The following is a 115343-nucleotide window of genomic DNA, read 5'->3' on the forward strand; positions in this document are numbered from 1 at the left end:
AAACCTTTACAGGCAACTTCGGTTTAATAGAAAAAGTGAGTGGTTTTAGTACAGTAGACGGAGCAGATGTGGCAATGGACGTTAGTAGTGGTAGTCTTAGCGTAGGGACTGGAATTATAGAAGGTACCGTGTTTACAGGGACTACATCTAATCCTTCAGGTTATATTAACGGTTATACAACAGGGTCTTATTTAGATTTTAACTTTAACAATGATTGGTCCGTAAGTGCTCCCGGTATTCCAAGGGAAAGCGATGATGTAACTTCTGGTAACTTGTATTATGCTTCGTCTAGTATTAAATATGTTACTAATAATAATGCTTTTAAGCTACCTGTGAATACAGAAGCAATACGACTTTTTAGAACAGCAGAAGGTACTGGAGGTAATAGTGAAAACCGTATTATATATAAAGGGGAAACAAGACGTCCTTTAAACATCTTTGCTACTGCGTCACTTACTGCAACAGCAGGTACGCGATTAGCGTTCTCTATATATAAAAATGGAGTTGAAGTGATAGGAACCGAAGCTATAGTTGATGTGATTCAAACCGATTCTAGACAATCTGTAACGGTTATTGGAACAGTTAATGTAGTTAAAGATGATTATATTGAAATATATGTACAAAAAAAATCTGTAGATAATGAACAACTTTTAATTACCTCTTACAATTTAATAGTAAACTAAATTCATATCTAAATTATTATTTCAAGCCTTCGATAATTCACACCGAAGGCTTTTTGGTTTTTAAATTGTCCAACATAGAAACGTTTTTCTTTAGCAGATTACCACGACATATAATTAAGGACCACTAATTAATTATATGTTTTTTTTACAAGATTGGTAAAAGCTTTACGCACTATGTTCAGAAATTTTCTTAGTCCGTATTTTACCGCAAGTATATGACAATGTTAAATTAGTGCTAAATCTTTAGTTTTAGGTGGTTTATGTCTCAATTGGGGATCCAAAATTATATTTTACGTCGTATCTTTATAAACACCAAATTATATGTGCTATGAGACTACTACAGCTATTAAAAAAACAATTTTTTTCAACGAAATATAAGCCAACAAATCTGAAGAGATCATCTCAGGATGCTCAACCCAAAACGATGATTGAAAGAACGTTCACAAAAGACGACGATACCTTTATGTTTATATAAGTATAGAAACAACTGATAATTTTAGTATTTCTTAACGATGAGATTTTTTGTTATTATGGATACTAGGTTCTTTTGAAGCCTTTTCTACATGTATTGGATTTTAGAACTTTAAACCTTTGTAACTTGGATAATCTTTATTGTTCTCAAAAGCTATCTGCTTCTTTTTCTTCATTTACAGCACGCATAGAACGTTTGGCAGTTAAGCCATGTAAGAGAATAGAAATAAGAATCACTAAAGCAACAATAGAAAACAATTGATCTGTATTGGAAAATTCCCCGTGTTTTATAGCATAGGTTAAATAAAATACGGATCCAATGCCTTTAATCCCAAAAAAGGAAATTACCATTTTATGACGTTTATTCAATTTAGAACCATAGAGCGAAATGTATCCTAAAATGGGTCTTACGATTAAGACTAGACAAAGACTAAATAGTACAATCTCTATAGTGACAAAATTCATAATTCCTGCTATTATAGAACCGCCAAAAAACAACATCCAAAACACAATAAGAAACTTCTCAATGTTAGAGATAAAGCTTAAACTCGGATGACCAGCATGCTCAATATTTTTTTTCTGTTGATGATAGTGTGCAAATAATCCAGCAAAAAACACACTTAGAAAGCCATAAGCATTTAAAACTTCAGCCAACCCATATGAGATAAGTGTAAGCGACAGCGCTACAAATGCTAAATGGATTTTATGGGTGTTTCCTTCGGAAAGTCGTGTTGTAAAATAACTATAAAGGAAACCAATAACCATTCCTATTATAACTCCTACCACAATCTTGAAAAGCACATAGTATGAGAGCCACTCTAACCAGACTTCAGAATTCAGTCCATCACTTTTAGACCATAATATAGCGAGATATATAAATGGAAATGCTAAGCCATCATTTAAGCCGGCTTCTGCAGTAAGGTTGTATTGCGCCCCTAAATTCTTTGATGATACCGACTGCTTTTTGTTCAATTGAATTTCGGAAGCTAAAGCAGGATCTGTAGGAGCTAATACGGCTGCTAAAAGCAGAGCAAGTTCGCCCGAAAACCCCAATATATAATACGAAACGATAAAGACCACAGCCATAAATAGAGGCATCGTTATACCTAACAAGCGCAATGGGTTAAGCCATTCTCTCCAAGAATAATTTAATCCAATTTTAAGTCCTGCCACCATTAAACTAATAATAACCACCATTTCTGAAAAATGTAAGGTTAAATCGATTTCCCAAGTAGGATCTGGCCAAGGTAACGGCACGTTTATATAATAAAATAGCCCTCCCAAGATTAGAACTGGAAGTGTAAAACTAATTTTAAAGCGTTTTAAAACTATGGGGAGAAAACTGGCTAATAAGGTCGTAATCCCAACAATGAGTAAAACGCTAAAATAACTATCCATCATCGATTGTTTTTATTTAAGCAGGAACCTGAGCGGCAATTTCCATTCTATCCCAATTACGATGTTTTGAAATAGCATCAATAAATGCTTTAGGTTTCTTATTAATAAACACAGTCTTATCATCTTTATAATCTGCCACAAATGTTTTGTCTAGTAAATGTTCACCTTCATTATCTACGGCGATAGCTTTACAATGTTTAAAAGCCTCGTTTACAAACTTCTTAAATTTAGCTTCTTCTAATAATTTGTCAATAGCGGTTTTGCCGCCTGGAATATAAATAGCATCAAACAACACACTTTCTGTAGTCATAATAGCCGCATCAACTTGATGTTCCATATGCTCATCACACACTACTGTTCCGCCGTGAGGAGCTATTAGTTTTACCATAGCATTCTCTTTTTCTAAGGCCTTTTTCATGGTGCTAAAATCTTTCATTGAAAACCCATCGCTAACTAATACTGCAATCTGTCTTGTAGCTATACTATTAAACTTTGTATGAGCCTGACTTAAAGCTTTGTCTTTATCTAAATAGTTTTTCTTTTTTGGAGGTTGATGTTTTTTTACATCGGCATCCGCTCCAATGGCTTGGTTAATGGGCTGCTCAATGGTATCGGGAATGTTAAGTCCTAATCCTTCTGCTACTTTTTGAGATAAATCCTTATCTATTTGAGCAATAAGCCATAGCATCCGTTCTTTAACAGATTTCTGAGTACATTTTCCAAGTTCAAAGGTGTAGGCTTCTGCAACGTGTTGTTTTTCCCAATCGGCTAAACTTCTATAAAATAGTGCGGGTTGTGAAAAATGATCATTAAAACTTTCGCTACGTGTTCGGATTTTTTTGGCATCTACACGTTCCTCATAGGAGGTAAATGCACCTTCACTCATTTTAGCCAAATGTGGACAGCCACCGCCTAAAGAATTGGGGAAATAGGCCGTTTGACCTTTTGGTATATCCATTTGCATATGTCCATCTCGCTGATTGTTATGCACCTCTCCAATAGGTCTATTAATTGGAATCTGATGAAAATTAGGACTTCCTAAGCGCGATAACTGGGTATCCCGATACGAGAATAAACGGCCCTGAAGTAGAGGGTCATTTGTAAAGTCTATTCCAGGAACGATATGCCCAGGTAAAAACGCGACTTGTTCCGTCTCGGCAAAGAAATTTTCAGGATTTCTATTTAAGGTCATTTTACCAATAATTTCAACTGGAACTAATTCTTCAGGAATTAACTTCGTAGGATCTAATAAGTCAAATTCAAATTTATGCTCATCTTCTTCAGCTACGACTTGAATTCCCAATTCCCATTCTGGGTATTGTCCCGCCTCAATAGCATCCCATAAATCCCGTCTGTGAAAATCAGCATCTGCACCATTAATTTTTACAGCTTCATCCCAAGTTACAGAATGAACACCTAATAGTGGTTTCCAATGAAATTTTACAAAGTGTGATTCGCCTTTTTCATTTATCAATCGGAACGTATGAATACCAAAGCCTTCCATCATACGTAAACTTCGAGGTATAGCACGATCGCTCATTACCCAAATTTGGTTGTGTAGTGTTTCGGTAGAACGCGAAATAAAATCGTAGAAAGTGTCGTGGGCAGAGGCTGCTTGTGGAATTTCTTTATTAGGCTCGGGTTTTACCGAATGGATTAAATCTGGAAACTTCATCGCATCTTGAATAAAAAAGATAGGCATATTGTTACCTACCAAATCCCATGTACCTTCTTGAGTGTAAAACTTTACTGCAAACCCTCGTACATCCCGAGCTAAGTCCGCAGAGCCTTTAGATCCAGCTACTGTAGAGAACCTTGCGAATACTGGTGTTATTCTCTTGGTGTCCGTAAAAATGCCAGCTTTACTATACTTTTCAATACTATTATAGAGTTCAAAGTAGCCATGAGCCGCACTTCCTCTAGCATGAACAATACGCTCTGGTATACGCTCATGGTCAAAGTGCGTAATTTTTTCTCGCAATAAAAAATCTTCTAAAAGGGTAGAGCCACGTTCACCAGCCTTTAAGGAATTATTGGTGTCGTTAACTTTTAAACCTTGGTTAGTCGTCATAACCTGGTTTTCCGCATCTTTTTCAAATTGCTTAAGGTCTTTTGATTTTTCGGTTGTAGTGGTTTTTTGCTTAGCCATCGTATGAATTTTTAGATATTCTACTCGCATTTAAAATTACGTAATCCACTACCATTCGTTAACTCATCCGCATAAATCTATACCCCTTTTGGCATTATATATTTTATTGTTTTGAATAGTTTAAGTCGTCATAGACGGAACATGTTTAATTGTTAACGGTACTTCAACTTAATTGTACGCAGGGGATTGTGCTTACTTTTCTAATGTCAACATAGGAAATGTGGGTTATAATTTTCTGTCTTCTTTGACAATGTAAAACCATAAGACGACTAATTATGTTTAAAGCGTACGCTCTTCATCATAAGTGTGCGTAATCGTTTGGATTTCTACAGGCTCGTCGCTCTGTAATGCTGAGTCTAATAATGAGGTGACCATAATTTGGCTCGTGGCATTACACGCTTGCAATCCATAGGAATAAGGTCGCAATCCATAAATATGATTAAAGGCTAAATCATATATGCTTTGCGACGGCTGGCCATTTTCATCAAGACAACGATAAACATTGTCTATGGCAATACCTCCTAAATTAAGAAACAATGTGTCGTTAACTGGTAGTAGCGCGTCTTCAGGAACTGACGACCGCACATCTTTAATGCGTGATAGGGTTTTAAATTTGGCTTTTGCCATTGAAATATCACCGTTTATTTTCAGGCTTTTAAAAGGGAAATTATCAAATGCAATGGTGTCATTACCAGAAGAGTTTATAAAAAGCTTGTAAGTTTTGGTGGTCTCGTTATTGTCTTCATCAACAATTTTTAGGTGTGTGCCATGAGTTGTCTTATTTTGAATTTCAACCTTGCCATTAATCAACGCTATGCAGTCCGCCTCATAAAGTGCTAATAGAATTTCGGCAGATTGTAACGGTAGTGCAGCAATCACGTTCATAAGGAATGGCTTAATTTCAGTATTGAAAAAAAGATGGTCTTCCGCTGAAAACAAATCGGTATGAAAATTTAGACTATACATTAAATCATCTAAGGTTTCCATCCAATGGATGGGTTTATTTCGTTTCAGTAATTTATCAGCTAATTCTAATTCCTCACGCATACCAACAAAAGAATCAAGGTATTCGTGCTTTTTTGCCATAGTTTCTATAAACTGTTTAAAATCGAAACTGTTATTATTCAACAGTTGTATGACATCTCTTAAATCGTCTTTTTCTAAAGCATTTAATAATGCTGGTCTACAAATTTCATCAAAGTAAGTCTCTATAAAAAGAGCATCCTTTTCATTTTTAAGATTTACTAAGGTTTCGCGTGTGGTATACCTATAGATTTCTCTATACGGCTGTTCTTGCTCGTATTGCAAATGAGGTAGCCAACCGTTAGCATCATGCAGTGTAATTTTAAAACCAGAGGCTTTAGCATGTAATTTAAATGTAAGCCGATTGTTTTTACGTAAAAATGTTCCATGACGATGCGCTAAGGACGTTACCACATCAAAAGCACTAAGGGAAGCGCCTAAAATCCCGATATCAAAATTATAATAGTCCTTAGAGGGATTAAGCAATTTAAAGATTGGCCAAGGGGAATCGTAATAACCAGATTCGGATTGGTCTTTGTTTTCCCAGTGATGCCCCGTTGCTATAATTATTTTATTAAATTTAAAACGATGCGTTTCGGTTATAATTTCAGCTGTAGTATTACTAATAGTTTTAATATCAATAACGTTGTGATTGCGATAGGTGGCAATGGTAAAACCTTTGCTTTTTAGGTTTTGAAGTAAAAGTTTTAACTGAGCACTAAAATAGGCGCCAAGAGCAATCCGGCTGTACACCTCTGTATCTTTTATAGGGAATTCAACAACATTTAAATCTTTTAAATAGTTGCGGTCTTGTGCTCTTAACCAATTAGCTAAGGTTTGGGGTAATTTCGGAATCTCTTCAGAGGAAATATTCGCCAGATTATAAATATCTGTAAACTCAGGGTTAAATGGCATGCCATAGCCTAGTTTAGAACTTTTCTCAAATATTGAAATCAGATGAAATTGCTTACCTAAAACTTCAGAGTTATCCAAAATATGCTGCAAGGCATATATTGAAGTAGGTCCCGAACCGATGAGAGCTAATGTGGACGTTTTCATAATGTAAGAATCTTATGTTTGGTTAAATGCTTCAGTGTGTACATCGCAATTGGCCTTTTAGGTGCAGTAGGTAAAGGGCTAACTTAGCTACCTATAATTTCACCTCCATTAACATGAATAAATTGCCCTGTAATATAGCTAGCATCCTTAGAAGCTAAAAACACATAAGCTGGTGCCACTTCGCTAGGCTGACCTGCGCGACCTAATGGAGTGTCTTTTCCGAAATCGCTAACATCATCAAATGTTGCAGGGATCAATGGAGTCCATATAGGACCAGGTGCCACACCATTAACTCTGATTTTAGCTTCTGCCAACTGCTTAGATAAGGATCTTGTAAAACTCACGATGGCTCCTTTGGTACTCGCGTAATCTACCAAATGATTGCTACCTCTATAGGCTGTAACAGAACTTGTATTAATTATACAATCGTGTTCTTTTAGATGTTCTAAAGCTATTTTAGACAGATAAAAATAAGGGTATATATTGGTCTTAAAGGTGGTGTTAAAATCCTCCATTGAAATAGTTTTAATAGTATCCTTGGGGAATTGAACGGCTGCATTATTAACCAATATATTAAGTTGCCAAATGTAGAAATACACTGTGCTAATGCTTTGTCACATTGGTCGGTATGTTGTACATCTGCTTTAATAAGCAGACAGGTTTGGTTTTCCTTTTCAACTTGTGCTTTGGTGTGTTCTGCATCTGCTGTTTCCGAAAGGTAAATAATAGCCACATCGGCACCTTCTCGTGCAAAGTGTACGGCAATACTTCTCCCAATACCGCTATCTCCACCCGTTATAAGCGCCACTTTATTTTTTAATTTATCGCTACCCTTATAATCCTCACGGATAACTTCTGGTTCTGGAGTCATTTTACTTTGTTTTCCAGGTAATTCTTGATCTTGCTTTGGAAATGATTTCGGTTTATTCATAATTATAGAATTTATGCAGTGTTATTCATAGGTGCTCAACTTACATGGTATAAAAAAAGGGTTGATGTACAGCGCTAACAGTGTACATCAAACCCTTTATACTTAACGCTAACGTCATAAAGCGAATTACTGAATACCCTCTAAATAATCGGCTTTATTATAACTCGCTTGTATCTCAGCTTTTTGCTTTAATAGCAGCGCTCTCACGGTTGGGTTTAACTCGTAATTGTTGAGGATATCGTTATAATCGTCAATGGCTTGTTTTTCACCAGTCCTAACTTCTTCTAGCATGGATTCATCATTATCCATAGAAAAGAATGCTTTGGTATCTATCCAAGCTCTATGTAAGGACCCTGACCAACTGCCATCTCTTTCTGTGATGTCCATTCCGCTATTTCTTAGCGTATCTGTCAACTCGTTGACGTAACCACTGCGTGTGCGCGACTTATTAAGAAAAAATGTTTTTAATCTAGGATTGTCCACATTTTCTGCCACTTTTTTAAATCCTTTTTCTGCATCGTAAGCTTTCTCGATGAGGTCATTAAGTTTTTCTTCTGTTTTTTTATCAAATAGTGCCATAATTATAATGTTTTAGTACAGTGCTATATAATCCTATTATAGTTTCACTGCATGTGTTATTTATTAGTCTAAAATTAATTACAACGGATCATTACTATTAATCGGATTAGATAAGTTTTTTGCTCAATTCATCTTATTTAAATAAATTTAAGAAGCTAATGATATATTTTATTAATTAACCTTGACGAAAGATATTATAGTGTCTAACCGTTTGAAATCTAGCATAAACCATAGCTTTCATGATTATTCAACTTTTAAAGCTTCGCGTCTCTAAATAATAAATTGAAAACAGTAGGTTATCAAATACTGGCTTAGTCAATATTCAAAATACTATCATCTTGACTCTTATTCTTTTCAGGAATCGCTTCAATAAATTCATGTATATCTAAATCTGCTGAAGGGCCATACGCATTAAGAATGGTTCCTTTTTTATCGTTTTCCGTTGTAATCACATAAAGAATAGATTGGTCAGACGGATCACTCATGCCTTCATAGCGATGTTCTGCAACAATAAACACGTCTTCAGGTTTATATTTGGTGTCTTCACCCGAAGCAATTAACGAATCGTCTTGTACTCTAAAATTATGGGTATAGCCTTTTTTCTGATACTCCTTCAAAAAGTCCAATTCATGCTTTGCGTTTGGATCACTATATTCTGGGTTTTTCATAATGTTTTGGTTTTTAATTTAATACATTCCGAAAATAGGTCTAATAAGAGATATAGCGTTTCTCATTTGAAATAAATACTAACGCAAATGGAATTGAAAAGGTTTCACTTATTTAACGTGCTCATTATCATATCGCCGAGCCATTCGGCTTTCCAAAGTCGTTATGTCATCGGCTTGTTTAATAGGGTTTGTAAATTTTATCTAAGGTGTCTTCAAGATAGACGCTTAGTGCGCCTTTCAACTGCAAGCAGAAAAAGGTGGTGTAGTCATATTTTGTTATTATTTTTGAGGCATGAAACCCAACCTTAGTTCATTTCTCTTTTTATTTAGCCTAAGCAGTGTACTGCTATTTACAGGCATTCAATACACATTTGCACAGCAAAGCATAGATAATGAGCATTATTATAAGGCATTGGCTCTAAAGCCTCAAAGTGCGAAAGATTTAATGGTATCCGAAATCTATTTCAATCGTAATTATGATAAAGCAATAAAGGAGGGGGATACCATATTGGCCATTAGGAATTTATATTATATTGCGAGTATAGCCTATAAAAAGGGGGAGTATAATGAGAGTGAACAAACCGCTGTAAAAGCCTTACGATTTTTGGATGCTAGCACGCCCTCACCTCACATTACAGCAACACGTAAAAGTTTCTATAATCTTTTAGGCTTAATGTATTCTGAGCAAAAGAATAAACCCAAAGCCATAGAGTTGTATACCAATGCTTTTAAAATGTCTGAATCAGCCTCCGACAGTGCTAAGATTTATAACAATCTATCTATTGTGTACCGTAAGTTTGATGACATTACTAATGCCGAAAAAGAAATACTTAAAGCCTATCAGTTATTACCAAGAATAAGCGATACCATTACTCACGCGCTTATACTCGATAATTATGGGGTTATTGCATCGCAATTACATAAAGCGAATGGTATAACTTTAATGATGAAGGCTTTAGAGTTGAGGGTGTCCCAAAAAGACAGCTCTACCATTTACACTAGTTATTCGCATTTAGCGGATTATTATGACCGAATAGATGATGAAGAAACTTCTAAAGCCTATGCTTTAAAGTCGCTTCAACTTGCAGAAAAACTAAATTCCGCTTCTTATAAAAATAGAGCGTTGGGTTTATTAGTAAAGCTAAGCGATGACCCTATTGCTAGAGCTTATAAAAAATTGAATGATAGTATATATGCGGCAGAGAAAGCGAAATTAAACCAATATGCCTTACTTAAATATGACCATTCAGAATATAAAAGAGCAGCTTTAGAGAGTCAACTCGAAAAAGAAAAACAAGAATCTAGAACCATTTATGCGCTGTTAATAGTGGCGTTTGTAGTTTTGGCATCGGTCTTCTTATATTTTGTAATTCGATCACGACATAAAAAAGAAAAGTTACAACAAGTGTTTCATACCGAATCGCGTATTTCAAAAGAAATTCATGATGAGATCGCAAGTGATGTCTTTCAGGTGATGACTAGACTAGAACATAAAGAAATAAAGCATAAAGTTCTTAAAAATGAGCTCCATAATTTATATCTTAAAACAAGAGATATCTCTAAAAAGCACAGTGTTTTAAATGACGACTATCCATTTATAGAATATTTAGAAGAATTATTAGAAAGTTATAATGATGCCCAAACCAATGTTATTATCAAAGGACTTTCTGGCATCGCTTGGGATACCATACCGCAGTTAAAGCAGCTTACGCTATATCGGGTTTTACAAGAGTTGTTAATCAATATGAAAAAACATAGTGAGGCCTCTATTGTGGTCATCATGTTTACTAAAGATCAGAACGGTTTTCAGGTTAATTATAGCGATAATGGAGTAGGAACGACGTTAAAAAAGCGAAATGGACTCCAGAATACGGAAAACCGTATTCAATCTATTAATGGAACTATTACTTTTGTAACACATCCAGATAAAGGATTCAAAGCTAATATAACCATATAGTAATGTTTAAGAACGTTTTAATTAATGAAGATCACGATGCGGTTCTTGCGAGTATCACAAAGATATTACGGGAATTGCATGTGGAATCAATTGAAAAATCGCAATACTGTGATGAGGCGTATCTAAAATTAAAAAAAGGCGCTTTAGAAGCTCGTAATTTCGATTTATTAATTACGGATCTCTCGTTTAAACAAGATCATAGAGATACAACCATAGCATCTGGCGAAATGCTTATAGAAAAGCTACGCGAAGAATTTCCAGATTTACCCATCATCGTATATTCTATGAAAGATCAGCTTCAAAAGATTAGAGGCTTACTCAATACTTATCATATCAATGGCTACGTGTGTAAAGATAGAAATGGCAGTGCCGAATTAGCAGAAGCTATAAAAGCGGTATCTAAAAAAGCGATTTATGTTTCTCCACAAGTTAAAAAGGCACTGAGCCCTAAGTCGCAATTAGAAATAGACGATTATGATATTAGGTTACTAAAAATGATATCTGAAGGCCAGTCTCAAGACGAAATTAGTAGTAACCTTAAGTTAAATGGAGTTACGCCAAACAGCTTAAGTACCATTGAAAAACGATTAAATAAACTTAGAGAGCAATTTAAAGCCAACAATGCCATACATTTGGTGGCGATTACCAAAGATTTAGGAGTGATATAATACAACAACATATAAGTAAAAGCCCAGCACTTATCGGGATTTAATATTTTAGGGAATACTATAATCGTAAGTGTTGTGGTTAGAAAAGGCAATTAGAAATAATTGCCTTTTTGTGTGTTTAATGGTTTCTAAGTATTCTAAACTAATTTTTATACGCTCTGCAGCCTCTCAATTGGCGACTTCTGCCAGCTTTATATATACCACTATTTACGATTTGTAGGAAAAAAGTATAGCGAACCCGCTTATGACCCGCTTATGACCCGCTTATGATGCGCTTATGATGCGCCTGTGGTTGGTTGTTGGTTGGTGATTGGTGGTTGTTGGTGGTGGTTTGAAGTGAAAAGTTTAAAGTGAAAAGTGAAAAGTGTGAAGTGTAAAGTGAAAAGTGTGAAGTTTAAAGTGACAAATGTCGCTTGGGGCGTTTGGGGATTGAAGCTTTGTTTGCTTGTAAGTTGTTGTTGGTTAGTGTTTTGTGGTTTTATTTCTGGACTGGGTGTGCATTTTTATGAAATTCTCAGAGGTTATTCGGGTGGGGGTAATAATTTTTCAAAAAACGTTTAAAAACATGTTGCTGAAATAGAAAATTTTCTGAAAATCTTAGGTTTTGTTGAAAATACTTGAAAATGAGATGTTTACGATTTAAAATATTTTATATATGTTTGATAAACAGTTGGTTAGTTAATTGTGAATTTGCTTACTAATAATTACCGGTATTGTTTGCAACTGTAATCCCTCATCTATCGTATGTTCAAATGGTTTGAACGACGCTAACCAGATTGGTTGGGCTTAAATGCCATAAAGCTCTACCTATCATAAATCTTAATATTATGGCTAAGAATAATTCTTTTATCAGATTAGAAGGTACCCTGGATGGGTTAACCTTTTACAGAAAGAACGGTGAGTCTTTTGTAAAGACTAAAAACCGTGTTAGCAGGAATCGTATAATGAACGATCCTGAGTACATTAGAACCCGTGAGAATATGCAAGAATTTGGTGGCGCTGCGAAGTGTGGTAAAGCTTTTAGATCTGCATTTGCTTCTATTTCGCGATTGGTTGCTGACTCTTATATCAGTTCTCGTGTTACGGGAAAGTTTAGAGGTATTGTGGGCAATGGAGTAGGTTTGCGTGGTCAACGCTTGTATAATGTTGTTGACAACGTAACGCAATTTATTGGTTTGGATTTTAATATTTCTAAACCATTTGATGCCAATTTTAATGCTCCATCCGATGGGCCTGTGATTAACGCGAGTAGAGATAGTGTTACTTGGGATATTCCTGATTTTAACACTGATACTTACGTCAATATTCCATCAGGTGCTACGCATTTTAAACTTGCTTTAGCGTCTGGTTATATGAGTAATTATGAGTGGGATGTGGCTACCAAAGGCTATGTGCCTGTTGAGGAAACACCTAATGGTGTTGGTGTTGTAACCTACAGCAATGCTATTGCCATTGGTGGTATGGTTGGGGCTGCTACGAGTTTAACGACGGATTTAACGGCGTTTGCTCCCGTACCGGTCACGACCGTTCTTCTTGGTGCTACAGCTATTGTCTTTTTTCAGATGGTGAATGGTGAGCTTTATGAGCTTGCGCAAGGCCATAGTATGAAGATTGCTGTTGGGCTTTAGTTTTTGGCTGTTGGCTGTTAGCCTTTGGCTTTTAGCTGTTAGCCTTTAGCTGTTAGCCTTTAGCTTTTAGTTTTTAGGTTTTGATTGAATCCCGCATTGGTTTCCTTTGCGGGATTTTTTGTGGTTGGGGGGTGGTGGTTGGTTGTTGGTTGTTGGTTGTTAGTTGTTGGTGGTTGGTTGGTTGGTTGGTTGGTTGGTTGGTTGGTTGGTTGTTGGTTGTTGGTGATTGGTTGTTGGTTGCTGGTGGTTGGTGATTGGTGATTTGTGATTTGTGATTTGTGATTGGTTGTTGGTTGGTGATTGGTGGTTGGTGATCGGTGATTGGAGGTTGTTGGTTGGGGATTAGGTTTGGAAAATGCATTATAAAGATGAATTTGGTGTTTTATCTTGTTTGCTGTTAGTTGTTTAGCTATTATTTGTAATTTTAATACATCCCTTAAGTACGGCTTCCTTAACCGTATGAATTACTATAATTCGATGTTGACACATGTTAATAAGATTACCCATTATTGGGTATGGTTTGCTATACTGATAGCTATTAATTTTATCCCTATTGAACATAATACCACGGAATTATGCCACTAAAAATTTCAACTTGGAACGTAAAACACAGTCAGCAACTTATTGAAGACCATCCCTCTGCAGATATTTTAGAACGGATTGGGCGTGTTAAAGACACCATTACTCTAATTAACGCCGACATCCTATTAGTCGTTGAAGGTCCAAAAGGGGAAGCTAAGATTATTGACTTTTGCGATAAGGTATTAGATAATGCCTGGGTACCTGTGCTTTTACAAGGTCCAACTGATGGAGTGGGAGATCGGGATCGGGATTATGGTTATGATATGCGTGGCACGCAATGGGTTTGGTATTTGGTAAAGCCATCGGTATTACCGCAATGTCGTATACAAGCTGCTACCGTATGGCACTCTTTTATTGGTCGTGATAATTGGCAGGTGAATTATTGGGGGCAATTTGAACGCGACAACCACGAGCATTACCGTCAGCCGCAAGTCTTGATTTATAGATTAGATGACGGTAAAGAAATTGAATGCATTGGAGTGCATCTTAAATCTAAGATTAATAAAGACCCCATTACTTATGATGCTGAGCAGAACCTCACTGGTGATTATGTGAACACTGCTTTAAAAGCCCGCGTAAAACTCGCTACAGAAGCCCGTAATATTCGGCATTATGTAGATGCGAAGTTTAGACAGTTAGAAGCGCCAGCTTTAGTGATTTTAGGAGATTGTAATGATGGCCCAGGGCAAGATTATTTTGAATCTAATTATCTGTTTTTCGATTTGATACAGAATCTGCAAGGTGAAGTTTTAATGGCCGAAAAGTATTTTAACCACGTGTTGTTTGATGTGGCTAAAGACCTTAGATGGACGGCACGCTTTAGAGATCCCATACTCAAAATTCCAGCCAGTAAAAACCCTTTGCTTATCGATCATATTTTGGTGAGCCAACCTTTGTGCAATGGCAGCTTTCCGTTAAAGGTGCATGCGAAAGCAGGGCAGGTAGAGCATGAGATTTTTGAGCGGGTGAATGCCGATTCTAACCCTAAAACCATTTCTAGTGATCATCGGCCTGTGTCTGTGGTGTTGGAGGATACTGTTATTGTTTAGTGTGCTTTTATTGAGGGTGCTTTACTCAATGCTTTTAATTTGAATTATTAATTAAAACCAACCATATTATGAAAAATTTAAAAAGAGGCCTTTTGTTTACATTAGTTTTATGTACCTCATTCATTTTTTCTCAAGAGCAAGACACAATCAAAACTATTGAAGCGAAAATTGAAGATCAAAATAAAACTTTAGAAACTAAACAAAACGCATTAAAACAAGCCCAAAGTTTCCTTGTGGAATTGAATGAAAGTGATCCAAGTAATTCATTAATAAAAGTTTATAAAAGTAAAGTAGAAGTGTTGCATTTGGAAATAGTGAATATAAAGGCATTGCTTTTTGAGTTTAACGAACAGTTAAAAGCTAAGTCTGTTGAAGCCAACACTAATTTTGACGTCAGTACGTTGCTTAATCCTATGATGAAGTCGAAAGAAGCTGAAAAAAAGGATAACGATTTTTGGTTTGAGAATGATATTAGAAACCCAATAGCATTTACAGAATTTATTGTTAGGAATCCAAGACTAAATGGGAATGATGTGATCTCAAAACCTTCAAATTTATCCTCATATCATTATATAAGACCCGGATCTATTATTAATATTTTATTTAAAGAAGAAATATATAGTAAACTTGAAAAGTCAACACAATTATCAGCAAGTGCTTATCTAAAAAGAATAGATGGAAGTGTTGTTCCGATTGCTGTAAGTGGCTATTTTGATGTGAATGTTGAAACTAATCAGGTTAATTTTGAGAAAAATATTACGTCAAGGAACAGTGATAATAAAACGAGTTTAATTTATAATTTTGAAATAGAGACAACTAAGAGAGAACCAATTCAGGCAGAGGTAAATACAAGTATGGTTAACCCGCAACCAAAGGATAAACTTGTTGTAACCATTATAAATACCTCTGATGGGAATGTCTCATTTACTACTACTTTTGAATATGAAGATTATGGATGGGAAACCACTCCTAGTGGTGGATTTTCATGGGTAAACACTATTAATCAGAATAATGCAAATTTTCAACCCGCAGGTAGCTCTGGTATCAGTTTTCATTATAAACTTAATAAAGGAGCAAGTTTCTTTAAAAATTTTATTAATCCAAGTTTTGGGCCAGAACTATTAGTTCTTCAAGATGGTAATGAGAACACCAATGTTGGCTTAGGATTATCTGTGTCTACTTTGCTGCGCTCAGTTAAAGTTGGTTATGGTTGGTATTTAGTAGGTGAAAACGGAAGACCTTATGTGTCTATTGGAGTTAATTTTGTAGAGGGGTACAAATCCATATCTTCTATTCTAGCTAGGTCAAAAGATTAGCTTGTTTTGGTGATTCGTGATTCGTGATTTGTGGTTGGTGGTTGGTTGTTGGTGATTCGTGATGCGTGATTCTGAGTTTGGGGTGTTAGTAGAGCGTAGCGCGTTTTTCATTACGGAATACCGTAAGGTCTGTCGTATAGTTTTATTTATGTTTGTTTACTAAGAACACTCACGATAACCTAAAATAAATTCAAAATGAAAAAACTATTACTTTTTACCATCATTTGCTTCATGGTGTTACCAAATAAAATAAAAGCACAAAACGATGGCGCTATCGCAGGTGCTGTTGCAGGTGGATTGCTTGCAATTGGTGCTGGTTTGCTGCTGTAAAATAAATGCAAGAACAAGCGGAGCTTAAGGCCACACAGTATATCTTGGCGAACCATCCAGAGTTATCAAGCTTTTCTTTAAAGACCTTAGATTTTGATGGTAAGAAGCTTAAAGATATGTCTGCTGTATCTGTTATTTCTTATAAGATACAAGAATTTACGCCTGAGGATAAGCCTGAGCTAAATGGTAAAAAACAAGTGTTGTTTGCCTTTACGAGTCAGGGGTGGATTAATGAAAGCGGCATTAATTTTAATAAAATAACCTGGTACTTAATTGATGATGTAGAATGGATGAACATGATGGTTGCTTATGTTAAAGTTTCCTCAAGCGAAAAAGATGAGTCTACTTTAGAAAGTACTTTAAAAGAAGGACGAGTAGTGGACAAAGGTGTTAAGGTAAAAAGTAAGCTGGTTATACCCTTTTTTAAGTTGGAAGGGGACATGTATGTCGTCACGGATTATTCAGAAGACATGAAATTGGTTTATAACGAACGGTCTCTTGGTATTTTTCTAAAAGCCTCGAAAGATTTGGTGCAAATGGGACGCGGGGATTTGATCAAAATTCATGAGTTTTTATTTGCAGAGGAAGGATAATTAGGCTTTTCAGCGTCTTTAAGTGCTTCACGATGGAGCACTTTTTTGTTTAGTAATCATCTTATGAAAATACTACAACTTTCATTTTGCAAACATGTTACTTTTCCTATCTTTAGACTCCCTACATTTAAATTATAATTGACTGATCGTTTTGCGTTTTTCTAAACGCAGAATTACTAATGCTTATTTATGACAAACCTAGCTTTAAAATCAAATTTTAGTTTTCTAAGGGATAACTATATTGAGTTATTACAATTAGCACTGTTTGCAGAGCGAAACGCTTATATAGACCCAAGTACTACCTTATCTAAATTACGCATTCTTGCAGAAAAATTATCGAGTTATTTAATCGATTTTGAGCAACTTGAAGAACCTTATGATAATAGACAGGTTTCCCGATTAAGTGTATTAGGAAACAGTGCTAATATTCCTCCAGAAATGATTTCTATTCTACATACGATTAGAAAATCAGGAAACAAAGCATCGCATTCTGGAGAAGGCACGCAAGCCGAAGCAAGATATATGCTTAGACAAGCATTTTATTTAACCAAATGGTTTGTTGAAGTTTATGAAAATGAAGAGGTATTTGTAGATTATGAAACACCACAAGAATCTTGGTTTGTAAAAGAGGATTCTAAGACTGCAGAACTAGAGCAAGAACTGGAACTCTTAAAAAAAGAGGTTGCCAACTATAAAGAAAAAGTAAAAGAGCATACTCAAATAACAGCGGAAGCCAAGCAGCAACGAAAAGAACGTGCTTATGCAAAGGCTAGGAAAACCGAAGAATCTGAAATAGAAACAAGAGACCGTATTGATAAGCAGTTAAGAGATGCGGGTTGGGAGTGTGATACACCAACTTTAAATTATAAATCGAAGAAAACGCTTCCGCAAAAAGGAAGACAGATAGCTATTGCCGAATGGAGATGTGGAACGAAATGGGCAGATTATGCCTTGTTTAATGGTTTAGAACTTATTGGAATTGTTGAAGCCAAGAAGCACATTAAAAATGTAATGAGCGATTTAGGGCAAGCTAAAACGTATAGCGAACTAGTAACTGATGACCACAATATTACGTTTCCTACGCATCCCAATAGTACTACTTATAAAGTGCCATTTATGTTTTCTACTAATGGAAGACCCTATTTAGATCAATTTAAAACCGCTTCTGGTATTTGGTTTTGGGATGGAAGAGACCAGAAGAATTTAGCCAGACCTTTACCTGATTGGCTTTCGCCAAGAGATTTGGTCGAAAAGTTAAACTACGACGAAAACGAAGGGGTAGAAAAACTTAAAAAAACAGATTACGATTTATTATCAGATCCAAGTGGTTTAGGTTTAAGAGCGTATCAAGTTGACGCGATTAAAGCAGTAGAACAAAAAATTCTTAATAATGTAGAAGACAGACGTGCTTTACTAGCCATGGCTACAGGTACTGGTAAAACCAGAACCATGATTGGGATGTGTTACCGATTAATTAAGTCTGGTCGCTTTAGACGTATTTTATTCTTGGTGGATAGACGTATGTTAGGGAAACAAGCGTCAGATGCTTTTAAGGAAGTGCATATTGAAGGTTTACAAACCTTTGCGCAAATATATGATCTACAAGATTTAGAAGATAAAGCCTCAGAATTAGACACAAAAATACACTTTGCAACCGTACAAGGTATGGTGCAGCGTATAGCGTATTCCGATGATTCGCCTAGTGTGGGAGATTATGATTGTATAGTCGTAGACGAAGCGCATAGAGGTTATACGTTAGATAAAGAAATGGACGAAGAAGAGTTTATTCTTCGAGACCAACTCGACTTTCAGAGTAAATACCGCATGGTATTAGATTATTTTGATGCTTACCGCATTGGTTTAACCGCAACACCAGCATTACATACAAAAGATATTTTTGGAGATCCTGTATTTATGTATTCGTATCGCCAAGCCGTTATAGAAGGTTATCTAATAGATTTTGAACCTCCTTATGTCTTTCAAACCACATTATCTAAAGGAGGTATTGTTTGGGAGAAAGGTGATGAAGTCAAAGTGTATGATCCAGAGGGGAATGAAATTAAAGACTTAGGCGTTACAGACGATGAAATTAAAGTAGAAATCACAGGCTTTAATCGCAAAGTGATCACCGAAAATTTCAACCGTGTTATTTTAAACGAATTGATTTCTACCTACGGTATTTTACCAGAGCATAAAGGAAAGACTCTAATCTTTGCAGCAACCAATGCCCATGCAGATACTATAGTAAGATTACTTTATGAGGAATTTGCAGAGCTTGGAGAAGATGCAGATGCTGGAGCCATAGTTAAAATAACAGGAGAGGTATACGATCGCGAAGATTTACTTCGCAAATTCAAAAACGATCAATATCCAAGTATTGTGGTTACTGTAGATTTATTAACTACAGGTATCGATGTGCCAAGTATTTCTAATTTGGTGTTTTTACGTCGGGTGAACTCACGTATATTATACGATCAAATGATTGGTCGCGCCACAAGACGTTGTGATGAGATTGGTAAGGACGTTTTTAAGATATACGATTGCGTAGGTGTTACTGAAATTATGTCTAAAGAACAGGTGATGAAACCTGTAGCACCTTTAGTCACCAAAAGCTTCGCTAACTTAGTAGAAGAATTGGCTATTATTGAAGATGACTATGCAAAGGAAGTGAAGCTAGACCGTATCATTGCAAAAATTCAGCGCAAAGTTTCTAGTTTTAGTGAGCAACAGAAAGCGCAATTCGAAATACTATCTGGAGAACCAACGGTTAGAGATTTTGCTAAAAAGTTAAAAGCTACAGATATTGAACATGTCAACCAATCTATTGACGATTATGGCCATTTATGGGAGTTTCTAGATCGTGAAAAAGGAAAAGCTTTAGGGTATGGCACATTATATAGCGACCATGAAGATAAAGTAGAAGAGGTATCACGTGCTTACGAGAAAAACCTAAAGCCTAAAGATTATCTAGAATCTTTCGCCGAATTTATAAATAATAACAGAAACGAAATTGCGGCTTTAAACATTGTATGCACAAAACCGAGTAGTTTAACACGTACCGAATTAAAAGAATTACGATTAATACTAGATACTCAGGGTTTTAATAAAAACAATCTTAATACAGCGTATAAAGAAGTGACTAATACTGATATTGTTGCAGACATTATTGCACATATCCGTACGTCTGCTTTAGGAGAGAATTTAGTAAGTCATCAAGAGCGTATAGCTAATGCTGTTACTAAGCTCAAAGCTTCACATCAATGGAACCAGATTCAACTGAAATGGTTAGATAAAATAGAAGCTCAACTACAAAAAGAATCCATAATTACTTTAGAAGATTTAAATAACCCACCGTTTAGTGTTGATGGAGGATTAAAGCGTTTAGATAAAGTGTTTAAAAATGAAACGGGGCGAATTATTAAGGAGTTAAATAGCTATTTGTACGCATAATGGGGAAGGTATTAAATAAAGATGTTAAGCAAGGCAATACATTAGTTGGAACAGTAAGTATTGATTCTTTTTTTAAAAGAAAAAGTAATATTACAATACCAGATTATCAAAGGCCCTATGTGTGGGATAAAGAAAAAATAGATCAATTATTTAGTGATTTAAGAAGTCATTTTTTTACAGATTATATTTTTCAAGGTAATACAGATAGTTATTATTTAGGTACTGTTTTATTGTACAAAAAAAATGATGAATATCAAATAATAGATGGTCAACAAAGAATAACTACTTTAGTTTTAATGCTAAAAGCATTTGGGGATAATGGTTATTCACACGATATCTTCAATTTAAATTATAAGTCTAATATTTCTCATAAAAATATTAAGAAAAACTACGACTACTTAGTTTCTTATGAAGGTATCATAAAAAACTTTTTTGATGATATTTTAAAGAAATTAGTTTTCACCGTTATTATAACTCCTTCTGAAGATGAGGCTTTTACTTTTTTTGATAGCCAAAATAATCGTGGTGTATCTTTAAGTGCAATTGATTTTTTAAAATCTTATCATTTAAGAGAATTGAAATATAGTGAAGATCTTCAAGCTGTTTTTGCTAGAAAATGGGACTCAAATAATAAAGGGAAGTTTCTAGAGTATTTGTTTGATCATTATTTATGGAGAAATAGAAACTGGAAAGGAAAATGGCTTGAATATGAGTCTAAAACAGCTATTCTAAACACCTTTCAAAAAAACAGTAAAAAAAGTAAAGTAAAAAAAGTTAAACTTTATCCAAATGCCTTTAATACACTTGCTTCAAACTTAGTGTTTGATGAGCAAAAAGGTGTGAATTTACAAACTAATTCTTTATGGTTAAATACAAAAGAGAAGGATTATCCATTTACATTAAGACAACCGATACAAAAAGGAGTAGGCTTTTTTTTATATGCAGAAAAATATACAGCATTATATAATCATTTGTTTTTAGAAAAAGCGGATAGTGAATTTATTAAGTTTTACGATACAGTTTACATCAATATAAACAATTACTTAAAAGGGTTTTTTAAACTTTGTTCTATTTCTTTTTATGATCAATTCAAAGGAGAAAAGCTGTATGATTTCGCCTTGTATTTAGATTATTTTTTAGGAAGTATTCGCTTGGGCCAAAAAGCAATTGTAGCTCAAACGATTATAAAAATATTAAGAGATCAATCACAAAATTTATTAGATGTAATTGATATGAGTTATGAGCCACAAGAAGTATTTGATTTTTTAATTAGTATTACCGATCATAATTTATATAAGAATAATACTAATGAAAATTTCAAAGGTGTGAGAGGGAATTATTACAACTCAGTAAGATGGTATTACAAAAAAGAAACAGAAACCATGTTAAATAAAAAAGACTGGATTAATGATAGACTTATTAGAAAATAACAAGCAATTAATTGATATTAAGTCTGAAGAAATTACTTTAAGCAAAGTAGTTTCTGATAATTTGAGATTTAATATTCCTTTGTATCAAAGGCTTTATGTTTGGGGAGAGGAACAAATTAATACTTTGTTAGGAGATATTAAAAATGCATTTCTAACAGACGCCACTAAACCTTTTTTCTTAGGCGGTATTGTTGTTATAAAAAATAACAAAAAGCAATTTGATTTAATAGACGGTCAACAAAGGTTTACAACACTGTGGTTAATTAGTAAATTTTTAAACAGAGGAGGTTTAGAGCAGTTTACTTATATAAATGGAAATAGAATTGAAAACGATAAATCCAATAATTTTGATTGTCGTTTGCATTTTTCTGTAAGAGATTTTGCGAATAAATATTTCTCTAAACACAATTTTATATTAACGAATTCTGAAAACGAGGAATTAAAAGCTATTTCTTCTGCTGAAAAAACAATCGAGACCTATTTTAACAACGAAAGTAAAGGAATAGATGATATAGATTTAAATAAAATGTCAGAATATATTTTTAAAAATATTCGCTTAATTGCTACAGAAATGCCAATAAATACAGATGAAAATAAGGTGTTTGAGGCTATGAATAATAGAGGAGTACAATTACAACAACACGAAATTTTAAAGTCTAGATTACTTCATCGGTTACAGAACGATCCTGATAGAGAAAAATATGCAATGATTTGGGATGCATGTTCTGTTATGGATGAATATGTAGAAAAAAGTTTAAAAGACACGGCTAATTTTACATGGGGAGAGTTGTTTCCAGATAAAGTTGCGGAGAATGAAGACAAGTATGAAGAAGTGCCAATTGATATTTTACCTAAATTAAAAGCAATTGAAAAAAAGGTTGATTCTATAAACCTTTTAAATATCATTAATGATGATCAATTTTTAACCACAAAGGATGATTCTAATGAAGATAAAACGCAGTATAGCTCAGAAGAAGTAAGAAGTATAATTACGTTCCCTATGCTTTTACTGCACACTTTACGTATTTTTCAATTTAAAAAAATCAATGATTTAAAGCCTTTAGAGAGTGCAGAAGTAAAAGAAAAAAACTTAATTAAAATATTTGAAGATGCTTTCAAAAATGAAAATCTAAATGATGAAAATATAGTTGCTGATTTCTTTAAACTTTTATGGCAGGTTAGAGTGCGTTTTGATAAGTATGTTATTAAATGGGTTACCAATCCAGATAGCAATCATGAAGAAACTCATTTGATTAAAAAGTTATATAAATCAAAATATAAAGAAACAATTTCTATAAGACGAGTAAGCCCAGATGCTAACGAAAAACTTGCTTTATTACAAAGCATGCTTTACCACTCTCAAGAATTAATTACGCAGTATTGGCTTACACCATTTTTAAATAAAGTGTTAGAAGATAATGTAGATGAAACAATACTTTTTAAGTATTTAAAGGAACTTGACAATGAAATGTTTTGTAATGAAAGAACGGTAAAGCTAAAAGAATTAAGCTTTAGTATGTTAACTAAAAATGATACAGAAATGTGTGGTAATGTAGATTTTGTTACATCTATATTAAATTCGAAAAATGGGACAAAGTTTGCTAGTTATTGGTTTTATAAACTCGATTTTATTTTATGGATGAACAGAAAAGAGCTTATTTTATATAAAACAGAAGAGGTAAAGAAACTCTGGGAAAACTATAGAATGACTGCCAAAAATTCGGTAGAGCATATTTGTCCTCAAACACAAAACCCACATGATTCCGACCTGATTTATAACGTTTCCGATTCGGAAGAAGTGAAAAAACAAAAGCTTGATGATTTTGGGAATTTAGTACTGTTAACCTCTAGTATGAACTCGGAGTATAGTAACAAGATGTATGCAGTAAAAAGAACAGAATTTATAAAGAAAAAAAGATTAGATTCGCTTAAATCAGATATAATCTTTGAAAAAAATAATTGGAATTATCAAAATATGGTAGCTCATAGAGTAATGATGATAGAACAATTTTCCAACTACCTAAACAATTAGAAACCACACAAATGGCATTAACAACCCAAGAAATAGTAAACAAACTCTGGAACCTCTGTAACGTATTACGCGACGATGGTATCACATACCACCAATACCTTAATGAGTTAACCTTTATTCTGTTCCTTAAAATGGCAGAAGAAACCGACTATAACGATAAGTTACCAGAAGGCTACCGTTGGGAAGACCTGAAACATAAAGAAGGGATAGAACTATCTACATTTTACAGAGAGTTGTTATTGCATTTAGGCACCAAAACAACAGGTAAAATCCAAAAAATATACAACAACGCACAAACCAGTATACAAGAGCCAGCCAACCTACGTAAAATTATAAAACACATCGACGAGCTCGATTGGTTTGAAGCCAAAGACGAAGGTTTAGGCGAAATGTACGAAGGCTTGTTAGAAAAAAATGCGAGCGAGAAAAAATCAGGAGCAGGACAATACTTTACACCAAGACCATTAATTAATGTGATGGTACGTTTAATGGATCCAAAAGTGGGCGAACGTTTAAACGATCCTGCATGTGGAACCTATGGGTTTATGATTGCGGCACATCACTATATTTTAAAACACAACGATATTTACAATCTTAGTGAAGCCCAAAACAATCACTTACAAACCGAACAATATTCGGGTTGCGAGTTGGTAGGCGATACACACCGTTTAGCGATGATGAATTCCTTTTTACACGGCATGGGAGGAAACATTGCACTTGGCGATTCTTTAAGTAGTTATGGTGAAAGCATAAAAAATAAAGACTTAGTCCTAGCAAACCCACCATTTGGAACCAAAAAAGGAGGTGATAGACCAACAAGAACAGATTTAGTATATCCAACTAGTAACAAGCAACTTAACTTTTTACAAGGTATTTACCGAAGTTTACATACTAGAGGAGGAGCAAGAGCAGCCGTAGTGTTACCAGATAATGTATTGTTTGAAGATGGTGACGGACAAAACGTACGTAAAGACCTGATGGAAAAATGTAATTTACATACTATTTTGCGTTTACCAACAGGTATTTTTTACGCAGCAGGTGTAAAAACTAACGTTTTGTTTTTTGAACGCGGAACTACAGATAAAGCCAATACTAAAGAGGTTTGGTTTTACGACATGCGTACCAATATGCCCAACTTTGGAAAACGCACACCATTTACCGAAAGCTATTTTGCAGACTTCGAGAAAGCCTACACAGCCAAAGACCGAAACAAAATTAAAGACGAACGCTTTAGTTGTATAACTAGAGCAACCATAGCTAAAAAGAACGACTCGCTAGATTTAGGTTTAATAGCAGATGATAGCATTACCAAAGCCGAAGACATTGGCGAACCTATAGACATAGCTAAAGAAGCGTTAACCGAATTAATTAGCATTACCAAAGCGTTGAATGCCATAATTAAAGCATTACACTAGATGGATAAGAAATTACCAAAGAATTGGGTTGAAGTTACATTTGGAGAGGTTGCTAAATATCAAAATGGAAAAGCTTTTAAGTCTTCCGAATGGGAGGAAGAAGGTTTACCAATAATTCGTATTCAAAATTTAAGTAAAAAAAGTGCAAGATTCAATAGAACTACTGTTAAGCATGAAGATAAATATTTTATAGAAGATGGTGATTTGCTTTTTGCTTGGTCAGCAACTCTTTTAGCGCATTTTTGGAACAGAGGCGATGCTTGGTTAAATCAACATATATTTAGAGTAGATAATTATGATTCAGTTATTAATAAAAAATACCTTTATTTTTTATTACAGGATAAGATAGATGAACTAATGAAGCAAACTCATGGAATGGGAATGGTTCATATAACAAAAAGAAAGTTTGAAATAAATAAGCTTCCACTTCCACCACTAGCAGAACAAAAACGCATTGTTGCTAAGTTAGATGAGTTATTTGGGCATCTAGACAGCCTTAAAACTCGTTTGCACCACATACCACAAATCCTTAAAAACTTTAGACAAGCGGTATTAACCCAAGCGGTAACAGGGAAGCTGACTGAGGAATGGCGTGTTGGGAAGGAGTTGGAGAAATTTGATTATGTTGCCATTCATAATAAAAGAAATGAACAATACGAACTTCTTAAAAAAGAAAATAAAAAGAAGGGAATTAAATCACCTAACAAGCCAGAATATTTAAATCATAAAATTAATTCCGTACAGAATTTTAGTATAGCGTCTTGGTTATCTGCACCAGTTGGTTTTTTATGTGATTGTATTGTTCCTGGAAGAGATAAGCCTAAGTCTTTTACGGGTGATATGCCTTGGATTACAACACCAGATTTAAAATCAGATTTTATTTATTCAAATAACGCAAGATTATATTTAAGCAAAGCTGAAGTTTTGGAGGTTAGAGCAAAAGTTATACCTGAGGATTCTGTTGTTATAAGTATCGTTGGGCGTTTTGGTGTTGCATGTGTCATTAAGGATGCTTGCGTAATCAATCAGCAGTTACATGCTTTTTTACCTTCTGAATATGTCTTACCAGAATACTTAATGTATTATTTTAAAACACAAGAAGATGTGATGAATTCGATATCAACATCAACAACAATAGCATATATTAATAAGACAAAAGCTAATAGTATTATGGTTAATGTTCCGCCAAAAGAAGAACAAACCGAAATCGTAAAACGAGTAGAACATTTATTTGCCAAAGCAGATACTATAGAAGCCCAATACCAAAGCCTAAAAACAAAAATAGACAGCTTACCACAAGCTATTTTAGCCAAAGCCTTTAAAGGCGAGTTGGTGGAGCAGTTGGATACGGATGGTAGTGCTGAGGATTTGTTGGAGGAGATACAGAAAATTAAAGCGTCATTGTCTCGTAAACCGTCATTGCGAGGAACGAAGCAATCTGCAAAAGGGAAGAAGATAAAATAGTATTAAAAGTAAGATGACTAATAAATTCAAATTAGATGAACAAGCAATAATCAAAATAGGTAATCTTTTGCCTCGTTTGAAGCATTCTGTAAGTCCAGTTCATCTTATTGAATGGCTTGAGAATTTCGATATAGATGAGTTTGATTCTGCTATAGATTTATTAAGTGTCTTTGAATACATTCCATTTAAAGAGTTCATGTTAAGGTTAAATGACTTATTAAATGAAATTTTTAAAACTATACCAAATAATAAAGATAAAATAATTATTATCCCTTACGGGAAATTAGGTAAAAGTGGAACACTAGTCACATACCCTTTAAAAAATACAAGAGCATTTAAAAGAAGAGAATCAGTAATAACACTTACTAATGACTATACAAAGGTTGTAAACCCAAAATCTTTTAGACATATAATTTTTCTTGATGATTTTATTGGCAGTGGTAAAACATTTGTTAAGGAGTTTTCGAAAGAAAAATCGGTAAGAAAATGGATACATGATAATAGAATAGAAAATATTTATATTCTTTCAACTATTATTATGATTGAAGGTCGGGATTATGTTTTAAGCAAATTTCCTCATCACAATATCAAAATACATGCTGAAGAGAGAAATAAAATTTTTCATAAAACTCTATCACCATTAAGTTTAATTGGGGATATAAATAAGACTAAGGATATAACTCAAAAACATGGAGATAAAATACCTGTTTTTAATTTTCCACCATATTCAGCCTCTTTAGGTTTTGATGCTAGTGAATCTTTGGTGTCTTATTTTCATTGTACACCAAATAATACATTGCCAATCATTTGGGGTAAAACTAAAGATTGGAAACCTTTATTTCCACGTGAAGCTCATTTACGTATGGATGAGGCGCGTCAATTTAAAAATGATATTGCTTTCTATATAGGAATATGTAATAAGCTAGGAATCGATCTATATACAGGTCGTTCTATTATCAGTAAAAAACAAGACAAATATGTTAGAGAAAGGAAACATAATAATAAACTAGATCATTCTGTTGTAGCACTATTATTTTTAAAAAAAGAAGGTTATGATAATTTAATTATTTGCCATTTGCTCGGTATTACTAGAACAGAATTGATAGTAATTTATAATGAAGCCAAAAAATTGAATTTTATCAATAAGAGATCTGAATTAACAATTAGTGGTATTAACTTTCTAGTTGAATTAAAAAAGAGAACAAAACCAGAGAATTTTAGAAAACAAACAAAACATAGTTTAAGAGTAAAAAATGAATTATATATGCCAATACAATTTAATGGAACAATATGACATAGCTTGTTGTTAGCAATTAACCTTAATACGGTTTTCTCAGTGTAGTTCATTGAGAATTAATAAAGCTACTTGATAATACAATTATTATGTTATCAATAATACTATTAAGAAATGAAATAATGCTAGATCTTTTAATGGATCGATCCTTATTGAATTCCTTAATCACATTTTCAAGAATATACAATTAAACATTCAAGAAAGAGTAACAATAACTATGTCTTTTCCATTTAAACAATTTGAAGAACAAGCTAGGAAGCAAGAAAAATCACAAGAGTATATTGATTTTTGCTTGGCTTATGCTAGAAAACTATCTGAGAATGGTTATCCAGTAACGTTTTCTTTAGAGCATTTGGCTATGCAAATAGGCGTACAATCCGATTATCTTAGAAACTTAATTGGAGATGATAAAAATAATATTGAGTATAATTATGAACTCAAATACAAGCGTTATAATTATTTCAAATTAAAAAAACGAGATGGTGGATTTAGAGAAATAATGGCACCAGCTAAAGATTTAAAATTTATCCAAAAGTGGATATTAGTCAATATTTTATCCAAATTTAAACTAGCTGATAGTTGTAAGGGATTTAGACAAGGTGTCTCAATTTATGATAACGCTAAAGTACATGAAAACTCAGAAATAATTTTAAAAGTAGACTTATTAAAGTTCTATGATACAATTACTGAGAAACGAGCTTATCGTGCTTTTAGGTTAATAGGTTATGTTAAAAACTTATCTTATTCATTGGCAAAAATCACCACTGCAAAACATAGAGATAGTTATTGGAGAAACTTTGATGACATTTCTAAGGAAACACTAAAAGAATTAATAATAGTAAAGCCACCTATTTTACCACAAGGCGCGCCAACTAGTCCAATGATATCAAATATCCTAGCGACTAAAATGGATTATAGGTTTGATGCTTTAGCTAAAAAACAAAATTGTAGATACTCTAGATATGCAGATGATTTAACTTTTTCTATAACCAAAGAAGGTAAGCTTCCATCTTTAAAATTAATTACTAAGATTATAACTGATGAAGGTTTTTTTATTAATGATAAAAAAACTAGATTCATGAAAAAAGGCTGTAAACAATACGTAACAGGCTTAACTACTACAAATGGAATTAATGTGTCAAAAAAATATCGAAAAGAAATTTATGAGCATATTTATTATTGTAGAAAGTATGGTGTAAGCAGTCATTTAAGTAAACGCGAAGAAGAATTTTCAGGTTTTAATAGTATTAAATTTCATAATTGGTTATATGGTCATTTATGTTTTATAAAGTCAGTTAATAAAGCAGCAAGCAACAAAATGCTAGAGGACTTTAATAAAATAGATTGGTTTGTCTAGCTCATATAGCCTTCTAAAAAAATAATATTAAGTTATGGAAAAACAATTTTCACATACTCTTCGAGTATAAAAATAAAGTAAAAGGTAATAAATCTGATTACCAGAGAAGCGATTGATGAAGAATTAAAAAGCAGAAGCAGAGCTTAGAACCCAACTTTAGTAGAGCGATGTTTAAAGAAAATGAGGTATTTGCTTTAGCTGGAACACTATTTCCAAAAGAGCAAATTGAGGAGTATAATTTAATCTAAAAAAAAAGAACGATGATCGCACGCGTAAAAGTTGATGGTAATTATTTAGAAACCCTAGATGACAAAGGACGTAAAATAAAACGTGCCTATTGTAAAGCCAATTTTTTAGGCAATTCTAGCGAGATTGTGGTAGTGCAAGATGGTAATTATATCGAGGTTTTAAATGCGGACTTAAAAAGAATATCGCGTAACTACATCAAAGCAGATCGCTTTTTGGCAACTTCTGGAGACACTTTTTCCATTCAAAATGGAAACTATGCAGAAACGTATGATGCAAAAGGAAAACGAATCAGTAGAAATTATTCAAAATAAAAAATGAGCACATCCAGTATTATAGACGTACCTAAAAAGGCAGGCGACAAAGATCAATTAGGTATTGATGCCTACAAAAATGGTTTAACTGGCTTTATAAACACCGCGCAAACACCATTAACTATTGCCATACAAGGAGAATGGGGAAGTGGGAAGACCTCGTTAATGAATGCAATAAGACACGATCTTTGTGAAAATGAAAACGGCTTTTATGGCATTTGGATAAACACATGGGAATATTCGTTGCTTACTGACGAGTATAACACGATGACGAATATTATTCAAGGTATTATTTCTTCGGTTATACAAGTTTTGGAAAAAGATAAGAACCAGAACCTAGAAGATTTAAAGAAAAAGGCCGTTGGCTTTTTTAAAGCCGCAGCACGTAGCGCCGCAAAAATGGGAGCTAATGCAGCAACAGCAGGTATTGCAGGAGATGCCACCGATGCCTTTTTTGAAGCTTCAGATAAACAATCGTCTTTGCGCGAGTTGCACATGGAGTTACAGAAGCAAATTAATCAAAGTATTGAGAGCAATGAGAAGGCTAAAGGGTTCTTGTTTTTTATTGATGATTTAGATCGTATAAATCCGCCTGTAGCCGTGCAGATTTTAGAATTGCTTAAAAATATCTTCGATTTAGAGAATTGTATTTTTATGCTAGCCATTGATTACGATGTGGTTGTAAAAGGTCTGGAGCCAAAATTTGGTAAAAAAACACCAGAGAATGAACGTGAGTTTCGTTCCTTTTTTGAGAAGATTATTCAGTTGCCATTTACTATGCCCATTGGTCAGTATCGTGTAGAAGATTTAATTATTGATAACTTAAAGCAGCTTCACTATTTTAATGAAGGGGAATTAACTGACGATATTTCTAATACCATTGTAGATATAAGCAATCTCACTGTAGGTTCTAATCCAAGAGCGATTAAACGTTTATTAAATAGTTTGTCTTTAGTGCGCAGTATTATGCTTGCTGTAGAGAAAGACAGTAAACCTACAGCTTTTGAGCAACTTATAAATATTGGAGTCTTTAGTATTCAAATAGCATATCCATTACTTTCTAGAGTATTAGAACGCTATCCAGATTTTACGGCTTGGAATGATGAGGTTGTGGAAACTTTTAAGCTACAAGCGATAGATGCGGACTTAAAAGAAAAACTGTCTAAAAATGAGTATTTTGATGAGGAATGGGAACAAATACTGTATCAATTATGCCAACGTGAGAATTTTTTAAGTAATCGCGCCATGCAAATTTCTAGACTTTTTAATACGTTAAAATCGATCATAGAACATAATGCTTCTAATGGCACAAATGATTCTAATGATGTGTCCTTATTAGACGTAATGACGAATGCGATACAAGTAGCATCAGTAACAAGTTATGATGCCGCAAACGAAGAACCAAAAGCAAAAGAGATACATAAATCTGGTTTTTTAAAAGGGTTAAGAACGCGAATTAAAGATACATTGATACAGCAAGCCGCCTCTAAAAATATTACAATACTCTATGAGCAAAAAGCCGTAAAATCCAATCTTACCTTCTTAGTGCAAAAAGGGGAACATCGGTATCGTTTAGATTTCTCGGTTCATACTAGTGCCAAAGAATATCGCATACAAGTCCGTTATGGAAGTTGGTATTTTGTAAAAGCCATACATAGTGACTTTCAAAAAAACTTAGAAGAGCCAGAAGCCAAGGGAATTAATGCGAAAGCGCGTTTTGAGGGCATGTTATTTAAGATGGAAGAACTTAATAAAGAACTTCCTGAAAATTACGAGCTTAACCATTATGTATTAACAAACGATAAGCACAATACCGTTGTGGCGACCATGAATGTTAAAACACCAAACGCATGGGGTTTTATAAAAGAGGAACAAGAACTGGAAGTTTATTTGGATAAATTAATCAAGTTTTTAGGAGCTGTTGAGGATATTAAGATTGGAGGGTCTTAAATTAAGTAGATGTTATTGTAAAATATTTAAGAATTTAGAAGTCAATTTTATATCTGACTTTTAAAATAGTGTTATAAATAAAAAATTAAAATTAAATAAAAGTATTAACCAATTATGAGTACATTTTTAACTGGAAAAGCATTAGAAAAAGAAATAGATAAAATAATATGGGATGCTGAAGAGATATTATTAATAGTATCACCTTACATTAAATTAGACACCCATTTTAAAGAACTTTTTGAAAAACATAGCCATAATCACAATTTAAAAATAGTATTAGTATTTGGTAAAAACGAAAAAAAAGTGAGCAAAAGTCTAAGTAAACAAGACTTTGAGTTTTTTAAACAATTTCCAGATATTAGTATTATACATGCGCCTCAGTTACATGGTAAATATTATGGTAATGAAAAAAAGGGAGTTATCACTTCTATAAATTTATATGATTATTCTTTTACTAATGAAAATATAGAATTTGGTGTCTTTACAGAGCAATCAAATATAGGCTCATTTAAGCTTAGGTCAAATAATGTAGATAATGATGCATTCAATAAATGTATGGATGTGGCTGATGAGGGGCAAGTGGTTTTTATAAATCGTCCACTATACAGAACAGATAAAGGTCTTTTTACTTCGAGTAGTACCTATATAAAATCAGAAACATTATTAGATGAAACGGAACACTATTATGGTTTCTTTAAAAAAGCACGAACAACTAAAAAACTATCCGATTTTCCTGATGAATTAGATATTGATTCTAATGATTACAAACGACCAGAGCGTAAAAGTAAAAAAGAGATAGCTAAGGTAGAGTCACTTCCTAAATTTATAAAAAAGGATACTAAAAAAGGCTTTTGCATTAGAACAGGAGAGGAGATTGCTTTTAACCCAGAACGTCCATTTTGTTATAAAGCGTATAAATCTTGGGCTGCCTTTGAAAACTATGAGTTTCCAGAAAAGTATTGTCATAAAACAGGTGAAGCTTCTAATGGTAAAACGAGTATGGCTAATCCGATATTACAAGCTTAAAATAGAAAAAGATTACCTCAATGTTTGTGACTAATAAAACTGAAAAGTAAGATGATTAATTATAGAGACTACGAAAAGCAGGTGTATGATTGGTTGATGCAAAAGCATGACACCGATTCAACTTTTACATTTTCAGTTAGACAAAATGCGTCAAAAGGGCTGGAGCTTGATTACTTTATTGGGACAGAGAAATCCAATTATTTTGCCACAACATTTTGGACGCTGCCTGTGTCTTACCCTGGCTCATCTTCAGATTCAATCAATTTAAAATTTGGTTCTAAAGGGGATTCTTATACTTATAAATTTGAATTTACTCAAACGAATAAACCTCAGGATAATCAAAACCAGTCAGTTTTAAATATTGTTCAAGCTTCTGAAAAGCCAATTCAAGAAATTCTTGGATTAAAAAGGGAGGGTTCTACTAATAAAAAAATGTTTTCTTATGTTACTAATCAGCCTTCTGAAAGTTATAAAGATTTAACTACTATGCTTTTGGATATTGAAAAGGATTTGGAACTTATTATTCCAATTGTGAATAAAGCTATAGTAGAAGAGAAAAAGAATAACCTAGAAGTTACTGCACATTTAATTACGTTAGAAGAATTCAATGCTATGCAGGATAAGTTGAGTAGACGATTTGAAAAACATAAAAGTCATTCCTTGAATAGTGCTGAGGAAAGTCCGAAGTATTGGCTTTATGCACCTGGCAGGAATGCAGAGCATTGGGATGCGTTTTACGAGGAAGGGATTGTCGCTATTGGTTGGGATAAATTAGGAGATTTGTCACAATACGAGAGTAAGGAAGATGTGTTTGACGCTTTAAAGGAAAATTATGGTGGTGAAGGAGATAAAAGAAATGATGTTGCGGCTAATTATGAGATATGCAACGACATGCAGATTGGAGATATTGTTATAGTAAAAAGAGGACGCGGTGAGTTACTCGGTTATGGTGTGATAACTTCAGAGTACTTTTTTGATACTTCTAGAGCGGGTTATAAGAGTTGTAGAACCGTAGATTGGAAACTAAAAGGTAATTGGCAGACAACTTTTAGTCTCGTTTTAAAAACGCTAACAGATGTTACTCAGTATGATTCTAAAAGTGCTGAGTACGAATTTTATTATGAAAATTTAATGGGTATTATGATGAATATAGATAATAAAGATCTTTTTGAATTATATAATGATTACTTGATTAAAACAAGAGGAAACGAAATTAAGGAGTCTACAATAGAAGGATATGTCGAAACAGCATCTGTTAAAATAACCGAAAGATGGAATGAATTATATAATGATAAGTTTGATCCGCGCCTGTTAAACTATTCAAATTTAATAAAAATAGATCCTTTAATGGAGAAGGGCTTTTCTGGATATTCTTCGTTTGCTTCATTTATATATGATTTCATTGATGAATTAGAAGTTTACGTTGAGCCTACAAATCAAATATTATTTGGCCCACCAGGAACTGGTAAAACTTTTTATTTAAAAGATGAGCTATTTGATAAATATACTATAGAAGAGACCTCAATTTCTCATGATAAGTTTTTTGAGGAATCCGTATCTGATTTAACATGGTGGCATGTTATTGCTTTAGCCTTATTAGAAATTGGTACCGCTAGAGTGAACGCTATTTTAGAAAACAGGTGGGTGGCAAAGAAAGCGAGTCTTTCAGAATCTAAAAATGTAAGGGCAACACTATGGGGAACCTTGCAAATGCACACCATTGTAGAGTCTAAAAACGTAGCTTATACCCAACGGCAAGCCCCTTTTATTTTTGATAAAAATGAAGATAAGTCTTGGTCGTTGTTGGAGTCGGAATTAAAAGAGCAAGTGCCTGAATTGTATGATTTGCTTGATAAGGTTAATAATTTTGAGGCTAGTCCTGATAAAGTGATTAAAAATTACAGCTTTGTAACCTTTCATCAGTCTTTTGCATACGAAGATTTTATAGAAGGCATCAAACCTGTATTACCAGAGAATGAAGCAGAAGACGCTAAAGATTTAGGCTATACTATTGAGGATGGTGTCTTTAAATTGTTATGTACTAAAGCTAAGAATGATCCTGATAACAGATATGCTATTTTTATTGATGAAATTAACCGAGGAAATGTGTCCGCCATCTTTGGGGAGCTGATTACGCTTATTGAAGTTGATAAACGAACAGGAGCTAAAAATGAATTGCGTATTAAACTGCCATATTCTAAAAAGGAATTCAGCGTGCCTTCTAATTTAGATATTTATGGTACTATGAATACAGCAGACCGTTCCGTAGAAGCTTTAGATACTGCTTTACGACGTCGTTTTGAGTTTAAGGAAATGATGCCCGATTATGATGTTATTGCAAACGAGGAGGTAGAAGGCGTATTCCTTTCTGGTGTTTTAAAAAGGATTAATGAACGTATAGAACTATTAATTGACAGAGATCATGAAATTGGGCATTCATATTTTGTGGGGGTGGAAACAGTAGAACAACTAGCCAAGGCGTTTAACAATAAGATTGTACCATTATTACAAGAATACTTTTATGGTGATTATGGTAAAATAGGTTTGGTACTTGGTAAAGGTTTTGTGGAAGAAAAGGACAATAAAACGATTCGTTTTTCGGATTTTAAATATGAGAATTCAGAGGATTTTAAAACACCAACCTATATTTTAAAACGTGTAAATAGTCTCTCTATTGTAGATGCCGTAAATGTGTTATTAAATGAAAAAGAAACTAGAGAAGCCTAATCATTGACTAAACATAAAACCATATCCGTTTTTGAGCATCAACGCTTGTATGTTGGACAGCATAATTTTAAACAAACGCATTTAGACGCACTGCTAAAGCTAAATGAATATCACGATGGTAATTATTTTGAGCCTATAGCTAAAGGTGTAAAATTTAATCAATATGTTGGAGTAATACAGGTCGATGGCTTAACGATTGAGATACACCCAAAAGCAGATAAGGATGATGACGATAATAGATGGAAAGGAGTCTTGCTTCAAATGCTTAAGGCTTGTGGTAAACTAAAGGCAGAATCTTCTGGTGCGGCACATGTAAAACGTCAACACCTTAATTTATTAGAGGTTTATTTTGAATTGTATTTGCACGAGATAGAGGCTCTCATTAGAAAAGGAGTTATTAAGCAGTACAGACAGCAAACCCATAATACCAAAGCTTTAAAAGGAAAGTTAGAATTTGCGGGGCATATAAGACGTAATGCTGTTCATAAAGAGCGCTTTTATACCACGCATCAGGTCTATGATACTAATCACTTGCTACATCAAGTGTTATACAAAGCCTTAACCATCGTAGATCAATTTACTAAAGGCACACGGCTTTGTGATTTAAGCAGTAGAGTGCTGTTGAATTTTCCTGTCGTAGAGAAGACTACCATTTCTGCACAACAACTTAAGATTATTAAATTAAATCGGAAGTCGAACAGCTATACTGCGGCTTTAGAATTGGCGCGACTGATTATTTTAAATTATTCTCCAGATATTTCAAGTGGTAAAGAGAAAATGCTGTCTCTTTTATTTGATATGAATGATTTGTGGGAGACCTATATCTTAAAGCAAGTTCAGAAAGCTTGTGAAGGCACTGATATTGAAGTTTCAGGACAAGAATCAAAATCGTTTTGGGGTAGCAATAGTTTGCGACCAGATATTGTATTAAGACAAGGAGAAAAGACTTTTATAATTGACACGAAATGGAAACGACCTAATAAAAGTTCTGCTTCGGTAAGTGATCTAAGACAGATGTATGCTTATTGTCGTTTTTGGGATGCGGAAAGAGCTATGTTACTATATCCTGGTGATGCTTCTGAAAATAAGTTTAAATCTTATTTAACTGATGACTATTTAAAGGTTCATGAAGATGAGCATAGTCGGATTGATCATCAATGTAAGATGGGGTTTGTTTCTGTTTTGGATGAGAAAAATGAGCTTGAGGCTAATATTGCAAAAAGGATTTTAAATCTTTTAGAACTTTACATTTAATTACATAGACTATCGCATGACCATAAACCAACTCCCAGGCACCTATAACATTATAGGCAATAACCAAGATGAAGACGGTATCGCTTACAAAGGCACATTAGAGTTAACCTTAAATGCGAACAATAGAATAGAAGCGAAGTGGCTTATTAATTCTAGTCAAGAACAATTAGGAACCGGTTTTTTTAAAGATAACATCTTGGTTATTAATTTCAATTATAAGGGAGATGATGAACTTATTTATAAAGGCGTGGTGGTTTATAAATGTATCACTAAAGATGTGCTAGATGGCTTTTGGTCTGAAAAGTATGGTGATCCGTTATATCTAGGGGAGGAACGTTGTTATAGAATAGGGACGCAAAACCGTGAGTTGGTGAATTGATTTGGTTGTATTTGTATTTTTTTTGTGCATCATTTAGCTTCGCTGAATCTTTTGGGGCTGAGGTTTACACTAGTAAAAGTCCACAATGCTAGGGCATTGCTTTGGCCTTTTTTTATGGTTTTGCGCTTTTGTTTTACGCGTTTAGCTTCGCTGAATCTTCGCGAGTGAGCTATACAATAGTAAAAGTCCGCAATGCTAGGGCATTGCTTTAGACTTTTTTTATGCTTTTGTTTTACGCGTTTAGCTTCGCTGAATCTTCGCGGGTGAGCTTTACAATAGTAAAAGTCCACAATGCTAGGGCATTGCTTTGGGCTTTTTTTATGCTTTTGCGCTTTTGTTTTACGCGTTTAGCTTCGCTGAATCTTCGCGAGTGAGCTATACAATAGTAAAAGTCCGCAATGCTAGGGCATTATTTTTGACTTTTTTTATGCTTTTGCGCTTTTGTTTTACTCGTTTAGCTTCGCTGAATCTTCGCGAGTGAGCTATACAATATTAAAAGTCCACAATGCTAGGGCATTGCTTTGGACTTTTTTTTATGCTTTTGTCTTACTCGTTTAGCTTCGCTGAATCTTCGCGAGTGAGCTATACAATAGTAAAAGTCCGCAATGTTAAGGCATTGCTTTGGACATTTTTTATGCTTTTGCGCTTTGAAGCGCGCTTCAGCGCAACGCATAAAAAAAGTCCAGCACTTCCGTGCTAGACTTTTACTGTTGTAGCGAGAACGAGATTTGAACTCGTGACCTCTGGGTTATGAATCCAACGCTCTAACCAACTGAGCTACCTCGCCATAATTTGCAATTCACACATAAAGGATCAAATAAGCAATCTGAACATGTGCGTTATTGCGGCTGCAAATATAAAAACATTTTCTACGACAGCAAACAATAAAAACTAAAAAAAATAAATTTAATTTAAAGTTTAAAACTCAAGGATATTTGTATATATTGAGCACATAATACAATGCAATATGGACGATAAAGAAAAATACGAAATGGAGTTTGTGATTCAAGCATCACCAGCCCTAATATATACTTACATATCAACACCTTCGGGCTTATCAGAATGGTTTGCCGATAACGTTAATTCGCGAGGAGAATTGTTTACTTTTATATGGGATGGCTCAGAAGAACAAGCTAAACTGTTAAGTAAGAAAAGTGGCGAGCGTGTAAAGTTTCGCTGGTTACATGACGATGAAGAAGGATCTGCTTCCTTTTTTGAAATACGCATACAGGTCGATGAAATCACAAAAGATGTTTCTTTAATGATTACAGACTTTGCTGAAGACGATGAAATTGAAGAAGGTAAGATGCTTTGGACCAATCAAATCTCTAGCCTTAAACAAGTTTTAGGTTCTGCATAAGCCATAAGAAAATAATCTATCATATCTTTGTCTCGATTTAATTTTAAAACTAAATCGAGACTTTTTTTTATGATAAATTTTAACGGTACACTGCGCACGCAAACAGATTCTAAACTCAACACTGAAAATAGAGGTTACAAATATGGGGATGCCCTTTTTGAAACTCTAAAAGTGGTTAATGGTAAAATCTTCTTTTGGGAAGATCATTATTTTAGACTGATGGCGTCTATGCGTATTCTTAGAATGGATATTCCTATGAATTTTACTATGGAATTCTTAGAGGCCGAAATTCTAAAAACTTTAGAGGCTAATGATTTGTTACATGCTTCAGCGCGCGTTAGAATAAATGTAGATAGAGGAGAAGGTGGTAAATATTTACCTTCTAGTGCAGCTCAGGTTCATTTTAATATCGGTGCAGAACCACACCATAATCCGTTTTATACTATTGATACCGATGCTAATTGCGTTGTCGATTTATATAAAGATTACTTTGTGGCCCCTGGGTTATTATCTGGATTAAAGTCTAATAATAAAGCCATTCAGGTTATTGGTAGTATCTATGCCCAGGAAAATGATTTAGATAATTGTTTAATCTTAAATACCGACAAAAGCGTTATTGAAGCTTTAAATGGGAATCTATTCTTAGTTAAAGATGGCAAAATTAAAACACCGCCTTTGGAAGAAGGCTGTCTTAAAGGTATTATGAGAAAGCAAATACTAGAGCTATTAGCAAAGGATGTTAATGTCGTTGTAGAAGAAGCGTCTATTAGTCCGTTTGAACTTCAAAAAGCAGATGAATTGTTTATTACTAATGTTATTAAGGGGATTGTTCCTATTACAAACTACCGTAAAAAGGCGTATAGTAGCGATTTTGCGCAGAGCTTAGTGAATAAGCTTAATGCGAAGTTGAGGCTTCTATCTTAAAGATGTTTGTTATTTGTTCATTTTGCCTTGATGCAAAACGAACCAAAAGATCAAAACGATTTATTAGGAAATTACTAAAGCACCATTCGCTAATGCATTATTGTCTTTGGAATTTTAAAGGAATTATCATCCAATCCTTGATATATGTATTTAATGATAAATCTTGCTCACTATTTCTTAAAATCGTTGAGTCCGACGCTGTCGGATCTACACCTTTTTATGATTATTTGGGGTAGTGATGTTATTTTTTTAACTGAATATCATTCTTCATTGTATCCTTCAATTTATGGTTAGCTTTATTTTTAAGCTTAGGACAAGCAGATTAAAAAGCACTCACTCTTATTAAGTAATTTAAACCCGGCTTTATTAATCTTTGGTTTCAAAATGATTTGTTAGGAATTATACCTGTTTATAATCTTGCATGATTATGCTGTTTGTTTTTTTTATTATCTGTTCATTCTAGTTCCTGCTATTTCTATTTTATTAAATATGAAGTCATGAATGCTATCGCATTTGCCTTGATGCAAAACGAACCAAAAGATCAAAACGATTTATTAGGAGTTACTCATGGGTTTTTATTGCTTCCGTTTGAATTCGTGAATGCTATCGCATTTACTAAAGCACCATTCGCTAATGCATTATTGTCTTTGGAATTTTAAAGGAATTATCATCCAATCCTGGATTATAGTTGTTTAATGATAAGTCTTGCTCACTATTTCTGAAAAATCGTTGCGTCTGAAGCTGTCGGATCTACACCATTAAATGATTATTTGGGTGTGTAAATATCTAGTTGTAAGCATGAGTAGTTTATACTAGTGAAGTGCTTTTTTTTATCGCGGTATGTTGTGTAAGGTTCTTAGCCTCAATGCGTAAAAATATTCTTGGAAACCTATTTCAGCTTCAACTTCAACTTCAAGTTCAGTTTCAAGTTCAAAGCCCTAATTATAGCTAGGATTCTCTGGTGCGTTAGACCATATGCTATAATCGCCACCAAGTTCTAACATTTTTTCGCGCCAAAACGAATTACAGGGTTTAGAGATGATTTCGTTATTATAAATGTTTTCTGAAACTAGCCAAGCATTAGACTCTAGCTCATTGTCTAATTGCTGCTCATCCCAGCCTGAATACCCTAAAAAGAAACGAATATCACTACTAGAGATTTTACCTTTATTAATTAAGTTTAATACAATACTAAAATCTCCTCCCCAAAAAATACCATTAGATATCTCAATGCTATTTGGTATGAGTTCTGGTGATTTATGAATAAAATAGAGATTATCTTGTTCTACTGGTCCACCGTTATATACTGGGAATTCCGATTCAGTACCTTCTATAAGGTCTTTAAGGTTGTAATTTAAAGGTTTGTTTAAAATAAAACCAACTGAACCTAAGGCATTGTGATCCGCTAAGAGAATCACAGCACGATTAAATGAAATATCACCGATAATGGATGGCTCGGCAATTAGCAAATTGCCTTTTTCGGGCTTGTTCATTCTGGCTTTTATAAAGTTATTATTACTAAATCTATGTTTTTTTTGTTAAAAAAACAACTAATACGCATAATAATGTCTGATGTAGTAATTAAAAGTGCTTACTTTAAATCTTTTTATCGAAGTTGTAATTTAGCTTAATTTTAGAGGTATCTAAATCTACCACAGTGTAATAGAATAAAAAAACAGTGGCAATTTTTAATTTAAAACTACAGAATTTAATTGTTGTAAAATTTTTAAGTTAACGCATAAAAAAAACCTGCTCAATGAGCAGGTTGTGTATGTAAAACAAAAAATGTTTTAGTTTACAGCGCTACTTAAGTCAGAACCTGCCTTAAATTTTACTACATTTTTAGCTTTGATCTTTATAGTTTTTCCTGTTTGTGGGTTTCTTCCGTCTCTTGCAGCTCTTCTAGAAACTGACCAAGAACCAAATCCTACTAAAGATACTCTGTTACCTTTTTGTAAAGATCCTTCGATGTCAACTAATAAAGAGTCTAATGCTTTTTTAGCAGCTGCCTTAGTAATTCCAGCATTCTCTGCCATTCCATTAATTAAATCTGTTTTGTTCATAATATTAAATTTAAATTGTTAAAATTTTGATCTTAAAATTAAGAGTTCTTTAAAATCCGTACACAAAATTATTAGGAATATTAAGCTACGCAAGTAATAGCAAGGGAAATACGGCTTATTGTTAATAACTTAGGGCATTTGTTAATAAAGCCAATGTATTTCATCGGACTTTTTGTAAAACCAATGGTAATAAGGGTTTACAGCAGTTTTGCGGATTCAGAAAAATTAAACCCATTTAATAAGGATTTGACTTCCATTTTTCGCTTTCCTGGAAGCTGAATTTCTAATATTTTTATGTAACCTCCTTGGCAGGCGACTTTTAGTTCTTCTTTAGAAGTCATTATAAATCCATTGGCATGTTGGTGGTGTTCTTCTTGCTTTTCTACAGCATATAATTTTACAGATACGGGTTTCTTTTCATCATTATCTAAATAACACCAAGCTGCTGGAAAAGGATTCAAGCCTCTAATCTTATTGTATATGGTGTCTATAGGTAGTGTCCAGTCTATTTTACAATTATCACGATTAAGTTTATAAGCCGTTCTTAAATCGTCTGTTTGAGGTTGAATTGTTGTGGTAACAGAATCCGTTTCAATCTGTGCTACCGTTTTAATAACCAATTCGCTTCCTATAGCCATTAACTCATCGTGTAAGTCGCCAACGGTTGTTGTAGATCCTATTGCTGTTTCTACACTCTGAATGATAGCGCCTGTGTCTATTTTTTCATCTATAAAAAATGTAGTGACTCCCGTTTTCGTTTCTCCATTAATTATGGCCCAATGAATTGGAGCTGCTCCTCTATATTGAGGAAGTAAAGAGGCGTGAAGATTAAATGTTCCGTATTCTGGCATTTGCCAAACCACTTTTGGTAACATTCTAAACGCTACAATAATTTGTAAATTAGCATTTAGAGCTTTTAGTTCTTCAAGAAATGATTCTGCTTTTAAGTTTGTAGGTTGCAGTATATTCAATTGATGTTCTAAAGCGAATTCTTTTACTGCAGAGGCTCTAAGCTTTTGGCCACGTCCTGCAGGTCTATCTGGAGCTGTAAGCACTCCAACAACCTTATAGTCGTTATCTATAAGCGCTTTTAGTGTGGCCACCGCAAAATCGGGTGTGCCCATAAATACAATGCGTAAATCACGTTTATTTGTCATACAAGTGTGTAAGTATTAGCGTGTGTTAATTTTATTTTGTTGATTTCTATAAGTTCTGAAAGGCTTTTTAAAAGAATATGTTCAGAACATTTAATATGCTGTAATAATTGGCGCGAAGATAGTGCTTCCTCTTGCAACGCTTTTATAATTTGAAGTGTTATAGATTCATTTGTATTTGAAGCTTTAGCTACACATACAGAACATATACCACAATTTTTAGTCGTCTTTTCCCCAAAATAGAGAAGGAGCTGCTGATTTCTGCAAACGGCTTCATTTTTAACGTAATGTAAAACAGATTCAATTTGTTGATGTTTTAAGGTGTGTTGCTGTTTAATTGTTCTAGCAATAGGGTTGATGGTAATGTCATCTTCACGCGGTTTCAAAAATGTAATTTCAGAATCCGTATTGGCCATTTGTAAGCTAATGACTTCATCCTTTTCTAAACGCTGCAATTGTGTAATGACTTCCTTTTCTGAAAGTTTTACTTTGTCAACCACCAAACTGAGATTTACTTTTGTCTCATAATCAAAAATACCACCATAAGTTCTTAAAAGTACTTTTACTAAAATGTTTAAATCTAAATGCGTTTCTAAGTATTGAAACAAGACTGCATTTGTGGTTATAAATTGAATTTTAGTCCTAAAGTTAAAATGTTGCGTCAACGTTATAATGGCGTTGCGATCTAACAAGAGTAGCGCATTATAAGTGATGCTTGCGTTTAGTTTATAATGACTGCAAAAGGATTTAAAATCGAATTGATGCAGTGTGTTTTCGCCTTCACCATAAGAGATTTGAAAATAGTTACACAACTTATTATAAACCGTTTTTACAAAAGCAACAGATGGTAAGGTGCTTAAAAATTGATTGCGAAGATGGTCTTCATCAACATGTTGTTTTAAGATAATGGCATGCGCTAACTCTCCATCTCTTCCTGCACGTCCGGCTTCTTGGTAATAACTCTCTAAGCTTTCTGGTAAATTAATATGAATAACAGATTTGACGTTGGCTTTGTCTATTCCCATTCCAAAAGCCGTGGTCGCCACCATAATTTGCTTCTGACCGTTGGTCCATTGGTATAAACGTTCTTGCTTTTCTTTGTTGGTAATGCCTCCATGATAAAATGTGGAGGATAAGCCTTTAGCGGTAATAAAATTATGAATATCAGACGTAGCCCTACGGTTTCTGACATATATAATTGAAGAGCCATCGTATTTTTTTAATAGATGTTCTAGCTGAAATAATTTGTCGTCGGTATGAATAACATCATAGGCAATATTTGGTCTGGTAAAAGACGCTTTAAAGATGTTGGGATTTATAAAATCGAGATTGTCAACAATATCATCTACCACATTATGTTTTGCTGTTGCTGTTAATGCAATACAATTAACATGTGGATGCATTTGTCGTAAATCAGATATGTTTTTGTAAGCCGGTCTAAAATCATTTCCCCATTGACTGATACAATGTGCTTCATCTACAGCAATTAAATTTACGCGCATTTGCTGTATGCGTTCTTGTACTAAAGTTTGTTGTAAACGTTCAGGAGAGAGGTATAAAAACTTATAATTACCGTAAATACAATTATCTAATTGGGTGTCTAGATCTTTATAAGACATGCCCGAAGTTAGCGCAATGGCTTTTATCCCTTTTGCTTTTAGAGTGTTGACTTGATCCTTCATTAAAGCAATTAAAGGAGAAATAACGATACAAATACCATCTTGGATTAGTGCCGGAATTTGAAAACAAACCGATTTACCACCACCTGTTGGTAAGAGCGCAAAGGTATCTTCACGGTTTAAAACCGAAGTGATAATTTCTTCTTGCAACGGTCTAAAGGACGTATGATGCCAATACCGTTCTAAAACTTCTATAGGATGCATTACTGCAAATTTAAGGACTCTAGAATAAAATCAACCCTAGATTCTACACTTCCAAAAGGTACGTCAATTAAATGATAACCAAAACGCTTGTAGGTTTTTAATAAATGGTGATGGATTTCAATGGCTTCTTCAAAATTTTCATAACGTTCACTATCGCTTGTAAAGATCTCTTGCCAAGGTGCTAAAATGAAGATGGAGTCGTAGTTATGACTTTCGCAAGTTTCCTCAAAATGCTTAGGATACGTATCTCCAATATAATCCATATAGGCAATAACATCTGGTAAACCTCTATCTAAAAAAACAACGTTTTCAGATTCATTTTCAGCATCTGTAAATTGTTTAGCTCTACCTTCTAAAAGTTTCTCACTAAACAAAAGTGGCTCTGTTAAAAAGAGCTGTTCAATACCGTCTTCTCTAGCTTGTAAGGTAATTTGTCTAGAGATTTCATCGTAGCATAAAAACCCACGTTCTTTTAATTTATTGATAATTGTGGTTTTTCCAGTTCCTGGTCCACCTGCGATAACGACTTTTTTTGGATTCAAATTGGCAAAATTTTTGATGTAAAAATAACAGATAAAAATGTAAAGTTAAACGTATCTTTACAACTGAAAAATTTCATTATGGATAATTCTAAAAAAACAGACGAATTTTACGAAAAATTAAAATCACAACTCTACGATACAGCCCTTTGGCCATCGGAGTATTTATACAAATTTATTGTGCTTTCTGAAGGACCGGGTGTGAATCATATTGAGGCGCTTTTTGATAATTTAGGCGCTGTTATTACCACTACAGAATCTAAGAATGGAAAATACACGAGTGTTTCTATTAATGTCAATATGAAAAATCCTGAGGCAGTCATTGCAAAATATAAGGATGTAGCCGAAAATGTTGAAGGTGTAATTTCCTTATAAAAATGCTTTTAAACTTCGTATTTTTTTGTACTTTGCAACAAAACCTAGAGACTTCAGGTTAAAACTATATACTACACACATTTTACAATTTTGATTGACGATTTAGAATACAACACAGAGCGCGAGCATTTAATTATACCAGAATATGGACGTCATCTTCAAAAGATGATTAATTACGCTAAGTCTCGCGAAACTAAAGAAGAACGTAATAAAATAGCGAAGGCGATTATTGCTGTAATGGGAAATCTACAACCACATTTAAGAGATGTGCCAGATTTTCAACACAAATTATGGGATCAGCTATTTATAATGGCTAATTTTGAAATTGATGTAGATGCACCATATGGTGAACCATCGCAAGAAGAAATACAAGCCAGGCCAGAGCCTCTAAAATACCCTCAGAATTTCCCGAAGTATCGTTTTTATGGTAATAATATAAAGACCATGATTGATGTTGCTGTAGGTTGGGACGATGGCGAATTAAAAGAAGCGCTAACGTATACTATTGCTAATCATATGAAGAAGTGTTTCCTTAATTGGAACAAAGACACGGTTGAAGATGATGTTATTTATAATCATCTATTTGAACTTTCAAATGGTAAAATTGATCTAAAGAATACAGAAGAAGATCTTAGTGATGCTACAAGTTTATTGCGTACCAAATCTAAATATGGTAGTAAAAGCAGCACCAACAAAAAGAATACATCTTCGAATAAGAAAAAATATACTAACAACAGGAAACGTTACTAAAAACGTATGAGTACATTTAAAATTGAAGGAGGTCACCAATTAAAAGGTAAAATTCAACCTCAAGGAGCAAAAAATGAAGCTTTACAAATCTTATGTGCAGTGCTTTTAACTGCAGAAGAAATTAAGATAGATAACATTCCAGATATTATTGATGTTAATAAACTGATCGCTTTATTAAAGAAATTGGGTGTTAAAATTAATAAGCTAGGTAAAGGATCTTATACCTTTAAAGCAGATGACCTCAATTTAAAGTATTTAGAATCTGAAGAGTTTAAAGAAGACGGTAAAGGTCTAAGAGGTTCTATTATGATAGTAGGTCCGTTATTAGCACGTTTTGGCAAAGGCTATATTCCTAAGCCAGGTGGTGATAAAATTGGTCGTCGTCGTTTAGATACACACTTTGAAGGCTTTATTAATCTTGGAGCTAAATTCCGTTATAATAAGGAAGAGTTATTTTATGGAGTTGAAGCTAAAAAGCTAAAAGGAACCTATATGCTTTTAGATGAAGCATCAGTTACCGGTACAGCTAATATTGTTATGGCTGCTGTTTTAGCAGAAGGCACAACAACCATTTACAATGCCGCTTGCGAACCGTATTTACAACAATTGTGTAAGATGTTAAACCGTATGGGAGCTAAAATCTCAGGCGTTGGTTCTAATCTATTAGTGATAGAAGGAGTTGATGTTTTAGGTGGAACAGAGCATAGAATGTTGCCAGATATGATTGAGATAGGTAGTTGGATTGGTTTGGCTGCGATGACAAAAAGTGAATTGACTATTACGAATGTAAGTTGGGATGATTTAGGTCAAATTCCTAATGTATTTAGAAAAATAGGAATTACGGTTGAGCGTCGCGGTGATGATATCCACATACCAGCACATACGGATGGTTATGAAGTACAAAACTTTATTGATGGTTCTATTTTAACCATTGCAGATGCGCCATGGCCAGGATTTACACCAGATTTATTGAGTATTATCTTAACGGTTTTAACCCAAGCTAGAGGAGAAGCGGTTGTGCACCAGAAAATGTTTGAAAGTCGTTTATTCTTTGTTGATAAATTGATTGATATGGGGGCAAAGATTATTCTTTGTGATCCGCACAGAGCTACAGTTATTGGGCACGATTTTAAATCGACATTAAAAGCGACAACAATGACTTCACCAGATATTAGAGCGGGTGTTTCTTTATTAATCGCGGCATTGTCTGCAAAAGGCACATCTACCATTCATAATATTGAACAGATCGATAGAGGTTATGAAAATATTGACGAACGTTTAAGAGCTATTGGAGCTAAGATTGAACGTGTAGAAGGTAATTAATACAACTGTTATAATTACTTTGTTTTTTGAAGTAATATGATAACCATTTATATAAAGTAAAAGCTTCAAGTTACATCTTGAAGCTTTTTTTATTTCAGGTTTTTCGTTCGTGGATAGGTATTACTAATAGCTTATTTAATTAGATGAATTACTTAGTCTAATAAAAATACTGCTCACTCGTTATTTTACCATCTATAACTTCATACACACAAACTTCTTGTATTTTTTGTCTGCCCTTATCTTTAAACGTACAATCGTAATCCATTTTAGCCGTAAAAAAATTACCAGCGACTAAGGGATTACTAATACTACTGAAATGAATGTTTTCTACATTGTCTATCCATGCTTTACTTTTTTGCCAAACGTTTTGTTTTCCGGTTACAACTTCACCTGGCATTCCAGGCATCTCTCGGCTTACCACATTCTCTGCATATAGCTCGTTAATGCAATCCAGGTTATTACCTTTTTCGCACATTTCTTTCCATTTTTTAGCAACTCCCCATGTATTCATAATGTTCCAATTTTTGATTCGTGCTTTAAAGTTAAGAAAAAGTTTGTTGTCTTTTATAAAATAGGGTTTTGGTTCTTTAATCCCTAAAAATAAAAAAGCTCTGAAGACTAATCAGAGCTTTTAAAATTGTTTGTTGAAATGGTTATTTCAGCTAAGACGTTAACAGTCTTGTATATAACAACGCTATTTTTTGATGTTTATTATAATTAATCTGAATTATTTTAACAATTTGATTAATTTAGGGCTGTTTTGTAGGTTTTTAAACAACGTTCTCTTGCCGCTTTATGATCCACCATAGGCTGAGGATAGGTGAGTTCTTGATATTCTGGAACCCAATGTTTTATGTACTCGTGATTTTTATCAAATTTCTGAATCTGCGTCGTGGGATTAAAAATTCTAAAATACGGAGCAGCATCAACTCCACAACCAGCAACCCATTGCCAATTGCCAACATTGCTGGCCATATCGTAATCGTGTAATTTCTCAGCGAAATAGGCTTCACCCCAACGCCAATCAATTAATAAATGTTTGCATAAAAAACTACCAACAAGCATGCGGACACGGTTGTGCATAAAACCCGTTTCATTAAGCTGTCGCATCCCAGCATCTACTAGCGGATAACCTGTGTCTCCTTCACACCATTTTTTAAATTCATCTTCATTATTACGCCATTCAATACGATCGTATTTTGGTTTAAAAGCCTGGTCTACAGTTTGAGGAAAATGCCATAGAATTGCCATAAAAAATTCGCGCCAAATCAATTCTTGCCAAAATATTTCATTCTGTTCTGCAATCGCTTTTTTTACCATTTTGCGAATGCTAACGGTTCCAAAACGTAAATGCGGACCTAGACGCGATGTGGAATCTTTAGCAGGAAAGTTTCGTGTGGCTTCATACTCTTGAATCAATGTCGGGGTCACCTCATAATCTGTAATTTCTTGACTAGATTTTTCGAAATCAATGTCTGATAAACTGAGATTAGGTAATCGACTATGTGCAATTAAATTATTTAAATACGAATTGGTATAGTAAATTTCTAATCTAATAGTTTTAAATTTTTCTTTCCAAGTTCGCATATAAGGTGTGTACACCAAATACGGATCTCCATCCTTTTTTACGACTTCATTTTTTTCGAAAATGACTTGATCTTTACATGTTTTGAATTCAATATTATGCTGCTCTAAAAACGTTTTAATTTTATCATCACGTTCCTTGGCGTACGGTTCGTAATCGTGATTGGTATAGACCGTTTCAATCTCGTAATCTTTTATTAATTGCTCAAAAATAACTTCAGGTTTGCCATGAAATATAGCGATACTACTGTCGTGTTCATCCTGTAATGTTTGCCGCATATTTTGAAGCGTTTGATGAATAAACGTCACGCGCGCATCGTCTTTAGGTAAGCGTTCTAATATCTCCGTATCGAAAATGAAAATTGGTAGTACTTGGTGGTCTCCACGTAACGCTTCATAAAACCCAAGATTATCATCTAACCTTAAGTCTCTTCTAAACCAAAATATGTTCGTCTTTTTACTCATTTAAAATGTAGATTTAATTTGCGATTGAATGCAGCAGGTGTGATTGTTTTTAATTAATGTACGTTCCGAATAAGGCTTCTAATTTTTGGGTTCTATAATTAAATATTTCATCCAGTTTTGGTTGCACCAAAAATGGATGAATCAGTTGCCCTAGTATCCCCATTGGTAATTTGTAATCTATAATATCTTCCATTTCAACACCACCTTCAATTGCTTTTATAAAGTGCTTATGATGCCAAAGCGCATAAGGTCCAAAACGTTGTTCGTCTACAAAATATTCACGGTCTTTAATATGTGTAATTTCTGTTACCCATTTGGTTTTAATGCCTAAAACAGGCGTGACAATATATTGAATGATTTGACCTGGAAACATAGGTTTGTCTGCTCCAGAAAGGATGTTAAATCCCATATAATCCGGTGTGATTACTTTTAAATTCGCAGGACTAGATAAAAACGTCCAAGCTTCTTCAACTGAAATGGGAAGTTTTTGTTTTTTGTGTAGGGTGTATATTTTCATAGCGTATTATAAAAAGTCAAAAAGAATAAATAGGTAATGGATTAAAGCATAAAATGAGAGGCTCACAAAGGTAAAACTAGGTCGTTGACCGAAATCGAAACTAATTGTTAAAAACAACATAGCCGTTTAAAGACGTGGCGATGCAAAGCCAAATAATATAAGGAAGCAATAGATATTTTAATCGAGTTAATCTATCATCTCCAAACGTGATAAAGAAGTAGATAATTACCAACGTTAATACTATGATATTTATAAAAGCTAAGTTTGGGAGTTGTTGATTGAAAAACAGGTAATTCCAACTGACATTCAATACCACGGCGATGGTATATATACTTATGACAAATTTTGAATTTCTGATGGTAAATAAATAACTGAGATAGGCCGAAAAACAAATCATAATGAGTGTCCAAGTCGCTCCAAATACCCAACCTGGTGGAGTCCAAGGCGCTTTATTTAAATTTGAATACCACTCGCCTGTAATGGCGTCACCCATAAAATAACTTCCCAGTGCAAGTCCACCAAAATTGATTATTAGAAACAGTATAAAGAGATATATTTTTTTCACCTTATGATTATTTTAATTTATCAATTTTATCAGCTATCGTTTGGGCTTCAGCATATTTTTTGTCGCTTTCAGCTCTGTTCGTTGTAGAAAGCTTATGCCAATCTGCCATAAGTTTTTCATATTGTTTTTGAAGTTTATCGGCTTCCGATGGTTTCTTAAATAATCCGAACATAGTTATTTATTTTAAATACTTCAATAGTCTTGAACTCGTAGGGCTAGTAATAGAGTAGTAGTAATTTAGAAATTCACCATTTTCGTCTATTAAGTATTTCTGAAAATTCCACTTTACAGTAGAATTCTGCTTGCCGTTATTAGATTCTTTGGTCAACCAACTATATAAAGGGTGTTGATTTTCGCCTTTTACGTCAATCTTTTCAGTAATTAAAAATGTGATACCATAATTGATTTCGCAGAATTCTTGTATTTCGCTAGCTTCTCCTGGTTCTTGTTTTCCAAATTGATTACAAGGCACACCAATAATAACTAGTGTATCTTTGTAAGTGTCTTGTAAATTTTGTAAATCTCTGTACTGTGATGTAAATCCGCATTTGGACGCCACGTTTACAAATAGAATTTTTTTACCTTGAAACTGATGTAGATCTATAGGCGTTCCTTGTAAGGTATTAATTTTTATATCGTAAAGTGGTTGTGTTGCTGTCGTCATCATTTTGTTATAGTGTTAATGATAATCTAGTTGCCTTAACTAAAAGTGTTTCTACAATTTAAAACTTACAATGCCGCAATCCATTTCAAATATCTGACCAGATAGGGATGCTGCTTTATCAGATAATAAAAATGCGGCCATACCTGCAACTTCTTCTGGTTGTAAATACTTCTTAAGCGGATGGCGCTCGTTCATATTTTCAATCATACGTTCGTTGCGTAATAATTTGGAAGCCAATTCTGTATCCGTTACCGTTGGTGCAATAGCATTGACTCTTATGAGAGGTGCTAATTCTGCTCCTAATGATTTTGTTAAACCTTCAACTGCCGATTTTGAAGCCGCTACACTGGCGTGATAAGGCATGCCAAGTTTGGCTGCAACTGTACTAAAAAGTACAATTGAGGGGTGTGTTCCATTTTTTAAAGCTGGTATGTATTTCTGAATAGCTCTAACAGCGCCAATAACATTGATTTCAAAATCATTTTTAAAATCGTCTACAGTTAACCGGTTAATTGGCTTTAAGTTGATGCTTCCAGGACAATACACTAAGCCATCAGCTTCGTTTATGTCTGGTAATTCATCTGTTAGAATATCGCAATTGTAATGTTTTAAGTTAGGATGCGATTCTTCTGGTGCTGTTCTGCTAATATTTACAATTTCATCATAAAAAGAAAGCAAAGCTATAACAATTGCTTTGCCAATACCTTTGCTTCCTCCTATAACTATTAACCGTTTCATAACCTATTATGAGGTAGCAGTTAACGGTCGTCCCTTTAAACGTTTTTCAATTTTTTGCTTTATAACTGTTAGACGCTTCATTAAGTCCATTAACTTGGCGTCTTTCTTTTCCTTGTATAATTCGTTGACTTCTAAGATTAGGTCTTTTGCCTCTCTTGCCGCCATAATTCTGTCACTTGTTGTTTTAAATGAAAACTTTCTGTTTTCAAATTCTATAGCTTTTTCTACTGTTTCCATAGTTTAATTGTTTATATAGTTTTGTAATTCTAAAATTTTTGAAGCATTATTAAATTCGCCTCCGTAATATGTTGTTACTGTAGTTGACGTGTCATCTTGGATACCTCTAGACGATACGCATAAGTGCTTTGCATCTATTATTACAGCAACATCTTCAGTTTCTAAAACTGTTTTAAGTTCGTTTGCAATCTGGTTGGTTAAACGTTCTTGTACTTGTGGACGCTTAGCATAATATTGCACTATTCGGTTTAATTTTGAAAGTCCAATAACTTTTCCAGATGATTTATAAGCGATATGTGCTTTTCCTATGATTGGCACAAAATGATGCTCACAATTAGAGTAGAAGGTAATATTTTTTTCTACAAGCATTTGATTATATTGATATTTATTATCAAAAAGCGCGACTTGTGGCTTATTTTTAGGATCTAAACCTGAAAATATTTCTTCAATATACATTTTTGCAACGCGATCTGGTGTGCCTTGTAACGAATCGTCTGTTAAATCGAGACCCAAAACATCCATTATTTCTGAAAATAAAATTGAAATGCGTTCTTTTTTCTCTGTGTTAGACATTTCGAAAGCATTTGCTTTCATAGGGGTGTCTAAACCTGTAAATAAATGGTCGTCACCCATCTCATCTATACTGAGGTTATGACCATTTGTTTTGGAAATTTTTTCTGTAATCATAGAATCTTTTTAATGTGCTGTCTTTAAGTACTCCAAACTTAAATCAAAGCACGTGTTAACGTTTTGAAATAGAGTTGTTTGTTATTGTTCTTTGTCTAGAGCATTTAAATCTGCCTTCGTCAAACGTTCTTTTTTTACTGTGTTTAGTTGCTCTTCCTTGAACTCTTGTTCTCCACAATCTAAAACTACTTGGTTTTAATTCTTTTCGCATTAAATTAATAACCTCTTGTTCTTTTAATTTGAATTGAAACGTAATAGCATCAAACGGTGTTCGATCCTCCCATGCCATTTCAATAATTCTGTCAATGTCCTTAAGTTCTAAATTCATAGTCCTTGAGGCATTGCATAAAGCATATCATACTTTACTTTTTCGTCAATTAACTTGTCAAAAAACGTCTTGTTTTCTTTAAAAGTTTTGTCAGCTCTAAAATGCACAAATTTTCCTTGTGCATGTATACTAGACCCATTGATTTTATATATAACGAGATGGTAATAAGGAATAACCCAAGTAAATTGTTTGAGTCTTTTATTAATCCTTATCAGAATCCCTCTAGGTCTCAACTCTATATTTCCAAAATTATGATCCGAAACTGCATTCATTATAGATTGCAGGTTTGGACTCACTTTGTCAATAATCATTTGTTTAGAATCTACACCATTCATTGTCAACTTCTGTACCAAACTAAAAGAACTGCCAACTAAGTCTGCAATAATTTCTTTATGCTCAGTATTAGAATGTGTAGTGTTTAATATCATAGCTTCTCAAATATACAAAATGTTTAAGCATTTAATTATATTGCTAAACAAAAATTAACAGATAATTATGAGTATAAAATTCATTCTGTAAGCGTTAGGTGCCTAATCACTTTTTAGCATTCGCGTTCTGCCTTGTATAGTCAGTCGCTTTATTAGTCTATAACTTTCACTGAAAACTTTGGCGCCGTGTTTAGGTACGAAAAGCCTCACTAACACGTCTAAGAATTTCTTTCTTTAGGCGCTTTGTTTTTTACCAAAGCGTTTAGCATACCATTAAAAACAAAAGCATGAAACGGTAACACAGAATACCAATACAATCTCCCCCAAATGCCTTTAGGTCTAAATACGGCAGTTTGATGTAATTGCCCTTTTACGATTTTGAATTCTAACCAAGCTTCACCAGGTAAGCGCATTTCTGCAAAAAGTAAAAGTCTTTTTTCTTCTTTACTCGCGTATAAGACACGCCAAAAATCTAAGGCATCACCAGCTTCTAAATAGGTATTGCTTGTGCGCCCCCGTCTTAAACCAACACCACCAAAAAGTTTATCCATATAGCCTCTAATTTTCCAGAGGCCATTAAAACTATACCAGCCGTTTTTACCGCCAATAGCCCATATTTTATCTAAAGTGAAATTTTCATCAATGACAGGTTTTTGTCTTTCATCTGTAAAACACCCAAATTGTGGTAACTCTATATGTTTAGATAATTGATCTTTAAAGCGTCCGCTACTTACGGCATCTTTCCAGCTAGATATCACGGCGTTTTGTTCTGTTTTTTGAAATGCTAAATCCACAGCCGTTTTATAATCCATGGGTTTAATACCAATGATTTCATTGATTTTACTCGGTTTCCCAATGACTTCAACCTTCATGCTATCAACTAAAGCAGCAGCCAATTGAAACGATGTAGAGGTTACAAAATATAACCAGTAAGATGAGAGTTTTGGTGTTAACACAGGAAGGGTTACGATATGTCGTTTTAATCCTCTGACTTCTGCAAATTGAAGGAGCATTTCTTTATAAGTCAATATCTCAGGACCGTAAATATCAAAAGCGCCGTTGTATAATTCTTCTTTACCTAAACCACCAGCTAAAAAGTTGAGCACATCGCGTATCGCTAAAGGCTGTGTTTTTGTATTTAGCCATTTAGGTGTAATCATAAATGGCAATTTTTCTACGATGTCTCTTATAATCTCGAAAGATGCACTACCGCTGCCGACTATTATTCCTGCTCTAAATGTGGTGAGGGCATAACGTACAGATTTCAACGTGTTTTCAACTTGTAAACGTGACTTTAAGTGTTTAGAAAGGGAGGCGTCATTTACAATACCACTTAAATAAATAACTTGTTTACAGTCTGTTGGCTCTACAAGGTTTTTAAAGTTTTGTGCACATTGGCGTTCTAAATCTTCAAAATCTTCAGAACCTGTAGACATCGAATGAATTAAATAATACGCTGCATCTATATCTTTTGGGATTTCAGCAGATTCTGGTTTAAGAAAATCAACTTTTATAAACGAGCATAAGGGGTTATCTTTAATTTCATCTGGAATACGACTTAAATCTCGCACACAACACACCAACTCGTGTTTGTTTTCTAGAAGTTGTAACGCTAATCGTCTTGCGATATAGCCTGTGGTGCCTGAGATGAGTATTTTCAATTATATATATTTATTTAAAGATTTTTAAAATTATTTATTTGTACGTTTTCAGCTTTAAGATCGAACATTAAATTGTACAATCCAAAAAATGTTCTATTTATATAAATAAAATGCTTAGATCCTCTATTACCATTCATATTTCTGAGTTCTGTACTTTTAGAATAGCGTTGTCCCATATCTGAGATTTGATTAAAAAATTCAGGATTTGAAAAGTCGAATTCTTCCACATGAAATGGTTTTGTAAAAAGACTTAATAATTCATGAAACATAGCGCTAAAGAACTTAATTTCTTCTTCAGAATCATCGTTTTTCAAAATTTCGAGCTCATAAAGTTTCTCAGTAAATCGTTTTGGATTTTCAATACATGCTTTATCTGCTAATTCAAAATAAGGAATGTAGAAATCTTCAGGAATAATTTTCATACATCCAAAATCTAATGCAATCAGATTACTGTCTTCAGAGATTAAAAAATTCCCAGGATGTGGATCGGCATGTACTTTTCTCAACTTGTGAATTTGGTACATGTAAAAATCCCATAAAGCCTGACCTAGTTTATTGGATTTGTCTTGGTCTGTATTATGTGCTGTAAATTCCGAAAGGTGTTCGCCAGACATAAAATCCATAGTGATAATACGTTCAGATGAAAACTCCTCATAATAGTTTGGGAATTTTAAATTTGGAATGTGTTTACAAGCTTCCGCAATTTCTTTACTCTGCGCAATTTCTAAGATGTAGTTGGTTTCCTCTGTGAGTTTATTTTCAACTTCTTTAAAGTATTTATCAGAATCTTTCCCTTTAATATTAAACATCTTTATAGCTATAGGTTTTACCAACGCTAAATCTGATGCAATACTTTCGGCAACTCCAGGATATTGGATTTTCACAGCAAGTTTTTTCCCATTCTTTTCCGCTATATGGACTTGTCCGATACTAGCAGCATTGACTGAAGTTGCATTGAAAGTGTCAAAGATATCTTCGGGATGTTTCCCAAAGTATTTTTTAAATGTTTTTATAACCAAAGGAGGTGATAATGGTGGCACAGAAAACTGAGATAACGAAAATTTCTCAACATAGGCCTGTGGCAATATGCTTTTTTCCATACTTAACATTTGTGCGACTTTAAGTGCACTGCCTTTAAGTGTTTTAAGACTATCGTAAATGTCTTCGGCATTATTTTGATTTAAGCGTTCTTTGGCATCCTCTTTAGAGTTGACCATTTTGTCGCCGTAATATTTTAAATAATTAACGCCTACTTTTGCTCCTGTTGAAACCAATTTGGAAGCTCTAGATATTTTAGTAATCGGAATGCTGTCTATTGTTTTCATCTAGTTGGAGTGTATTTTTTCTTTATATAAGAATTTGCCAAAATCTATAAGGCTTTTTAATGGAGTGGTATCGATTAAATCGAAACTCGCCTGAACTGATTTTTCGATAAACACATCTGTTTTTTCAAATGAGGTAGAAGTGTCGTCTAACCAAAATTTAAGCGTGACTAACAATTGAAACCATGCTGATTCTTTGAGGCCTCTATTTTTTAATTTTTCAAGTTTTTCTTCCTTAAGATCAATTGTTTTTATGTCTAAGTGTTCGATGTAATTAGTAAAGCTCTTCTTTAAATGAGACAATGCTTTTAAAGATTTCAATTGATTTTTATCCGAACCTAAGGCTTGTACCACGTAGCTTCGATTCGCCGTTAATATTTCGAAAAAGGTAAAGTAAAAACTAAGCAGTTGGTTTCGTGCATCAAAAGATTGATAATCTTCACTTTTTTCTAAAACAACTAAAGTATGATCAAAAAATATTTTAAATATGGATTGCTCTAAAATCTCGAAAGAACTAAAATATTCATAGAATTTTTGTTCTTCAAAATTATTGTCTTTCGCAAAAGCGTAGACAGAGTTTGGCTTATGGTTATGTGTCAATACATAATCCATATAGTTTGAGATAAGGTCGTCTTGTGTGATGTTTTTCTTTTTTGCCATTGTAATTGATTTACAATGTAAAGATACTCTATGTTTAACTATTTAAGTATATAGTTAAACAAACTTTAACAAGACTTAGGGAAAAACAAATCTGACTTAAGCTTTTTGTGGTAAATAGTATTTTTTCCGAAGCCAAAACGACACGCGTACTAAAAGTATTAAAGCGGGTACTTCTACCAATGGGCCAACGACTCCTGCAAATGCTTGTCCTGAGTTTAATCCAAAGACAGCAATAGCCACTGCAATGGCTAATTCAAAGTTGTTACCAGCGGCAGTAAAAGAAATGGCTGCATTTTTATCGTAAGTGGCTCCCATGGCTTTGCTAATGAAAAATCCAATAAGGAACATAATTGCGAAATAGATTAATAAAGGAACAGCAATGATTAAGACGTCCATTGGTATCTCTACAATCAATTCACCTTTTAATGAAAACATAACTACGATGGTAAATAATAATGCGATTAAAGTCATTGGTGAAATGGTAGGTATAAATTTAGTAGTGTACCATTCTTCACCTTTTAGTTTTACCAAAATTAAACGCGACAGAATACCTAATAAAAACGGAATACCTAAATAAATAGCGACACTTTCAGCAATCGTAGCAATTGAAATATCTACAATAGCACCTTCAAAACCAAAATAGGGTGGAAGTACTGTAATAAATAGATACGCATAAAAGCTATAGGCAAAGACTTGAAAAATACTATTTAAAGCCACTAAACCTGCTCCATATTCGCTACTGCCTTCAGCTAAATCATTCCAAACTAAAACCATAGCAATGCAACGCGCCAAGCCAATTAGGATTAAGCCAACCATGTATTCCGGATAATCGCGTAGAAATGTAATTGCTAAAACAAACATTAACACAGGACCAATAATCCAATTTAAAACTAATGAAATTGACAATACTTTGACGTCTTTAAATACTTTTGGAAGTAGTGCATAATTCACTTTCGCTAACGGCGGATACATCATTAAAATAAGTCCGATTGCAATAGGTATATTGGTCGTTCCGCTACTATAAGATTCTACTAATTCTGGAAATGACGGTACAAAAAAGCCAATGCCAACTCCAATAGCCATAGCTATGAAAATCCATAAAGTAAGATAGTTATCTAAAAAACTCAGTTTTTTCTTGATTGCCGTCATGGTAATTAGTTTGTAATGTTAGAGAATACATATTTTAGTTCTGTAGCAATTTGAAGACTCCGTTCCTTATACTTTTCTAATTGTTGTGGAGTGTTATCAAAAGCTTTAGGGTCGTCATAAGTAATCGGAATTCGTTGTTCTGATCCACCAATAAAAGGACAACCTTGGTCTGCGCTAGAGCAGGTCATTATGGCCGCAAATGTTGACGTCGGATTGAATTCATCATCAAATGTTTTTGAAAAGCCAATCACAGGATGCGCATTTTTTGAATATTTAATGCTGTAAACCGGATTGCTACCATTAGAAAGTGTTTCAATTTGAAACCCGGTATTTTCAAGCGTTTTAGCTACAACAGGAAATAAGGCTGTGGCTTCTGTTCCACCTGAATAACAAAACACATTTTTAATGTCAAAATAAGATGCCATGGCCTGTGCCCAAACTTGAGATAAATGGCTACGACGTGAATTATGCGTACAAATAAAATTTAAGTTAACGGTGTTGTTTTCCGTTGTCTTAAGTTGAATGTAATTAATGAGTGGTTGTAAAATCGCTTTACGCTCATCTGAAATAGCTTCAATTTGTAGTTGCTCTATTTGGTTACTAATTGGTTGGTACAGCATGATATTTTAGAATTTTAATGTTTAGCAGCATCCAGAACCTGGAGCACAAGATGGACCTTCATTTTGTAAATCTGAAAATTTAAGTTTTGGTTTCTTTTCAGGAATACCACATTTGTCTTTCGCTAAACAATCTGTAAGTTTAGAAGTCAATAAAAAATGTGTGCCGTCAAAATCTAATCCATATTTACCAATGGTATCTCCTTGGTATTCAACTTCAATTTCTAAGTCTTCAATTTCTAAGACTTTTTCAGAGAGTTCTATGATATTAAGCAATTTTTCAGGATGTAATCGGTGATCGTAATCATCAGCTTCCCACAATTGAAAGTTGGCTACATTCTCCGTTCTTACAGTGCCACCACAATCGATAAAATGTTTGGATATTTTACCAACTTCTGTTACATGAAAGTGATTTGGTACTAAGGTGCCGTTTGGTAATTGAAACGCTATGGTGTCTAATGCTTTTAATTTTGATTTAATTTCTGATAGTTTCATAAGTATCTATTTTAATTCTATTTAACAACAGGTATTAGAGTCGTCGAGATCTTGGTCTAAAAAAGCGGTTAAAGTTGTTTTCATGTTAGACCAATTCTCTTTATCTATACAATAGCAAATACTAGTGCCTGTAATGTTTCCTTTTATAAGTCCTATTTTTTTTAATTCTTTTAAATGTTGAGAGATTGTGGGCTGTGCTAATCCAATTTCATCCACGAGATCACCACAAATACAAGAATCTATTTTAAACAAATGTTGAAGAATAGCCACTCTCGCTGGATGTCCAAAAACTTTAGCGATGCTAGAAATTTGATTTTGTTCTAATGTGAAAATTTCGGTTTTAGTCAATCCCATGAATCATTGTATTATTATATTGCAATATTACGATGAAAGGATGAGAATTCAAATTACTTGTTGAATTATTTTTTCTGTCAACGCTTTCATCTATTTGATTTTAAGATTTCATTAACATACCTAGCTTTTGTTAAGTCGTAATTTTACATTTAATAATTATCAACACTTAATACTATAAAAAATGAAGAAATTAGTACTTTTTACATTTGCGTTAACTTTAATGTTTTCGGTAAATGCACAAATTGAAACACCACAACCAAGTCCTGCTGCTAAAATTGAGCAAGTTGTTGGTTTAACAGATGTTTCTATTGATTATTCTCGTCCGGCTATGCGCGGAAGAACAATTTTTGGTGAACTAGTACCTTACGGAAAAGTATGGAGAACTGGAGCAAATGCAAGAACTAAGGTTACATTTAGTAATGATGTTACTATTGGAGGTAAAGACGTAAAGGCAGGAACTTATGCAATTTTCACAATACCACAAGCTAAAACATGGGATGTTGTTTTTTACACAGAACATGCTGCAGGTGGTACGCCAGCTGAATTTGATGAGTCTAAAGTAGCTGCTCGTGTAACGACACCAGTTTATCCTATAGAAATGGACATTCAATCGTTTACAATTTCTATTGATGATATTACTAGTAGTTCTGCAGTTATTGGCATCATGTGGGAGAAAACTTATGTTGGTGTAGAGTTTAAAGTACCAACTGATAAAGCAGTATCTGCTGCAATTGATAAAGTAATGGCAGGACCTTCTGCAAACGATTATTACGCTGCGGCAGTATATAATTTAGAAGAAGATAAAGATATCACTAAAGCAAAAGAGTGGATTGATAAGTCTATGTCAATGACAAAACAACCAACCTTCTGGCAATTACGTAAACAATCTTTAATTTACGCTAAAGCAGGAGATAAGAAAGAAGCTATTGCAATTGCAAAAAAATCATTAGCAGCTTCAAAAGAAGCAAAAAATGCTGATTACGTTAAAATGAATGAAGACTCTCTAAAAGAATGGGGAGCTAAGTAGTTTATAGCTACTAGCTTTTGGCTTTTAGCCTTTAGTTCTTTATAAGTAAAAAAACGCAACTTTTTTGGTTACTAACAGTAAACAAAGGAGTTGCGTTTTTTGTTTTATTTAAATTGAGATTAGCTATATTCTAAACCAATCAATGTTCTAATTTGGTCTAGAGTGCTAATCAATAGCTTACTTTTTTCAAAAGTCATAATATCACTTTCCGTTTTACCGTCTCTAATGAGTTGATTAAAATGTTCAATCTCATAGCTATATCCAATTGTTTTAGTATCGAACTCTTTTAATTCAGAATTCCCTAAATGATCAATTAATGTTACAGAAGATGGTTCGTGAAAACGCCCATTAATTTTTATAGTTCCGTTTTCGCAATGAAAGATGGCTTCTGTATTGGTTTCTTCTAAGAGCGTACTTTTTAAGATGGCTTTTGTATTTTTATATTGAAACGTTATTTCACATTCTGAATCTGCTCCAGAATCGAAAAACTGAGCTTTTGCTTCAATAGTATTTGGTTTTCCTAATGTAGAAAGCGCAGCAAAAACAGGGTAAATTCCTATGTCTAATAAACTTCCTCCGCCAACGGATTTGTCAAAAACTCTTGAGGTTTCATTGTAGGTTGGATGGAACCCAAAATTAGCTTCAAGCTTTATAATATTACCGAAATGCTTTTTTTGAACTAAGTCTAAAACATATTGATAATGTGGAAGAAAAATAGTCCAAAGCGCTTCCATTAAAAGCGTGTTGTTTTCTTTTGATAGTTGAATCATTTCCTCAACTTCTTCCAAATTCATAGCAAACGGCTTTTCACATAACACCGCTTTATTATGGTTAAGGCATAACACCGTATGTGCTTTATGAAAACTATGAGGTGTCGCAATATAAACAGCATCGATATTAGAGTCTGCGACTAAGTCTTCATAAGTTCCATAGGCCATGGTCGCTTTATAGTCTTGTCTAAATAGTTTTGCTTTTTCTAGATTTCGAGATGCAATAGCATAAAGTTTGGAGTTTGAAACCATTTGTAAATCGGATGCAAATTTAGAGGCTATTTTTCCAGCTCCAATGATTCCCCAATTAATCGTTTTACCATCCATTATACAGCTTTCTTAGGTAGAAGTACTTGTAGTAGATTCGCGATTGTTATCACTACAATACATCCAAATAAATTCAGCCATAAATAAGGCATCCAATCAAACCACCAACCGGTAACAACTATGGCTTGTGTAACTAAGGCACCAATAAATACGGCATTTCCTTTGATGTATTTAAAGAAGAAAGCGAGTAAGAATATCCCTAAAACATTTCCGTAGAAAATAGAACCGATAATATTAACGAGCTGAATTAAGTTCTCAGCAAGATCTGCAAAGCAGGCAATAATTATGGCTACAATTCCCCAGCCAAACGTAAACCATTTGGTCATTTTTACCATATGCTCTTCGCCTTTGTCTTCCTTTTGATTTCTACCATATAAGTCGATCGCTGTAATCGTTGCAAGTGCATTAATTTCTGATGCTGTTGATGACATCGCTGCAGATAAAATAACAGCTAATAACAGGCCAATTAAACCAGTTGGTAGATTATTTAAAATAAACCGAATGAACATATAATCTCTGTCATTGGTTTGCGTGTCTTTGGCGGCATCTTTATACAATGACGTCAGTGCTGCTGATTTTGTGAGATAGGCTTCGCTTTCCGGATTAGACTCTAAAGCTTCTACTTCATTTTTAAGCGTATTATATGTTGATGTATAATCTGCATCAACTGCTTTTTTAATTAAAAATTTAGATTCAGAACGGTAGGTTTTTTCAATACTATCCAGTTGAAATAATTCTGTTTTCAAGCGGTCATCAGTGCTTTTAGATAATGCTAAACTCACTTTTTGTTTCTTAGAGAATAATACCGATTGTTTATCTTGAAGCATTCGGTATTCATCTCCATATTCAGAAGCTAAAACAGTCTGTTCTGATTTATCTATAAAATTTAAAGGTGAAGGATTAAATTGATAAAAGACAAATACCATAACACCAACAAGTAGAATAAAGAATTGCATTGGTACTTTGAGCATACCATTAAATAGTAAACCCATTTGCATTTCTTTCATAGATTTACCAGATAGGTAACGTTGCACTTGGCTTTGATCGGTTCCAAAGTAGGATAGCATTAAAAAAGTACCACCTATTAAACCAGTCCAAACGGTATATCTATTTTCTAAATCGAATGAAAAATCTAAGACTTTCATTTTGCCTGTTGCACCAGCAATATCAATGGCATCTGAAAACGAAACCTCCTCAGGAATTAGATTAATGATAATACATAAGGCAGCTATCATTCCTCCAAAAATGACGAACATTTGCTGTTTTTGCGTTACAGTTACGGCTTTTGTTCCTCCTGAAACGGTGTAAATAATGACTAAAAGACCAATAATAATATTGAGTGTCACAATATTCCAACCTAATACTACAGAAAGAATAATGGCTGGAGCAAAAATCGTAATTCCGGCTGCCAATCCACGTTGAATTAAAAAGAGGATAGCGGTTAAGCTTCGGGTTTTAAGGTCGAATCGGTTTTCTAAAAATTCGTAAGCCGTGTAAACCTTAAGCCGATGGTAAAGTGGTATAAACACCAGACAAATAATAACCATGGCAATTGGTAGTCCGAAATAAAACTGGACAAACCCCATACCATCAGAAAAAGCCTGACCTGTTGTAGAAAGGAATGTAATGGCGCTGGCTTGTGTGGCCATTACGGATAGACCAATCGTCCACCATTTAGACGTGTTACCTCCTTTTATATAGTCCTCTGCGTTTTTACGACCTCTAGTTTTCCAGGTTCCATAGCCAACAATAGTTGCTAAGGTTGCTATTAAAACGGTCCAATCAATCCAATCTAAAGTTTGCTGCATTATATTTTTTTATGCGAATGAAGCTGTTATAAAATAAAATAAGATAATATAGAGTGCATTAGCTATTAACACAGCAGTGTACATTTTACTCCATTTTTGTTTTACTTCTGGTGGGTCTTGCTGGCTCATTAGTTGGTTGTTAGTTAGTCGTTAAGTCTTTAATTTTTTTGAGTGGTAGATTCTTGTTTACCTGCAGATAGCAGATTAGCAAAGAGTCTGTATGCCCCAGGAACTCCTGCCGGAAATTCTCTAAAGAAACTGAGACCTGTGTAAATATAGTTGCCTTTTCCATATTTTGCAACTAGTAAGGCGCCTTCTTTTGAATTCTCTCCACTGTCATTAGATGCTAATAATGGTGTAAACTCTTTAGACCATTTATTTGGGAAATATAAGCCCCGTTCTTGTACCCAACCTTCAAAATCTTGAAGTCCAATTTTATTAGGAAAATTTAGAATTGGATGATTCGGTTCTAATATTCTAACCAAGGCATTTTCATCTGTAACACGGTCTCTAGATAGTTGTAAATCATAAGGTGCCAAATTATTTACTTTTATACCTCTACTCGTATTGTACTGAATGATTAGATTTCCCCCATCTTTTACATAGTCTAACAAAAAGCGTTGTTTAAATACTAAGTCGTCAACAATGTTATAAGCTCTAATTCCCATAACAATAGCGTCAAAGTCATCAAGATTTTCTGGCGTAATTTGTTCGGGTTTAATAATGGTAACATCGTATCCAATTTGTCTTAAACTTTCTGGTACCACATCTCCTGCGCCTTCAATATAACCAATGTTATTTCCTCGTTTTTCAATATTTAATCGAACGACTTTACTTTCGCTAGGCATTAAAACGGTTTGAAAAGGAATGTGTGTATAATCAATTTCAATAATCTCGTCGGTATAAAATTCACCATCAATATTTACCATTGGTGTAATTGAGCCTTCATTTTGAGTTTTTGGAGGAATAACAGTAAATATCACATTTTGAATATCTCCTTTATTAGCAATCTCAATTTTTTGTTTTTGAGGAAAGACTTGCCACCCATCAGGATAAGCCATTTGAACAAAACCAGTAATAGCGTCTTTGCCAGCTTTTACAGTAACTTCAATGTCTTTTTGACCGTCGTTTTCAAAAATATAGACTTTATGACTTAGGCTTGCCGAGACAATAGGAATGATTTCGAATGGACGATACAATTCTCCTTTGTCGGGTTTAGAATAACGATACACTACTGGTTTTGTTATTGTAATAGGTGTGCCTTCAATTAATAAATTAAAATCAACAAAAACAGCTCTTGGCGTTTCAGGTAAGCCAATTAAATTTTGATCCTTTACGTTGTACATCCCCAATGTGCTTTTGGTGTTTAACCAATAAGGCGCGGTGTAAGTACTGTTATTTGGAATGCTAATGCCGTCTTCAAAATTTAATTTTTGATTGGGAGCTAAGCTCATGTTTTTAGTTATTCCTGTACCTAATGTTGAAAGGTTATAGGACACTAAATTAATATTTGAACTGCTTCTGTTTAAAACTTCCATAGTCAATTTTACATCAGAACTTGGTGCTGCACTTGGCGTATTCGCAGAAACCTCTAAGTAGAGTCCAGCACAAGCTTCAATAATTGCTTTTAGCTCTTTAGTTTTAACCGTTCTCCAGTGTTTATCTTTTATAGATTGAAGCAATTTATAAGCCTCTAAAAGTTGTGGTAAATGTGCTGATGGATTTCTGAAATTGAAATTAGTTTCAACTGATTTTAAAATATTTCCTATCGCTTTTCCACCTGCAACGCGATTCCATGAGGTATCAATTCCTTCAAAAATATTAGCGCTAGTGTTTAAGGATTCTCCTTTTAAAAACTCAATGTATTCATTTTGAGAACCTCTATCTGATAATCTTCCGAAGCCTTGAGACAAATGCTGACTGCTCGCTAAGGCGGCAATTTCGTTGTTAGACTTTCCTTTTGATGCATAATATCTACCGACATCGAACGTAAGCATGTTGCTCTTGTCTAATTTATCAAATTCTTCTTGACTTCCGTAGCGCCACCATGAGGTGTTGTAAAATAAGCGTTTTGGTTGCCATGTTTCAGTAAATTCTAATTGTAATGGATATTCTGAAGCGTCATTTGTAATATCAAAGGCTTCTAAACTCAACATTGCAGAAGCTGTATGGTGACCATGTGTTTCGCCAGCTCTTCTGTGGTCGAAACGGTTAATGATAACATCGGGTTTAAATGTTCTAATCGCCCAAACTACATCTGCAAGAACGTCGTCTTTATTCCAGATTTCTAAAGTTTCATCCGGATGTTTAGAGTAACCAAAATCATTGGCTCTTGTAAAGCGTTGTTCTCCACCATCAGTACGTCTTGCGGCTAGTAATTCTTGAGTTCTAATAACACCTAAAAGTTCTCTGATTTCTGGACCAATAAGATTTTGGCCACCATCGCCACGTGTTAACGATAAATAGGCTGTACGCGCTTTTACTTCATTAGACATGTATGAAATTAAGCGTGTGTTTTCATCATCGGGATGGGCTGCAATATAAAGTACAGAGCCCAAAACATTTAGTTTTTGAACAGCTTCGTAAATTTCTGATGAATTGTAGGTTTTGGGTTGTTGGGCTTGTAATGATACAATAGTACTTATAAAAAGCAATAGACAAAGTCTAAGTTGGTGCATGAGGATCTTAGTTAGTTACTTTTCAAATATAGAAAAGTTACTAGTTTTCATGCTTTTTTTAGGTTTAGTTTAACGTTGGGATTGTGTAAGACTCGGGTTTTTAGTTTTGATCAGGGTTTTCATTGACATACGCGTTCAATTTTGGTTGTAATGACCACACGCAAATTATATAGAACCAAAGCATCAAAAATACTTCAAAAACACTATGAGTAGAATACCCTTTTTTCTTTTCGAAATTCACATAACTTTTTGCAGTTAAGGTCATTAATATAAAGCCACATAGTATTGCTAATAAATGAAACGGCATTAAGGGAATAAAAAATGAAAATGTAAAAAACATATAAAGCACATAAATAATAGGATAAATAGTTAAACCACTAACGAGCCAAAATTTTAAATTATTTGATGGTTCATTGATCTTTTTATCCAGCTGATATATTATTGAAAACCACCAGATATAGATTGGAATTCCTAAAAGAAGCAATAGAAAAATTTTAAATGGAGGTAATTTTAAAAACCATTGGGTTAATTTATTCATAAGCTATTAAATAAAATAACGAATCAGTTTAATATTAGTACGTAAGGTTTATTGTCTATATTTTGATGAGGACTAAATTTAATGACTTGAAACTTTAAATCAGATTCGGAAACCTCGAGCCTTATATTTTTAGATGTCATTGTCTCCTCTTTTTCATGCATAACAAAAGCGTCATTAAGAGTTAAGTTTACGGCTTCTTTATTTTTAAAATCAATTATAAGTTTATGGTTTTTATAATCTATTCTGACTTCTATTGAATTAATAGGAAATGCTTGGCTATCAGACTTGTTAGTTGTTAAATAATTTTCAGGAATGTGTAACTGAGCACTTTGATATAAGTCTATAGTTAATTTTGGTTGAAGAATATTTGTTTCTATATCATTAACAATGTGCTTGTTGTTAAATAATTTTACGAGGTTGTTTTCGGTTTTAGTCTTACTGTTTTTATCTAGAATAAAATAGTCAAAAAGTTGTGAGTTTATAGTTTCGTTATCGATTTCTTCAAGAATAGCATCTAACATGAATGCTTCAACTTCGCGATCAAAAAGGTCTTCATTTTCGTCGTTGTTTGCGATAGATTTAAAATCGGATATGTCTTCAATTTCAAAAGCCTTTGCTAAAATTTCAAAAAATTGAATACGCTTTGTTTTATAATCTAGTTCAGGTTTATAAATCAATAGCATTTTATTTACAAGGCTATATTCGTCTAAATCGTAATAATAGGTTGCTAAATCAAATAATGAAAATAATGAGAAAGTGTTATCGTTTAATTCAAATTCATCATAATAATCATTGTATTTAAAACTATAATCAACATGAAATGTATAATTTAAGAAGGGCTCTTTTGTTGTGGGATCTAGGAATTTTAATATTAAATCATTTAGTACTGGAAGTTTTATTTCGAGTTCATTTGTAGTTTTTATATCAAATTGAAAGCTTCCATTTCCACCAGAAATATAGTTGTAAATTAAAATATCTGAACATGTGTTTTCAATAAAAACTTTGCTTTTCTCCATTTCTTTTGGAAAGGTGTCTAAGTTATATAAGCTTTTAAGAAGGTTCTGACTATGCAGTGCTGAAATAGAAAAAGTAAATGCAATGAGAAGAAATTTTGTCTTTATCATTATTAATAATTAGTTGGAATATATTCTACAACCACTTCTTACGCTTAAAATAGACTAGCATCAAAATAAACATCACAAACATCACACCCAAAAGAATAAAATAGCCATTGTGATATTTTAGTTCAGGAATGTATTCAAAGTTCATACCATAGATACCAGCTAGAAATGTTAACGGAATAAAGATGGAAGACATTATGGTTAACACTTTCATCACTTCATTCATACGATTGCTAATGGTTGACATGTACATGTCCATTAAACTCCAAATCATTTCACGGTAAATATCTATGTTTTCAGATACTTGGATTAAGTGATCGTAAATATCTCGGTAATACGTAATTGTGCGTTTGTAGATTAGCGGGTGTTCTCCCTTTTCTATACGATTTATGATTTCGCGAAGCGGGAAAATAGCACGACGTACTTTTAAGATTTCACGTTTTAATTGTTGGACTTCAATGTTAATGTTGTCTTTGGCATGACCTTCAAACAGATCGTTTTCTAAATCTTCAATTTTATTGCCAAGGGTTTCTATAATACTAAAATAATGATCGACAACAGCATCAATTAAGGCATACAATAAATAATCAGATTTTAAACCTCTAATGCGTCCGTTGCCAAGTCTAATGCGGTCTCTAACGGTATCAAACACGTCGCCTTCAGATTCCTGAAAAGACAACACGTAATTTTTTCCTAATACTAGACTCACTTGTTCTATAACGACGTTTTCATCCTTATCGTAGTACAACATTTTGAGGACAATAAACAGGTAATCATCGTATTCATCAATTTTAGGACGTTGTGTGGTATTTACAATATCCTCTAGAACAAGTGGATGCAAATCGTATTGTTTGCCAATGTTTTCTATTTCACTAAGCGAGTTTAGTCCATCAACATTTATCCAAGTCACAGAATCGGTTTCCTTGTACGATCTGGCATCTTCTATATTGGTTAAAACATTTTCAGTAAGAGTGTCTTTTGTATAATCGAAAGATTCTATTTGAAGTTGCTTTTCCGTTTTCTTTCCTGTGTACACTAAAGTACCAGGTGCTTTGCCTATGTGTTTTTTGTAATTATGTGTACGTTTTTTTGCTGTTTTTTTTCGCATAGGTTATAAAATACTACTGTCGTCTAAGGGATCGTCTAAAGCATCCTTTTGCAATAAAGTTACAGCTTTTTGTAGAATTAGATTATTAGGGTAGGTCACTAAATTTCCTTGGTCATCTTTAAGATGAATTTGAAAGGCTCTAATATCTTCAATAATACCTATGATAGAATCATCTTTATCGTGAATCTTTACTTTATCTCCAACCTTATATGGAAAGGAAAAAAACATAATAATTCCAGAGGTTATGTTGCTTAAAATAGACCAAATCGCAAAAAGGGCAATACCTATAACTGCAAAAACAGAAGAAAAAACAAGGGTAATATCTCGTGTTTCTGCACCAAGAATAAAGGTTTCTATAAGGATGGCAATAAGCACAAGTGTAACCGTAACATAACGACCTATTAAACCTGCTCTTGCTTCGGTTGTACCACTTTTTCTTCCTATTTTCTTTACTGTAATTACGATTATTTTTCTAATAATAAATAGAGTAATTAAGAGTATAGTTGAATATAAAATTTGATCTTGATAATTATGAAATATTGAATTCATTTAGGGAGTATTTTGCTTCACAAATATAATTCAGAATCTATGAAGATTATTGCAATTTTAAAGTTTCTCTAAGGCTAACATCTGAATTGCTTTTTTTGTTCCAATAGTCCGATTTAATACTTTCTAGTTTCGTAGCTTTTGAGGTTAAGGTCTCAGCAGAAGAGCCCATTCCGCTTACAATAGTCTCTTCCCAACCTAAAATATCGAAAGGGAAATTAGGATTGAAATTTATTTTTAAGGTGCGTTGCAATTCCGAAAACGTAACCGTATAGCTATTGCTCTCTAATTTGGCATTTGCTTTTTGAACTTTTAAAGCATCGTGATTAAGTCTTACGGATTCTAATGAAGGAATAAGTTCTATGTCACCAACAGGAAGACTTTTAGGATTGATTCTTAATTTGGCCCACAATTCATTCTCTGTCCAAGTTTTTTCTAGTTTGAAGCTTTCATCCGCTTCACCTTGAAAGTAAGAATGCGAAGTCACCTCAAACGCATTGCGATTATTTAATTGTGTATAAACATGTCCACACCATTCTTGTACAGATGTCGATATTTTTAAGGCATGCTGATTGTTAGCAACCGGATAAAATGTACTCTGCATTATGGAATACGGATAAATACCTGTATTAAAATTCTTGGTTGCATTCAATTTTAAAACCGGAATGTTGTTTTCACTATAACTATCCGCTTTTACCTGAGCGTCTGGTAAAAAATCTTCAGTTACAAAAACTAAAACAGCTGTACCTTCTCGTAGTTCTCCGTAACGCGCCTGTTCTAGTTTGTAAGATGTGATTTCTGCTTCACCATTGTACCAATAATTTTTAAAATCATCGGACAATTTTGTTTTAGGGTTTACAGCTTTAGATTTCGTTTCTGAAACACTACTGACTTCTGGTGTAGTAGCAGGGGTATTCGTGTTTTCTTTACAAGAGGTGAAGAAGGACATTAGTCCAATTAATGTAACTAATAGTGTAGATTTTATAAGCCTTATCATAATTATTACGTTTTTTTAGATGTTGCAACATGCAAAGATGCGATGCAAAATATCTCGTAATAAAGATAAGATTCTAATTATGGTCTACAATGGCATTTAACGTTTTGTAAAGTAAATGTGTAGGTAAGCCTACGACGTTATTATATGAGCCTTCAATAGATGTGATGGCAATGGCACCAATCCATTCTTGTATGCCATAGGCACCAGCTTTATCTAGCGGTTTGTAAGTGTTAACGTAGTATTGAATTTCCTCGTCTGTTAAGGCTTTAAAGGTCACTTTGGTAATGGTGTTAACCAGACGTTGTTCTGTTTTTTGAGTGAAACAGATTGAGGTAACCACTTCATGTGTTTTATTGCTTAACGATTTTATCATATTAAAAGCATCCGTTTCATCTTTTGGTTTACCAATCGCTTTATCGTCTAACCAAACGATGGTATCACTAGTGATTAAGATATCCTTATGTTGAAGACTTTCTAAAAACGGTTCCGCTTTCAATTTTGCTAAAAAATCGGTGATGTCTTCACGCTTCAAATTTTTAGGATAAATTTCTTCAACTGGTTTTAATTGAATGTCGAAGTCGAGATTCATTTCTTTTAAAAATGTATGACGACGTGGTGACGCTGAGGCCAGAATAATATTGAAATCGTTGAGTTTGTCGTTTAGCATTTTAGTTGAGAATAATAAATTTGTAGAGTAATAAGGATAACATCCCAGTAAGCATCACTAATTTTAAAATGAAGCTAATGTGTTTGTATTGTGCTTTGCTTTCTGCACTAAATAATTTTATGCTTACGTAAATTAATGGTGCTACAACCAATACTAAAAAGTAGGCAACAACGAGTTGCTGTTTAAATAAATACGTAATAACATAATATACAATAGAAACTATTGGAATTAACGACAGTATAAATGCAATTTTAGTGCTGCGCTCTCGTCCTATGAGAATTGGTAATGTTTGTATACCAGCTTTATAGTCACCATCGAAATCTTCAATATCTTTAACGAGTTCTCTTAGAATATTAATCAATAAGGCAAAAATGGCATAGTCTCGAATGATATATAAAAAAGTAGTCTGAATGGCTTTATTATGCACTGTCATGGCCGGAATTAATTCAAAAATACCAACTAACAAAATACTCAAACAAACCATAATAGAAACCACAACATTACCAACGACAGCAATTTGTTTGAGATACGAAGCATACATATAGAGTAGTGCTGACGTAATGAAAAAGATGGCGAAAAATTCGGGTTTACCAATACCATTAGATAAGTAAAAACCTAAGCCAACTCCTATAATATTAAGAACTATAAATAATGTGCTGGCACTCTTTTCTGTAATGTGTTTATTAATTATAAGTTGATCTGGTTTATTGATTTTATCGGTTTCAACATCATAAATATCGTTGATAATATAACCACCAGCTGCGATACAAACGGTAGCTAAAACTAAAAGAAAAAAGTTGAAGTCGCTTAAGGTGATAAGGACACCATGACTTTCTTGAAAAGGTAATAAAAGTGCATATTTTACTAAATATTGCATCAAAGCAATCATTAGTAAATTCTTCCAACGGATTAAATTAAAGACGTGAATCATTTATAGGTTAGTGAGATATTATTTTTGTGATTAAATAGTAAGTAATAGTTGCAATGATAATAAAAACGATGGAACTAATAATTGCTGTTTTCTTTAAAAGTTTACGCTCTTGTTGTCTTATTTTGTCTTTAATTTTTTTCTTGTCTTCTTTGGTTAAGTCTTTATGCAAAAAAGACATTTTGTAGTGCAGATGGGCTTCAAGATCTAGTTTTTCCTTGTATTTAGAAAAAGGCTTTGATGATCTTTGGTTAAATGTCGTCTGACTATTACCAAAACCAATATACCCAAATCCTGTGCTATGTCTTCTTCCGCTTGACATGTTTTAAAAATTTATACGATTTTTATTTCTAACAACAACCAACAACCAACAACCAACAACCAACAACCAAATACCTAATCATACTTAGCATTAAAATTACCATTCCATTTGCCTTGTACTTTTAAGACTTGTTCAATGACATCTCTTACGGCACCTTTCCCTCCGTTTTTATGAGAAATATATTTTGAAATGGCTTTAATTTCAGGAACAGCATCTTGAGGACAACACGGTAAACCAACTAATTTCATCACAGGATAATCCGGTATATCGTCTCCCATGTACAACACTTGTGATTTTGAAATAGTATGCTGCTCCAAGTAGCTGTTAAGTTGTTCTATTTTATTGTGTGAACCTAAGAAAATGTCTTTTATTCCTAATCCTGCTAATCGTTTACGAACACCTTCGTTAGAGCCACCAGAAATAATACAGAGGTTAAAACCGGCATCAATGGCTGTTTTTAATGCAAATCCGTCTTTAATATTCATGGTTCTTAGCATTTCACCATCTGTTGTCACGGTGATCGTACCATCGGTTAAAACACCATCAACATCGAAAATGAAGGTCGTAATGTCTGCTAAATATTCTTTGTAACTTTTATCGTCGGTCATAATTAGTTTTCTTTTTTCTGGCTTTTGATTCTAGTAGATCTTATACCATGTGTCTTTTTTATAGAAGTAGTAAGCATTTTGTAAATCGCTTCATGCTCTTCTTTTTCAATTAGCTTAAGTTGTCTTTTTATAGTTCTTTTATCATTCCGTTTTGCAGGACCTGTTTGTGCCATAAAAGGAGACATGTGTTGAATTTTCTTTGCCGTTTCCTCAATTAAAGGATGCAATATTTCAAATTCTATATTTTTAGTTTCGCAAATTTCGTGACCAATTCTATAGAGTTGATTCGTGAAATTATTCACAAAAACAGCTGCTAAATGAAGTGTCTGACGTTGTTCTGTCGTAATTTTATGAGGTTTGCAACCTACGGCTTTTGCTAAATCTATTAATAGCTGAAGGTTTTCTTTTTCATAAACTTCAACACAAATAGGGACTTCGCTAAAATCTATTTCAGCATCCTTAGAAAATGTTTGTAACAGATAGAAAACTCCAATTTTGTTTTTCTTATCTATATCGTGCATGGCAACGCTTCCAGAGGTATGCACCACAAATCGATTTGTAAATGGTAGATTTATAGATAGTTGTTCAATACTATCATCGCTAACCGCCATAATGTAAATGTCCGCTTCTTTTAACTCGTCTAATGAATCTGTGATGTCTACGTCATTGGCATAAGACGAAATGGATGCTCGTGTGCGATTATACCATTGTGTAATCGAAATGTTTTCAGAATTTGAAAAGGCTTTATATAAGTGTGTGGCTACATTGCCAGCACCAAGTAATACTACTGATATCATGGTGTAAAAATACTAAGTTTTCTTATTTTAGAATCACAAGAATGGGATTAAAAGGATAACTTTGGGTAATTCTAAAAATTGATATGTAAAAAGGAAGCTATTTTGGTTCTATATTACATACGCATCAATTAAATATGTCCCTTTAGGGACAAAAGGTGGGTAGATTTTAGTTTACAATAATTAACCAGTGTGCCTTTAGGTACACCATATAATTTAGAGCAATGCCAAACACGTATACAGAAATTCATATCCAAGCTGTTTTTGCGGTTCAAAATCGGCAAAGTTTAATTAGAGATAGTTGGAAAGCCGAATTATACAAGTATATCACCGGGATATTTAAAAACAACAACCATAAGGTTTTGCAAATTAACGGAGTGGCTGACCATATTTATGTTTTATTTGGAATGCGACCAACACAGTCATTATCTGAATTAATGAAGCAAGTTAAACACGATTCTTCAAAATGGATCAATAAAAAAGGTTTTGTTAATGGTAGATTTTCGTGGCAATCTGGATATGGTGCGTTTTCTTATTCTAAATCTGAAGTTCCTAGAATAATTAATTATATCAAAAATCAAGAAGAACATCACAAAAAGGTTGTGTTTAAAGAAGAATATTTAATGTTGTTAAAGGATTTTGATGTAGAATTTAATGAACGTTTTATTTTAAAATCTGTATTGTGAAATTTTTGTTTAAAGATATTTTGTACCTAAAGGCACAATAATTTAGTGGTGTTTTTTTTACCAATATAAAGTCCCTAAAGGGACGAAAAATGTATTATTAATTGATTGTAGAAATGGTTCTTTTATGGCCAATATTTGGCAACATAAGTTAGAGTAATTACCAATGTCTATATAATATGCAAAATTTTAATTATAGCAAACTATCACAAACTAAATTGTTCTAATCGGAACAACATAAATTATAGCGCGATGAATAAAATAGATATAAAAAGCAGAGAAGACATATTTTTGTTAGTTTCCAAATTTTACGAGAAGGTTAGAAAGGACGAAAAATTAGGGCCGTTTTTTAATGAAACCATAAAGGATTGGGAGCAACACTTAGAACATTTAACAACCTTTTGGGAATCGAGTTTATTTCTAAAAACCAAATATTACGGCAATCCATTAGACGCACATACAAAAGTAGATGCTGCCTTTAATAATAGCATTACCGAATTACATTTTGGTTTATGGTTAAATCTTTGGTTTGAAACTATTGATGAATTGTTTGAAGGAGATTATGCTGAGAATGCCAAACGACGTGCACGTAAAATGGGCACTTTTATGTATATGAATATTTTTGCAGCAAGAAATAGCTAATCATTTATTGGCATATTATAAATTTGTGGTTTTAAAAATCTAAAATTTAAAACACGTATGAAACTTCTCAAAGAATTTAAAGAATTTGCCGTCAAAGGAAATATGATGGACATGGCAATTGGTGTCATAATCGGTGCATCATTTAATAAGGTTATAGATGTACTTGTAAAATTTGTATTAATGCCACCATTATCTTTATTAACGGATGATGTCAACTTTGATAACAAAAAACTTATACTAAGAGAGGCAATTACAGACGCTTCGGGTGCAATTATTACTAGTGAGGTTGCTATAGGTTATGGTGCGCTTATCACAGTATTAATAGATTTTTTAGTTATAGGGTTTACCGTGTTTTTAGTTGTTAAAGGCATGAATAGATTGCGGACTAGAGCGCATGATTCTAAAGATAAAACGGTTACGACACCAAAAGACATTCAATTGCTTTCTGATTTAAAAGAATTAATGGAAGCACAAAACAAAATGCTTAAATCAAACATGAAAAATTAAACCGTTTTTGTAGGTGTAATTTTAACATGTTTTAGTACTAAATCTGAATCATCAAATAATTAAAAAGTCATATCTTTGCGCAGCCTAAAAAGCCTATAGCTATGCAAAAGAAAATCGCTAATTTCCTATTCTCTACTAAACTCACCGCTTTCTTATTTATAGCCTTTGCCGTCGCCATGGCAGTTGGTACTATTTTAGATAGAAATATGGATACCTCTCCAACTCCATATACCAGAACTTTAATATATAATGCGTGGTGGTTTGAAGCCATTATGGTGTTTTTTGTTATCAACTTTTTAGGTAACATTTTTAGATTCAGACTTTACAAAAAAGAGAAGTGGGCAACATTAACCTTACATTTATCTTTCATTCTTATTCTTTTCGGAGCGTTTATAACACGATATGTTGGTTTTGAAGGTATGATGCCAATACGAGAAGGAGCTACTGAAAGCGAATTTTTCTCTCAGAAAACCTACATCGGAGGACGAATTATAGGTAATTATAAAGTTAATGGTCAATTACAACAGCGTAGGATAGAGGAGCATGTCGATTTTTCTCCACGATTAGATAATGAATTTGATAAAACGTTTGATTATGGTGATACCGAAGTTACTGTAAAACTCGATCAATTTATAGAAGGTGCAGAAGAGGACATCATTCCTGATGACACAGGAAAACGTTATTTAAAAATAGTAGAAGCAGGAGATACTGGAGCACATAACCACTTTTTAGAAGATGGTACAGTAGCAAATCTTCACAATGTCTTGGTGTCTTTAAACAAGTTTCAAGAAGGTGCTATTAACATCATGGAAACAGAAAATGGGCTGTCCATTAACTCTCCTTATGAAGGTGAATACATGACTATGGCAACGCGTGCTACAGGCAAGTTAATTAAAGACAGTTTGCAGCCCTTAATTTTAAGGTCTAGATATATTATTGGAAACATGCAGATTGTAATGCCAAAACCTATTGTAAAAGGCGAATTTGGAGTTGTGAAAAAACCAGAGCTTTTAAAAACTAAGGCAGATCCAGATGGACTTATCCTAAGTGTTACAGCAAATGGTGATACAAAAAAAGTAGGTATTATTGGTGGTCCAGGTAACTATACCGCCATGAAGGAATTTAAAGTTGGTGGCTTAGAAATGGCCTTACAATATGGTCCTAAAGTGTTAAAATTGCCTTTCGAAATTAAACTAAACGATTTTATAGCAGAAAAATATCCCGGCACAGAAAAAGCCTATTCATCTTACGAAAGTAAAATTACGGTTTTAGATAAAGAATCTGGTGATTTTGATTATCGTGTGTATATGAATCATGTTTTAGATCATAAAGGGTATCGCTTTTTTCAAGCAAGTTTTCACCCAGATGAGAAAGGAACGGTGCTGTCTGTAAATCACGATCGTTGGGGAACATACATTACCTATGCGGGTTATATGTTCTTGTATTTTGGTATGATGGCTATTCTATTCGTTAAAAATACACGCTTTGATGATATTAGAAGTAAACTAGCCAAGTTGAAAACAAAGAAAGCCAAAATGATGACAATGATTTTGTTGTTATTTAGTTTTTCAGGTTTTGCACAAGTTCATACAGAAGACGATGGTCATGCACACCAAAAGAAAACGGGGAAAGAACAAATCGATTCTATTTTAAGAGTTCATATTACTCCTAAGGAGCATGCGAAGAAATTTTCAGAAATGGTCATTCAAGATTATAGTGGTCGTATGATGCCAATGCATACGTATGCTTCTGAAATGCTTCGTAAATTAAGTAAAAGTGATGTCTATGAAGACTTTGATGCTGATCAAGTTTTTCTATCCATTCAAGAAAGTCCGATGCTGTGGTACAATGTGCCAATCATTTATTTAAAACCGAGAAAGGCAGATTCTATTAGAGGGATAATTGGTTTAGATTACTCTGAAGATTATGCTAGTTTACTCGACTTTTTTACAGAAGATGGAAGGAATAAATTAGGACCTTACATCGAAGAGTCGTTTAAGGCACAAGTACCAAATGGATTTCAGAAAGAAATTAAAGAAACCTACGGTCGCTTAAGCCTTTTATCTGATGCTATTGAAGGGCGTAATATTAAAATTTTTCCAATACCAGGAGATGATAATAACCGATGGATATCTTCAAAAGATTTTAGAGACGAAGGTCTAAGAGATAAAATAGAAGATACACTTTATGGTAATTTTATAAATAATGGTTTTGTTGCGTATTTGGTGACTTTAAATAATGCGAAGCAAACGGGAGATTATTCTAAAGCGGAAGAATTATTAATTGGTATCAAAAAGACACAACAGAAATTTGGTAGTGAGGTGATGCTATCTGACGATAAAATAAAAGCAGAAATTCTTTATAACGATTACGATATTTTCAAACGACTATTCAGTTGGTATATGTATGCTGGTACACTATTGTTTGTATTAATTATTGTTCAGATTTTTAAGTATAAAAACAAATGGATTCAGACAGCTATTAATGTCCTACTAGGTGTTATCGCATTGTTATTTGTGATGCATACTTTAGGCTTAATTTGGAGATGGTATTTGTCTGGGCATGCACCATGGAGTGATGCTTACGAGTCCATGATTTATGTCGCTTGGTCAACTATGCTTTTTGGTTTTATTGTAGGTGTGACTAAGAAAAAAGATAATTCTGCTAAAAAGACATCATTTTTAGGGAAAATAACGACGTCTAGTATAACAGTTGCTGCAGGTGCTTTTGTAACGTCAATGATTTTAATGATTGCACATTGGAATTGGATGGATCCAGCCATTGCAAACCTTCAACCTGTATTACAAGGGTATTGGTTAATGATACATGTTTCGGTAATCGTAGCGAGTTATGGACCGTTTACTTTAGGTATGATTTTGGGTGTGGTTTCATTATTATTAATGATTTTCACGACCAAGGAGAATAAAGAGCGAATGCTCATTAATATTAAAGAATTAGCTATTGTTAACGAAATGGCGTTAACGGTTGGATTAGTATTGCTAACCATCGGTAACTTCCTTGGAGGTATGTGGGCCAACGAAAGTTGGGGACGCTATTGGGGTTGGGATCCTAAAGAAACTTGGGCACTTATTAGTATTATGATTTATGCCTTTGTCATCCACATGCGATTAGTGCCAGGATTGCGAGGAAAATGGATTTATAACTTAATGTCAATCATCGCTTTTGGTAGTATCCTTATGACTTATTTTGGTGTGAATTTTTACTTAGCAGGATTGCATTCTTACGCCAGTGGAGATCAAATATTAAGCTTCCAGTTTATCGCTATAACTTTGGGCATCATTGCTGTATTAGGAATCTTATCTTACATACAGTATAAGAAGCATTATAAGTAATACTCACAGACTTTAAATACGTTTTAAAAAAAATGGTTGATAGATAGTCGTATTTATCAACCATTTTTTTGTTTAGAGTTATCCGGTGAGTTGAATCGATTTTTATTAAATTTACGTTTCTTATAAATAGTATTATGGCCAAAAACAAACTAGGTTTAAACACCATTTGCACGCATACGGGTGAAGTTAAAGACGAACAATTTAAAGGAGCAGTATCTCCAATCTATTTAAGCACATCTTACGAGTTTTTGGATGTTGATGTTAAACGTTATCCGCGTTATTTTAATACTCCCAATCAAGTACATTTAGCCAAGAAAATTGCAGCTTTAGAACATACGGAAGCCGCTATGATTTTTGGGTCAGGTATGGCAGCGATTAGCACTATGTTCTTAGCGTTTTTAAGACAAGGAGATCATTTAGTGGTTCAGAATACATTGTACGGTGGAACCTTAAATTTTATAAAAGAAGAATTTCCTAAGTATGGTATAGAATACACGTTTACGGATGGTTATCAAGTTGAAGATTTTGAAGCTGCACTACAACCGAATACAAAATTGATTCATATTGAAACACCTTCAAATCCATTAATGACTATTACAGATATTAAAGCGATTGCAAAATTGGGGAAGTCTAAGGACATTTTAACGTCTATTGACAATACCTTTGCTTCACCAGTGAATCAAAATCCTATGGACTTAGGCATTGATATGGTAATGCATTCTGCTACTAAATATTTTGGTGGACATAGTGATATTTTGGCTGGTGCTGTAGCAAGTTCTAATGAACATATAGAACGCATTTGGAATGTTGGTAAGAATCTTGGCGGAAGTTTAAGTGATATGACCGTTTGGATGTTAGAGCGCAGCATGAAAACTTTAGGATTGCGTGTTAAAGCACAAACCAAAAATGCCATGAAGTTAGCAAAATGGTTAGAAAAACATCCGAAGGTTTCTAAAGTCTATTATCCTGGTTTAAAATCACATCCAGATTACAAGTTGGCCAAGTCACAAATGAAAGGTTTTGGTGCCATGTTATCTTTTGAATTGATAGATGGGATAGATTCGCAACAATTTCAAAAAGAATTAACACTTATTAAATCGTCTATGAGTTTAGCTGGTGTTGAGAGTACGGTATTATCTCCGCATTTAACGTCTCACGCGTTGTTGACTCAAGATGAGCGTGATGCTATTGGACTAAGCAATCAATTAATTCGGTTTTCCGTAGGTATAGAAGATGTAAAAGATTTAAAACACGATATAGAACAAGCTATAGATAGTGTGAAGCACTAAATTAACCTTTACGAATTGTGTTGTCTAAAATCACATTTTAAATTAATTTGTAGCGACAGTCTGTTAAAGCTTTTAGTTTTAAACGAATGTCTTGCATAACCAATTTCTGTACTTATATTTTTAGTTACTAAAATACCCAGCCCCATAAAAGCTCTATTTTGTTGAAAATCAAACTCATTCAAATTAAAATGAATTTCATCATACGTAGAAATGTATAGCGTTTGGTTTAAAGGTATTTTGGTTTTAAATCTATAACGAATTCTATGCGTTAATTGGTTTTCTGTAGGATATTCTAGAAATCGTTGTTCTAACCTCAATCTTTGAGAAAATTGAATCGTGTTTAATCTATGCTTGAAAATTAACTGTTCAATTATTCTATTCTCTTTAGTATGAGGGATGTCATTAACTTCAAACGATGAGTCAATATCACCATAAGCATAGCATAAACCTATAGATAATTTAGGATCAACATGATAATTCAACCCTAAAATGCCCAAACGCAAATGGGCTTTATTTGCTGGTAATTCATAGTTCCAATTGGTGAATGACCCACTAATACTGAATTTATCACTTATTTTATTTGACGAAGTTACTTCATACCAAGAGCCTAATTTATTTTCGCCTGTATTTTGAGCATGCAATTGTGCCTGAAATAATAGGAAAACAGATAGGATGTATAGGATACTTTTCATAGAAGACTGTATAAGAAAAAAGAGCCCATTTCTGGGCTCTTTTAAGTCATGGAAATATTAAATATGATCGTGTAACTGATGATGTTCATCAATTAATGGACCTCCTTCAATAATTTGTTCTGACGCTTCGCTTGCAAATTTTTCAAAATTTAAGTGGAAAGAATGTGCGAGTTGAATAGATTTACTAACATACTGACCTTTGTTTTCCCAAGTATTCATTGGGTCTAATATGCTATCAGGAACATTCGGACATGTTTTTGGCATAAATAAGCCAAATATCGGATGCTGTTCGTAAGCTACATTGTCTAATTCTCCATCAAGAATAGCCGTAATCATAGCCCTTGTGTATTTCAATTTTATACGAGAACCAACTCCATAAGGACCTGCGCTCCAGCCTGTGTTTATTAACCAGACATTGACGCCTGCATCTTGCATTTTTTTGCTTAGCATTTCAGCATAAACCGTTGGGTGTAATGGCATAAATGGTTCACCAAAACATGCAGAGAAAGAAGGTACAGGTTCTGTAATTCCTGCTTCAGTACCTGCTACTTTAGCGGTATAACCAGATATAAAATGGTAAGCCGCTTGTCCTGGTGTTAATTTTGAAACCGGAGGTAATACACCAAATGCATCAGCTGTTAAAAAGAAAATATTTGTAGGATTACTAGCGTAAGACGGTTTTTGGATATTATCTATATGATAAATCGGGTAACTTACACGTGTATTTTGTGTAATTCTACTATCCATAAAATCAACGTCTCCATTGTCTTTAAAAACGACATTTTCGAGAATTGCTCCTGGCTTAATGGCTCTAAAAATGTCAGGTTCTTTTTCTTCAGATAGGTCAATAGCTTTGGCGTAGCACCCTCCTTCAAAATTAAAAATGTTGTTATTTGCTGTCCAGCCATGTTCATCATCACCAATTAATTTACGACTAGGATCGGCAGATAATGTAGTTTTTCCTGTTCCAGATAAACCGAAGAAAATAGCAGTATCTCCGTCTTCACCGACATTTGCAGAACAATGCATAGGTAAAACGTCTTTTTCAACAGGAAGAATAAAGTTTAAAGAAGAGAAAATTCCTTTTTTAATTTCACCTGTATAAGCAGAACCACCAATTAAAGCAATTTTTTTAGTGAAATTTAAAATTGAAAAGTTGCCTTGACGTAAACCAACAGCTTTAGGATCTGGTGCTTCATAACCTGGTGCGCAAAGGACTAACCATTCTTCTTCAAAATTTTCTAATTCAGATTCGTCAGATCTTAAGAACATATTATAAGTAAACATGTTAGACCAAGGATATTCGGTAACTGTTCTTACGTTGGTTTTATATTCTGGATCAGCACATACATAAGCATCTCTAACATAAATTTCTTTACCGCTTAGATAGTTTGTAATTTCAGCTTGTAGTTTATCAAAATTTTCTGGTGAAATGGCTTTGTTAGTTTTTCCCCACCAAACTTTATTTTGTGTATAATCATCTTTTACTATAAAACGATCTTGAGGAGAACGACCTGTAAACTTACCTGTGTTTATAGCTAAAGTTCCATTAGCGGTTTCTTTTCCCATTCCTTTTTCAATAGTAATGGCTTGTAATTTTTCTGGTGAGAGGTTCCAATGGGCATTGGTGTCTTTCAATCCGTACGTTGTAAGGTCTCTCGTTTTCATAATCGGTTGTTTTAATGTTTCCATGAGTTCATAATTTTTCAATTCGACTTTCGATTTTAAAATGGCCATATGATTGGCACAAGTAATAATGTTGTTATTAGGAAGAGTAGCAGCAGTGGTGCACCTACTTTTAAATAATCCATAAATTTATAGCCACCCGCTGTCATTACCATCGCATTGGTTGTGGTGCCTACAGGTGTTAAAAATGCGGTTGAGGCGCTAATAGCAACTACAATCATAAATGGTGCTGCAGAAATGTTAAGTGTGTTTGCCGCAATAATTACAATAGGTGCCATTAATACAGCTGTGGCTGAGTTATTAATAACTTGACTAAAGGTTGTGGTCAATAAAAACACACCGCCCAATAAAACTACAGGATGAAAGCTTCCTAAAGAATCCACCAAGCCATTTGCAATCAATTCTGCTGTGCCTGTTTTTTGTAATGCGATTCCCATTGGTATCATTGCTGCAATCATTACAACACTTATCCAGCTGATGCCTTTATAAGCTTTTACCATTGGTACACAGCCTGTAATCATTATGATACCTGCAGATAGTAATGCGGCAACAGCGCCTGGGACAATCTTAAAAACTAACAATACAATCATTAATATGAGAGATGCTAATGCGATATAAGATTTAATCGTAAGGTTTGTAACAGTTTTAGCCATCCCTTCTGGGCTACCACAGATGACTAAATGTTCATATTGATTTTTTAATTCTTCTATAGCGCTCCATTGACCTCTTATTAAAAATGCATCACCAGCTTTTACTATGGTTTGACGTTCTGTTAGTGGTTTGCCATTTCTAGAGGCGGCCATTAATTGCACATTATAACGTTCAAAAAAATGACTAGATGTTACATTTTTACCGACAAGCGCAGATTGTGGTGCAACTAAGACTTCGGTCATACCAACTTCTTGGTTAATAAGGTTGTGTCGCAACTCATCTTCGATAGAATTTAGAGGTAATAAGCCCAGTCTGAATTTAATCATTAAGATATTAATTGCTTCGGTGTCGCCTTTAACTGTAATAATATCGTGGTATAAGAACTCCGTTTGATCCGTTGGAAGTTCAATAAAAGGATCATTACCTTTTAAAAGACTCGGGTGACGTCGTTTAATACGCAGAATGGTAACAGCATGGTCTTTTTCAAAATTCCAATCACCTAATTTTGTATTTAGTAATGGAGACACTGACCTTACTCTTAATCTGTAATAATCGCCATCTACTTTGTACGCTTCAATCCATTGGTGGAGCGTCGTATTAATATTTACAGGTTTATTATTGGTTTTGTTGCTAGGTAAAAGTCGATAGCCTATAAATTTGAAATAGAGTAGTGCTAATAATAATAGCGGTAATCCTATCAATCCAAATTCAAAGAAAGAAAATCCTTCTAGTCCGCTTTCTATCATTGTATTGTTTACAATGATATTTGGAGGTGTACCAGTTAAAGTTAATAAACCACCTGTATTAGAGCCAAATGCTACAGGCATTAATAACTTAGAAGGCAATGTCCCAATACTCCAGGCAGAAGCAATTGTTACTGGCATTAAGGTTGCTACAGTCCCTGTATTACTTACTACGCCAGAAAGTAATCCTGAGCCTAATGTCGTTATTAATAAAAGCTTCATTTTGCTTTTGCCCGCCATTTTTATAAATTTTTCACCGGCTAAGGCAGTCCAACCTGTTTGAGATAAACCTTCTCCTATAATAAATAAGGCAGCAATCATAATTACCGTTGGATTGCTAAATCCGCTTAATGTTTCTGTTAAGTCTAATATCCCAAAGACAAATAAGCTTAACATTGAAATAAGTGCGATAATATCTGGTGTGAATTTCCCCCAAATGAATAGAGAAATCGTGATGATTAAAATGGCTAACATTAAGGTCATAAGGACGTTGTCTTTTAGTAATAGTGTAAAGATAGAGTCAATGAAAAGCAATATTTATGACGAAAGTCATACTTTAGAAGTATTGCGAATTTTTCAATTTTGACTACTTAAATTCGAGATAATTAAGGATTTATCTAATCGAAACCGTTTGCGGATTAAAAAGAAAGCGATTATCTACCTTCTTTTTAATATTTTTGACATTCAAGAGAAGAGACGTAAGAGATGAAACATCTATTATGAAATTTTAATTTGATTAAAAAAGGGGATTAGATATTCTATCTAACCTTAAGAAAACAATAAACATATGCAGGTAAAACTAGATATATTGGCCATTGGTGCGCATCCCGATGATGTAGAATTAAGTTGTGGTGCAACTTTAGCGAAAGAAGTTTCTAAGGGCAAAAAAGTCGGGATTATAGATTTAACTAGGGGAGAGCTAGGGACACGCGGTACGGCAGAGACTAGAGATCAAGAAGCTTTTAATGCGGCAAAAATTCTTGGTGTACACTCTAGAATTAATATGCAATTTGCAGATGGTTTCTTCACTAATGATAAAGCGCATCAATTAGAACTTATTAAAATGATTCGTTATTATAAACCAGAGATTGTTATTTGTAATGCTATTGAAGATAGACATATTGATCACCCAAAAGGGAGTCAGTTAGTGAGTGATGCTTGTTTTTTAAGTGGATTGAAAAAGATTGAGACTATTTCTAAAGATGAAAATCAACCACAAGACCCTTGGAGACCAAAAGCAGTATACCATTATATTCAATGGAAAGATATAGAACCAGATGTTGTTGTTGATGTCTCTGGTTTTATGGAAAAAAAGGTGGCATCTGTATTAGCTTATAAAACACAATTCTTTGATCCTAATAGTAAAGAACCTGAAACTCCGATATCTAGCAAGAATTTTACAGATAGCGTAGACTATAGAGCAAGAAATTTAGGACGTTTAATTGGTGTGGAACATGCTGAGGGTTATACAGTTGAGCGTTATGTAGGAGTAGAATCGTTATTTGATTTAAAATAAATTGAAAAACTATTTGCAAGAGATAACAATTAAATTATCTTTGCAATCCAATTTAAAATGGTGGTTGTAGCTCAGCTGGTTAGAGCGTCGGTTTGTGGTACCGAAAGTCGCCGGTTCGAACCCGGTCTTCCACCCAAAAGTAATAAGCCTTTCAGAAATGAAGGGCTTTTTTTGTTTATATACTTAAAACTAAAAAAGGTCTCTCAATTAGATGAAAGACCTTTTATATATTTGTTAGCGTTTATTTATTCAGTAACTGCTTTATCAACCACTAAACGTTCGTCTCTATTAGCAACTTCCCAAGCTGTATAGAAAACTAATCGCGTTCTGGTTTCTAATAGATCGTATTCTATTTTATCTGGTGTATCTGATGGTCTATGGTAGTCATCATGTGTGCCATTAAAATAAAATATGACAGGGACATTGTTCTTTGCAAAATTGTAGTGATCAGATCTATAATAATAACGGTTGGGATCGTTTTCATCATTAAATGTATAATCCAATTCCATATTTATATATTTCGAATTTGCTTCTTCTGAAATATTATGTAAATCGGTACTCAATTTATCACTACCAATTAAGTACACGTAATTTCTTGTACCTGTTTCACGTTTAGGATCAACTCTACCAATCATATCAATATTTAAATCGGCAACGGTATTCTCTAGCGGAAAAATAGGATCATTATCCGTATAATGTCTCGACCCTAATAGCCCTTTTTCTTCAGCCGTAACATGTAAAAATAATATAGAACGTTTTGGACCATGACCTGCTTTTTCGGCCATTTTAAATGCTTGTGCAATTTCTAAAATCGCTACAGTACCAGAGCCATCGTCATCTGCACCATTGTAAATTTCACCATTTTTTACACCTTCGTGATCTAAATGCGCTGAAATAACTAGAATTTCATCAGGCTTCTCAGAACCTTTTATATAGGCTACAACATTTTCAGAAGTGATAGACTCAGACTTGTTTTCAATTTCTAAATTAATAATAGCTTCAATTTCTTTAGCTGTAGAGTCTTCAGAAATAGACGGATATAAAGCTTTTCCTAAATTGTCATTTATCATCAGCATTACAATTCCGGTATCATTACTCTTTAAAGATAAGCGACCTGCTGTTCCTGATTCTGATTGACGTTTGTAGAAGCTCGAATATCTAGAGAACAAATCATTATCCATAAATAGGATTCCTTTCGCTCCATTTTCTATAGCAGCTTCTCTTTTACTTGATATGGATTGACGTCCATTAGTCCATTTTGTTCCGTCTGTAGTGCCAGAAACAATAAAATTGCCTTCAGTGTCTTTAGGCTCTCCTGACTTCGCTAAAACAAATTTTCCTTTAACATCTACATTTTTATAGTCTGAATATTTTTCATCATCAATACCATAGCCAACATAAACGATATTGTCTATAGACATGTTTACGTCATTTGAAACCGTTAAAACAATTTGATCTTCGAAGCTTTTAAAGGTTTTTCCATTAACTGTTAATTTAGCTTCTGCAACTTGCTGTTTTTCTAATGGGACTTCTTGAAAATAATCATCACCACCTAATGGAGTAGGGATACCCATAGCTATATACTTTTGTTTTAAGTATTCTACAGCCATTTTTTGTCCTTTTTCACCTGTATCTCTTCCTTCAAATTCATCAGAAGCATACTTGTATAACATTGTTTTTAGTTCGTCAGAGGTGATTGTAGACGCATATTCTGTTGGGTCAATTTTTTTAGATTGATTAGGTTGTGTTGTGTTTGCACTACTTTTAGAAGATGTGCCACAACTAGATAGTACTGCCAAAGCAACACCTAAGAGTAGAGTTTTTTTCATTTAAAGAAAGTAATTAGGTAGTTAGTTATAAATAAAAGATGTTATTAATGTCACCTTTACATAAAATTAGCTTTAAAATTACGAAAAAGGGAGAGGCTTTAAGTTGGGGTTAGTTTCTTTTAACAAACTTTAACATCAGATGATTTCTTTCTTAAGTCTTGTCTTAGAGTTGGCTAAATACCAAGCGGTAGCAAAGATTAATTTCGCTCTTTTTTCTAGTAAAGGATAGTTAATTTTATCTTCTGTGTCAGTTGGTTTGGTGTAATCCTCGTGCTCCCCGTTAAAAAAGAAAATAACCGGTACTCCTTTTAAGGCAAAGTTATAGTGGTCTGAGCGATAGTAATAATTATTGGGATCATTATCCGCATTATATTTATAATCGAGATTAAGATTTGTAAAAGTTGAATTGGCTTCTTCTGTAATATAATGGAGTTCTGAGCTCATTTTATTTGAACCAATGACATAAATATAGTTTTCGTCGTCTTTATGTCGATTGTCAACACGACCAATCATATCCATATTTAAAGTTGCAACTGCATTTTCGAGAGGGAATATGGGATTTTCTGAATAGAATTTAGAGCCGTATAAGCCCACTTCTTCAGCTGTTACATGTAGAAAAACAATGCTTCGCTTAGGACGGTAGCCATCTCTAGCGGCTTGACTAAAGGCTTCTGCGATTTCTAAAACTGCAGCAGTACCCGAGCCATTGTCGTCGGCACCATTATAAATTTCACCGTCAATGATACCTTCGTGGTCTGAATGCGCTGTGATATATACATATTCTTCAGGGAATTCAGACCCTTTAATATATGCTATAACATTTTGCGATGCATTGAGATTGTTTGGTAAGGCCTTTTTTGGTACTTTTTGATAATAATCTGGATACGATTCAGGAGCACTAATGTCTCTATATTTATACTGATCTCTGATATAGTCACAAACTAAATTGTGTCCTTCTTCACCAGTCATTCTACCATTATACTTATCTGAAGCCACTTCAACTAAATGTACTTTTAATTCTTTAGATGTAATGGTATTCAAATATTTTTTAACAACACCTTCATCACTATATGAGATACTGTTTTTTAAGTTGCTAATTTTCTCACTATGTCTAATTGTGGCACAAGAACCAACAAAAAGGAGTACAGAAGCAATAAAGACTTTCATGTAACTATTTGATTTACGCAAAAATAAGATAAATAGATTTAAACTTTTCCTACAATTAGTGAGAAATTTTTAAAATTTGCTCTCTATTTGTCTGTTTTCTAGAAGTTTCTCGGGGTTATCGGTGTCTATTTCACCTTGTTGGTTTAATTGATCAGTACTTTCTACTTCAATTGTTTTAGAAACACCTTTATAAATGGTGAGTCCCAAAGACATAATTACTAACAGAAATATATATTGAATAGGTTTTGTTTTGGATGGTTCTTTTTTTGAAAGAAACACTAAAGCCAAACCACTAATAAATGCAATAACGATGGGGATCATTACATAGTTTGAATAACGGGATGTAGATAATGTAACAGCAATAATCGCTGCGATAAGTCCAAGTATTATAATTAGTTTTTTCATTTCTCTTAATTTTTTAAGTTTTTAAAATTAGATCTTTTTTTAGTGAAAATCAATTGAGATATTATTAAAAAGTAATTAATAATAACATTTATTGTGCCGAAAGAGCGATGCTTTCTAAAAAATAGAATAAATTATGGATTGTAAATCAGTCAATTAAAATTTTTTTAAAAATCTAGGCAAAAATCTTTGCCTAGAACGAAAAAGCATTTTATATTTGCACCCGCTAACGGAGAGTTGGCAGAGTGGTCGAATGCGGCAGTCTTGAAAACTGTTGAGGGTCACACCTCCAGGGGTTCGAATCCCTTACTCTCCGCAGAGAGAAACCCATAACGAAAGTTATGGGTTTTTTGTTTTATAATAAGTGCCGTTTTTCATTTCTTCTAATTTCCGTTTTTATAAAAAAGAACATAGAATTCAATGCGTATTTTGTGAAAAAAAAGCAAAAATGAAAAGACTTCCTATTTATTATCTTGAGTTTCCTTCTAATCTCTTTTTAAAACGCAACTAATTGTTAGTTAGTATTTTGTGTGTGTTTTTATTGTTTCAAATTTCCGTAAATACAAAATGTATATCCTTTTTAGCTATACTATGTTATTATATATTAGAGGTCAGAACACGCATATTGACGCAGACATAATTTTCTAACTAACTATTAATTTTAAATCCAAAAACCAATGAAAAAAATTACATTTTATTTTGTGATGCTATTTAGTATTACGGCATTTGCTCAGATAGAAATTGTTGACAATTTTAATTCTGAGCCAAGCGGAACTGTTCCTTCTAACTGGACAGGTGATATGGAAGCTACGGGTAGTTTTATCTGTGATACTGATGGACTTAGTGCTTGGAGCTTCTTACCAGCAGGTGGGTCTGCGACATTAGTATCTCAGGATTATACAGCTATTTCTAATGGAACAAATTTAACTGCAAATTTTACTTATAACGTTTTTGAGAGAACGAGTCAGTTTCCAGGTGCACAGAGTGTTGCGCCAACTGCAGACTGGGGAAGTATAGTTTTAGAATATTCTACTGATGCAGGAACAACATGGACAAGCATATCTACAATAGATGATTCTAACTTCGTTTTTAGCGATGCTAGTTCTTGTCAGTCAGTAAGTGTCTCTGTTGGTGCTATTGCTAGTGGAAGTGACTTTCAAGTAAGATTTATTGCTAATGTTGTTAATGTTGCTGGGTTTAGAACAGCAGTGCTTATAGATAATGTATCCATAACTCAAGAAGCTGATACGATACCTAATTGTGACGCTGTTTTAGTATCTCCATTAAATGGAACTGATGACGCAGATACAGATGTTGCCATAACTTGGCAAGCAGCAACAGGTTTTGCTTCAGGTTATACCGTTTCTGTTGGTACAACAACGGGGGGTACTGATATTGTTGATAACGCTACAACTACAGAAACAAGTTATGCTTTAGCCGGATTAGCATATGTGACTGAATATTTTGTGAATATTGTGCCTTATAATAGTTTTGGAGATGCAATCGGTTGTACCGAAGAAAGTTTTACTACGCGTGCTGCACCTTTAACAGGAGCTACTTGTAGTAATCCGATTGTAATTGGTTCTTTTCCTTTTATTGAAGCTGGTGGAAATACAGCTAACTTTGAAAATAACATTGATGATAGTCCATGTAATAATACGTACATGAATGGTAACGATGTATTTTATGAAATAACACCAGCTACAGACATATCTATTAATGTAGAAGTTAGTGGTATTCTTCCTAGCACGGCTAATAGAGCAGGTGTGCATATTGTACAAGGCTGTCCTGATGTAGCAACAGAATGTGTAGACTATATGGGATCTTTTTCGGGAGCTTCAAGAAGTTTAACAGATGTTGTTTTGCTTTCTGGTAATACTTATTTTATTGTTTTAAGCTCTTCTAATGCAAATACAACTTATGAGTATAGTTTAATCATTACTCAAAATAGTTGTATTAATCCAACACTTGGATTATTAACACCCGTAGAAGATTGTGCTAATGGTGAATTTTCTGTAAATGTTGATGTGTCTTATTTAGGAAGTGCAGCCACTTTAGAGTTATCTGATGATTTTGCTGGTACAGCAGACATTACAGGTATTAGTGCAACAGGAATTGTAACAGCAGGTCCTTACCCTAGTGGTACAATTGTTAATTTTACATTAACTAATGAAGGAGATGACTCATGTACATCTACGGATTCTACTTTCTTTTACTGCCCACCTTCAAATGATGATTGTGGTAATGCTATAGATTTAACAGCTACGATTAATACTGATGATTCTTGTACGATTTTTACAAGTGCAACTAACGCCGGTGCTACAGAATCTATTGCAGATGCAAGCGCTTGTTCATCATCTAATACTAATGATGTATGGTTTAGTTTTACTGCGTCTTCTGAAGTGATGATCTTAGAATATTTAAATACAGAATCGGCTCCTGGTTTTTCTAGTGGAGGAATTTTTCAATCAACAGAACTATTATCTGGTACTTGTGGTGCATTTACGAGCATGTTATGTGCTAATTCAGCATATGTGACTTTTAGTGGTTTAACTGTTAATGATACTTACTATGTAAGGAACAAAACTAATCTAGGTAGTTCTCAACAAAATTATGACATCTGTTTGCGAGAGGCACCAGATGCTCCAGTAAACGATGAGTGTTTAGATGCAACTACTATGGCTGTACCTACAGTAGAAGAAACTACAGAACTCGTTTCAGGTACACTCGTGGGCGCAACGATATCTTCAGATAATATTTGTGACACGTCAAATGTTGGTGATGTTTGGTATGTGTTAAATCCTACTGTTACAGGTGTCTATGAGTTTTCTGTCGCGGAGAACCCTACTTCACAAGATGGATCACTTTCTTATTCTATTTATGAGGGGACTTGTGGTGCTTTAGTCTCTAAAACACCATCATGTGGTAGTTCAAATGAAATTGTAACATTAAATACGGGCTCTACGTATTATGCTATGGTTCAGTCTAGTCAATCTTATCCAGGGATTACCTTTGATTTAGAAATCACTAAATTACCAGATGCAGTTATTAATAGTGATTGTTCATCAGCAGCTCCTTTAACAGAATCTGCAGATGAAACAGGTAATAATGCTATTTCTGGAAATATTAATGTTACAGATATTGCATATAACTCACCAGAAGGCTGTGAAAGTTCTTCTTCAGAGTCTGTTTGGTATACACTTACACCTCAGTATACGGGAACTTACCACTTTAACTTTATAAGAGTTGATGGTAGTGCAAATTATACTGTATATAATACAGATGATTGTTCCCAAACCGCAATTGCAGGTTATGTAACAGGTATTACAAGTTGCTCTAATAGTGGAACAACAGCAAGAACAGGAGATTTAGTAGCAGGAAATACGTACTTAATTTTAGTGCATGCTTCTACTGCTGCAGAGTTCAGCTTCTTTGCTTATCCTGATGAAACATTAAGTGTTGCTTCAAATGCGTTTGAAACATTTAAGTATTATCCTAATCCTGTTAAAAATACTTTAACAGTTGAAGGAAAAAATTCAATATCAAAAATTAGCATTCATAACATTGTTGGTCAGAAAGTAATGGAAACGACTCCAAATAGCTTATCGACGTCTGTTAATATGAATGAACTACGTACAGGGGTTTATTTTGTAACTGTTATGATTAACAGTTCAATTAAAACGTTTAGGGTTGTTAAAGAATAACCTTATTTAATTTGATTAATAGCGATAAAAGAGGGCAACATTTTAATGTTGCTCTTTTTTTATGATTAAAATTAAACATACAGTGCATAAGAAATAAATAGTTATTACCATACAAAAAAAAATAGGATGTGTTTTAATTGTTTAGCTAAGATTATCAGATGATTAAGAGTGAAATGAAGCAGAATGAAACCTCGTGCTTTTATGTGTTTAAAATGTTCTTATAGAAAGTTTGTTATATTTACTAACTTACAATAGTTGAAGACTTATTAAAACAAGTTTAAATATTGTATTTTTTGCGTTTATAAAATTGAATTTGATAAACTAAAATGGCTCATAAAGGCTCACTTTACTATAAAAATATTCGCTCTATTTGTATATGGATAAGTCTTATAGCGGTCTTTTTTAGCTATTCGCAAGAAAATAATCTTATTACTAAAGCAAAAGAACTCGTTTACTCAAATCCGGACGAATCATTAAAAATAGCCGATCATTTATTAAGTATTAGTCAAGAGCCAGAGCAAGTAGCACTATCTAATTTACTAATCGCAAAAGCGCAAATTGTTAAAGGTGATTATAATGAAGCGATTGTTCATGCATTTGATAATAGAAACCTTTCAGAATCCATTACTAAAAACACACAAATAGAGCTGAACCTTTTAAAAGCTCAACTTTCGCGAAGTATCTACTTAGATAAACAAGCAAAAAGTTTTTTAGAAAAAGGACAATTATTAGTCGTAAGTCTTCCTCAAAACTCTTACAAGGACTCTCTACAATGCTTAATTAAATTAGAGAAAATTAATATGTATAACGAGAGGCGACATAGCGATGAAGCTATCGCGTTAATTGAAAATACAGAAAACCAATTCAACACGTTTTTAAAAACTAATACAACTGAAAAACGCGCCTTATATTTGGCAAAGGAGCGGGCTTATAATAATCTAACTCAGTATGATTCTGCTGTAGTGTATATTGAAAAAACTTTAACTTTATTAAGTTCAACAGAATTAAACGACCTGTATCAAAAAGCAATAATTTATAAAGAAATAGGATATTTATATTTGCAGAAGGAAGAGTTTAGTAAAAGTGAAGAATCTCTTTTAATTGCTTCAAGGTTTGCAGAAATAATAGACAACCCTATTCTTTTAATGGAGATAAATAGAGATTTATCTATTTGTTACTTGGCTTCAAATCAAAATACAAAACATAAAATTTATAATGATAAATTCTTGTCTTTAAATTCTGATGTTGAAAGATCCGAACAACAGGCTGTAAACTTATTATACACACTGTTTTCCAATCAGGATAAGGATTTCTTGATGGATAAAGAACAAGTTCATAATAATTATTTATATCTCTTAATTGCAGGATTGTTGCTAGTATTACTTATTGGTACTTACGTTATTTTAAAAGGTGAAGCCAAGAAAAAAAGACATAAAGAAATTATTAATTACTTAGAAATTGTTAATGATAAGTACGTTAAAATAAAACCAGTAAAAAAGGCAAAACCAAAGCGTATTGCTTTACCTGAAGAAACAGAAAAATTAATTCTATCTAAATTAAAGCGTTTTGAATCGTCTAAAAAATTCTTAAATAAAGATATTTCTTTAGCTGTTTTGGCGGGACAATTTGATACGAATACAAAATACCTATCAAGTGTAATAAACAAACATTACGACGATAATTTTAATACATTTATTAATAAGCTTCGTGTTAATTATATCATCGATAAGTTAAAAAATGATTCCAACTACATTAATTATAAGATTAGTGTATTGGCTGAAGAGAGTGGTTATTCATCGCATAGTAGTTTTGCAACTGTTTTTAAATCTATAATTGGAATGTCTCCTGTAACATTCATTAACATGATTCAGAAAGAGCGTAAAGCGTTAAAAAAGAAAGATCAATAATTAATGAAAAATACACAGTCTTATATTTTTCTCGTTGTGGCATTAAGTATGCCTGTTTTTTCATTTGCGCTATTTTCACCTTATCAGCAGACATCAGAAATAGATAGTATTATTGAGCGTGGACATGAAAGAGTGTATGAAAACCCAGATGAATCTATAGAACTGGCACTTTCAATTTATGAAAATTCAGAATATACGGTAAAAACAAAAGTAAAAGCATTAATGCTTGTTTCGCTGGCTTATACATCAAAACGAAACTATCAAAAAGCATTAGAGTCTATTGTAAAGGCTGATGAACTCTCAAAAACATTAGATGATACGGTTCTTCAAATAGAAATTTTATTCAAAACAGGAATCTTATACCAGCAGCTTAAAATTTTTGATAAATCAATTGAGTATTTAGAGAAAACAGAAAAAATGGCTTTGTTATATCCAGACCGTGAAGCCGTAAGCAAATACATTGCTAATAGTTATACAGTTAAAGGCTTTATTTATAAGGATAATCTTAATTGTGATATTGCTTTAGAGTTTTTTGATAGAGGTATTGCCGAATATCAAAATGTAAAAAATGAAGAAGTTAATACCAATCTCAGTATTGTGTATTATAATAAAGGGAATTGTTATACAATACTTTCTGAATACGAAAAAGCTAAAGAGAGCTTTAATAAATCTATTACCTATGCTAAATTAGCAAAGGCAAATAGCCTCATCGCCTTCGCCAAAAAAGGGTTGGCTGCTGTATTTACGGTTGAAGGTGAATATCAAACAGCAATTAGTTCTTTAGAGGCAGCTTTAAAGCAATCTAAAGATGTTGGTGATATTGTGTTAAATTCGAGTATATACAAGGGTTTAATGGAAAATTATTTAGCATTAAATCAGTGGGCTAACTATCAAAAATATTACGAGCTATATGCTAATAGCCAATTAGATATTAAAATAGCAGAACGCAATTCGGTAAGCGATTCTTTGGGTGAAAATGAAAATCAGAGAAATGAAAGTCTTATTAATCTTCAGAAACAAACTTCCAATAGATTTAAAATTTTCTTACTACTAGTGATTGCTATTTTTGTTAGTGTTTTCTTTATAGATAGAAAAAACCGAAAAACAATTGCATTATTACAAAATAAAATAGAGACACTTCAGAATCAAAAGCTTATTTCCTAACGAGTCACAACGACAAATTATAACAACTTATAATTGAGACAAAATGCATGTCTTTTCATTGGATAATTCTCAAAAACCATACTTAAGTAGATTTGCTTAGACTTTTTTTTATCAATAAATTAGATAATTTTTATTATGGCTAATTGTCACATCAGTGCCATTTGGTCATGGTAAATTTTAAACTATTTTGATCGGGTCTAAAGTCAGAATTAAGGTTTAAAAGCCTTTAAATCAATTATTTTAAACAAGTTAGCGTTCTTTTTGAGTAAAAATCAAATTGAATCGTAAATCTCTGTTTGTTAGTGTGTTGTGGCTATTTTTAGACTTTAACATTTCGGGAAAAAGTAAAAACAACCCTTTTTTATAAGGTTTTTCTATATCTATATTAGGGTTTTCTAAAATGAACCAATTAAAACAAGACCATTAATTAAAATCCTAAAAACCAATGAAAAAAATTACCTTGTACTTAATGATGCTTTTAAGCATTACAACATTCGCTCAAGTAGAGATTGTTGAAAATTTTGATAATACACCGAGTTTGGGTTTGCCTGATGGATGGACTGCTTCTGAAAATGTTTCAGTAGAAAACTGGTACACTTGTGAAGAGGGTGGTAAAGGAGCAGGCGCTAGCTTTGAAGTCGCAGGTTCTGGTTCTATAACGTCTCCAAACTATACAGGAGTAACCAACAATACAGATTTAACAGTTAGTTTTTCCGTTAATGTATACCAACAGGTTAGTTTTTGGCCTCCCATTTCACATATTGCGGCACCAGAAGGTTGGGGGACAGTTGTGTTAGAATATTCATTAGATGGTGGTGTAAGTTGGGTTACCGCTTATACTGTGGACGATTCTAATTTTACATTTTTAAGTGTAGATAGTTGTATTTCAATGCCAGCTATTAATCTAGGAACTCTTGCAGCTGGAAATGATTTTCAGGCGCGCTTTGTGACTACAGTTAGTACTATCTCTGCAGCTCGATTCATAGTTTTTATTGATAATGTTTCAATTACACAAGTCGCGACTTCAGTACCAAATTGTGATGCTATTTTATTAAACCCTATAAATGGGTCTGCAACTGCAGATTTAAATACAACTTTAACTTGGCAAGAAGCTTCAGGTATTCCAACAGGGTATACAGTTTCCGTTGGATCTACTTCAGGAGGAACTGATATTGTAAATGCTGCGCCAACTGCAAATACAAGCTATTCGTTAGACGGTTTAGGTTTAGCCTACGAAACTGAATATTTTGTTACAATTGTACCGTATAACAGTATCGGATCCGCTACAGGCTGTACAGAGGAAAGTTTTACGACGCGATTAACACCACTGCCAGGAGCAACATGTTCTAGTCCAATAGAGATTGCTTCATTTCCATATATTGTAGCAAATGATGACACTGGTAACTACGAAAATAATATTAATGTAGGACCTTGTGGTGGTTATTCCGGAGCTTATATGACAGGAAATGATGTGTTTTATGAAATAACACCAGCTACAGATATGTCCATAGATATTAGTCTTGCAAATGTTTCTGAGTATGGTGCAGCTATTCATGTTATGGAAGGTTGTCCTGATGTAGCAACAGAATGTGTAGCCATGTTAGGTAATAATTATGATGCAGCCCCACCTTATACAATGGAATTAAAAGATGTTGTTTTAAACGCAGGACATTCTTATTTTATAGTATTGAGTCGTGCTAGTCTTGATGGTACATTTTCTTATGCTATGATTATTACTGAGAACGATTGTATTAATCCAGAATTTACGATAACTCCAGTTCCAGAATGTGATTCGGGTGAGTTTTCAGTAAATGTTGATGTTAATTATTTGGGTGATGCTTCTGGTTTAACTTTAACAGATAGCTTTGGTTATTCAAACAGTAATATAACGACTACAGGAATTGTAAATGTAGGTCCTTACGCATCTGGAACCACAGTTGAATTTACATTAACAAATAATGATAATGGAGATTGCTCATATTCAAATTCAACCTTCTTTTACTGTCCACCTGTAAATAACAATTGTGTAGATAGCACTGTTTTAACGATAAATACAGATGATACTTGTTCTATTATTACTAGTGCAACTAATGCAGGAGCTACAGAATCAACTAGCAACCCTATAAATTGTGAATTTACAAACAATAATGATGTGTGGTTTAGCTTTGAAGCTACTAAAGAAACGATCATATTAGAATACTCAAATATAGTTTCTGTAATCGGAGATGGAGGAACAATACAAGCTACTGAATTATTAGAAGGTACTTGTGGTTCTTTTACAAGCCTTGCTTGTATTACATCATTTAGTAACTATATTACATTGAATAATTTAACGGTAGGTAACACTTATTATATTAGAAATAGTTCAGCTAATGCTGGTGAGTATGCTCAAAGTTTTGACATTTGTTTAAAAGAAGCACCAACACCGCCAGTAAACGATGAGTGTTTTAATGCTATTGTATTAACAGCGTCTTCAGACGAAAATTGTGATAACAAAATATCTGGTACTACAGTAGGTGCAACAATTTCGGAAGATAACACATGTAACTCAGGTTTTACCGCTTTTTACAAAGATGTATGGTATGTGTTTACTGCTTCTGAGACAGGTCTTTACCAGTTTTCTTTTGACAGAACCGAGTTTGAGCCAGGTGCATTTTATTCTATTTATTCTGGGACTTGTGGTGCTTTAGTTGAAGAAAGCGTCAGTTGCAATAATACGGGTCCTAGTGTGCTTTCAGCAACTATTGGAGAGAGTTATTATGTAATGGTGAGATCTGGAGATGATGGCCCTGGAATTGGTTTTGATTTATGTGTGTTTAAATTACCACCTCCTGTTGAAAATGATAGCTGTGCTACTCCAACAGTCCTATCTGAATCTATAGACGCAACGGGTAATAATATGATTTCTGGGGATTTTGCAAACGCATATGCATCGTCTGAATCTTGTGAGCCAGGTGCTAAATCTATTTGGTATAGCTTAACACCAAATTACACGGGAACCTATCATTTTAATCTTACCAATACTGTTGGTTACCCTAATTACACTATATATAATACTGATGATTGCTCATTAACAGCAGGCAATTTCGTTACAGGTATGTATTGTTATAATTCAGGTGAGAATTCAGTAGATTTAGTATCAGGAAACACTTATTTAATTTCAGTTTTTAGTTTTGATAACAATAACACTGAATCTTTTGACTTATTAGCTTATCCAGATGCGACTTTAAGTTTAGAATCTAGTACTATCGAAACATTTAAGTACTATCCAAATCCTATTGTAAATACATTAACTATTGAGGCTAAAAACACGATTTCAAGTATCATTGTTTTCAATATCGTTGGTCAAAAAGTACAAATGGCTAAGCCTAATAGTTTAGAAACGACGATTAATACGGAGGATTTAATTAGTGGTGTGTACTTTGTTACGATAACGACTAATGGTTCTCAAAACACTATCAAAGTCATTAAGAAATAGATAGTAATAACTTTAATTTGATTAATAGCAAATTAAGAAACATAGACTCTCCTAAGATAGTCTATGTTTAAAATGATAAATACGACAAAATACCCCTTATGGTTAAGATCCAATTAAATTTAGTATTTATCAAAACACTCTACAAGTGTAGTTTTTAAAGAAAAGGCAGCCTATTGGCTGTCTTTTTTATGTATTTAATTCAACTGATTAATTATAAAATAGAAATTCTACAACTATATTGCGACCTAGTATACGTATAGTTTAGTACTTTTATGTTTAATATTATTGGTTCTAAAACTATATTTATATTTTAGTTGTAATTAATCAGCATACTTGATAAAACCTAAAGCATTTCATTCATCCAAAGGTCTGATATTAAAAAAGACTTTGTTTTTAACGATAACCTGTTTTTTGTTATCGATAAGCCTTTACTCGCAACAAAATGATCTTGTTTTAAAAGCCGAAGAATTGGTTTACTCCAATCCAAATGAAGCTGTTAAAATAGCAGATCATCTACTAAGTATTAGTAGAGAACCACAAGAGATCGCAATTGCTAATTTACTGCTAACTAAAGGGTATTTAACAAACGGAGATTTGAAAAAGGCTATTATTTATGCCTTTGAGGTTGCTAACAAATTAGACAAAGTACCTGTTGAAACCCAAGTAGAAAACACTATCATAAAGGCTACATTGCTTCGTGAATTATATTTAGATACACAATCTCTAGAGTATCTCAATAAGGCAACTATGTTAACTTCTAGTATGACCTCAGAAAAAGAACACTTTGAGTTTCGTATTTTATTAGAGCACATTAATCTACTTCTAGATAGACTTGATACGGCTGTAGCAATCGCAGATTTAAAGGACGTCAAAATTCAATTTAAAAACTTGTTAAAGACTAATTTAGATGAACGAAGAGCGTACTATTTTGCAAAAGCTAGAGCTTTTAATAGTATAAATCAATACGATTCTGCTTTTGTATATATGGACAAAACATTTGATTTAATTAATGCTTCTAAAAAAAATAACCTGTATGAAAAAGCCTTGATTTATAAGGAGTCTGGATTATTATTTTTAAAAAATAAAGAATTTAGAAAAAGCAAGGAGGCCTTATTTATAGGATTGCAATTTGCTGAAATTTTAGACAATTCTTTTTTATTAGAGCAGATAAATCGAGATTTAGCGATAAACTACATTGCCACCAACCAAAAAAGTGAACATAAGGTGTATTATGAAAAGTTTTTGTTTCTAAATAATTCGGTCGAAGAAATAGAAGAAGGAGCCGTTAATACATATTTCAATATTATTAGTGATCATGAAAAAAATCAATTGCACGATTATGATCAAAAATATGAGAAGCAATTATATAGCGCTTTAATAGGCGCTCTATCTATTTTTATTATTGGCTTTTTAATTATTTTTAAAAGTGAAAACAGGAAAAAACGGTTGAGAGAGATTCTTAATTATTTAGAATTAAGTCGAAACTTCTACTCTAAGGTAAAACCTTCAATACCACTAGTTAAGCAAAGAACTAAACGCTTGTTTATACCTGAAGAGACTGAACAAAATATTATATTAAAACTTAAGCGGTTTGAGAAATCTCTAAAGTATTTAAATAAAGACATGTCGTTGGCGCTTTTAGCCGGACAGTTTGAAACCAATACAAAATACCTTTCTGAAGTTATAAATAAGAACTACAATGATAATTTTAACACCTTTATCAATAAACTCCGTATTAATTATATTATTGAAAAATTAAAAAACGACACGAATTATATAAATTATAAAATTAGCTTTTTAGCAGATGAGAGTGGTTTTTCTTCACACAGTAATTTTACTACTGTATTTAAAGGTATTGTAGGAATGTCTCCGGTTACTTTTATTAATTTATTGAAAGAAGAAAGAGAAGAAATAATTAAAAATAAGAAAACGTAATGCGTCTTAAAATTACATATCATTTTCTTCTTTTATTAGGTGTCATTTATACACTTCCACTTGCGGCATTCCAATCTCAAGATAAATTAGGAGACAGTCTGGTAACAGAGGCCGTAAAAGCAGTTTTTAAAGATCCTAATAAAGCAATTTCATCGGCTCTGTTAATCTATGAAAATGATGCGTATTCTAAAGAAATTAAAACGAAAGCGTTAATGGTAGTTTCTACAGCTTATTCATCAAAGCGAGACTATAAGAAAGCCTTAGATTATATTATTAAAGCAAATGAGTTTTCTGATAAAATAGATAATAAGAAATTGCAAATTGAAATTCTATTTAGAGCAGGAATTTTATACCAGCAACTAAAAATCTACGATAAAGCCATAGCGTATATGGAGGATGTCGAAAAAAGGTGTTTAAATTATCGTGGTTCAGATGAAGTTGGTGGAGTTTTAGCATCGAGTTATTTAGTAAAAGGTTTTATATATAAAGACAATTTGAATTGTGATATAGCTATAGAGTTTTTTAATAAAGGATTAAACGAATACGAAAGACTTGGTGGTCAAAACCATAATAGAAGTATAGGCTACTATAATAAAGGAAATTGTCAATTATTACTTTCAGAATATGCGAATGCAAAAGAGAGTTTTAACAAATCTATTGAATTAGCAAATCTCGAAAATGCGAGCAGCTTAGTCTCATTTGCAGAAAAAGGTATGGCGGAAGTGTATACTCTAGAAGGTAAATATAGCGAGGCTGTATCCTTGTTACAATCAGCTTTAGAAAAATCGAAACCTGTTGGAGATTTAGTTTTAAACCTAGGGATATACAAAGGGCTTTTCGAAAATTATTTAGCCCTAGACCAATGGGATGATTATCATAAATATTACGATCTATTTTTAAAAACACAATTAGAGATTAAAAAATCCGAACGCAACTCGGTAAGCGTATCAATTAAGGAAAGTTCTAAAATTTTAAATGAAGAATTAAACGAGATTCAATCCACGTTTAAGAATAGATTTTATTTAATAATTTTAATCGTATTCATCTTTATTAGTATTGTTTTTATCCTTCACATTAAGAGTAGAAAAACCATAGAAATGCTACAAAAGAAGATTAGAAGCACTCAAAGTCTAAAACCTTCTGTTAAAGTTGAGTAATCTAATTTTATAAATGTAAATGCTTGTTTTTTAGTGTTTTAAATTCGTTTTTTAGCTTTTAAATTTCGGGAAATAGTAAAGACCTAGGCTGTTTTCTTAACTTACTTATATATATATTTAACAATAAGTTAATAATCCTGAAATTGATTTAACATGATAAGAAAGTTACAAAACACAGCAGAAAATGAATCCTGCTTTTTCTCAAAAAAAATTATAAAAAACAGTGGCTTAAGTTTTATGACATTGTTGGTCTTTTTATTGATTTCAGTAAAAGGAAACGCACAGATAAATGAAAATTTTGATAGTGGTATTCCTAGCACATGGACCTTAATTGACAATGGTGTAGGAACCACAAATTGGGCAACTACTACAGATGGTTATTTAGGCTCTAACGGAACGTCGGTAAATCCAAGTGCAGATAATATTGGAGATCAAAATACGGCACAATATTTTTTGGTAACTCCACAGATTGCAGTACCTGAAAATGGAGAAATTCAGTTTTACACAAAGCAGTCTAATGAAGCAGATAATGGTGCGCAGTATGAAATAAGACTTTCTACGGCATCGCAGCCCGATGTGAATGGGTTTAATATTACGCTTCAATCTTACACGGAATCAAACTTAAATATAGGTGCACAAACCAACTATGAAAAAAAGGTAGTTGAAATACCGACTTCAATTCCTGCGGGTTTAAATATTTATATAGCGTTTGTTGTTGTTAATACACAAAGTGGAACTACGCCTACAGGAGATGAATGGTTTGTAGACGGAGTTTCTGTTTTAGAGGGGTGTACTGAAATCGATGACGTAGATGTCACTATCGATAGTATTACAGTGAATTCTGCTGAAGTAAATTGGTCACATGCTACCGCAACAGATTTTGAAATTCAAATTTTACCTACAGGAGGTGTGCCTGCTGATAGTGGTATTCCTGTTACAGGAACAGCATATACATTAAACAATTTAGACGAAGACACCGAATTTGATGTGTATCTTTCTGCAGTATGTGATAATGATACACAGAGTGATTTTGTAGGACCTTATACTTTTAGGACTTTAAAATTTGGTTTGTCTTGTGAGTCACCAATTATAGTTCCAGATATTTCTTCAACTCCTTATGTTTTAGTGGATAATTTAGATCAGTGGATAAATCCAGATATTTCTTATACAACTCAAGGTAGCAACTGTGTTTTAGGTGCATCAACTACAAATTATCTAAATGGAAATAAAATATTTTTAAGCTATACGCCAACTGTAGATGGTTTAGTTACATTAACACAGACTACAGCTGTTGAGCCAGGAGGTGGAGATAATAACTGTTGGAACTCTAGAAGTTCATTATTTGTGTATGATAGTTGTGAGAGTGTAGGTGTTAATTGCCTTGGAGGTACTATTACGATAAATGCTTATGATCCTAAATCAATATCTAACTTACTTGTTGAAGCTGGTGAAACTTATATTATTGTAGTATCAACCGAATTTTCAACACCGACAGCAGGAGTTTGTTTCTCTTTAGAAATTTCAGCACCAAACTGTGCACCACCAACTGATTTAGTGTATAATAATTTAACTGAAGATAGTGTAAGTTTCTCTTGGGGTAATATCGGTGGTTTTGCAGATACATGGGAATATACAGTAGTACCAACAGGATCAGGTGAGCCAACAGGTTCTGGTACCCCAACAACTACAAATACGGATAACCTTGTTAATACAGGCCTTGTATCTGATACAACTTATGATTTATATGTAAGATCTATTTGTGGTGGTACAGCAGGTATTTGGAGTAATCCTTTAACTTTTACTACACAGTGTACTACACTTAGTTTACCATATTTTACTGATTTTGACACGGCTACAAATCAAAACCCAGAACCATGTTGGACAACCATTGACGCTAATGGAGATGGAGTTGCTTGGAACTTTATTGGAGGGTACGCCACAATGCGTACTGAAGATTCTAGATTTGAAAATAACGATTTTTATGTATCACCACGTGTTGCGTTTGATGGTACACCAAAGCGTATTCGTTATAAACATCGTTCTACTCAAGGAGGTTCAACATATACTGTAAAGCTTTCCACAACAGGTGTCGGTATAGATGATTTCTCAACCATAGTATTACCAGCAACGACAATTACAAATACAAGTTTTCAAGAAATAATTGTTGATTTACCAGAAGGCATAACCGGAGAAGTAAATATCGCATGGATTGTTGAGCCAAATACAACTGAATCTGCCTTAAGAGTGTCTATTGACGATGTTTATATTGAAGATAAACCATCTTGTCCAGATCCTTTAAATCCATTTGTACTTCAAATTACATCAGACTCTGCGTGGTTATTTTGGACAGCTGGTGGTGATGAAACCCAATGGGAGGTCGTAATACAAGATTTAGACGCTGGTGAACCAACTGGGCCAGGGGTGTTAACTACCAGTAATTTTCCTTACATGGCAACTGGTTTAGATTCAGGGAATAGATATGAGTTTTATGTCAGAGCTTATTGTGAAGAAGATGATGTAAGCCAGTGGGTGGGACCTCTTGCTTTTACAACATTATGTGAAGCTTACGACACACCGTTCTATGAAAGTTTTAATGATGATGATAATGATACCCAAAAATTTTGTTGGGCTATTAATGATGCCAATAATGATGGAGCCACATGGGATATTGATGGCACTCATGCCGTATTACAAACATCAGCGTTTGCACCACCTTCTGATTTTAATGATTATTTAATTTCGCCTGCTATTAATATTGATGGAGTTAAAGAATTAAAATTTAAATACAGATCTGATTTTTCTTTCTTTTCATCATTTCCACGCTTTGGTTTAGAAGTTTTAATGTCAACAACAAATACAAATCCAGGAAGTTTTTCTGTAATCTCACCATTAGAGATTTTTACAAACCCTAATTATGAGGAGAAATCAATAATTATTGAAGCTACAGGTACCGTATATATTGCATTTAGAGTGCCACCAGAGTTTAATGGTAGTTGGTCTGTACTAAGTATTGATGATGTTAGTATTACAGATGTGTCAGCTTGTCCTAATCCTTCCGATTTAGCTGTTAATAATGTATTTACAACTACTGCGGATTTATCTTGGACAGTCGGTTATGAAGAAACAAGTTGGAACATTGCGTTACAACCTGCAGGTTCTGGTGAACCAACAGATTCTGGTATCGCTGTATCGAGTACAGATTATGCTGCCACAGATTTAGAACCTAATACAGCATACGAATTTTATGTACAAGCTAATTGTGATGAAGGTAATAGTGAATGGATTGGGCCAATGACTTTTAGTACGTCGTGCAATGCTTTTGCATCTCCCTTTGTTGAAACGTTTAATTCTAATTCCGAAACTAAAGAGTGTTGGATAGTTGTTAATGATAATGACGATGGTGAAACGTGGGAATTAAACGTGGCTTCTTTAGTTTATGAAGGTGACCAAGCAGCTGCTATGTTTACAGGGACGAATGGTCTTAACGATGACTGGTTAATTTCTCCAACAATTACGATTACTGAGAATCAACGTTTACGTTATTATTACAGAGTTTATGATGGCTTCTTTACTGAAGATTTAGAAGTGTTATTATCTACTAATGGAACCGGTTTAGATCAATTTACTACAGTATTATACGATTCTGATGATGATTCGGTACTTATAAATAATGAAGAATTTAAAGTGAAAATCATCAATTTACCATCAGGTATAACCGGTGATGTTAATATAGCTTTCTATGTGCCTTACTTTGCAAGTACAGAACCATATAGAGGACAAACCTTGGTGATTGACAATGTAAATATTGAGGACATACCAAATTGTCCAGAGCCAACAAATATCATATTAAATAATATAACAGATACTGAAGTACAAGTGTCTTGGGATGCCAATGGTACAGAAACAGAATGGGAACTATCAGTACAACCATCAGGATCTTCTGCTCCTGTTGGAGATACAGATCCTGATTACTTATTTAATGCTTCAACGAATCCATTTACTATAACAGGGTTAACCGCTTCTACAATGTATGACATTTATATAAGAGCCGTTTGTGATGGTAATGATGGAGAGTGGACAGAAGTACAAACTGTGACTACAAAATGTAGTTTTGAGAATTTATGTCAATACACCTTTATTTTGACCAGTGATTTTAATACGTCTTCGACTTTAGATATTACCCAAAATAACCAAGTGGTACAATCGCTACCTTTTACAGGTCAAGAAAATGATGTGTATACTGCCTTTCTATGTTCAGGTGTAGAATTTTCTCTGTTTTTCGATACGATTGGATGGTCTATTCCACAATATGCTAATTACCAATTTGAGGTTCAAAATAGCGAAGGTGTAACCATTTATACTAGTCCACAAGGATTACTGCCAAGAACGACAATTTATACAGGAACGGCTATTTGTGGTGCTGTTTCTTGTCCGCAACCAACAGATCTAACAGTGAGTAATTTGTCTGAATTATCATGGACTGCTGGCGGAAACGAAACACAATGGGAAGTGGCTATTCAACCTTTTGAAAATGGAACAATTCCACAATCAGGGATTATAGTTTCTGCCAATTCTTATATACCAACAGATGCCGATTTTAATGATTTAAATGCAGCAACCTATGAGTTTTTTGTAAGAGCAGTTTGTGGATCGGATGATGAGAGTTATTGGTCTGGGCCATTTGAATTTATTAGAAATGATGATGTTTTAAACGCCATAACCTTACCTATCAATGATAATGAGGTGTGTGATGTGTCTGGTACAACGGTTTCTTTTATAAATTCTTCAGTATCATCAGAAGCGATGTCTTGCGACGGAACAAATGGAGGTGATATTTGGTTCGACTTTACAGCAGAATCTTTAATTCATATTATAGAAATAAATAATTTTAATGGAAGCTTACAAGAAGGTGTTGGTGATCCTTACTATCCTGAAATTGTAATGACATTATATAAAAATAATGGTGCTGGTAACCTTGAAGAAGTTACTTGTAGTTACGACAATCTTATTGTAGCCATGTATAGTTCGGAATTAATTGTAGGTCAAAACTATAAATTGAGAATAACCTTAAACAGTGACGTTGATACAGAATATTTATTTGATGTTTGTATTAAAACACCTGAAGACCTATGTGCTTTTGAGACTGTTAATGGTGGTTTTGAAGAACCTAATTTGCCTGGCTTAAGTGGTATTACAACTATTGTTTCTCTTAATACATTGCCTGGATGGCGCTCTAACTTAGATTCAACTAATGAGATTTTTTATTGGGAATCCTTAAATGCTCCTGGTTTTGAATGTTATGAAGGTGGCCAATGTGCTCAATTATTATCTGACCAAGGCACAACAATAGATCCAAATGATCCGGATATTAAAGGGTATTACAGAGATTTTGATACTTCCGAAATTACTTTATACGATTATAGTTTCGCTCATTTGGCGCGATCTGATGATAATATTGTTCAGTTGTTTGCAGGTCCTATTGGTGGTCCTTATATAAAGATTGATGAGCATTTAGGAATAGTACAGGCATGGACAATCGTTTCTGGGGAATACAGTGTGCCAACAGAGCAGAGTGTGACAAGATTTATCTTTAGAGCTCATGATGGTGACGATTTAGGTAATGTTTTAGATGCTGTTAATTTTGTGCCTAATAACGCGTTAATCACAGCGCCGTTTGCAGTAGACTGCGATAATAATAGTGCTAATGTTGAAGCTAATGGAACAGGGACTTGGGTACCAAGTGACTCTAATCCTGGTGCGGTTTCAATTACCGATGCCAATAGTAGTTCTACAACAATCACAAATTTTGTACAACCAGGGGTTTACATTTTTACATGGCAAACGTCGTATTGTGCATACGATTTAGAAATTACATACAACGGAATTGCAGACACTCCACAAGTAGAAGCTCTTGTTGAATACTGTTTAAATGATGCAGCAACAGAACTTTCAGCGTCAACTTCGGGTAGCTATGATTTAATGTGGTTTACAGAAGCTGTTGGAGGTATAGGGAGTGCAATTGCACCAACACCAAATACTTCAGTAGTGAATACAACATCATACTATGCAGCATTTGTAGATGCAGCGGGTTGTGAAGGCCCTCGTGCAGAGATCCAAGTGGTGGTTAGTGAGTCGTTTACGCCAGAACTTACGTTTACGTATAACGCAACGTGTGTTGTAGCTACTGAAAATCCAACACCATCATTAAGTGCTGATTTTGAGACAGGAGGTGTGTTTTCTTCAACATCCTTATCAGTCGATGCTATAACAGGAGTTATAGATATGACATCTGCATCAGTAGGACAACATGATGTAACTTACACTTACGACGGAGATGATGAGACATGTACATCTGCAGGGACTTATGTGGCAACTATAGAATTTACTGAGGCGTCAACACCTGTTACGAGTTTTAATTACGGTACGGTAGCCTACTGCGAATTGTTAATCACGACAATCACACCAAGCTTAGATCCTAACTTTACAACAGGAGGAACATTTAGTTCTTCGACTTTAACAGTAGACTCTACAACAGGTGCAATTGATTTAACTTCTGTTGCGACAGGTAATCACGATGTAACATATACAGTTGAAGCAAATGGAACCGCTTGTTCTGATGCTGGTTCAACGACAACAACAATTGAAGTTACTGCAAGTACAATTCCTGTTACAGAATTTACGTATACTGAAGATGTATACTGCGCAGATAGTAATTCTATTCTGCCTAATATGGCTGCCGGATTTACAACAGGTGGTACATTTAGTTCAGAAAATGGTTTATCAATAAATGCTTTAACTGGTGAGATAAACGTAGGAACGAGTAGTGTTGGTAACTATAATGTTATTTATGAAATAGCAGAAGATATTTCAAGCTGTGTGGCTGGTGAAACAACAACCTTCAACATCACCATTTTAGATGAAATTGAAGTTGGAGTAGAAGGTGAATGTAACGACTCTGATTATATACTTATAGCATCTCCTTTAGACAATTCTTTCGATACAAGCGAAGCTGACTATACGTGGATGGACGCTAACGGAAATGTTGTAGGTCAAAACTCAGAAGTGTTTAATGTTTCAGAATATGCAGCTGATAACCCTAATGAAACGGTACCATTACAGTTTTCTGTAATTGTGGATTTTGGTGGCTGTTCAGTTACAACGACTCATACAACCGAACGTTTATCATGTAAAGATATTCCACGTGGTATTTCACCAGACGGAAACGGTAAAAATGACACTTTCGATTTATCAGGTTATGGAGTTAAAATGCTAAATATTTACAATCGTCATGGTAGAGAGGTTTATAATTTTAATGGCACGTATATTAACCAATGGTTCGGACAATCTAATAACGGTGACGATTTACCAGATGGTACGTATTTCTACAGTCTACATAAAGACGACGGTAGTTCATTAACAGGTTGGGTATTTATAAACAGAGCACAATAATCATAAATGAAATCACAGCAATATAAAATAGACATGAAGAAACTATATTTTACAATAGCCTTTACACTTATGATCTTAGTGAGTGCTAATGCTCAGCAAGATCCACAGTATACACAATATATGTATAATATGAATGTCGTTAACCCAGCTTATGCAGGATCGAACGAAGCATTATCTGTAGGATTGCTATACAGATCGCAATGGGTCGGTATCACAGATGCGCCAAAAACAGCAACACTTTCAGTACATAGTCCTGTCGGAAAAAATGTAGGCTTAGGATTATCGGTAATTTCAGATAAAATAGGACCAGTAGAAGAAAATAATGTATATGCCGATTTCTCATATACCTTAAATTTAGGTGGTGAACATCGCTTAGCCTTTGGATTAAAAGCAGGTGCTACCTTTCAAAATATAGGGTTGTTTAGTGATATTGGTAATGGTTATGTGCCAGATGCAAGTGATGAAGCCTTTAGCCAAAACACAAGTAATACCTATTTAAACATTGGAGCTGGTGCTTTTTATTATACAGATAAATACTATGTGTCTTTATCCGTACCAAACATGTTAAAAAGCACGTATTTAGATGTGACAAATAATGGTCAAGAATTTGAATATGGTTCAGAAGTTTTACATTATTTCTTATCCGCAGGTTATGTTTTTGATTTGTCAACAACAACTAAATTTAAACCTTCATTTTTAGTTAAGTCTGCTTTTAATGCACCGACGTCCATAGATGTATCTGCTAACTTTTTGTTTTATGATAAATTTGAAGTTGGAGCGACTTATCGTTTAGACGATTCTGTTGGAGCAATGACCAATTTTGCTGTAACACCAGAAATTAGAATAGGATATGCTTATGATTATACCACGTCAGATCTTAATATAAAATCATCTGGCTCACATGAAATCATGTTATTATTCGATCTTAATTTCTCTAAAAAAGTATCCATTTCACCTAGATTTTTCTAACAAATAAACGTTTCAAAATGAAAAAAATATATAGTCTATTAAGTCTTTTTTTAATTATTACATCAGGCTACGGACAAAGTAAACAGACAGAAAAAGCCGATAAACTTTATGATGGCTATCAATATGTAGATGCCATTGATGCGTATCTAAAAGTTGTTGATGCAAACAACGCAGATGCATATGTGTATAAGCAATTAGCAGATAGTTATTACAACTTGTTTAACATCAAAGAAGCTTCAACTTGGTACAAAAAAGCATTAGAGACAACTCAAGACGCTGAAACGTATTTTCGTTATGCACAAGTTTTAAAGTCAGAAGGAAACTATGACGAAGCGAATAGCCAAATGGATATGTTTTCTAAACTACTTCCTAACGATCAACGCGCAAAAGCCCATTTAGAGAATCCTCATTATATTCCAAAGTTAGCAGACATAACAAAAACATTTAATGTTGAAGGTGTTGCAATTAACGATGGAGAACAAAGTGATTTTGGGGCTGTGTTATCTAATGATAATATTCTATACTTTACAAGTACAAGAAAAACGTCTGGAAAAGAAGATGCTTGGACCAACCAACCTTATTTAGATATTTATAAATCTGTTAGAAGTGAAAATGGAGACTTGTCAGAGCCAGAAGAAGTTGAAGAATTAAACACCATCTACCATGATGGACCATTGACAATAAGTGCTGATGGCAAAACAATGTACTTCTCAAGAGATGGTCACAGTACTGGTGATTTTAAAAAGATTAAAAGCAAACGCATAAAAGTAGCACAGCAGGGTATTTACAAAGCGACTATGGATGAAGGGAAATGGGGAAACATACAAGCATTACCTATAAACAGTAAAGAATATACGGTAAGTCATCCGAGTATTAGTAGCGATGGAAAAACACTTTATTTTGCCTCTAATATGCCAAATGGATTAGGCGATTCAGATATTTGGAAAATAAGTGTATCAGGTGATACTTACGGAGAACCTGTAAACTTAGGATCTAAAGTAAATACTTCTGGTAAGGAAGGCTTTCCTTATATAAGTGAAGATAATATTTTATACTTCGCTTCGAGTGGACGCCAAGGATTTGGTGGATTAGATATATTTAAATTCGATTTAAACGAAAATGAAGAATCTGTTAACCTGGGAAACGCAGTAAACACTAATAGAGACGATTTTGCTTTTAGTGTTAACAACACCTTAAAAGTCGGCTATTTTTCATCAAATAAATCTGGTGTAGATAATATTTATATGGCCATACCTATATGTCAGTTTGAGACTATAGCCATGGTAAAAGATAAGGATACAAATTCAATAATAGCAGGAGCAAGCGTTACAATTTTAGATGCTCAATTAAATGAAATAACAGCACAAGCTACTGATATGAGTGGAAAAACAGGATTTAATGTTAGCTGTGAGAACACTTATACTATAAATGTTTCAATGGACGGTTATGAATCGGCTTCATTTAAGGTTAAAGCTTCCGAAGGTGAGAATGTCATTGTAAATGCAGATTTAAAACCCATAAACGAGATGATTACAGAAACCGAAGTAAAGTTGAAAAACATTTACTTTGAGTTTAATAAAAGTAATATCACTAATCAGGGAGCTTTAGAATTGGATAAATTGGTTTTAATTATGAACGATTATCCAGAGATGAAAATTTTGGTAAGATCTCATACAGATTCAAAAGGAAAGGCTGATTATAATTTAAAACTATCTGAAAGACGTGCACAATCCACTATGCAATATGTAATTTCAAAAGGAATCAATAAAGATAGATTATCAGCAAAGGGTATGGGAGATATAGCACCAAAAATAGATTGTAAATCTAACTGTACAGAAGAGGAAGATGCCCAAAACAGACGCTCGGAGTTTTTGATTGTAAAAAAATAAATGGAATTACATATTTTAGGATTTTTAATCTAAAAATAGAATTTTAATAGAAAAACCAAATTAGCAGTCGGGTTATATCAATTATGAGCTTGACTGTTAACTTTTTTTAGGTAGGAAAATTTGAGATATAATTGTTTTATTATTGTCAGCTAAATCTTGATTATAGCAAATAATAACAGTGGCTTATTAAATTAATAAAATATTTTCAAATTAGTCAGATCGTCAATGTTCTTAGACTAATAGAGGTTATGATAAAGAATTCAAATGAATAGATATTTATTTTTAATAGTTTTTAGTCTAATTTTTTTTCATGTCAAAGCACAAGAACCAAACGATTGTGTTAATGCTGTAACGGTTTGTGGTAATGGTACATTTTCGTCTAATGCTACAGGATATGGTAATGATTATGAGGTTAGTTCTTGCGGTGGTAGTGAGCATAATTCACTTTGGTTAGAAGTTAATATTGTACAATCAGGGACTTTAGGGTTTGATTTAATTCCTAATGATCCAGATATTATGGTCGATTACGATTTTTGGGTTTATGGCCCAAACCGTATTTGTTCTAACCTAGGAAGTCCTATTCGATGTGCAACAACCAACCCTAATGAAGCAGGACTTACAACTAATCAAACAGGAATTAACGGAAGTACAACTTTAACCCAATCCGGACCAGGCGCAAGTGGTAATGGTTATGTATATTGGTTAAATGTTAATGTAGGAGAATCTTATTTCATTGTTATAGATAGACCTGCAGGTGATGGTGGTTTTCAATTAGAATGGACAGGAACAGCTAATGAGGGAACAGGAGCATTTCCGGCACCACCAGTTGTCAATGATATTGATGATGTAAAACAATGTAGTAGTAATCCAGATATTGCCGTATTTGGTCTAGATGGCTTAAAATCGAGTATTAATTCAGACCCTTTAAATACCATTGACTTTTATCTAAGTTTAGCAGATGCTACGGATGATATTAATGAATTACCAGGTATTTATGCCAATACGTCTAATCCACAAACGGTCTATGCTAAAGTTAAATCTTCAGGAACAGATTGTTATTCTATAATTGATTTCGATTTAATTGTAACACCAATTCCTACCTCTACATTAGCCGTATCTAACACAGCCATATGTGAAGGAGAAAACGTGATATTTACAATAACAGGGACACCTAATGCCACTGTTCTTTACAATATAGATGGCGGTACAACAGAATCAATAGTGTTAGACGTCACAGGTTCTGCTATTCTAACACAATCACCTACAAGTGACATAACGTTAAATTTAGAGGATGCTCAAATTCTAAGTGATTCAGGCACGGTAGTCTGCTCTCAAGTCTTAACAGATTCTGAAACCGTAACGGTATCTTCAAATTCGACTCCAGTAATACTCAATAATACTCCAATTTGTGAAGGTGAAGATGGGGAGTTAGAATTTTCAGGCGATCCTAATTCAACAATTACTTATACTGTAGATACTGGCGCATCTCAAACATTAACTTTAGATGCCACAGGAAATTTCACACTCACATTACCAGCCTTAATAGCAACTACCAACGTAGAAATACTAACGGTTACAAGTCCGATTCCACCAAATTGTATTCTCACATTGAATACCACGGAAACCATAACCGTTAATCCATTACCAACAGTTATAGCTCCAAGCCCTTTATTAGCTTGTAATGACGGCATAAACCCTAATACAGCGGAATTCGATTTAGATATTGAAAGCGCTGCCATTTCAAATAACGAAGCAAACGTAAACGTAACATATTACGAAACTCAAGCTTTAGCTGAAGCAGGAAATCCGCTTACGGCACTTGTGTCTCCTTATGATAGCACATCAGCAAGTCAAACGGTTTATGTGCGCGTAGAAACTAATTTAGGCTGTGTCGATTATACGACTCTTAATCTTGAAGTGGTTGGTGCTCCTATTGCAAATACAGTGGCAGCATTAAAAAGCTGTGATATAAATAGTCAAGGTTTTGGAACATTCGATTTAACCCAAGCAGAAACGGATATTATTGCA

92 protein-coding genes, 3 tRNA genes and 1 pseudogene (2 of these 96 only partly in view) are annotated in these 115343 nt (G+C 33.7%); 46 read left to right on the forward strand and 50 right to left on the reverse strand.

The features are described from left to right. Positions 1-683, forward strand: the 3' end of a protein-coding gene (locus tag DFQ09_RS08665; RefSeq protein WP_115809410.1) for a hypothetical protein. The gene continues 769 nt to the left of window position 1, outside the view; only the last 683 of its 1452 coding nucleotides appear in the window; its start codon lies beyond the left edge, outside the window; its stop codon occupies positions 681-683. A 618-nt stretch (positions 684-1301) separates the two neighbouring features. On the opposite strand, the gene DFQ09_RS08670 is transcribed toward DFQ09_RS08665, so the two are convergent. The 6 genes and pseudogenes from DFQ09_RS08670 to DFQ09_RS08695 all read right to left on the reverse strand — a co-directional run bounded on the left by DFQ09_RS08670 (position 1302) and on the right by DFQ09_RS08695 (position 8961). Then, positions 1302-2555 carry a cation:proton antiporter gene (locus DFQ09_RS08670; RefSeq protein ID WP_115809412.1) on the reverse strand — a complete coding sequence of 418 codons (1254 nt, stop codon included), beginning with the start codon at positions 2553-2555 and terminating at the stop codon, positions 1302-1304. Between the two features lie 13 nt (positions 2556-2568). Then, entirely contained in the window at positions 2569-4701 is a 2133-nt protein-coding gene (locus DFQ09_RS08675; RefSeq protein ID WP_115809414.1) for a catalase, read from the reverse strand. A gap of 279 nt (positions 4702-4980) precedes the next feature. After that, the gene (locus tag DFQ09_RS08680) at positions 4981-6783 is read right to left on the reverse strand and encodes an FAD/NAD(P)-binding protein (RefSeq protein ID WP_115809416.1); all 1803 of its coding nucleotides are present in this window, start codon (positions 6781-6783) and stop codon (positions 4981-4983) included. An 83-nt stretch (positions 6784-6866) separates the two neighbouring features. Then, a pseudogene (locus DFQ09_RS08685) lies at positions 6867-7714 on the reverse strand (SDR family oxidoreductase). Positions 7715-7840: 126 nt separating this feature from the next. Beyond that, positions 7841-8293 (reverse strand): ferritin-like domain-containing protein, encoded by a 453-nt coding sequence (locus DFQ09_RS08690; protein WP_115809418.1) that lies wholly within the window; start codon positions 8291-8293, stop codon positions 7841-7843. A gap of 311 nt (positions 8294-8604) precedes the next feature. Next, positions 8605-8961 carry a hypothetical protein gene (locus tag DFQ09_RS08695; RefSeq protein WP_115809420.1) on the reverse strand — a complete coding sequence of 119 codons (357 nt, stop codon included), beginning with the start codon at positions 8959-8961 and terminating at the stop codon, positions 8605-8607. A gap of 292 nt (positions 8962-9253) precedes the next feature. Between DFQ09_RS08695 and DFQ09_RS08700 the strand changes: the two genes are divergently transcribed. The 3 genes from DFQ09_RS08700 to DFQ09_RS08715 all read left to right on the forward strand — a co-directional run bounded on the left by DFQ09_RS08700 (position 9254) and on the right by DFQ09_RS08715 (position 13214). Further along, positions 9254-10918 carry an ATP-binding protein gene (locus DFQ09_RS08700; protein ID WP_115809422.1) on the forward strand — a complete coding sequence of 555 codons (1665 nt, stop codon included), beginning with the start codon at positions 9254-9256 and terminating at the stop codon, positions 10916-10918. Positions 10919-10920: 2 nt separating this feature from the next. Further along, positions 10921-11586 carry a DNA-binding response regulator gene (locus DFQ09_RS08705; protein ID WP_115809424.1) on the forward strand — a complete coding sequence of 222 codons (666 nt, stop codon included), beginning with the start codon at positions 10921-10923 and terminating at the stop codon, positions 11584-11586. Positions 11587-12413: 827 nt separating this feature from the next. Continuing rightward, complete coding sequence (locus DFQ09_RS08715; protein ID WP_147298342.1) at positions 12414-13214, forward strand: hypothetical protein; 801 nt, start codon at positions 12414-12416, stop codon at positions 13212-13214. Between the two features lie 73 nt (positions 13215-13287). On the opposite strand, the gene DFQ09_RS18895 is transcribed toward DFQ09_RS08715, so the two are convergent. Further along, entirely contained in the window at positions 13288-13575 is a 288-nt protein-coding gene (locus DFQ09_RS18895; protein ID WP_181897164.1) for a hypothetical protein, read from the reverse strand. A gap of 214 nt (positions 13576-13789) precedes the next feature. Here DFQ09_RS18895 and DFQ09_RS08720 point away from each other — a divergent pair, with 214 nt between their 5' ends. The 17 genes from DFQ09_RS08720 to DFQ09_RS08795 all read left to right on the forward strand — a co-directional run bounded on the left by DFQ09_RS08720 (position 13790) and on the right by DFQ09_RS08795 (position 37422). Beyond that, entirely contained in the window at positions 13790-14845 is a 1056-nt protein-coding gene (locus tag DFQ09_RS08720; RefSeq protein ID WP_115809430.1) for an endonuclease/exonuclease/phosphatase family protein, read from the forward strand. Between the two features lie 68 nt (positions 14846-14913). Further along, on the forward strand, positions 14914-16161 hold the full coding sequence (locus DFQ09_RS08725) for a kinetochore Spc7 family protein (protein ID WP_115809432.1): 1248 nt from the start codon (positions 14914-14916) through the stop codon (positions 16159-16161). Positions 16162-16356: 195 nt separating this feature from the next. After that, entirely contained in the window at positions 16357-16491 is a 135-nt protein-coding gene (locus DFQ09_RS19110; protein ID WP_262511075.1) for a hypothetical protein, read from the forward strand. A 5-nt stretch (positions 16492-16496) separates the two neighbouring features. Continuing rightward, a complete protein-coding gene (locus tag DFQ09_RS08730) occupies positions 16497-17084 on the forward strand; it encodes a hypothetical protein (protein WP_245940334.1) in 588 nt (195 codons plus the stop codon). 189 nt (positions 17085-17273) lie between these two features. After that, complete coding sequence (gene hsdR / locus DFQ09_RS08735) at positions 17274-20534, forward strand: type I restriction-modification system endonuclease (RefSeq protein ID WP_115809434.1); 3261 nt, start codon at positions 17274-17276, stop codon at positions 20532-20534. Beyond that, positions 20534-21964: a DUF262 domain-containing protein gene (locus DFQ09_RS08740; protein WP_115809436.1), complete on the forward strand. Its 1431-nt coding sequence runs from the start codon at positions 20534-20536 to the stop codon at positions 21962-21964. The genes hsdR and DFQ09_RS08740 overlap by 1 nt, the downstream gene beginning before the upstream one ends. After that, complete coding sequence (locus tag DFQ09_RS08745) at positions 21942-23996, forward strand: DUF262 domain-containing protein (RefSeq protein ID WP_115809438.1); 2055 nt, start codon at positions 21942-21944, stop codon at positions 23994-23996. The genes DFQ09_RS08740 and DFQ09_RS08745 overlap by 23 nt, the downstream gene beginning before the upstream one ends. Before the next feature lie 11 nt (positions 23997-24007). After that, positions 24008-25411, forward strand: a complete 1404-nt coding sequence (locus tag DFQ09_RS08750) for a class I SAM-dependent DNA methyltransferase (RefSeq protein ID WP_115809440.1) — start codon at positions 24008-24010, stop codon at positions 25409-25411. Next, positions 25412-26875: a restriction endonuclease subunit S gene (locus DFQ09_RS08755; protein WP_115809442.1), complete on the forward strand. Its 1464-nt coding sequence runs from the start codon at positions 25412-25414 to the stop codon at positions 26873-26875. It abuts the gene before it with no gap. 13 nt (positions 26876-26888) lie between these two features. Continuing rightward, positions 26889-28169, forward strand: a complete 1281-nt coding sequence (locus tag DFQ09_RS08760) for a phosphoribosyltransferase-like protein (protein WP_115809444.1) — start codon at positions 26889-26891, stop codon at positions 28167-28169. Positions 28170-28386: 217 nt separating this feature from the next. Beyond that, the gene (locus tag DFQ09_RS08765) at positions 28387-29526 is read left to right on the forward strand and encodes a reverse transcriptase family protein (protein WP_115809446.1); all 1140 of its coding nucleotides are present in this window, start codon (positions 28387-28389) and stop codon (positions 29524-29526) included. Positions 29527-29786: 260 nt separating this feature from the next. After that, positions 29787-30086, forward strand: coding sequence for a hypothetical protein (locus tag DFQ09_RS08770; RefSeq protein WP_115809448.1), 300 nt, complete (start codon positions 29787-29789; stop codon positions 30084-30086). Positions 30087-30089: 3 nt separating this feature from the next. After that, the gene (locus DFQ09_RS08775; RefSeq protein ID WP_115809450.1) at positions 30090-32036 is read left to right on the forward strand and encodes a KAP family P-loop NTPase fold protein; all 1947 of its coding nucleotides are present in this window, start codon (positions 30090-30092) and stop codon (positions 32034-32036) included. Between the two features lie 114 nt (positions 32037-32150). Beyond that, a complete protein-coding gene (locus DFQ09_RS08780) occupies positions 32151-33062 on the forward strand; it encodes a phospholipase D family protein (RefSeq protein ID WP_115809452.1) in 912 nt (303 codons plus the stop codon). Between the two features lie 51 nt (positions 33063-33113). Continuing rightward, on the forward strand, positions 33114-35789 hold the full coding sequence (locus DFQ09_RS08785) for an AAA family ATPase (RefSeq protein WP_115809454.1): 2676 nt from the start codon (positions 33114-33116) through the stop codon (positions 35787-35789). Positions 35790-35792: 3 nt separating this feature from the next. After that, positions 35793-37043 carry an McrC family protein gene (locus tag DFQ09_RS08790; RefSeq protein ID WP_115809457.1) on the forward strand — a complete coding sequence of 417 codons (1251 nt, stop codon included), beginning with the start codon at positions 35793-35795 and terminating at the stop codon, positions 37041-37043. 16 nt (positions 37044-37059) lie between these two features. Beyond that, the gene (locus DFQ09_RS08795) at positions 37060-37422 is read left to right on the forward strand and encodes a hypothetical protein (protein ID WP_115809459.1); all 363 of its coding nucleotides are present in this window, start codon (positions 37060-37062) and stop codon (positions 37420-37422) included. Between the two features lie 713 nt (positions 37423-38135). On the opposite strand, the gene DFQ09_RS08800 is transcribed toward DFQ09_RS08795, so the two are convergent. Beyond that, a tRNA-Met gene (locus tag DFQ09_RS08800) sits at positions 38136-38209 on the reverse strand. 180 nt (positions 38210-38389) lie between these two features. Here DFQ09_RS08800 and DFQ09_RS08805 point away from each other — a divergent pair. From DFQ09_RS08805 to DFQ09_RS18900, 3 genes are all read left to right on the forward strand, one after another. Then, positions 38390-38782, forward strand: coding sequence for an START-like domain-containing protein (locus DFQ09_RS08805; RefSeq protein ID WP_115809461.1), 393 nt, complete (start codon positions 38390-38392; stop codon positions 38780-38782). A gap of 69 nt (positions 38783-38851) precedes the next feature. Further along, complete coding sequence (locus DFQ09_RS08810; RefSeq protein ID WP_115809463.1) at positions 38852-39706, forward strand: aminotransferase class IV; 855 nt, start codon at positions 38852-38854, stop codon at positions 39704-39706. Between the two features lie 497 nt (positions 39707-40203). Then, positions 40204-40365: a hypothetical protein gene (locus tag DFQ09_RS18900; RefSeq protein WP_181897165.1), complete on the forward strand. Its 162-nt coding sequence runs from the start codon at positions 40204-40206 to the stop codon at positions 40363-40365. A gap of 279 nt (positions 40366-40644) precedes the next feature. Here DFQ09_RS18900 and DFQ09_RS08815 read toward each other — a convergent pair whose 3' ends face one another. The 5 genes from DFQ09_RS08815 to DFQ09_RS08835 all read right to left on the reverse strand — a co-directional run bounded on the left by DFQ09_RS08815 (position 40645) and on the right by DFQ09_RS08835 (position 45348). After that, positions 40645-41199 carry a YqgE/AlgH family protein gene (locus tag DFQ09_RS08815; RefSeq protein ID WP_115809464.1) on the reverse strand — a complete coding sequence of 185 codons (555 nt, stop codon included), beginning with the start codon at positions 41197-41199 and terminating at the stop codon, positions 40645-40647. A 297-nt stretch (positions 41200-41496) separates the two neighbouring features. Further along, positions 41497-41769, reverse strand: a complete 273-nt coding sequence (locus DFQ09_RS08820; protein WP_008271173.1) for an HU family DNA-binding protein — start codon at positions 41767-41769, stop codon at positions 41497-41499. Positions 41770-41966: 197 nt separating this feature from the next. Then, positions 41967-42926: a methionyl-tRNA formyltransferase gene (fmt, locus tag DFQ09_RS08825; RefSeq protein WP_115809466.1), complete on the reverse strand. Its 960-nt coding sequence runs from the start codon at positions 42924-42926 to the stop codon at positions 41967-41969. Further along, positions 42923-44806, reverse strand: coding sequence for a RecQ family ATP-dependent DNA helicase (locus DFQ09_RS08830; RefSeq protein ID WP_115809468.1), 1884 nt, complete (start codon positions 44804-44806; stop codon positions 42923-42925). Before DFQ09_RS08830 ends, fmt begins: the two co-directional genes overlap by 4 nt. After that, positions 44806-45348 carry an AAA family ATPase gene (locus DFQ09_RS08835; RefSeq protein ID WP_115809470.1) on the reverse strand — a complete coding sequence of 181 codons (543 nt, stop codon included), beginning with the start codon at positions 45346-45348 and terminating at the stop codon, positions 44806-44808. Before DFQ09_RS08835 ends, DFQ09_RS08830 begins: the two co-directional genes overlap by 1 nt. A gap of 78 nt (positions 45349-45426) precedes the next feature. Between DFQ09_RS08835 and DFQ09_RS08840 the strand changes: the two genes are divergently transcribed. The 3 genes from DFQ09_RS08840 (at position 45427) to murA (ending at position 47793) form a co-directional block, all read left to right on the forward strand. Beyond that, the gene (locus tag DFQ09_RS08840; RefSeq protein WP_115809472.1) at positions 45427-45720 is read left to right on the forward strand and encodes a DUF493 family protein; all 294 of its coding nucleotides are present in this window, start codon (positions 45427-45429) and stop codon (positions 45718-45720) included. A gap of 90 nt (positions 45721-45810) precedes the next feature. After that, a complete protein-coding gene (locus DFQ09_RS08845) occupies positions 45811-46470 on the forward strand; it encodes a DUF4290 domain-containing protein (protein WP_115809474.1) in 660 nt (219 codons plus the stop codon). A 6-nt stretch (positions 46471-46476) separates the two neighbouring features. Continuing rightward, the gene (murA, locus tag DFQ09_RS08850; RefSeq protein WP_115809476.1) at positions 46477-47793 is read left to right on the forward strand and encodes a UDP-N-acetylglucosamine 1-carboxyvinyltransferase; all 1317 of its coding nucleotides are present in this window, start codon (positions 46477-46479) and stop codon (positions 47791-47793) included. Between the two features lie 157 nt (positions 47794-47950). Here the strand turns inward: murA and DFQ09_RS08855 are convergent, their stop codons facing one another. The 18 genes from DFQ09_RS08855 to DFQ09_RS08940 all read right to left on the reverse strand — a co-directional run bounded on the left by DFQ09_RS08855 (position 47951) and on the right by DFQ09_RS08940 (position 60264). Next, positions 47951-48304, reverse strand: a complete 354-nt coding sequence (locus DFQ09_RS08855; RefSeq protein ID WP_115809478.1) for a nuclear transport factor 2 family protein — start codon at positions 48302-48304, stop codon at positions 47951-47953. A 233-nt stretch (positions 48305-48537) separates the two neighbouring features. Then, positions 48538-49842 (reverse strand): cryptochrome/photolyase family protein, encoded by a 1305-nt coding sequence (locus DFQ09_RS08860; protein ID WP_115809480.1) that lies wholly within the window; start codon positions 49840-49842, stop codon positions 48538-48540. A 49-nt stretch (positions 49843-49891) separates the two neighbouring features. Beyond that, positions 49892-50359, reverse strand: a complete 468-nt coding sequence (locus DFQ09_RS08865) for an SRPBCC family protein (RefSeq protein WP_115809482.1) — start codon at positions 50357-50359, stop codon at positions 49892-49894. A gap of 100 nt (positions 50360-50459) precedes the next feature. Next, complete coding sequence (locus tag DFQ09_RS08870; protein ID WP_115809484.1) at positions 50460-50924, reverse strand: TspO/MBR family protein; 465 nt, start codon at positions 50922-50924, stop codon at positions 50460-50462. A 7-nt stretch (positions 50925-50931) separates the two neighbouring features. Continuing rightward, positions 50932-51096: a Lacal_2735 family protein gene (locus tag DFQ09_RS08875; RefSeq protein WP_115809486.1), complete on the reverse strand. Its 165-nt coding sequence runs from the start codon at positions 51094-51096 to the stop codon at positions 50932-50934. 6 nt (positions 51097-51102) lie between these two features. Beyond that, positions 51103-51591: a glutathione peroxidase gene (locus DFQ09_RS08880; RefSeq protein ID WP_115809488.1), complete on the reverse strand. Its 489-nt coding sequence runs from the start codon at positions 51589-51591 to the stop codon at positions 51103-51105. Positions 51592-51639: 48 nt separating this feature from the next. Continuing rightward, a complete protein-coding gene (locus tag DFQ09_RS08885; protein ID WP_115809490.1) occupies positions 51640-52326 on the reverse strand; it encodes an SDR family NAD(P)-dependent oxidoreductase in 687 nt (228 codons plus the stop codon). Between the two features lie 6 nt (positions 52327-52332). Continuing rightward, complete coding sequence (locus DFQ09_RS08890) at positions 52333-52563, reverse strand: hypothetical protein (RefSeq protein WP_020894382.1); 231 nt, start codon at positions 52561-52563, stop codon at positions 52333-52335. A gap of 3 nt (positions 52564-52566) precedes the next feature. Then, positions 52567-53250: a GTP cyclohydrolase I FolE gene (gene folE / locus DFQ09_RS08895; RefSeq protein WP_115809492.1), complete on the reverse strand. Its 684-nt coding sequence runs from the start codon at positions 53248-53250 to the stop codon at positions 52567-52569. A 55-nt stretch (positions 53251-53305) separates the two neighbouring features. Beyond that, positions 53306-53578: a TIGR03643 family protein gene (locus DFQ09_RS08900; RefSeq protein ID WP_115809494.1), complete on the reverse strand. Its 273-nt coding sequence runs from the start codon at positions 53576-53578 to the stop codon at positions 53306-53308. Continuing rightward, entirely contained in the window at positions 53575-54006 is a 432-nt protein-coding gene (locus DFQ09_RS08905) for a hypothetical protein (protein WP_115809496.1), read from the reverse strand. The genes DFQ09_RS08900 and DFQ09_RS08905 overlap by 4 nt, the downstream gene beginning before the upstream one ends. 218 nt (positions 54007-54224) lie before the next feature. Then, positions 54225-55667, reverse strand: coding sequence for an SDR family oxidoreductase (locus tag DFQ09_RS08910; RefSeq protein WP_115809498.1), 1443 nt, complete (start codon positions 55665-55667; stop codon positions 54225-54227). Positions 55668-55681: 14 nt separating this feature from the next. Continuing rightward, positions 55682-56992 (reverse strand): ABC1 kinase family protein, encoded by a 1311-nt coding sequence (locus tag DFQ09_RS08915; protein ID WP_115809500.1) that lies wholly within the window; start codon positions 56990-56992, stop codon positions 55682-55684. Then, complete coding sequence (locus DFQ09_RS08920) at positions 56993-57649, reverse strand: TetR family transcriptional regulator C-terminal domain-containing protein (protein WP_115809502.1); 657 nt, start codon at positions 57647-57649, stop codon at positions 56993-56995. It abuts the gene before it with no gap. Positions 57650-57745: 96 nt separating this feature from the next. After that, positions 57746-58798 carry an ACR3 family arsenite efflux transporter gene (gene arsB, locus DFQ09_RS08925; protein WP_115809504.1) on the reverse strand — a complete coding sequence of 351 codons (1053 nt, stop codon included), beginning with the start codon at positions 58796-58798 and terminating at the stop codon, positions 57746-57748. 5 nt (positions 58799-58803) lie between these two features. Further along, complete coding sequence (locus tag DFQ09_RS08930; RefSeq protein WP_115809506.1) at positions 58804-59418, reverse strand: arsenate-mycothiol transferase ArsC; 615 nt, start codon at positions 59416-59418, stop codon at positions 58804-58806. A 21-nt stretch (positions 59419-59439) separates the two neighbouring features. Beyond that, positions 59440-59910, reverse strand: a complete 471-nt coding sequence (locus tag DFQ09_RS08935) for a DUF6428 family protein (protein ID WP_115809508.1) — start codon at positions 59908-59910, stop codon at positions 59440-59442. A gap of 21 nt (positions 59911-59931) precedes the next feature. Then, positions 59932-60264 (reverse strand): ArsR/SmtB family transcription factor, encoded by a 333-nt coding sequence (locus DFQ09_RS08940; RefSeq protein ID WP_115809510.1) that lies wholly within the window; start codon positions 60262-60264, stop codon positions 59932-59934. Positions 60265-60445: 181 nt separating this feature from the next. Between DFQ09_RS08940 and DFQ09_RS08945 the strand changes: the two genes are divergently transcribed. Continuing rightward, positions 60446-61291 (forward strand): DUF2911 domain-containing protein, encoded by an 846-nt coding sequence (locus DFQ09_RS08945; RefSeq protein ID WP_115809512.1) that lies wholly within the window; start codon positions 60446-60448, stop codon positions 61289-61291. Between the two features lie 119 nt (positions 61292-61410). On the opposite strand, the gene DFQ09_RS08950 is transcribed toward DFQ09_RS08945, so the two are convergent. From DFQ09_RS08950 to DFQ09_RS09010, 13 genes are all read right to left on the reverse strand, one after another. After that, complete coding sequence (locus DFQ09_RS08950; protein ID WP_115809514.1) at positions 61411-62388, reverse strand: Gfo/Idh/MocA family protein; 978 nt, start codon at positions 62386-62388, stop codon at positions 61411-61413. Then, positions 62388-64196 carry a sodium:solute symporter gene (locus DFQ09_RS08955; protein ID WP_115809516.1) on the reverse strand — a complete coding sequence of 603 codons (1809 nt, stop codon included), beginning with the start codon at positions 64194-64196 and terminating at the stop codon, positions 62388-62390. Before DFQ09_RS08955 ends, DFQ09_RS08950 begins: the two co-directional genes overlap by 1 nt. A 158-nt stretch (positions 64197-64354) precedes the next feature. Beyond that, positions 64355-66874: a PIG-L family deacetylase gene (locus DFQ09_RS08960; protein ID WP_115809518.1), complete on the reverse strand. Its 2520-nt coding sequence runs from the start codon at positions 66872-66874 to the stop codon at positions 64355-64357. Between the two features lie 100 nt (positions 66875-66974). Further along, complete coding sequence (locus DFQ09_RS08965) at positions 66975-67412, reverse strand: hypothetical protein (protein ID WP_115809520.1); 438 nt, start codon at positions 67410-67412, stop codon at positions 66975-66977. Between the two features lie 23 nt (positions 67413-67435). Further along, positions 67436-68536, reverse strand: a complete 1101-nt coding sequence (locus DFQ09_RS08970) for a hypothetical protein (protein ID WP_115809522.1) — start codon at positions 68534-68536, stop codon at positions 67436-67438. A gap of 25 nt (positions 68537-68561) precedes the next feature. After that, entirely contained in the window at positions 68562-69641 is a 1080-nt protein-coding gene (gene corA / locus DFQ09_RS08975; RefSeq protein WP_115809524.1) for a magnesium/cobalt transporter CorA, read from the reverse strand. A gap of 3 nt (positions 69642-69644) precedes the next feature. Further along, positions 69645-70190: a mechanosensitive ion channel domain-containing protein gene (locus tag DFQ09_RS08980; RefSeq protein ID WP_115809526.1), complete on the reverse strand. Its 546-nt coding sequence runs from the start codon at positions 70188-70190 to the stop codon at positions 69645-69647. 46 nt (positions 70191-70236) lie between these two features. After that, positions 70237-71184 carry a septum formation inhibitor Maf gene (locus DFQ09_RS08985; RefSeq protein WP_115809528.1) on the reverse strand — a complete coding sequence of 316 codons (948 nt, stop codon included), beginning with the start codon at positions 71182-71184 and terminating at the stop codon, positions 70237-70239. 73 nt (positions 71185-71257) lie between these two features. Then, entirely contained in the window at positions 71258-71851 is a 594-nt protein-coding gene (locus DFQ09_RS08990) for a Maf-like protein (protein WP_115809530.1), read from the reverse strand. A 1-nt stretch (position 71852) separates the two neighbouring features. Beyond that, on the reverse strand, positions 71853-72782 hold the full coding sequence (locus DFQ09_RS08995; RefSeq protein WP_115809532.1) for a geranylgeranylglycerol-phosphate geranylgeranyltransferase: 930 nt from the start codon (positions 72780-72782) through the stop codon (positions 71853-71855). Between the two features lie 7 nt (positions 72783-72789). Continuing rightward, on the reverse strand, positions 72790-73101 hold the full coding sequence (locus DFQ09_RS09000) for a hypothetical protein (RefSeq protein WP_115809534.1): 312 nt from the start codon (positions 73099-73101) through the stop codon (positions 72790-72792). Between the two features lie 74 nt (positions 73102-73175). Continuing rightward, positions 73176-73709 (reverse strand): KdsC family phosphatase, encoded by a 534-nt coding sequence (locus DFQ09_RS09005; protein ID WP_115809536.1) that lies wholly within the window; start codon positions 73707-73709, stop codon positions 73176-73178. A gap of 2 nt (positions 73710-73711) precedes the next feature. Next, positions 73712-74506, reverse strand: a complete 795-nt coding sequence (locus DFQ09_RS09010; protein WP_115809538.1) for a Rossmann-like and DUF2520 domain-containing protein — start codon at positions 74504-74506, stop codon at positions 73712-73714. Between the two features lie 221 nt (positions 74507-74727). Here DFQ09_RS09010 and tnpA point away from each other — a divergent pair, with 221 nt between their 5' ends. The 5 genes from tnpA to DFQ09_RS09035 all read left to right on the forward strand — a co-directional run bounded on the left by tnpA (position 74728) and on the right by DFQ09_RS09035 (position 80977). Further along, the gene (gene tnpA / locus DFQ09_RS09015; protein WP_115809540.1) at positions 74728-75189 is read left to right on the forward strand and encodes an IS200/IS605 family transposase; all 462 of its coding nucleotides are present in this window, start codon (positions 74728-74730) and stop codon (positions 75187-75189) included. A gap of 249 nt (positions 75190-75438) precedes the next feature. Continuing rightward, complete coding sequence (locus tag DFQ09_RS09020) at positions 75439-75828, forward strand: group III truncated hemoglobin (RefSeq protein WP_115809542.1); 390 nt, start codon at positions 75439-75441, stop codon at positions 75826-75828. 57 nt (positions 75829-75885) lie between these two features. After that, positions 75886-76335: a large conductance mechanosensitive channel protein MscL gene (gene mscL / locus DFQ09_RS09025; RefSeq protein ID WP_115809544.1), complete on the forward strand. Its 450-nt coding sequence runs from the start codon at positions 75886-75888 to the stop codon at positions 76333-76335. A gap of 101 nt (positions 76336-76436) precedes the next feature. After that, positions 76437-79688, forward strand: a complete 3252-nt coding sequence (ccsA, locus tag DFQ09_RS09030) for a cytochrome c biogenesis protein CcsA (RefSeq protein ID WP_115809546.1) — start codon at positions 76437-76439, stop codon at positions 79686-79688. A gap of 134 nt (positions 79689-79822) precedes the next feature. Beyond that, complete coding sequence (locus DFQ09_RS09035) at positions 79823-80977, forward strand: trans-sulfuration enzyme family protein (protein WP_115809548.1); 1155 nt, start codon at positions 79823-79825, stop codon at positions 80975-80977. Positions 80978-80985: 8 nt separating this feature from the next. Here the strand turns inward: DFQ09_RS09035 and DFQ09_RS09040 are convergent, their stop codons facing one another. From DFQ09_RS09040 to DFQ09_RS09050, 3 genes are read right to left on the reverse strand one after another with little or no spacing between them, the layout of a single operon-like run. Next, the gene (locus DFQ09_RS09040) at positions 80986-81669 is read right to left on the reverse strand and encodes a DUF2490 domain-containing protein (RefSeq protein WP_115809550.1); all 684 of its coding nucleotides are present in this window, start codon (positions 81667-81669) and stop codon (positions 80986-80988) included. Positions 81670-81726: 57 nt separating this feature from the next. Then, positions 81727-83361: a phosphoenolpyruvate carboxykinase (ATP) gene (pckA, locus tag DFQ09_RS09045; RefSeq protein ID WP_115809748.1), complete on the reverse strand. Its 1635-nt coding sequence runs from the start codon at positions 83359-83361 to the stop codon at positions 81727-81729. A gap of 32 nt (positions 83362-83393) precedes the next feature. Next, on the reverse strand, positions 83394-85232 hold the full coding sequence (locus DFQ09_RS09050; protein WP_115809552.1) for an SLC13 family permease: 1839 nt from the start codon (positions 85230-85232) through the stop codon (positions 83394-83396). Between the two features lie 304 nt (positions 85233-85536). On the opposite strand from DFQ09_RS09050, the gene bshB1 reads away from it, so the two are divergent. Together bshB1 and DFQ09_RS09060 are read left to right on the forward strand one after the other, a co-directional pair. Then, positions 85537-86265 (forward strand): bacillithiol biosynthesis deacetylase BshB1, encoded by a 729-nt coding sequence (gene bshB1 / locus DFQ09_RS09055; RefSeq protein ID WP_115809554.1) that lies wholly within the window; start codon positions 85537-85539, stop codon positions 86263-86265. Between the two features lie 59 nt (positions 86266-86324). Next, positions 86325-86400 (forward strand) — tRNA-His (locus DFQ09_RS09060). A 110-nt stretch (positions 86401-86510) separates the two neighbouring features. On the opposite strand, the gene DFQ09_RS09065 is transcribed toward DFQ09_RS09060, so the two are convergent. From DFQ09_RS09065 to DFQ09_RS09075, 3 genes are all read right to left on the reverse strand, one after another. Further along, on the reverse strand, positions 86511-88094 hold the full coding sequence (locus tag DFQ09_RS09065) for a M28 family metallopeptidase (RefSeq protein WP_115809556.1): 1584 nt from the start codon (positions 88092-88094) through the stop codon (positions 86511-86513). Positions 88095-88229: 135 nt separating this feature from the next. After that, a complete protein-coding gene (locus DFQ09_RS09070; protein WP_115809558.1) occupies positions 88230-89261 on the reverse strand; it encodes a M28 family metallopeptidase in 1032 nt (343 codons plus the stop codon). A 69-nt stretch (positions 89262-89330) separates the two neighbouring features. Further along, positions 89331-89666, reverse strand: a complete 336-nt coding sequence (locus tag DFQ09_RS09075) for a hypothetical protein (protein ID WP_115809560.1) — start codon at positions 89664-89666, stop codon at positions 89331-89333. 228 nt (positions 89667-89894) lie between these two features. On the opposite strand from DFQ09_RS09075, the gene DFQ09_RS09080 reads away from it, so the two are divergent. From DFQ09_RS09080 to DFQ09_RS09130, 11 genes are all read left to right on the forward strand, one after another. Then, a tRNA-Ser gene (locus DFQ09_RS09080) sits at positions 89895-89979 on the forward strand. A 361-nt stretch (positions 89980-90340) separates the two neighbouring features. Next, complete coding sequence (locus DFQ09_RS09085) at positions 90341-93367, forward strand: T9SS type A sorting domain-containing protein (protein WP_115809562.1); 3027 nt, start codon at positions 90341-90343, stop codon at positions 93365-93367. A gap of 326 nt (positions 93368-93693) precedes the next feature. Beyond that, on the forward strand, positions 93694-95274 hold the full coding sequence (locus tag DFQ09_RS09090; protein WP_115809564.1) for a helix-turn-helix domain-containing protein: 1581 nt from the start codon (positions 93694-93696) through the stop codon (positions 95272-95274). A 3-nt stretch (positions 95275-95277) separates the two neighbouring features. Then, positions 95278-96438 (forward strand): tetratricopeptide repeat protein, encoded by a 1161-nt coding sequence (locus DFQ09_RS09095; RefSeq protein WP_115809565.1) that lies wholly within the window; start codon positions 95278-95280, stop codon positions 96436-96438. Between the two features lie 445 nt (positions 96439-96883). Continuing rightward, on the forward strand, positions 96884-99916 hold the full coding sequence (locus tag DFQ09_RS09100; RefSeq protein WP_115809567.1) for a T9SS type A sorting domain-containing protein: 3033 nt from the start codon (positions 96884-96886) through the stop codon (positions 99914-99916). A 411-nt stretch (positions 99917-100327) separates the two neighbouring features. After that, positions 100328-101851 carry a helix-turn-helix domain-containing protein gene (locus DFQ09_RS09105; RefSeq protein ID WP_115809569.1) on the forward strand — a complete coding sequence of 508 codons (1524 nt, stop codon included), beginning with the start codon at positions 100328-100330 and terminating at the stop codon, positions 101849-101851. Next, on the forward strand, positions 101851-103008 hold the full coding sequence (locus DFQ09_RS09110; RefSeq protein ID WP_115809571.1) for a tetratricopeptide repeat protein: 1158 nt from the start codon (positions 101851-101853) through the stop codon (positions 103006-103008). The genes DFQ09_RS09105 and DFQ09_RS09110 overlap by 1 nt, the downstream gene beginning before the upstream one ends. Positions 103009-103161: 153 nt before the next feature. After that, a complete protein-coding gene (locus DFQ09_RS09115; protein ID WP_115809573.1) occupies positions 103162-110457 on the forward strand; it encodes a choice-of-anchor J domain-containing protein in 7296 nt (2431 codons plus the stop codon). Positions 110458-110490: 33 nt separating this feature from the next. After that, positions 110491-111426 (forward strand): PorP/SprF family type IX secretion system membrane protein, encoded by a 936-nt coding sequence (locus DFQ09_RS09120; protein WP_115809750.1) that lies wholly within the window; start codon positions 110491-110493, stop codon positions 111424-111426. 17 nt (positions 111427-111443) lie between these two features. Further along, on the forward strand, positions 111444-113315 hold the full coding sequence (locus tag DFQ09_RS09125) for an OmpA family protein (protein WP_115809575.1): 1872 nt from the start codon (positions 111444-111446) through the stop codon (positions 113313-113315). A 264-nt stretch (positions 113316-113579) separates the two neighbouring features. Then, positions 113580-115343, forward strand: partial view of a T9SS type B sorting domain-containing protein gene (locus DFQ09_RS09130; protein WP_115809577.1) — the 5' portion only. The gene runs 4176 nt beyond the window's last position; only the first 1764 of its 5940 coding nucleotides appear in the window; it begins with the start codon at positions 113580-113582; its stop codon lies off the right edge, out of view.

Origin of the sequence: Winogradskyella pacifica, assembly GCF_003386275.1 — a bacterium.
Taxonomy (GTDB): domain Bacteria; phylum Bacteroidota; class Bacteroidia; order Flavobacteriales; family Flavobacteriaceae; genus Winogradskyella; species Winogradskyella pacifica.

What these genes read in the sequence shown, in the direction of transcription:
- DFQ09_RS08670 (WP_115809412.1), bottom strand. Translation starts at nt 2,555, where the DNA reads ATGATGGATAGTTATTTTAGCGTTTTACTCATTGTTGGGATTACGACC.
- DFQ09_RS08675 (WP_115809414.1), bottom strand. Translation starts at nt 4,701, where the DNA reads ATGGCTAAGCAAAAAACCACTACAACCGAAAAATCAAAAGACCTTAAG.
- DFQ09_RS08680 (WP_115809416.1), bottom strand. Translation starts at nt 6,783, where the DNA reads ATGAAAACGTCCACATTAGCTCTCATCGGTTCGGGACCTACTTCAATA.
- DFQ09_RS08690 (WP_115809418.1), bottom strand. Translation starts at nt 8,293, where the DNA reads ATGGCACTATTTGATAAAAAAACAGAAGAAAAACTTAATGACCTCATC.
- DFQ09_RS08695 (WP_115809420.1), bottom strand. Translation starts at nt 8,961, where the DNA reads ATGAAAAACCCAGAATATAGTGATCCAAACGCAAAGCATGAATTGGAC.
- DFQ09_RS08700 (WP_115809422.1), top strand. Translation starts at nt 9,254, where the DNA reads ATGAAACCCAACCTTAGTTCATTTCTCTTTTTATTTAGCCTAAGCAGT.
- DFQ09_RS08705 (WP_115809424.1), top strand. Translation starts at nt 10,921, where the DNA reads ATGTTTAAGAACGTTTTAATTAATGAAGATCACGATGCGGTTCTTGCG.
- DFQ09_RS08715 (WP_147298342.1), top strand. Translation starts at nt 12,414, where the DNA reads ATGGCTAAGAATAATTCTTTTATCAGATTAGAAGGTACCCTGGATGGG.
- DFQ09_RS18895 (WP_181897164.1), bottom strand. Translation starts at nt 13,575, where the DNA reads ATGCATTTTCCAAACCTAATCCCCAACCAACAACCTCCAATCACCGAT.
- DFQ09_RS08720 (WP_115809430.1), top strand. Translation starts at nt 13,790, where the DNA reads ATGCCACTAAAAATTTCAACTTGGAACGTAAAACACAGTCAGCAACTT.
- DFQ09_RS08725 (WP_115809432.1), top strand. Translation starts at nt 14,914, where the DNA reads ATGAAAAATTTAAAAAGAGGCCTTTTGTTTACATTAGTTTTATGTACC.
- DFQ09_RS19110 (WP_262511075.1), top strand. Translation starts at nt 16,357, where the DNA reads ATGAAAAAACTATTACTTTTTACCATCATTTGCTTCATGGTGTTACCA.
- DFQ09_RS08730 (WP_245940334.1), top strand. Translation starts at nt 16,497, where the DNA reads ATGCAAGAACAAGCGGAGCTTAAGGCCACACAGTATATCTTGGCGAAC.
- hsdR (WP_115809434.1), top strand. Translation starts at nt 17,274, where the DNA reads ATGACAAACCTAGCTTTAAAATCAAATTTTAGTTTTCTAAGGGATAAC.
- DFQ09_RS08740 (WP_115809436.1), top strand. Translation starts at nt 20,534, where the DNA reads ATGGGGAAGGTATTAAATAAAGATGTTAAGCAAGGCAATACATTAGTT.
- DFQ09_RS08745 (WP_115809438.1), top strand. Translation starts at nt 21,942, where the DNA reads ATGATAGACTTATTAGAAAATAACAAGCAATTAATTGATATTAAGTCT.
- DFQ09_RS08750 (WP_115809440.1), top strand. Translation starts at nt 24,008, where the DNA reads ATGGCATTAACAACCCAAGAAATAGTAAACAAACTCTGGAACCTCTGT.
- DFQ09_RS08755 (WP_115809442.1), top strand. Translation starts at nt 25,412, where the DNA reads ATGGATAAGAAATTACCAAAGAATTGGGTTGAAGTTACATTTGGAGAG.
- DFQ09_RS08760 (WP_115809444.1), top strand. Translation starts at nt 26,889, where the DNA reads ATGACTAATAAATTCAAATTAGATGAACAAGCAATAATCAAAATAGGT.
- DFQ09_RS08765 (WP_115809446.1), top strand. Translation starts at nt 28,387, where the DNA reads ATGTCTTTTCCATTTAAACAATTTGAAGAACAAGCTAGGAAGCAAGAA.
- DFQ09_RS08770 (WP_115809448.1), top strand. Translation starts at nt 29,787, where the DNA reads ATGATCGCACGCGTAAAAGTTGATGGTAATTATTTAGAAACCCTAGAT.
- DFQ09_RS08775 (WP_115809450.1), top strand. Translation starts at nt 30,090, where the DNA reads ATGAGCACATCCAGTATTATAGACGTACCTAAAAAGGCAGGCGACAAA.
- DFQ09_RS08780 (WP_115809452.1), top strand. Translation starts at nt 32,151, where the DNA reads ATGAGTACATTTTTAACTGGAAAAGCATTAGAAAAAGAAATAGATAAA.
- DFQ09_RS08785 (WP_115809454.1), top strand. Translation starts at nt 33,114, where the DNA reads ATGATTAATTATAGAGACTACGAAAAGCAGGTGTATGATTGGTTGATG.
- DFQ09_RS08795 (WP_115809459.1), top strand. Translation starts at nt 37,060, where the DNA reads ATGACCATAAACCAACTCCCAGGCACCTATAACATTATAGGCAATAAC.
- DFQ09_RS08805 (WP_115809461.1), top strand. Translation starts at nt 38,390, where the DNA reads ATGGACGATAAAGAAAAATACGAAATGGAGTTTGTGATTCAAGCATCA.
- DFQ09_RS08810 (WP_115809463.1), top strand. Translation starts at nt 38,852, where the DNA reads ATGATAAATTTTAACGGTACACTGCGCACGCAAACAGATTCTAAACTC.
- DFQ09_RS18900 (WP_181897165.1), top strand. Translation starts at nt 40,204, where the DNA reads ATGAATGCTATCGCATTTGCCTTGATGCAAAACGAACCAAAAGATCAA.
- DFQ09_RS08815 (WP_115809464.1), bottom strand. Translation starts at nt 41,199, where the DNA reads ATGAACAAGCCCGAAAAAGGCAATTTGCTAATTGCCGAGCCATCCATT.
- DFQ09_RS08820 (WP_008271173.1), bottom strand. Translation starts at nt 41,769, where the DNA reads ATGAACAAAACAGATTTAATTAATGGAATGGCAGAGAATGCTGGAATT.
- fmt (WP_115809466.1), bottom strand. Translation starts at nt 42,926, where the DNA reads ATGACAAATAAACGTGATTTACGCATTGTATTTATGGGCACACCCGAT.
- DFQ09_RS08830 (WP_115809468.1), bottom strand. Translation starts at nt 44,806, where the DNA reads ATGCATCCTATAGAAGTTTTAGAACGGTATTGGCATCATACGTCCTTT.
- DFQ09_RS08840 (WP_115809472.1), top strand. Translation starts at nt 45,427, where the DNA reads ATGGATAATTCTAAAAAAACAGACGAATTTTACGAAAAATTAAAATCA.
- murA (WP_115809476.1), top strand. Translation starts at nt 46,477, where the DNA reads ATGAGTACATTTAAAATTGAAGGAGGTCACCAATTAAAAGGTAAAATT.
- DFQ09_RS08855 (WP_115809478.1), bottom strand. Translation starts at nt 48,304, where the DNA reads ATGAATACATGGGGAGTTGCTAAAAAATGGAAAGAAATGTGCGAAAAA.
- DFQ09_RS08860 (WP_115809480.1), bottom strand. Translation starts at nt 49,842, where the DNA reads ATGAGTAAAAAGACGAACATATTTTGGTTTAGAAGAGACTTAAGGTTA.
- DFQ09_RS08865 (WP_115809482.1), bottom strand. Translation starts at nt 50,359, where the DNA reads ATGAAAATATACACCCTACACAAAAAACAAAAACTTCCCATTTCAGTT.
- DFQ09_RS08875 (WP_115809486.1), bottom strand. Translation starts at nt 51,096, where the DNA reads ATGTTCGGATTATTTAAGAAACCATCGGAAGCCGATAAACTTCAAAAA.
- DFQ09_RS08880 (WP_115809488.1), bottom strand. Translation starts at nt 51,591, where the DNA reads ATGATGACGACAGCAACACAACCACTTTACGATATAAAAATTAATACC.
- DFQ09_RS08885 (WP_115809490.1), bottom strand. Translation starts at nt 52,326, where the DNA reads ATGAAACGGTTAATAGTTATAGGAGGAAGCAAAGGTATTGGCAAAGCA.
- DFQ09_RS08890 (WP_020894382.1), bottom strand. Translation starts at nt 52,563, where the DNA reads ATGGAAACAGTAGAAAAAGCTATAGAATTTGAAAACAGAAAGTTTTCA.
- folE (WP_115809492.1), bottom strand. Translation starts at nt 53,250, where the DNA reads ATGATTACAGAAAAAATTTCCAAAACAAATGGTCATAACCTCAGTATA.
- DFQ09_RS08900 (WP_115809494.1), bottom strand. Translation starts at nt 53,578, where the DNA reads ATGAATTTAGAACTTAAGGACATTGACAGAATTATTGAAATGGCATGG.
- DFQ09_RS08905 (WP_115809496.1), bottom strand. Translation starts at nt 54,006, where the DNA reads ATGATATTAAACACTACACATTCTAATACTGAGCATAAAGAAATTATT.
- DFQ09_RS08915 (WP_115809500.1), bottom strand. Translation starts at nt 56,992, where the DNA reads ATGAAAACAATAGACAGCATTCCGATTACTAAAATATCTAGAGCTTCC.
- DFQ09_RS08920 (WP_115809502.1), bottom strand. Translation starts at nt 57,649, where the DNA reads ATGGCAAAAAAGAAAAACATCACACAAGACGACCTTATCTCAAACTAT.
- arsB (WP_115809504.1), bottom strand. Translation starts at nt 58,798, where the DNA reads ATGACGGCAATCAAGAAAAAACTGAGTTTTTTAGATAACTATCTTACT.
- DFQ09_RS08930 (WP_115809506.1), bottom strand. Translation starts at nt 59,418, where the DNA reads ATGCTGTACCAACCAATTAGTAACCAAATAGAGCAACTACAAATTGAA.
- DFQ09_RS08935 (WP_115809508.1), bottom strand. Translation starts at nt 59,910, where the DNA reads ATGAAACTATCAGAAATTAAATCAAAATTAAAAGCATTAGACACCATA.
- DFQ09_RS08940 (WP_115809510.1), bottom strand. Translation starts at nt 60,264, where the DNA reads ATGGGATTGACTAAAACCGAAATTTTCACATTAGAACAAAATCAAATT.
- DFQ09_RS08945 (WP_115809512.1), top strand. Translation starts at nt 60,446, where the DNA reads ATGAAGAAATTAGTACTTTTTACATTTGCGTTAACTTTAATGTTTTCG.
- DFQ09_RS08950 (WP_115809514.1), bottom strand. Translation starts at nt 62,388, where the DNA reads ATGGATGGTAAAACGATTAATTGGGGAATCATTGGAGCTGGAAAAATA.
- DFQ09_RS08955 (WP_115809516.1), bottom strand. Translation starts at nt 64,196, where the DNA reads ATGCAGCAAACTTTAGATTGGATTGATTGGACCGTTTTAATAGCAACC.
- DFQ09_RS08960 (WP_115809518.1), bottom strand. Translation starts at nt 66,874, where the DNA reads ATGCACCAACTTAGACTTTGTCTATTGCTTTTTATAAGTACTATTGTA.
- DFQ09_RS08965 (WP_115809520.1), bottom strand. Translation starts at nt 67,412, where the DNA reads ATGAATAAATTAACCCAATGGTTTTTAAAATTACCTCCATTTAAAATT.
- DFQ09_RS08970 (WP_115809522.1), bottom strand. Translation starts at nt 68,536, where the DNA reads ATGATAAAGACAAAATTTCTTCTCATTGCATTTACTTTTTCTATTTCA.
- corA (WP_115809524.1), bottom strand. Translation starts at nt 69,641, where the DNA reads ATGCGAAAAAAAACAGCAAAAAAACGTACACATAATTACAAAAAACAC.
- DFQ09_RS08980 (WP_115809526.1), bottom strand. Translation starts at nt 70,190, where the DNA reads ATGAATTCAATATTTCATAATTATCAAGATCAAATTTTATATTCAACT.
- DFQ09_RS08985 (WP_115809528.1), bottom strand. Translation starts at nt 71,184, where the DNA reads ATGATAAGGCTTATAAAATCTACACTATTAGTTACATTAATTGGACTA.
- DFQ09_RS08990 (WP_115809530.1), bottom strand. Translation starts at nt 71,851, where the DNA reads ATGCTAAACGACAAACTCAACGATTTCAATATTATTCTGGCCTCAGCG.
- DFQ09_RS08995 (WP_115809532.1), bottom strand. Translation starts at nt 72,782, where the DNA reads ATGATTCACGTCTTTAATTTAATCCGTTGGAAGAATTTACTAATGATT.
- DFQ09_RS09000 (WP_115809534.1), bottom strand. Translation starts at nt 73,101, where the DNA reads ATGTCAAGCGGAAGAAGACATAGCACAGGATTTGGGTATATTGGTTTT.
- DFQ09_RS09005 (WP_115809536.1), bottom strand. Translation starts at nt 73,709, where the DNA reads ATGACCGACGATAAAAGTTACAAAGAATATTTAGCAGACATTACGACC.
- DFQ09_RS09010 (WP_115809538.1), bottom strand. Translation starts at nt 74,506, where the DNA reads ATGATATCAGTAGTATTACTTGGTGCTGGCAATGTAGCCACACACTTA.
- tnpA (WP_115809540.1), top strand. Translation starts at nt 74,728, where the DNA reads ATGCCAAACACGTATACAGAAATTCATATCCAAGCTGTTTTTGCGGTT.
- DFQ09_RS09020 (WP_115809542.1), top strand. Translation starts at nt 75,439, where the DNA reads ATGAATAAAATAGATATAAAAAGCAGAGAAGACATATTTTTGTTAGTT.
- mscL (WP_115809544.1), top strand. Translation starts at nt 75,886, where the DNA reads ATGAAACTTCTCAAAGAATTTAAAGAATTTGCCGTCAAAGGAAATATG.
- ccsA (WP_115809546.1), top strand. Translation starts at nt 76,437, where the DNA reads ATGCAAAAGAAAATCGCTAATTTCCTATTCTCTACTAAACTCACCGCT.
- DFQ09_RS09035 (WP_115809548.1), top strand. Translation starts at nt 79,823, where the DNA reads ATGGCCAAAAACAAACTAGGTTTAAACACCATTTGCACGCATACGGGT.
- DFQ09_RS09040 (WP_115809550.1), bottom strand. Translation starts at nt 81,669, where the DNA reads ATGAAAAGTATCCTATACATCCTATCTGTTTTCCTATTATTTCAGGCA.
- pckA (WP_115809748.1), bottom strand. Translation starts at nt 83,361, where the DNA reads ATGGAAACATTAAAACAACCGATTATGAAAACGAGAGACCTTACAACG.
- DFQ09_RS09050 (WP_115809552.1), bottom strand. Translation starts at nt 85,232, where the DNA reads ATGACCTTAATGTTAGCCATTTTAATCATCACGATTTCTCTATTCATT.
- bshB1 (WP_115809554.1), top strand. Translation starts at nt 85,537, where the DNA reads ATGCAGGTAAAACTAGATATATTGGCCATTGGTGCGCATCCCGATGAT.
- DFQ09_RS09065 (WP_115809556.1), bottom strand. Translation starts at nt 88,094, where the DNA reads ATGAAAAAAACTCTACTCTTAGGTGTTGCTTTGGCAGTACTATCTAGT.
- DFQ09_RS09070 (WP_115809558.1), bottom strand. Translation starts at nt 89,261, where the DNA reads ATGAAAGTCTTTATTGCTTCTGTACTCCTTTTTGTTGGTTCTTGTGCC.
- DFQ09_RS09075 (WP_115809560.1), bottom strand. Translation starts at nt 89,666, where the DNA reads ATGAAAAAACTAATTATAATACTTGGACTTATCGCAGCGATTATTGCT.
- DFQ09_RS09085 (WP_115809562.1), top strand. Translation starts at nt 90,341, where the DNA reads ATGAAAAAAATTACATTTTATTTTGTGATGCTATTTAGTATTACGGCA.
- DFQ09_RS09090 (WP_115809564.1), top strand. Translation starts at nt 93,694, where the DNA reads ATGGCTCATAAAGGCTCACTTTACTATAAAAATATTCGCTCTATTTGT.
- DFQ09_RS09095 (WP_115809565.1), top strand. Translation starts at nt 95,278, where the DNA reads ATGAAAAATACACAGTCTTATATTTTTCTCGTTGTGGCATTAAGTATG.
- DFQ09_RS09100 (WP_115809567.1), top strand. Translation starts at nt 96,884, where the DNA reads ATGAAAAAAATTACCTTGTACTTAATGATGCTTTTAAGCATTACAACA.
- DFQ09_RS09110 (WP_115809571.1), top strand. Translation starts at nt 101,851, where the DNA reads ATGCGTCTTAAAATTACATATCATTTTCTTCTTTTATTAGGTGTCATT.
- DFQ09_RS09115 (WP_115809573.1), top strand. Translation starts at nt 103,162, where the DNA reads ATGATAAGAAAGTTACAAAACACAGCAGAAAATGAATCCTGCTTTTTC.
- DFQ09_RS09120 (WP_115809750.1), top strand. Translation starts at nt 110,491, where the DNA reads ATGAAGAAACTATATTTTACAATAGCCTTTACACTTATGATCTTAGTG.
- DFQ09_RS09125 (WP_115809575.1), top strand. Translation starts at nt 111,444, where the DNA reads ATGAAAAAAATATATAGTCTATTAAGTCTTTTTTTAATTATTACATCA.